The 115,343-nt window shown below is 55.9% G+C and carries 111 protein-coding genes, 2 tRNA genes and 1 pseudogene (1 of these 114 running past the window's edge); 75 read left to right on the forward strand and 39 right to left on the reverse strand.

Annotation, left to right across the window (positions count from 1 at the left end; genetic code table 11):
• Positions 1-466 precede the first annotated feature (466 nt).
• Together A4E19_07555 and A4E19_07560 are read left to right on the forward strand one after the other, a co-directional pair.
• Positions 467-691 (forward strand): hypothetical protein, encoded by a 225-nt coding sequence (locus A4E19_07555; GenBank protein OQW31465.1) that lies wholly within the window; start codon positions 467-469, stop codon positions 689-691.
• 285 nt (positions 692-976) lie between these two features.
• A complete protein-coding gene (locus A4E19_07560; protein ID OQW31466.1) occupies positions 977-1,831 on the forward strand; it encodes a hypothetical protein in 855 nt (284 codons plus the stop codon).
• A 107-nt stretch (positions 1,832-1,938) separates the two neighbouring features.
• Here A4E19_07560 and A4E19_07565 read toward each other — a convergent pair whose 3' ends face one another.
• The 3 genes from A4E19_07565 to A4E19_07575 all read right to left on the reverse strand — a co-directional run bounded on the left by A4E19_07565 (position 1,939) and on the right by A4E19_07575 (position 3,592).
• Entirely contained in the window at positions 1,939-2,184 is a 246-nt protein-coding gene (locus A4E19_07565; GenBank protein OQW31467.1) for a hypothetical protein, read from the reverse strand.
• A gap of 137 nt (positions 2,185-2,321) precedes the next feature.
• On the reverse strand, positions 2,322-3,032 hold the full coding sequence (locus tag A4E19_07570; GenBank protein OQW31468.1) for a hypothetical protein: 711 nt from the start codon (positions 3,030-3,032) through the stop codon (positions 2,322-2,324).
• Positions 3,029-3,592 (reverse strand): acetyltransferase, encoded by a 564-nt coding sequence (locus tag A4E19_07575; protein ID OQW31469.1) that lies wholly within the window; start codon positions 3,590-3,592, stop codon positions 3,029-3,031. The genes A4E19_07570 and A4E19_07575 overlap by 4 nt, the downstream gene beginning before the upstream one ends.
• A gap of 49 nt (positions 3,593-3,641) precedes the next feature.
• Here A4E19_07575 and A4E19_07580 point away from each other — a divergent pair, with 49 nt between their 5' ends.
• From A4E19_07580 to A4E19_07640, 13 genes are all read left to right on the forward strand, one after another.
• Positions 3,642-4,007: a hypothetical protein gene (locus A4E19_07580; protein ID OQW31470.1), complete on the forward strand. Its 366-nt coding sequence runs from the start codon at positions 3,642-3,644 to the stop codon at positions 4,005-4,007.
• A gap of 742 nt (positions 4,008-4,749) precedes the next feature.
• Positions 4,750-6,819, forward strand: a complete 2,070-nt coding sequence (locus tag A4E19_07585; protein OQW31628.1) for a Fis family transcriptional regulator — start codon at positions 4,750-4,752, stop codon at positions 6,817-6,819.
• A 217-nt stretch (positions 6,820-7,036) separates the two neighbouring features.
• Positions 7,037-7,231: a hypothetical protein gene (locus A4E19_07590; protein ID OQW31471.1), complete on the forward strand. Its 195-nt coding sequence runs from the start codon at positions 7,037-7,039 to the stop codon at positions 7,229-7,231.
• A 206-nt stretch (positions 7,232-7,437) separates the two neighbouring features.
• Positions 7,438-8,010 carry an NADPH-dependent FMN reductase gene (locus A4E19_07595; protein ID OQW31472.1) on the forward strand — a complete coding sequence of 191 codons (573 nt, stop codon included), beginning with the start codon at positions 7,438-7,440 and terminating at the stop codon, positions 8,008-8,010.
• Between the two features lie 138 nt (positions 8,011-8,148).
• Complete coding sequence (locus tag A4E19_07600) at positions 8,149-9,072, forward strand: alcohol dehydrogenase (protein ID OQW31473.1); 924 nt, start codon at positions 8,149-8,151, stop codon at positions 9,070-9,072.
• A 95-nt stretch (positions 9,073-9,167) separates the two neighbouring features.
• The gene (locus A4E19_07605) at positions 9,168-9,554 is read left to right on the forward strand and encodes a cupin (GenBank protein OQW31629.1); all 387 of its coding nucleotides are present in this window, start codon (positions 9,168-9,170) and stop codon (positions 9,552-9,554) included.
• Between the two features lie 124 nt (positions 9,555-9,678).
• A complete protein-coding gene (locus A4E19_07610; protein ID OQW31630.1) occupies positions 9,679-10,122 on the forward strand; it encodes a peptide-methionine (R)-S-oxide reductase in 444 nt (147 codons plus the stop codon).
• A 59-nt stretch (positions 10,123-10,181) separates the two neighbouring features.
• Positions 10,182-10,685 carry a peptide-methionine (S)-S-oxide reductase gene (locus A4E19_07615; GenBank protein OQW31631.1) on the forward strand — a complete coding sequence of 168 codons (504 nt, stop codon included), beginning with the start codon at positions 10,182-10,184 and terminating at the stop codon, positions 10,683-10,685.
• Between the two features lie 120 nt (positions 10,686-10,805).
• A complete protein-coding gene (locus tag A4E19_07620) occupies positions 10,806-11,201 on the forward strand; it encodes a hypothetical protein (protein ID OQW31474.1) in 396 nt (131 codons plus the stop codon).
• A 41-nt stretch (positions 11,202-11,242) separates the two neighbouring features.
• Positions 11,243-11,668 (forward strand): hypothetical protein, encoded by a 426-nt coding sequence (locus A4E19_07625; GenBank protein ID OQW31475.1) that lies wholly within the window; start codon positions 11,243-11,245, stop codon positions 11,666-11,668.
• A 114-nt stretch (positions 11,669-11,782) separates the two neighbouring features.
• A complete protein-coding gene (locus A4E19_07630) occupies positions 11,783-12,700 on the forward strand; it encodes a hydroxylase (protein OQW31476.1) in 918 nt (305 codons plus the stop codon).
• A gap of 75 nt (positions 12,701-12,775) precedes the next feature.
• Positions 12,776-13,792: an alcohol dehydrogenase gene (locus tag A4E19_07635; protein OQW31477.1), complete on the forward strand. Its 1,017-nt coding sequence runs from the start codon at positions 12,776-12,778 to the stop codon at positions 13,790-13,792.
• Between the two features lie 418 nt (positions 13,793-14,210).
• Positions 14,211-15,374, forward strand: coding sequence for a cell filamentation protein Fic (locus A4E19_07640; GenBank protein OQW31478.1), 1,164 nt, complete (start codon positions 14,211-14,213; stop codon positions 15,372-15,374).
• Positions 15,375-15,735: 361 nt separating this feature from the next.
• Here A4E19_07640 and A4E19_07645 read toward each other — a convergent pair.
• The 6 genes and pseudogenes from A4E19_07645 to A4E19_07670 all read right to left on the reverse strand — a co-directional run bounded on the left by A4E19_07645 (position 15,736) and on the right by A4E19_07670 (position 19,182).
• Positions 15,736-15,998: pseudogene (locus A4E19_07645) on the reverse strand (hypothetical protein).
• A gap of 103 nt (positions 15,999-16,101) precedes the next feature.
• Positions 16,102-16,530, reverse strand: coding sequence for a DNA-binding protein (locus A4E19_07650; GenBank protein OQW31479.1), 429 nt, complete (start codon positions 16,528-16,530; stop codon positions 16,102-16,104).
• Positions 16,527-16,769 carry a hypothetical protein gene (locus A4E19_07655; protein OQW31480.1) on the reverse strand — a complete coding sequence of 81 codons (243 nt, stop codon included), beginning with the start codon at positions 16,767-16,769 and terminating at the stop codon, positions 16,527-16,529. Before A4E19_07655 ends, A4E19_07650 begins: the two co-directional genes overlap by 4 nt.
• Complete coding sequence (locus A4E19_07660; protein OQW31481.1) at positions 16,753-17,214, reverse strand: hypothetical protein; 462 nt, start codon at positions 17,212-17,214, stop codon at positions 16,753-16,755. Before A4E19_07660 ends, A4E19_07655 begins: the two co-directional genes overlap by 17 nt.
• Before the next feature lie 124 nt (positions 17,215-17,338).
• The gene (locus A4E19_07665; GenBank protein ID OQW31482.1) at positions 17,339-18,727 is read right to left on the reverse strand and encodes a hypothetical protein; all 1,389 of its coding nucleotides are present in this window, start codon (positions 18,725-18,727) and stop codon (positions 17,339-17,341) included.
• Complete coding sequence (locus A4E19_07670; GenBank protein OQW31483.1) at positions 18,727-19,182, reverse strand: hypothetical protein; 456 nt, start codon at positions 19,180-19,182, stop codon at positions 18,727-18,729. Before A4E19_07670 ends, A4E19_07665 begins: the two co-directional genes overlap by 1 nt.
• Before the next feature lie 161 nt (positions 19,183-19,343).
• Here A4E19_07670 and A4E19_07675 point away from each other — a divergent pair, with 161 nt between their 5' ends.
• The 11 genes from A4E19_07675 to A4E19_07725 all read left to right on the forward strand — a co-directional run bounded on the left by A4E19_07675 (position 19,344) and on the right by A4E19_07725 (position 31,379).
• Positions 19,344-20,195, forward strand: a complete 852-nt coding sequence (locus tag A4E19_07675) for a hypothetical protein (GenBank protein OQW31484.1) — start codon at positions 19,344-19,346, stop codon at positions 20,193-20,195.
• A 267-nt stretch (positions 20,196-20,462) separates the two neighbouring features.
• On the forward strand, positions 20,463-21,587 hold the full coding sequence (locus tag A4E19_07680; protein OQW31485.1) for an efflux transporter periplasmic adaptor subunit: 1,125 nt from the start codon (positions 20,463-20,465) through the stop codon (positions 21,585-21,587).
• Between the two features lie 30 nt (positions 21,588-21,617).
• A complete protein-coding gene (locus A4E19_07685) occupies positions 21,618-24,716 on the forward strand; it encodes an acriflavine resistance protein B (protein OQW31486.1) in 3,099 nt (1,032 codons plus the stop codon).
• Positions 24,717-24,740: 24 nt separating this feature from the next.
• On the forward strand, positions 24,741-25,034 hold the full coding sequence (locus A4E19_07690) for a hypothetical protein (GenBank protein ID OQW31487.1): 294 nt from the start codon (positions 24,741-24,743) through the stop codon (positions 25,032-25,034).
• A complete protein-coding gene (locus A4E19_07695; GenBank protein OQW31488.1) occupies positions 25,031-26,470 on the forward strand; it encodes a transporter in 1,440 nt (479 codons plus the stop codon). Before A4E19_07690 ends, A4E19_07695 begins: the two co-directional genes overlap by 4 nt.
• Before the next feature lie 4 nt (positions 26,471-26,474).
• Positions 26,475-27,068 carry a nitroreductase gene (locus tag A4E19_07700; GenBank protein ID OQW31489.1) on the forward strand — a complete coding sequence of 198 codons (594 nt, stop codon included), beginning with the start codon at positions 26,475-26,477 and terminating at the stop codon, positions 27,066-27,068.
• A 33-nt stretch (positions 27,069-27,101) separates the two neighbouring features.
• Entirely contained in the window at positions 27,102-27,833 is a 732-nt protein-coding gene (locus A4E19_07705; protein OQW31490.1) for a 3-ketoacyl-ACP reductase, read from the forward strand.
• A gap of 16 nt (positions 27,834-27,849) precedes the next feature.
• Positions 27,850-28,233 (forward strand): hypothetical protein, encoded by a 384-nt coding sequence (locus tag A4E19_07710; GenBank protein ID OQW31632.1) that lies wholly within the window; start codon positions 27,850-27,852, stop codon positions 28,231-28,233.
• Positions 28,217-28,861: a DNA-3-methyladenine glycosylase gene (locus A4E19_07715; protein OQW31491.1), complete on the forward strand. Its 645-nt coding sequence runs from the start codon at positions 28,217-28,219 to the stop codon at positions 28,859-28,861. Before A4E19_07710 ends, A4E19_07715 begins: the two co-directional genes overlap by 17 nt.
• Entirely contained in the window at positions 28,861-29,742 is an 882-nt protein-coding gene (locus A4E19_07720; protein OQW31492.1) for an MBL fold metallo-hydrolase, read from the forward strand. Before A4E19_07715 ends, A4E19_07720 begins: the two co-directional genes overlap by 1 nt.
• A gap of 2 nt (positions 29,743-29,744) precedes the next feature.
• Positions 29,745-31,379 (forward strand): hypothetical protein, encoded by a 1,635-nt coding sequence (locus A4E19_07725; protein OQW31493.1) that lies wholly within the window; start codon positions 29,745-29,747, stop codon positions 31,377-31,379.
• A 137-nt stretch (positions 31,380-31,516) separates the two neighbouring features.
• On the opposite strand, the gene A4E19_07730 is transcribed toward A4E19_07725, so the two are convergent.
• The 5 genes from A4E19_07730 to A4E19_07750 form a co-directional block, all read right to left on the reverse strand.
• The gene (locus tag A4E19_07730) at positions 31,517-32,062 is read right to left on the reverse strand and encodes a DNA repair protein (protein ID OQW31494.1); all 546 of its coding nucleotides are present in this window, start codon (positions 32,060-32,062) and stop codon (positions 31,517-31,519) included.
• Between the two features lie 6 nt (positions 32,063-32,068).
• Positions 32,069-32,380: a hypothetical protein gene (locus tag A4E19_07735; protein OQW31495.1), complete on the reverse strand. Its 312-nt coding sequence runs from the start codon at positions 32,378-32,380 to the stop codon at positions 32,069-32,071.
• A 3-nt stretch (positions 32,381-32,383) separates the two neighbouring features.
• Positions 32,384-33,241, reverse strand: a complete 858-nt coding sequence (locus A4E19_07740) for a hypothetical protein (protein ID OQW31496.1) — start codon at positions 33,239-33,241, stop codon at positions 32,384-32,386.
• A gap of 4 nt (positions 33,242-33,245) precedes the next feature.
• Positions 33,246-33,680 (reverse strand): hypothetical protein, encoded by a 435-nt coding sequence (locus tag A4E19_07745; protein OQW31497.1) that lies wholly within the window; start codon positions 33,678-33,680, stop codon positions 33,246-33,248.
• A 96-nt stretch (positions 33,681-33,776) separates the two neighbouring features.
• Positions 33,777-33,983 (reverse strand): hypothetical protein, encoded by a 207-nt coding sequence (locus tag A4E19_07750; protein ID OQW31498.1) that lies wholly within the window; start codon positions 33,981-33,983, stop codon positions 33,777-33,779.
• A 366-nt stretch (positions 33,984-34,349) separates the two neighbouring features.
• Between A4E19_07750 and ligB the strand changes: the two genes are divergently transcribed.
• Entirely contained in the window at positions 34,350-35,885 is a 1,536-nt protein-coding gene (gene ligB / locus A4E19_07755; GenBank protein ID OQW31499.1) for an ATP-dependent DNA ligase, read from the forward strand.
• A 216-nt stretch (positions 35,886-36,101) separates the two neighbouring features.
• Here the strand turns inward: ligB and A4E19_07760 are convergent, their stop codons facing one another.
• Both A4E19_07760 and A4E19_07765 read right to left on the reverse strand, forming a co-directional pair.
• The gene (locus A4E19_07760) at positions 36,102-36,290 is read right to left on the reverse strand and encodes a hypothetical protein (protein ID OQW31500.1); all 189 of its coding nucleotides are present in this window, start codon (positions 36,288-36,290) and stop codon (positions 36,102-36,104) included.
• Positions 36,291-36,428: 138 nt separating this feature from the next.
• A complete protein-coding gene (locus tag A4E19_07765) occupies positions 36,429-36,701 on the reverse strand; it encodes a hypothetical protein (GenBank protein ID OQW31501.1) in 273 nt (90 codons plus the stop codon).
• 127 nt (positions 36,702-36,828) lie between these two features.
• On the opposite strand from A4E19_07765, the gene A4E19_07770 reads away from it, so the two are divergent.
• From A4E19_07770 to A4E19_07780, 3 genes are all read left to right on the forward strand, one after another.
• Positions 36,829-37,878, forward strand: coding sequence for a hypothetical protein (locus A4E19_07770; GenBank protein ID OQW31502.1), 1,050 nt, complete (start codon positions 36,829-36,831; stop codon positions 37,876-37,878).
• Between the two features lie 476 nt (positions 37,879-38,354).
• Positions 38,355-38,789 (forward strand): hypothetical protein, encoded by a 435-nt coding sequence (locus A4E19_07775; GenBank protein OQW31503.1) that lies wholly within the window; start codon positions 38,355-38,357, stop codon positions 38,787-38,789.
• A 570-nt stretch (positions 38,790-39,359) separates the two neighbouring features.
• Positions 39,360-40,799, forward strand: coding sequence for a sodium:solute symporter (locus tag A4E19_07780; protein OQW31504.1), 1,440 nt, complete (start codon positions 39,360-39,362; stop codon positions 40,797-40,799).
• Between the two features lie 20 nt (positions 40,800-40,819).
• Here the strand turns inward: A4E19_07780 and A4E19_07785 are convergent, their stop codons facing one another.
• Both A4E19_07785 and A4E19_07790 read right to left on the reverse strand, forming a co-directional pair.
• Entirely contained in the window at positions 40,820-41,182 is a 363-nt protein-coding gene (locus tag A4E19_07785; protein ID OQW31505.1) for a histidine kinase, read from the reverse strand.
• 67 nt (positions 41,183-41,249) lie between these two features.
• A complete protein-coding gene (locus A4E19_07790) occupies positions 41,250-41,495 on the reverse strand; it encodes a hypothetical protein (GenBank protein ID OQW31506.1) in 246 nt (81 codons plus the stop codon).
• A 371-nt stretch (positions 41,496-41,866) separates the two neighbouring features.
• On the opposite strand from A4E19_07790, the gene A4E19_07795 reads away from it, so the two are divergent.
• From A4E19_07795 to A4E19_07805, 3 genes are all read left to right on the forward strand, one after another.
• Positions 41,867-44,185 carry a hypothetical protein gene (locus A4E19_07795; GenBank protein ID OQW31507.1) on the forward strand — a complete coding sequence of 773 codons (2,319 nt, stop codon included), beginning with the start codon at positions 41,867-41,869 and terminating at the stop codon, positions 44,183-44,185.
• 237 nt (positions 44,186-44,422) lie between these two features.
• The gene (locus tag A4E19_07800) at positions 44,423-44,866 is read left to right on the forward strand and encodes a hypothetical protein (GenBank protein OQW31508.1); all 444 of its coding nucleotides are present in this window, start codon (positions 44,423-44,425) and stop codon (positions 44,864-44,866) included.
• Between the two features lie 137 nt (positions 44,867-45,003).
• Positions 45,004-46,101, forward strand: a complete 1,098-nt coding sequence (locus A4E19_07805) for a hypothetical protein (GenBank protein ID OQW31509.1) — start codon at positions 45,004-45,006, stop codon at positions 46,099-46,101.
• Between the two features lie 16 nt (positions 46,102-46,117).
• Here A4E19_07805 and A4E19_07810 read toward each other — a convergent pair whose 3' ends face one another.
• Genes A4E19_07810 through A4E19_07825 form a run of 4 tightly spaced genes read right to left on the reverse strand, consistent with a single transcriptional unit; the run spans position 46,118 to position 50,729 of the window.
• Positions 46,118-46,711, reverse strand: a complete 594-nt coding sequence (locus A4E19_07810; GenBank protein OQW31510.1) for a hypothetical protein — start codon at positions 46,709-46,711, stop codon at positions 46,118-46,120.
• Positions 46,660-49,158 (reverse strand): hypothetical protein, encoded by a 2,499-nt coding sequence (locus A4E19_07815; protein OQW31511.1) that lies wholly within the window; start codon positions 49,156-49,158, stop codon positions 46,660-46,662. The genes A4E19_07810 and A4E19_07815 overlap by 52 nt, the downstream gene beginning before the upstream one ends.
• 2 nt (positions 49,159-49,160) lie before the next feature.
• On the reverse strand, positions 49,161-50,279 hold the full coding sequence (locus A4E19_07820; protein OQW31512.1) for a hypothetical protein: 1,119 nt from the start codon (positions 50,277-50,279) through the stop codon (positions 49,161-49,163).
• 15 nt (positions 50,280-50,294) lie between these two features.
• Positions 50,295-50,729: a two-component system response regulator gene (locus tag A4E19_07825; protein OQW31633.1), complete on the reverse strand. Its 435-nt coding sequence runs from the start codon at positions 50,727-50,729 to the stop codon at positions 50,295-50,297.
• 249 nt (positions 50,730-50,978) lie between these two features.
• On the opposite strand from A4E19_07825, the gene A4E19_07830 reads away from it, so the two are divergent.
• The 3 genes from A4E19_07830 to A4E19_07840 all read left to right on the forward strand — a co-directional run bounded on the left by A4E19_07830 (position 50,979) and on the right by A4E19_07840 (position 52,624).
• Positions 50,979-51,218, forward strand: coding sequence for a hypothetical protein (locus A4E19_07830; protein OQW31513.1), 240 nt, complete (start codon positions 50,979-50,981; stop codon positions 51,216-51,218).
• Between the two features lie 9 nt (positions 51,219-51,227).
• The gene (locus A4E19_07835) at positions 51,228-51,551 is read left to right on the forward strand and encodes a glutaredoxin (protein OQW31514.1); all 324 of its coding nucleotides are present in this window, start codon (positions 51,228-51,230) and stop codon (positions 51,549-51,551) included.
• A 395-nt stretch (positions 51,552-51,946) separates the two neighbouring features.
• A complete protein-coding gene (locus A4E19_07840) occupies positions 51,947-52,624 on the forward strand; it encodes a cyclase (protein ID OQW31634.1) in 678 nt (225 codons plus the stop codon).
• On the opposite strand, the gene A4E19_07845 is transcribed toward A4E19_07840, so the two are convergent.
• The 4 genes from A4E19_07845 to A4E19_07860 form a co-directional block, all read right to left on the reverse strand.
• Entirely contained in the window at positions 52,596-53,228 is a 633-nt protein-coding gene (locus A4E19_07845; protein OQW31515.1) for a hypothetical protein, read from the reverse strand. The genes A4E19_07840 and A4E19_07845 overlap by 29 nt on opposite strands.
• Positions 53,229-54,503: 1,275 nt before the next feature.
• Complete coding sequence (locus A4E19_07850) at positions 54,504-55,706, reverse strand: hypothetical protein (GenBank protein OQW31516.1); 1,203 nt, start codon at positions 55,704-55,706, stop codon at positions 54,504-54,506.
• Between the two features lie 404 nt (positions 55,707-56,110).
• Positions 56,111-57,370, reverse strand: a complete 1,260-nt coding sequence (locus A4E19_07855) for an adenosylhomocysteinase (GenBank protein ID OQW31517.1) — start codon at positions 57,368-57,370, stop codon at positions 56,111-56,113.
• A 115-nt stretch (positions 57,371-57,485) separates the two neighbouring features.
• On the reverse strand, positions 57,486-58,634 hold the full coding sequence (locus tag A4E19_07860) for a methionine adenosyltransferase (GenBank protein OQW31518.1): 1,149 nt from the start codon (positions 58,632-58,634) through the stop codon (positions 57,486-57,488).
• A 323-nt stretch (positions 58,635-58,957) separates the two neighbouring features.
• On the opposite strand from A4E19_07860, the gene A4E19_07865 reads away from it, so the two are divergent.
• Together A4E19_07865 and A4E19_07870 are read left to right on the forward strand one after the other, a co-directional pair.
• Complete coding sequence (locus tag A4E19_07865) at positions 58,958-59,512, forward strand: thiol-disulfide oxidoreductase ResA (GenBank protein ID OQW31519.1); 555 nt, start codon at positions 58,958-58,960, stop codon at positions 59,510-59,512.
• A 2-nt stretch (positions 59,513-59,514) separates the two neighbouring features.
• Positions 59,515-60,261: a cytochrome C biogenesis protein gene (locus A4E19_07870; protein ID OQW31520.1), complete on the forward strand. Its 747-nt coding sequence runs from the start codon at positions 59,515-59,517 to the stop codon at positions 60,259-60,261.
• 133 nt (positions 60,262-60,394) lie between these two features.
• On the opposite strand, the gene A4E19_07875 is transcribed toward A4E19_07870, so the two are convergent.
• Positions 60,395-61,381 carry a hypothetical protein gene (locus tag A4E19_07875; protein OQW31521.1) on the reverse strand — a complete coding sequence of 329 codons (987 nt, stop codon included), beginning with the start codon at positions 61,379-61,381 and terminating at the stop codon, positions 60,395-60,397.
• A 149-nt stretch (positions 61,382-61,530) separates the two neighbouring features.
• Between A4E19_07875 and A4E19_07880 the strand changes: the two genes are divergently transcribed.
• Positions 61,531-62,523 carry a 3-oxoacyl-ACP synthase gene (locus A4E19_07880; GenBank protein OQW31522.1) on the forward strand — a complete coding sequence of 331 codons (993 nt, stop codon included), beginning with the start codon at positions 61,531-61,533 and terminating at the stop codon, positions 62,521-62,523.
• Between the two features lie 221 nt (positions 62,524-62,744).
• Here A4E19_07880 and A4E19_07885 read toward each other — a convergent pair whose 3' ends face one another.
• The 4 genes from A4E19_07885 to A4E19_07900 all read right to left on the reverse strand — a co-directional run bounded on the left by A4E19_07885 (position 62,745) and on the right by A4E19_07900 (position 66,882).
• Positions 62,745-64,604, reverse strand: coding sequence for a hypothetical protein (locus A4E19_07885; protein ID OQW31523.1), 1,860 nt, complete (start codon positions 64,602-64,604; stop codon positions 62,745-62,747).
• Positions 64,601-65,311: a DNA-binding response regulator gene (locus A4E19_07890; GenBank protein ID OQW31524.1), complete on the reverse strand. Its 711-nt coding sequence runs from the start codon at positions 65,309-65,311 to the stop codon at positions 64,601-64,603. The genes A4E19_07885 and A4E19_07890 overlap by 4 nt, the downstream gene beginning before the upstream one ends.
• A 90-nt stretch (positions 65,312-65,401) precedes the next feature.
• On the reverse strand, positions 65,402-66,427 hold the full coding sequence (locus A4E19_07895) for a methyltransferase (GenBank protein ID OQW31525.1): 1,026 nt from the start codon (positions 66,425-66,427) through the stop codon (positions 65,402-65,404).
• Positions 66,428-66,498: 71 nt separating this feature from the next.
• A complete protein-coding gene (locus A4E19_07900) occupies positions 66,499-66,882 on the reverse strand; it encodes a hypothetical protein (protein OQW31526.1) in 384 nt (127 codons plus the stop codon).
• A gap of 327 nt (positions 66,883-67,209) precedes the next feature.
• Between A4E19_07900 and ispH the strand changes: the two genes are divergently transcribed.
• From ispH to A4E19_08045, 29 genes are all read left to right on the forward strand, one after another.
• Positions 67,210-68,172: a 4-hydroxy-3-methylbut-2-enyl diphosphate reductase gene (gene ispH, locus A4E19_07905; GenBank protein ID OQW31527.1), complete on the forward strand. Its 963-nt coding sequence runs from the start codon at positions 67,210-67,212 to the stop codon at positions 68,170-68,172.
• Between the two features lie 180 nt (positions 68,173-68,352).
• Positions 68,353-72,033, forward strand: a complete 3,681-nt coding sequence (locus A4E19_07910; GenBank protein ID OQW31528.1) for a hypothetical protein — start codon at positions 68,353-68,355, stop codon at positions 72,031-72,033.
• A gap of 518 nt (positions 72,034-72,551) precedes the next feature.
• Positions 72,552-72,812: a hypothetical protein gene (locus A4E19_07915; GenBank protein ID OQW31529.1), complete on the forward strand. Its 261-nt coding sequence runs from the start codon at positions 72,552-72,554 to the stop codon at positions 72,810-72,812.
• A gap of 597 nt (positions 72,813-73,409) precedes the next feature.
• A complete protein-coding gene (locus tag A4E19_07920; GenBank protein OQW31530.1) occupies positions 73,410-75,593 on the forward strand; it encodes a squalene-hopene cyclase in 2,184 nt (727 codons plus the stop codon).
• An 83-nt stretch (positions 75,594-75,676) separates the two neighbouring features.
• Positions 75,677-76,423, forward strand: coding sequence for a hypothetical protein (locus A4E19_07925; protein ID OQW31531.1), 747 nt, complete (start codon positions 75,677-75,679; stop codon positions 76,421-76,423).
• Positions 76,420-77,187, forward strand: coding sequence for an ABC transporter permease (locus tag A4E19_07930; protein ID OQW31532.1), 768 nt, complete (start codon positions 76,420-76,422; stop codon positions 77,185-77,187). Before A4E19_07925 ends, A4E19_07930 begins: the two co-directional genes overlap by 4 nt.
• Positions 77,188-77,189: 2 nt before the next feature.
• Complete coding sequence (locus A4E19_07935; protein ID OQW31533.1) at positions 77,190-77,948, forward strand: ABC transporter ATP-binding protein; 759 nt, start codon at positions 77,190-77,192, stop codon at positions 77,946-77,948.
• A 12-nt stretch (positions 77,949-77,960) separates the two neighbouring features.
• Positions 77,961-78,404 (forward strand): outer membrane lipid asymmetry maintenance protein MlaD, encoded by a 444-nt coding sequence (locus A4E19_07940; GenBank protein ID OQW31534.1) that lies wholly within the window; start codon positions 77,961-77,963, stop codon positions 78,402-78,404.
• 58 nt (positions 78,405-78,462) lie between these two features.
• The gene (locus A4E19_07945; GenBank protein ID OQW31535.1) at positions 78,463-79,101 is read left to right on the forward strand and encodes an organic solvent tolerance ABC transporter substrate-binding protein; all 639 of its coding nucleotides are present in this window, start codon (positions 78,463-78,465) and stop codon (positions 79,099-79,101) included.
• 16 nt (positions 79,102-79,117) lie between these two features.
• Positions 79,118-80,326, forward strand: coding sequence for a hypothetical protein (locus A4E19_07950; GenBank protein ID OQW31536.1), 1,209 nt, complete (start codon positions 79,118-79,120; stop codon positions 80,324-80,326).
• A 217-nt stretch (positions 80,327-80,543) separates the two neighbouring features.
• Positions 80,544-82,490 (forward strand): 1-deoxy-D-xylulose-5-phosphate synthase, encoded by a 1,947-nt coding sequence (locus A4E19_07955; protein OQW31537.1) that lies wholly within the window; start codon positions 80,544-80,546, stop codon positions 82,488-82,490.
• A 28-nt stretch (positions 82,491-82,518) separates the two neighbouring features.
• Positions 82,519-83,703, forward strand: a complete 1,185-nt coding sequence (locus A4E19_07960; GenBank protein OQW31538.1) for a 4-hydroxy-3-methylbut-2-en-1-yl diphosphate synthase — start codon at positions 82,519-82,521, stop codon at positions 83,701-83,703.
• 113 nt (positions 83,704-83,816) lie between these two features.
• Positions 83,817-85,166: a hypothetical protein gene (locus tag A4E19_07965; protein OQW31539.1), complete on the forward strand. Its 1,350-nt coding sequence runs from the start codon at positions 83,817-83,819 to the stop codon at positions 85,164-85,166.
• Between the two features lie 72 nt (positions 85,167-85,238).
• A tRNA-Cys gene (locus A4E19_07970) sits at positions 85,239-85,313 on the forward strand.
• A 113-nt stretch (positions 85,314-85,426) separates the two neighbouring features.
• The gene (locus A4E19_07975) at positions 85,427-87,703 is read left to right on the forward strand and encodes a hypothetical protein (protein ID OQW31540.1); all 2,277 of its coding nucleotides are present in this window, start codon (positions 85,427-85,429) and stop codon (positions 87,701-87,703) included.
• Between the two features lie 261 nt (positions 87,704-87,964).
• A complete protein-coding gene (locus tag A4E19_07980) occupies positions 87,965-88,981 on the forward strand; it encodes a hopanoid biosynthesis associated radical SAM protein HpnH (protein ID OQW31541.1) in 1,017 nt (338 codons plus the stop codon).
• An 84-nt stretch (positions 88,982-89,065) separates the two neighbouring features.
• Entirely contained in the window at positions 89,066-89,458 is a 393-nt protein-coding gene (locus A4E19_07985; protein ID OQW31542.1) for a hypothetical protein, read from the forward strand.
• A 195-nt stretch (positions 89,459-89,653) separates the two neighbouring features.
• Positions 89,654-90,178: a hypothetical protein gene (locus A4E19_07990; protein OQW31543.1), complete on the forward strand. Its 525-nt coding sequence runs from the start codon at positions 89,654-89,656 to the stop codon at positions 90,176-90,178.
• Positions 90,179-90,440: 262 nt separating this feature from the next.
• On the forward strand, positions 90,441-90,902 hold the full coding sequence (locus tag A4E19_07995) for a hypothetical protein (GenBank protein OQW31544.1): 462 nt from the start codon (positions 90,441-90,443) through the stop codon (positions 90,900-90,902).
• A 199-nt stretch (positions 90,903-91,101) separates the two neighbouring features.
• The gene (locus tag A4E19_08000; protein OQW31545.1) at positions 91,102-92,835 is read left to right on the forward strand and encodes a hypothetical protein; all 1,734 of its coding nucleotides are present in this window, start codon (positions 91,102-91,104) and stop codon (positions 92,833-92,835) included.
• Positions 92,836-92,873: 38 nt separating this feature from the next.
• Complete coding sequence (locus A4E19_08005) at positions 92,874-93,692, forward strand: hypothetical protein (protein ID OQW31546.1); 819 nt, start codon at positions 92,874-92,876, stop codon at positions 93,690-93,692.
• On the forward strand, positions 93,692-94,627 hold the full coding sequence (locus A4E19_08010; GenBank protein OQW31547.1) for a hypothetical protein: 936 nt from the start codon (positions 93,692-93,694) through the stop codon (positions 94,625-94,627). Before A4E19_08005 ends, A4E19_08010 begins: the two co-directional genes overlap by 1 nt.
• A gap of 11 nt (positions 94,628-94,638) precedes the next feature.
• Entirely contained in the window at positions 94,639-95,766 is a 1,128-nt protein-coding gene (locus A4E19_08015) for a hypothetical protein (protein OQW31548.1), read from the forward strand.
• Positions 95,767-95,785: 19 nt separating this feature from the next.
• A complete protein-coding gene (locus tag A4E19_08020; protein OQW31549.1) occupies positions 95,786-96,790 on the forward strand; it encodes a hypothetical protein in 1,005 nt (334 codons plus the stop codon).
• Position 96,791: 1 nt separating this feature from the next.
• On the forward strand, positions 96,792-98,666 hold the full coding sequence (locus A4E19_08025) for a hypothetical protein (GenBank protein OQW31550.1): 1,875 nt from the start codon (positions 96,792-96,794) through the stop codon (positions 98,664-98,666).
• An 80-nt stretch (positions 98,667-98,746) separates the two neighbouring features.
• A complete protein-coding gene (locus A4E19_08030) occupies positions 98,747-99,370 on the forward strand; it encodes a hypothetical protein (GenBank protein OQW31551.1) in 624 nt (207 codons plus the stop codon).
• Positions 99,371-99,380: 10 nt separating this feature from the next.
• Positions 99,381-100,097: a hypothetical protein gene (locus A4E19_08035; protein OQW31552.1), complete on the forward strand. Its 717-nt coding sequence runs from the start codon at positions 99,381-99,383 to the stop codon at positions 100,095-100,097.
• A gap of 51 nt (positions 100,098-100,148) precedes the next feature.
• Positions 100,149-100,976, forward strand: coding sequence for a hypothetical protein (locus tag A4E19_08040; protein OQW31553.1), 828 nt, complete (start codon positions 100,149-100,151; stop codon positions 100,974-100,976).
• A gap of 2 nt (positions 100,977-100,978) precedes the next feature.
• Entirely contained in the window at positions 100,979-102,004 is a 1,026-nt protein-coding gene (locus A4E19_08045) for a hypothetical protein (protein ID OQW31554.1), read from the forward strand.
• Here A4E19_08045 and A4E19_08050 read toward each other — a convergent pair.
• Complete coding sequence (locus tag A4E19_08050; GenBank protein OQW31555.1) at positions 102,001-102,894, reverse strand: hypothetical protein; 894 nt, start codon at positions 102,892-102,894, stop codon at positions 102,001-102,003. The two genes, A4E19_08045 and A4E19_08050, sit on opposite strands and share 4 nt — an antisense overlap.
• A gap of 244 nt (positions 102,895-103,138) precedes the next feature.
• On the opposite strand from A4E19_08050, the gene A4E19_08055 reads away from it, so the two are divergent.
• The 3 genes from A4E19_08055 to A4E19_08065 all read left to right on the forward strand — a co-directional run bounded on the left by A4E19_08055 (position 103,139) and on the right by A4E19_08065 (position 105,774).
• Complete coding sequence (locus A4E19_08055) at positions 103,139-105,016, forward strand: hypothetical protein (GenBank protein ID OQW31556.1); 1,878 nt, start codon at positions 103,139-103,141, stop codon at positions 105,014-105,016.
• Between the two features lie 102 nt (positions 105,017-105,118).
• Positions 105,119-105,194, forward strand: a tRNA-Thr gene (locus A4E19_08060).
• A 157-nt stretch (positions 105,195-105,351) separates the two neighbouring features.
• Positions 105,352-105,774: a hypothetical protein gene (locus tag A4E19_08065; GenBank protein OQW31557.1), complete on the forward strand. Its 423-nt coding sequence runs from the start codon at positions 105,352-105,354 to the stop codon at positions 105,772-105,774.
• Positions 105,775-106,315: 541 nt separating this feature from the next.
• On the opposite strand, the gene A4E19_08070 is transcribed toward A4E19_08065, so the two are convergent.
• A complete protein-coding gene (locus A4E19_08070; GenBank protein OQW31558.1) occupies positions 106,316-106,585 on the reverse strand; it encodes a hypothetical protein in 270 nt (89 codons plus the stop codon).
• Between the two features lie 62 nt (positions 106,586-106,647).
• Positions 106,648-107,019 (reverse strand): hypothetical protein, encoded by a 372-nt coding sequence (locus A4E19_08075; protein OQW31559.1) that lies wholly within the window; start codon positions 107,017-107,019, stop codon positions 106,648-106,650.
• Positions 107,020-107,075: 56 nt separating this feature from the next.
• Between A4E19_08075 and A4E19_08080 the strand changes: the two genes are divergently transcribed.
• Positions 107,076-107,342: a hypothetical protein gene (locus A4E19_08080; GenBank protein OQW31560.1), complete on the forward strand. Its 267-nt coding sequence runs from the start codon at positions 107,076-107,078 to the stop codon at positions 107,340-107,342.
• 405 nt (positions 107,343-107,747) lie between these two features.
• Here A4E19_08080 and A4E19_08085 read toward each other — a convergent pair whose 3' ends face one another.
• Complete coding sequence (locus A4E19_08085) at positions 107,748-108,431, reverse strand: hypothetical protein (protein OQW31561.1); 684 nt, start codon at positions 108,429-108,431, stop codon at positions 107,748-107,750.
• Positions 108,432-108,493: 62 nt separating this feature from the next.
• Entirely contained in the window at positions 108,494-109,453 is a 960-nt protein-coding gene (locus tag A4E19_08090; GenBank protein OQW31562.1) for a hypothetical protein, read from the reverse strand.
• A 355-nt stretch (positions 109,454-109,808) separates the two neighbouring features.
• Here A4E19_08090 and A4E19_08095 point away from each other — a divergent pair, with 355 nt between their 5' ends.
• On the forward strand, positions 109,809-110,306 hold the full coding sequence (locus A4E19_08095; GenBank protein OQW31563.1) for a hypothetical protein: 498 nt from the start codon (positions 109,809-109,811) through the stop codon (positions 110,304-110,306).
• A gap of 614 nt (positions 110,307-110,920) precedes the next feature.
• On the opposite strand, the gene A4E19_08100 is transcribed toward A4E19_08095, so the two are convergent.
• Positions 110,921-111,709: a hypothetical protein gene (locus A4E19_08100; GenBank protein OQW31564.1), complete on the reverse strand. Its 789-nt coding sequence runs from the start codon at positions 111,707-111,709 to the stop codon at positions 110,921-110,923.
• Positions 111,710-112,114: 405 nt separating this feature from the next.
• Between A4E19_08100 and A4E19_08105 the strand changes: the two genes are divergently transcribed.
• Complete coding sequence (locus A4E19_08105) at positions 112,115-112,837, forward strand: hypothetical protein (protein ID OQW31565.1); 723 nt, start codon at positions 112,115-112,117, stop codon at positions 112,835-112,837.
• Between the two features lie 201 nt (positions 112,838-113,038).
• Positions 113,039-113,782 (forward strand): hypothetical protein, encoded by a 744-nt coding sequence (locus A4E19_08110; GenBank protein ID OQW31566.1) that lies wholly within the window; start codon positions 113,039-113,041, stop codon positions 113,780-113,782.
• Positions 113,783-114,071: 289 nt separating this feature from the next.
• Here the strand turns inward: A4E19_08110 and A4E19_08115 are convergent, their stop codons facing one another.
• Both A4E19_08115 and A4E19_08120 read right to left on the reverse strand, forming a co-directional pair.
• Positions 114,072-114,563 (reverse strand): hypothetical protein, encoded by a 492-nt coding sequence (locus tag A4E19_08115; GenBank protein OQW31567.1) that lies wholly within the window; start codon positions 114,561-114,563, stop codon positions 114,072-114,074.
• A gap of 76 nt (positions 114,564-114,639) precedes the next feature.
• Positions 114,640-115,343, reverse strand: partial view of a hypothetical protein gene (locus tag A4E19_08120; GenBank protein OQW31568.1) — the 3' portion only. 91 nt of this gene lie beyond the right edge of the window; the window shows 704 of its 795 coding nt (coding positions 92-795); its start codon lies beyond the right edge, outside the window — the gene reads right to left on this strand; its stop codon occupies positions 114,640-114,642.

Genomic DNA, 115,343 nt, shown 5'->3' on the forward strand with positions numbered 1-115,343 from the left:
CCGGCCCGCCGAGCGCGTCACCTGGTTGTAGGCCGCCACGCGCGGATGTATTCGCAAGGGCGGAATCCTTCCGAGGGTTCCGCCCTTGCTCATTTTAAGACAGCATGACAAGAGCGGTCCTGATCCGACACTTTCCCTATCGGATGGCGATAGAAGTTCCGTAGCCATCCCTTCCACAAATCCCAGTAGTCGTTCTCTTGTTCTCATAATGTTCGAAACACCACAGGGGAGATACCTAGCTCTTTCGTGACAACAGCGTTTGTAGAGTAATCGTATGAGGTCGACAAACAGCCTTCACGAGGCAGCGACGAGGCATATCGTTTTCCCCGTGGATAGGTGATGAAACGCAGATGCCCGGATAGTAGACGGGATATCGGCGGCTCGTCCATCACGCACGCCGAACTACGCCATCACGTTTCTCAGATGTGCTCTGGTAAAAATGTACCTTCACGAGTGAGGTTTTGCCATGGAACCAGCTAGAAAGCTCGAGTATCCTCGAAACTGGGATAAGCCATCGGTCAGCCCATCCTCCGCCGTGCCCAAACACGAGGCGCCGGAACGCCAGTTTGACGAACAGGGAGAGGACATTCAGCCCTGGGAAATCAAACTCGGCAAGATGATTTTCTATCTAACGGTTGCTGCGGGCCTCTGGTTCTTCTATTGGTTCAACGGCATTCAATGTCCTTGTTGATCGCGTGTAATACCCACATGATTTGGCCTCAACAATCGAAGAAGCTCGTCAGCACGTACAGATTGACGGCGATGTTTATACAGCATACATCCACCTCTTCATGGACTTTTATCCTGGTAATCTCGCGGCAGCTCGCCGGTAGTGTTACGAGTTTCAACCCGAGTCTCAAGCGCTTAACATAACCTCGTGATCCGAGTCTATGGCGCCCATCTCGTCCAAACAAGTGTGGCATCGTACATGGACATATTCTTTAAGCAGAAGATGTGACGTTGAGGAGGTCTTGCAATGTACGCGATTCGTGAGATAGTCCGAGCAAGTATATTATTATTGATGTTGTCGGTTGCCTCTGCACAGGCGGGAACACCCGATGCAATCGAGTGGGGATATGAGGGTGCCCGGGGACCGTTGCATTGGGGTCGCCTTGGACAAACATTCTCACTCTGCGAAAACGGCATGGCTCAATCGCCGATTGACCTTCTGCACCCCCACGCGATTGCGCTCAATGATATCCAGTTCTCCTACAAGGAAGCACCTTTCCACGTGGTCAACAATGGACATACCCTGGAGGAAATAGAACCCTTGTCGGAGCTGGTGCAGTCCCGCTACCCCCAACACGGCCTGACGGTGCGGCATTATGATCACGACAGCACGATCATGTTCGACGACGACTTGTACCTCCTCGAACAGTTCCATTTCCATGTGCCCAGCGAACACACGATCGATCAACAACACTTTGCCATGGAACTCCACCTTGTGCACCATAACGAGCGACACGAAGCAGCCGTGGTCGCGGTCCTTATCAGAGAGGGTGCGCACAACCAGTTTTTTGAAACGTTCCTGGCTCATGCGCCATCCCAAATCGGCGAAGTCATTGACGACCAAAAGAATCTCTTTAACCCCAAGGATCTCCTGCCTAAGCGCCGGAGTTACTATCGCTATTTCGGGTCATTCACGACGCCCCCCTGTCATGAGGGCGTCATCTGGGCGGTATTGCACGAACCCATCGAAGTCTCGGCTGAGCAGATCCAGAAGTTCCACAACCTCTTGGGTCACGACAATGCGCGTCCGACTCAACCACTTCATAAGCGCTTCGTCCTGGAATCACAGATTCAGCCCCAACCAGTTTCACGTCAGAAATAAAGGCGGTTAGGGATGAGTCTTGACCTTGATGTCATACCGTTCTCTTGTTGGAAATGTCGGATGACCTGAAACCCGACAATCACCAAGCTATTGAGGAGACGGTAGTTTCACTCGAACAACCACGCATTCTCACGAGTTCTCGCCCGTGCGTTGGATGCGCTAGCATAATCGAACCAGACAATGCCTGCGCCCCAATCAGCAGGGAGGAACGACATGAAGACAATGATTGCGTTGACAACCGTGTTTTCGTCCATGATAACGGCGGCCGTCTTATTCACCGCACCGGGCGCACGAGCCACGGATGAATTCACATCAACAGAGATTAGCGCAGCTGAAACGGAGGCGTTGCTCAACTTCAGAATAGAAGAGCCTGCGGGGCGCCTTTCCTTGGCAGACTGTATCAAGGATCTAAAAAGGATGCGCGAGGAAAGGCTTCTGGATCCGCAATTGCCGGCCCATGACGCGATGGATAAATTCGACCTACTGAATCTCACTGCATGTACGGAAACCGAGGGCACCGTGCCGTTGAGCTATCCATATGTGAAAGGGTTGACACGGAGTACCGTTCTATAAACGGCTGACCCGGCTGCAATGGAAACACCTCGATGACAAACCGCATGATGTCCGCCACCGAATCGAGAACGGTCAACTCGACCGGTTGTTGTGACGCTCTCCGCAAGGGAACACCTAATGCGGCGGCCTCGCTTTCCCATCCGGACCTCATCCACGTTAACAACGGCACAAACGTGGCCGCCCCCCGGCGCGCCGCTTTGCGACGCGCGTTTCCGGTGTTGATCGGGGTCACCGCAATGCACTGTTCATGGGCGGCAATCAAGGCGGCCGTGTCGACCACGAAGACGACTTGAGGTCGTGACTCGCAAGCCGCCTTTTGCCGATTGAGTCGATCCGGATCGATCCAGAAAAACACGCGCGCGTTGATCGTGGCATACCAATCGGACGAATTCATGCCGCATAAGCAACGGTCGAGTGCCGCGGGTGGCATCGGATGTTGATCCCGAATGTGGACGCCCGTGGGCAGGATGGTATGCGTAAGACGTTGAGTCCGTTCCAGCCGATTTTGTTCGGCCCGCGGGAGTCCCGCGGCCCTCATCAACCGACGGGCAGATTGCAACCCATCCCGCTGTATCGAAGGCCAGTTCGCCGCTTCCGCCAGGTGATAGATACAAGTCGGCAGCTTCACGCGTCCTCCGCTTGCGGAAGCACAGCCGCAACCGTTCGATCCAGGCGATACACGCAGCAGTCGTCTAGGCCGAAACAGCGACGTTCGATACACTGGAAGCCCAGCCTCTCATAGAAGCGATGCGATCGAAGGTTACTGGCGAGCGGGTCAACCAGCACAGCTGTTACTGTCGCATCTGCAAAACAACGGGCGAGTGCCAGTTGCATCATTTGTGTCCCGTAACTTTTTCCAAGATCTCGCTCCTCCCCGACCCAGATATCAATCGCTCGAAGAGCAGAGGGCACGTCACCCCAATAGTGGCTCTCCTCGCGCGCCGGATCAATGATTTCGACATAGCCGATCGGACGACTATCGACTTCGGCTATCAGCTGCTCCCGCCAGTCAGGACTCTTGGTCAGTTCTTTCTCCCACTCCCAATCTTCATTGCCCTTGGCCGCGACGATATGCGGCTGGGCATCCCAATGGCGCAACAACACAAGATCGGCAAGGGTTACAGGACGAAGGATTATCCGGTCATCTACGCCTGAACAGTTCCTGTCGCACAATGAAGAGTCGCTCATGTCGATTTCCACCCGTCACAACGACTATTCTATATCGCAGGAGGCGCCCATGAAATACCTGTTGCTGGTCCATCACAACGAAGAAGCTTTCGGCAAGATCCCCGAAGAGAAGCGAAAGGAGATGTTGGCGGAATCGATCCGACTCTGCCATCAGCTCCATGGCAAGGGACAATATATTCATGCATCGCCGCTGCAACCGGAGGCGACCGGAACCATCGTTCGCGTACGAGACGGCAAACCGATCGTCACTGATGGCCCATTCATGGAGACGAAGGAACAGCTTGCGGGCTACTTTTTAGTCGACGTGAAGGATCGAGAAGAGGCGATCAGGATTGCCGAACGAGTGCCCGGCGCTCGGATCGGAACGGTTGAGGCCAGACCGGTTCGACAAATCATAGGGTTGCCCGGCGAGTAGCAGGCTGAAGGTCGAATCTTCCGGAAGATATCCATTCTGGAAACCGCCTACAGCTGGTAATCGTCCTTCATCAACCAGGTATTTTCTTCGGGTTCTTTTTAAATGAAATGATCGTAAATCCTTATGCGCCTTCACCTCTTCATGACAATGCCGTGCAATTCGGCAGGAGAGTTGCTTTTCCCTGTTTGTGGAGCGCATCATTTTGACGTTTATGAATGACCAATCAGCAGAGAACATCCTCGAAGCGGAGTCCGCGCAGTATCGTGCGCTGTTGGAAGTTTCCGAGGCGATCTCCGCCCACCGCGAGTTGCCGACACTGTTCCGCGATCTCGCACAGCGGCTCCCGGCGGTCGCTCCCTTCGACTTCGTCGGTCTCGTCTTGCACGATTCGGCCAACGGCACGATGAATGTGCATGTGCTCGAAACGGCAGAGGCCCATCGCCTGACCAACCGATTGGATGGATTGCAGATCCCGATGGAAGAGTCTGCCAGTGGATGGGTGTGGACGCACCAGCTGCCGCTGGTCATTCCGTCGCTGTCCGCCGAGACTCGCTTCAAGACCGGAATGGGGGCGCTCCGGGATATCGGGATCCAGTCCGTCTGTTTGTTCCCCCTGACCACGGCCATGCGACGTCTCGGAGCCATCGGCTTCGGCAGTCTGAAGTCATTTGCATTCAACGAGGCCGACGTGGAGTTTTTGAAGCAAGTCGCCAAACTGGTCGCCGTAGCCGTGGATAACGTCCTGCACCATCAGGACCTGAGTTATAAGCAAGACCGGTTGCGTCTTCTCCTTGAAGTATCTGAATCCATTGCATCCCACCGTGAACTCGAAGAGCTTTTCCGTGACCTCGCCCAACGACTTCCTCAGATCGTGCCCTTCGATTACATCAATGTCGTCTTGCATGATCCTGATCGCGATGTCATGCGTCTATGCTTCTTGGTCGCCTCACGGCCCAGCACGATCAGTCCCGGCCTTGAATTGCCGGTCGCTGAATCCCCGGCCGGATGGGTGTGGCAAACGCAAGAACCGCTGATCGTGGATGACGTTCGGCAAGAGCGTCGCTTCCAGAAACTGTTGTCGTTGCTGCAGGACAACGGGGTGAACTCATTCTGCGTCGTTCCTCTGACGACGGCGAGTCGGCGTCTCGGAGCCCTTGGATTTGGAAGCGTAGACCGACGTACGTATCAAGAACCCGAGATCGAGTTCATGCGTCAGGTCGCGAAGCAAGTGGCGATCGCCATCGAGAATGCCCTGAATTACGAACGGGCGCAGTCCTCTCAAGCACAACTGACAAGGGAGCGTGATCATCAGCGGTTGCTGCTCGAAGTGAATAACGCCGTCGTCACCCATCTGGATCTCGACGCCTTGTTCACCGCCGTCAGTGCCTGCTTGAGAAAAGTAATCCAGCACGACGGCTCCAGCCTGCTGCTCTTCAATGCCGACACCGGTCACTGGCGCATCCATGTGTTGGATTTTCAGAGGAATGAAAGTTTCGTCGAGGAAGGAACGGTAGAAGAGACTACGCAGTCTCCGTCCTGCCTCGCCATCAACACAGGCAAAGCCGCGCTGTTCCGAGAACGGGATCTGAAAGAGATGGCCCGCGCTTCGCCTTGCGCGCAGGATCTCCTAGATCGTGGCGTGAAATCATTCTGTTCCCTCCCGCTCCTTGCGCATAAACGCACGCTGGGGGCTCTGAACGTAGGACGACGGCTGGACGATGGCTTTACGCTGGAAGACGTCGAGTTACTCGGCAAGGTCGCGCAACAAGTTGCCATCGCGGTCGAGAACGCAATAGCCTATCGGGAGATCGCCGAGCTTAAGGACAAGTTGGCGAGCGAGAAAGTGTACCTCGAAGAAGAGATCCAGACAGAGTACAACTTCGAGGAAATTGTCGGCGAGAGCCGCGCGCTGAAGCAGGTCCTCAAACAGGTCGAAACAGTCGCCGCCACGGATTCAACCGTCCTGATCCTGGGTGAGACCGGCAGCGGAAAAGAACTCGTCGCGCGAGCCCTGCATAATCTGAGCAATCGGCGAGAACGCACGTTTGTGAAACTCAACTGTGCCGCCATCCCCACCGGCCTGCTCGAAAGCGAGTTGTTCGGGCATGAGAAAGGCGCCTTCACCGGGGCGATTGCCACGAAGATCGGCCGGTTTGAACTGGCCGACCGAGGCACCCTTTTTCTTGACGAGGTGGGCGAGATCCCGCTGGAACTGCAAGTCAAACTCCTCCGAGTGCTCCAAGAGCAAGAGTTTGAACGGCTCGGCGGAACACGCACCATTCGAGTGAACGTGCGCGTGCTCGCTGCCACAAATCGGGACCTTGGCCGTCTGGTGGAAGAGCAGAAGTTTCGCAGCGATCTCTACTACCGGCTGAAGGTCTTCCCGGTCACCGTCCCGCCGCTGCGCGAGCGTCCGGAGGACATTGCCCTTCTCGTCAGACACTTTGCGCAAAAATTCGGGATGCGCATGAAGAAACGCATTGAAGCAGTTCCCGCCGATGCCATGAAAGCCATGCAGGCCTACCCCTGGCCGGGCAACGTGCGCGAACTGGAAAACTTCATCGAACGGGCGGTCATTCTGTCGACCGATTCGACCCTGGCGGTTCCTCTGTCTGAACTCAAGCCGCCTGCCACCCGGTCGCACGATTCAGCGATGACCCTTGAGGATGCCGAACGAGCGCACATTCTGCAAGCCTTGCGCGATTCAAAGTGGACGCTCAGCGGCCCAGCCGGCGCCGCCGCCAGACTGGGGATGAAACGCACCACGCTCCATTCCAAAATGAAGAAACTCGGCATCGCCCGCCCGTCGTAGCATCGGCCTTCGGCAGACGACGAGAAATCGACAACTGTTCTTCAACAACAAGCTGCCGTTCCTTTAAGTAAGCAAGGTAAACAACTGTCTTTGGCTTACCTAGGGGAAGTGCTAGTTCTATCCCACACCTACAGGCATACCATTACGCCCCTTGGTTAGCAGGCTGTTGACGAACTATTTCGGCGTGCCCGCCAGAGGCGATGACGAACGATCTCGGGTGGCACCAGCATCCCTCGCAGGGTGGTCAAAAAGGCCGCCCAGCGCGGCCACAGCGAGCGAAGAGGCGAATCGTATTTTTTTGCCGTACGGTGAGCATCTGAGCGATGCGAGAACAAAGCTGGAGGACGTTTTCAACATCCTGCTAGAGAACAAAAGCAAGAAACCGTCACACGCATTTGGCCTGGAGTATTGAGCGGACCCGCTAGAACGCAGACAGCTCGCTGACAAGGACGCCAGCCAGCCGGTCTTGTGATTTTTTCGAAAACGGACCCTATCGAATTGCGCATGAGTAAAAGGTAGACAGAGTGGCATAACCGAGAACGGTTACGGATCAACGCAAGCCCGTAGACCTGAACATTTACTGAGTCGGATCGTGGACTTTAGCTATGGAGCATCGTCATGGGAGAAATAATCAAAATATTAGGGGTTGCCGGCAGCTTGCGGAAAGAATCTTACAACCGATTCGTTTTGCGGGCGGCAATCAAGCTGGCACCCCGGGAAGCCCAACTCGACACGTTCGAACTCGACGATATTCCGCCGTTTAATCAGGATCACGAGCGCGAACCACCTCACGCGGTGCGTGCGTTCAAGACCGCCGTCAGGACAGCGGACGCAATTCTCATCGTGACACCGGAATACAACTATTCGGTTCCAGGAGTGCTGAAGAATGCGATCGACTGGGCCTCCCGGCCTTATGGTGACAGCGCATGGGACGGAAAGCCTGTCGGCGTGATGGGAGCTTCAGTGGGAACGCTTGGCACGGCGCGGGCGCAATATCACCTGCGCCAAATGTTTGTCTTTCTCAACATGTTCCCGTTGAACCAGCCCGAAGTCATGATCGCTCAAGCCGAAGACAAGTTTGACAATGAAGGGAATCTAAAAGACCCGAACACCACTCAAAGGATCCGAGAATTGCTTGAGGCGCTCATAGGCTGGACGAAGTCGCTACAGAAAGCGAAGACGTCGAGTTGAAAGCGGACTCGATGTTCCGCCCTTGTGGAGGTGGTCATGACTCTCGTACGCGGAAAAAACTGACGGTGACGCCGGTATGAGCCGGCTTTGATACCAAGCATCGAGAATGAAGTAAAGCCACGCGATGAGACTCTTCCCATGAAAGCGATACGGTTGCCTCGAGTCGATGGCCCAGAATCGCTTCTCTATGAGGATGCGCCGAAACCGATTCCGAAAGGCAATCAAGTGCTGGTTCAGGTTTATGCCACAGCGATCACGCCAACGGAATTCGACTGGTATCCCACGTTCCATACTTCTGACGGCGAAACGAGACCTTTTCCGATTATCCTGGGTCATGAATTCTCGGGTGTGGTTGATGCGGTCGGATCGGATTGCACGGGTGTCCAGGTGGGAGATTCTATCTATGGACTGAGCGATTGGTTCATAGATGGAGCGCAAGCGGAATACTGTTTGACCGTCCCTGCCGACATTGCACCGAAGCCGGTGACTCTTGAACATGCTCAGGCCGCGGCGGTCCCGATCTCAGCTCTGACCGCCTGGCAGGCACTTATCGATCGCGGACATCTTTCGGCGGGACAACGGGTGTTGGTCCATGGCGCATCCGGTGGTGTCGGCAGCTTTGCAGTGCAGGTGGCTCGGCATAGGAAAGCTCACGTCATCGCAACAGCCTCGGCGATGAATACCGACTTTGTAAAGGGACTCGGTGCCGATGACGTCATAGATTACAGGAAAACGCCGTTTGAAACGGTCGTCGGAGATGTGGATCTGGTGCTCGATACAGTCGGAGGAGACACAAGAGACCGTTCGTGGGGCGTTCTCAGAAAGGGTGGTCGGTTGGTGACCATCGCGGCGGATGCCGAAGGGGTGAAAGAGCAGCGGGTCCGCAATGCCTTCTTCATCGTCGAACCGAACCGGAATCAGTTGGTGAATATTTCACAGCTCATCGACACCGGCATCCTCCGACCCGTCGTGGGTGCCGTCCTCTCGATGAAGGACTTTCGGCAGGCGTATTCACAAAAGCCGGTGCATGGCAAGAATGTCCTCCGCATCGCTGAGTCATGATGGACGCGCAGGATAAGCGAGAAAGGAACAGGCCGATGATGACGATCGCAACAATTATCACCACAACAGCAAGACAGACACTGCAGTTGACGGCACTGGTAGGGACGACGCTGCTTCTGGGACAAACAGCGTTGGCAGAAGACAACGTGTCGGTGCTGATGAAGCAGCGGTTGGCCGACATGGCCGGCAAAGAGGGCACGGTGATCACCGTGGACTATGCACCGGGCGCCGCATCCGACCTGCACTTTCATCCAGGCTCGGTGTTCGCCTACGTCTTGGAGGGTGCGGTTATCAGTCAATTAGAGGGTGGCGAACCTATGACATACAGAAAAGGCCAGAGTTGGTATGAGTCACCAAAGATACCGCACGTCGTATCGAAGAACGCGAGCAAAACCGAACCGGCCAAGCTGCTGGTGTTTCTGCTGTCACAGGAAAGCGAGTCGCTCGTGATGCCGATGAAATCACCCGGCAGCGCAAAGTGAAGCCATCTGTAGTATCTGAAGCACGTGCCTCGTTTGGCCACTGAACGGAGGATCTATGATGCAGTATGAAAACCGTTCCAACGCTCCCGGTCGCGCGGTCGATGAGGCTTCTCCGGCGGAAACTTTGCAATGGGATGATGTGGTCCGTTTAGCTCGACACGGCAATCCTCCACCTCCGCGCCGAGTGGAAAAGACGGAGGCGCAGTGGCGTGCAATTCTCACCGATGAACAATTCCGTATTACACGTCTGAAGGGGACTGAGCGGGCACACAGCTCGGACATGTGCCGGCTGTTCGAGCCGGGACAATATCGGTGTCTTTGCTGTGATACCGTGCTGTTCGATGCGGTGCGCAAATATCAAAGCCATTCCGGCTGGCCTAGTTTCACCCAACCCGCGACACTGGGCGTGATCGCCTATCACCAGGACGACAGCCATGGCATGCGCCGGATCGAGACAACGTGCAATGTATGCGATGCTCACCTCGGCCATGTGTTTCCGGATGGGCCTGAACCGAGCGGATTACGGTTCTGTATCAATGCCCTCTCATCGCGGAAGGCCGAGGGGTAATCCGCCGAAATCGACGACTTCCGACGCAAGGACAAGTGCACGACGAAAGGAGGATGTCGGTGAGCCGAACTGAAACAGCGATATTGGCCGGTGGTTGTTTCTGGGGTATGCAGGATCTCATCCGCAAGCTCCCCGGCGTGCTTTCGACACGCGTCGGCTACAGCGGTGGTGATGTGCCGAATGCCACCTATCGTAACCATGGGACGCATGCGGAAGCCATCGAGGTCGTGTTCGACCCGGACATGCTGGCGTTCCGTAGCTTACTGGAAACGTTTTTCCAAATTCATGATCCTACGACGGTAGACCGCCAGGGTAACGATCGAGGCACGTCATACCGATCGGGAATTTACTACACCTCGGAGGCCCAGCGCATAGTGGCGGAAGAGACGATCGCCGATGTGAACGCGTCGGGATTATGGCCGGGCAAAGTGGTTACAGAAGTTCGACCGGCCGGTCCGTTTTGGCAGGCGGAACCGGAGCATCAGGATTATCTTGAACGATATCCCAACGGATATACCTGTCACTATTCAAGACCCAACTGGAAATTACCACGGCGGGCCTGAGTGGCCATGCCTTTCGTAGCGATGGGCCAGTTGAAACGTAACGTCTCCTCTCATGACTCCTGATGAGATGGTCGGTAACGCGCCGAACCTCCACAGAGCGTAAACAAACGGAGGTGCATGATGGCAATCAATAAAAAGACAACGAGTCTTGGCATGCCCTGGGAGAAGAAATACGGGTACGCCCAAGCGGTACAAGTCCGGGACACCATCTATATCGCTGGACAGATAAGCCATGACGACCAGGGCAATATCGTCGGTCGTGGAGATATGGAAGTTCAGATGCGGCGGGCATACGCCAACATCCAGAAGGTTCTCGCGGAGTACAACGCCACGATGGATAACGTCGTCGATGAAGTACTGTTTGTGACAGATATGGATGCCGCCTTGGCCTCGGCGGCCAAGTGCAGACAAGAAGTATTTTCCGGCACCCCGGTGGTGGCAAGCACCATCGTGCAAATACAGCGCCTCGCATTTCCTGAACTGATGATTGAGATTCGATGCATCGCGAGGACATGAGCCTAGCGGGCCCTTGCAGACTTACCCGAAAGGAGACACCTATGAAACGGATTGCTTTAATGCTGTTTGCGTTTGCAATGGTATCAGGTGCGGTAGCGGCCCAGGCCCAAACCTCTACATCGACTAACGAGCCTCCAGCCAAACTGATCGTGGACTCCCCAGTTCCGGACCTGCTGGCTCAGGGCCTTGTCTGGATCCCATGGCGGGTGGAGAACGTGCAAATCGGACCGGTGTTCGGCAAGGATGCCCTCAACGCGTCTCCGCGGGTGGGACATCTCCACATACATGTGGACGACCTGCCTTGGTTGTGGGCGGACTTTAGTAATAATCCGATCGATGTGGCTTTCTTGCCGGCCGGCCAGCACAAGATCCGGATCGAATTGGTGAACGCCATCCATCAGCCGGTTCCCGGTCAGTCCAAGACAGTTACGTTCACCATACCTAAAGGAGCGTCACCCTCTCAGTGAGGACGACGGAGGTGAACGTATCTCCGGGCAGCGGAAAGAATATGACCGTCAGGCTTCCAGAGAACACAACTCGGTCGACGGGCTTTCAGCGATGAACGTAGAGAAGCACAAGACATGGCACACCCCATTCTGGTCACCGGCGCCGCGGGGCGCATCGGCGGTGTAGGGCGCACGGTCACTGAGCTGCTGTTGAAACAAGGCAGAGCGGTACGGGCGATGGTGCGACAAGAAGACGTGCGCGCGCGGGCATTGCGCGACATCGGTGCGGAAGTCGTAGTCGGCGATCTGCTCGACCTCAATTCGATGCACAGGGCGATCGCCGGCTGCGAGACGATGTATTTCGGCATGTCGGTTTCAGATACATATCTGGCCGCAACGGTCAATGTGGCTGCGGTGGCGAAACATCATAGTGTAAAGGCGTTCATCAACATGTCACAAATGACGCTCGCGCAAATGAGCATCACCGAAACCACCCCGAGCCCGCAGCATAAGCTGCACTGGCTCGCCGAGCAGACACTCAACTGGTCCGGTCTGCCGGTCGTGCACGTGCGGCCAACCGTGCTCCTCGAAGGTTTCTTCCTGATCTTTACTTCCGATTCAGTCCGGTCATCGAATCAGATCCGGCTACCGTTCGGCGAAGGCAAGACGTCTCCAGTCGCGGTAGAAGATGTGGCACGTGTGCTGGCCATGCTGCTCACCGATCCGAAGCCGCACGTCGGAAAGACCTATCACCTGACGGGCCCGCAGTCCGAGAACATGTACTTCTTTGCGCGGGAGTATTCGAAGGCGCTCAACCGTACGATCACCTTTGTAGACATCCCGGTCGAGACGTGGAGAGAAGAGCTGCTCAAGCATGGTTTGCCGATTCATCTGGTGAACCATCTCTCGACGATGGCCGATCTGCACCGTGGAGGGTGCTACGACCGGATGTCGGACGACGTGTTCACGCTAACGAGCCAAAAGCCCCTAAGCGTGCAGGAGTTCGTTAGGAGAAATGCGACGAAGTTTACCGCATCGACACAAGATGCATGAGTATCTGCGGGTGCTCTCGTGCGGACGGATTCTTCGCCTGGCATCGCACGTTCACACAACCCGAAGGAGGCCGACATGTCGCAGATGACGGCGGTTCAGATTCCCTCACCGCGCGCGCCATTCGAAGTGGTCAAGCGAGAAATCCCATCACCTGGAGCCAACGAGGTCCGCATTAAAGTGCAGGCCTGCGGGATCTGTCATAGCGACGTGATCGTCAAAGAGGGGATGTGGCCGGGACTGCAATACCCCCGAGTGACGGGACACGAAGTCGCCGGCGTGATCGACGAAATCGGTACGGGCGTAAAAGCCTGGAGGAAGGGCCAGCAGGTCGGTGTAGGCTGGCATGGCGGACATTGTTTTCAGTGCGATCCTTGTCGGCGAGGCGATTTCATGGGTTGCCACAATTTCCAAGTGACTGGCGTCAGTGAGGACGGCGGATATGCCCAATACATGATTGCCAACAACGAAGCTGTGGCGGCGATTCCGGATACTCTCTCGCCGGTAGAAGCGGCCCCTCTCTTGTGTGCGGGCGTCACGACCTTCAATAGCCTGAGGCATAGCCCGGCAATCGCGGGAGATGTGGTGGCTGTCCAGGGCATCGGCGGGCTCGGTCATCTTGGCATTCAATTTGCCCACAAGATGGGATTCCACACGGTAGCCATTGGTCGAGGCAAAGACAAGGCGTCCCTCGCCCGGAAGCTCGGCGCCGTCCGCTACCTCGACACAGATTCCGACAACGTTGCGAAGGAACTCATGAGTCTTGGAGGCGCCTCGGTGATTCTCGCCACCGTTCCGGACGGGAAGGCCATGTCCCCGCTCATCGACGGGCTTGGGGTCGGTGGGCAATTGCTCGTGGTCGGGGCTTCGACCGATCCCATCAGCGCGACACCCATTCAACTTCTCCTGAGTCGCCGGTCCATCCAAGGATGGCCATCAGGGACCGCACGAGATTCTCAGGACACGCTGAACTTTTGCGCGCTCACAGGGATTCGAGCCATGGTGGAGACGCTTCCGCTCGAGCAGGCTGCTGCCGGCTATGAGCGTATGCTGAGCGGCAAAGCGCGGTTTCGCGTGGTGCTGACAATGAGCTAAGCCGCAACCCTATCTTCTCTGGCCGGTTGGTGGCGAATATCGAGTATCGGAAATAGTAAAAGGGCGAACAGCTCTCTGTCCAACGGCCTGATTCCATCACATCGAGCAGAGAGGCGGTCTCGTAAATCCACTCCCGGAAGCGGCCCTTGCTTGCCGTACATGCGCAACGTCGCTCTTTTAAGGCAAGGGCCCTAGGTTCGAGTCCCAGCTGGCTCACCATCTCTAACCAAATGTTCATGCCTCCTCTCCTAACTAGTCTAGGGCCTTGCCATAGGGCATAGTTCAGTCAAAGTTCTAAGATTTATAAGTACTTGCAAGGCATGGCCATTTTTTATGGCACCACCGTTATTAAAAGTTGACCAGTCAATGCTTAATAACATATTCTCCTATTCAGTAATCGTGAATAGGGAGTTCAACGATGAACCGTGGCTTGATTGGCCGATACGAGACTTCTCAAATTGGAGAAGAGCACGTACGCGCCTATATCCCGAAACCACTCCCTCCCGTACCATCTCTTGATCTCACAGGCGCGCGTCAGGTTCTACTCGAGCAAGCTCTGTTAGCCTTGGGACGTCTGGACAGCGTTTCCACATTACTGCCTGATCCACATCTCTTTCTCTACTCGTATGTTCGGAAAGAAGCTCTGTTGTCCTCCCAGATCGAAGGAACTCAATCATCCTTATCTGACTTGCTTCTATTTGAACTGGAGGAAGCTCCGGGGGTGCCACAAGACGAAGTGACAGACGTCTCTAACTATGTTGCGGCATTGGAATATGGGCTTGAGCGATTGCGCGAAGGGTTCCCTCTGTCGAACCGTCTGATCCGAGAGGTTCATGCGCAACTTCTGTCACGTGGCCGGGGAAATGAAAAACTGCCTGGAGAGTTCCGCCGATCACAGAACTGGATTGGGGGCACTCGACCTGGAAATGCCCACTTTGTCCCACCACCACACTTGGTTGTCGAATATTGTATGGGACAGCTGGAGCAGTTTCTTCATGATGAAGCCATCCCTTTACCTATGCTTATCAAGGCTGCTCTTGCGCATGTTCAGTTTGAAACGATTCATCCTTTTCTGGACGGCAACGGGCGTGTCGGGCGACTTCTCATTACCATTCTCCTGTGCCGTGGTGGTGTACTGATGCAGCCTCTTCTCTACCTCAGCCTCTATTTCAAGCAAAACCGGTCCACCTATTATCGATTACTTGATCAAGTACGTCTGGACGGAAATTGGGAAGCATGGATCGACTTCTTTCTAGAGGGTGTACGGACAACCGCCCAAGGAGCTGTCACAACAGCACAGCGTGTTGTGGAATTATTTAATGCCGATGCAGCGAAGATTCAGACAGGTGGACGGGCTGCTGGTTCGGCACTTCGTGTCCACGCAGCCCTTCGTGAGCGCCCGATTGTTTCCCTTTCGAACATCTGCCGACGCACAGGTCTTTCCTTCCCAGCGGCGACAAACGGCATGGCTTTGCTTCAAAAACTGGGGACAGTTCGAGAACTCACTGGTCGGCACCGAAATAGGCTGTTTGCCTATGATCGTTATATTCAGATTCTCAGTGAGGGCACAGAACCATTGTAGAACTGTTCAGTTCTTATCTTATTATCCAGAACTACAATCCCAGGCTAATTCATGAAATTAAGGAGGGCCCGGGGTTCGAGTCCCAGCCGGCTCACCATTAAATCAACGAGTTAGTGTATCAGGCCTACGCCATCTGCGTTCCTTGCTTTAATTTTGTGCCAACCTCGAATAGCCTTTCCAGTACGCTAACTGTCAAGGATTCCTTCTCAGGATAAAGTACCGAGGGCCACCTCAAGTGGCTAAGGCGGATTCCGGACCACGGCTCGAAGGTGTTCTCATCTTAGAGAAACGCGGCTTGGATAGATTGGCTGTATGGGATGCACTCTTGCGAGTGGCCTCGAGAATGTCTTCCAGGTAGACCCTAGAAGTCCGTGGCATAGACGGTTTCTCGTTGGATAATCGGCAAGAGTCTTGGCTTGATAGAACTCATCGTAACGAGTCTACGCGAGACCGGAACAGGTCTTCCAGGAAGATTTTCGTATCCATGTAGGCGTCGAAGGACTTCTCCGACAACTCCACGACAAAATCGAGATCACTCCCTGGCATAGCCTCGCCTTGGGCATAGGACCCAAACAGGCCAAGTCGGCGCACTCCCAACCTTTTGGGGCGCCTGATTTTGCTCAACGAGCTTCAGCACTTCGTCTCGACTTGTGATCATCGCTGCGGCGGTTCGATGTGCGCCGTTTTTCATGGATCGTTGGATGCGCAATATCTGTTGCAAGAAAGGTCAGTTGAAAGGATGACTCCACCGTAGACCAGGAAAGCGGGCATAGTCGCGATCAGTTGTAATCCATTCGGCGCCTGCTTCGATGGCCAGAGCAGCAAGAAAAGCATCCGCAACGAGATTCCCTTTCGCGCTTACTTCTTGGCACAACCGTTGAAAGATATCCCAATGCCGTTCGCCTGGCGCGACAGTCACGGCGTTCGGATGGTTGCGAAGCGATGCGGCAAATTGCATGGCAAGCGGCAATGGAGTGGGATCGCCAAAGACGCGGGGATGGGTCACTATTCGTAGGAATCCCCTGAGCACCAGATCGGAAACTCCGAATGCCGCATCCGATGTCAGAATCCCCTTCAGCCAATCCCGATAATCCGAATGACGGGTTGAGTCTTGTCGGTGCGCATAGACCAGCACATTAACGTCCGGCAGGATCAACGGCTTGATTCCATCACATCGAGCAGAGAGGCGGTATCGTCGAGATCCACTCCGGGAAGCGGCCCTTGCTTGCCGTATATGGGCAACGTCGCTCTTTCTGACCGCCGCGAGCGCCGGCGCCTTGCAAGCCCCTCGCGCAACGTATCTTCGATGAGGGCAGTCACCGTGGAGTTCGATGCGGCCGCCAACTTCTTAATCTGTGTCAGTAGGTCGTCAGGGAGATTAATTGTCGTCCGCATGCATCAAATCATATGTAATAAGCATATTGATGTCAATATCCCGGCGCACTCTGCCCCAAAGCCACAATTTGGTTTCGCCTCTCCTCTTCGCCATAGGCAAAGACCTGACGTTGCTTTTTGTATTCGGAAGACTTTCCATGTCGTTCAAGTTCCGAGACGGCACGTGTCCTGTCGATATTTCGTCATCTGACGAATAGACGACGGACCGACTTCTCAAGGAGATGGAAGGATACACAACATCGGGTGGCCCACAGGCATCGTCGGCGGGCTGCTCCTCATCAGCCTCCAATTGGAGTTGCTTGCGCGTCAAGTGTTCGGGCCGACTGATGTGGACACTCTGCTCAGGGTGCTCTATCTGAGTTTCTGGAGCTTTGTCCTGCGCGCGGGCGGATTCCTGATTCTCGCAATGCAGTGGACGGTCGGCGAGGTGTTCAGAGAGCCACAAAGCGGTCGATCATATGGCGCGAACTGTTCGGTTGTGCTTGATCCTGCTCCTCACCGCGTCGGTGGCAAAAGGGGCTGGGATATCCGGCCGACAGGACCAGCTCGCCGACAGTTCGCCGCATTGATCACGAGGGTTTTTCGGACAGTTCGATGACCGCATCGATTTCCAGCGCGAACCGGCCTCGCCCCCGTGGAACGAGGCGGACGTCCGCGCATTTCTGCTCCAGTCGCTTGCGCAACAGGATCAAGCGGCTCTCCAGATTGTCTTTGAACTCCGGCAGACCGAGCCAGGCGTCCATGCGGAGTTCGCGGTTCGTGAACTCGGAGCGGCCCTGGTCCCGATATTGCGTGAGCAGGCGCCAGAGAATGCGGCCCGGCACGTTCCGGATCAGATATTCGTCGTCCACGAAGATACAATCGTCAGCGCGGAACAAGGAGAATGTCCGCCTGCGCGGCGCTTTGCCGATCCCCCGGACGGGCTCGCTACGCGCGGACGCGATCGGAGAAGTTTCATCCATGTCGCGGCTGAGTTGGTCGATCCCCGTCGCCAATTGGCCGGCAACGATCGCCAGCATGGTATCTTCCCTCGGCATGAAAGCGAGCGGGTCGGTGCTTTCGACGACCACCACCCCCACCAACCGGCCTCGCGTCACCAATGGGACGGCGATCTGTGAGGCAACTCCGGGAAGGCCGGGGAACGGAATCTCTCGGGAGACTGCCTCTCCGCCGGCCATGGTTTGGGCTCGATTTCTCGCCGCTCGAGCGTACCTCAGGCTGTGGTCAATCGCGGAAAGCCGGAGTACATGGCGGGCCCTAGCGACCATGCCGATCAAGCCTTCGCCGTAGCCGACTTCCGATCCTACTCCGTTCTCGGCATAGCCACGACTGGCGATGGTGAACAACTTGGCGTTGCGCTCATCGGCCAATAGAATGATGGCATGGCGGAATCCCAGCAAGTTATCAAGCGCCAGAAGCCCGGTTTCCAACAGATCGTTCAACGACTCCGAGCGGTTCAACCGTTCGGCGCAGAGACGCAACAGGTCGAGATCCTTCGAGATGAAAAGACGCGAAGGGACTTCCGACGGCGACGGAGTGGGCAGGCCGGTAAAACCCTCCACTCGTTCGAGATGCAGAATCGTGTACACATCGGCGGCCAGGAGGCGAAAGACGTCGGTCATCCCCGTGTGGGAGGCAATCGCCTGTAATTGCAGCGACATCGAATCGAAGAGTGGCCCGGTGGATTCGGAATGGTCGAACCGGAGCCGCAGCCGATAGGCCTCCAATGTCCGCGGGTCGAGCAGCATGGCGCAGGCCAGCGGATTTTCGCGGACGTTCCGATGGGTCTTGTTGAAGAACTGGTGCGAGATCGCGACGTGCGAGCCGTCGACATAGTAGATCTGGCTTATAAAGGTCACGTTCGGCGTGCCGTCGCGCGAGCAGGTGCTTAAGACCGCGGGAATCATTCCCTGCAGGCAAGGCCACAGATCCTCGATCTTGAGAGTGTCCGATCCCATCAAACTTTCTCGCCGGCGCGTGGCCCCGGCGTTTGGTGAAAGACATCTGTGACCTCGATGTCCACGGCGAGCGCCGGCTCGGTGATCCAGGCTTCGACTAACTGAGCCGGGGCGCCGACCGCGACAAGCTCTTCCACAAATTCGCGATGCCAGTTCTTGCTCGCTTGCCGATCACGCTGGTCAGCCGATCGGATGGCGTGCAAACGGCCCTTGAGCTGGCAGGCCACATGGTCGGTCGGCCTGGTGCAGGTGATTGCCACGAGGCCGTTCTCGCGCAAATTCCGCAGAGTCGTCCGGGAAATCGCCTCCGTCAGAAAAATCGTCACGGAGCGGCGATTCCGGCCGACGCGAATCCCCCACGCGCGCGTGCAATCGGGCATCAGCGATTGGTCGCGCGTACCGACCATGATGGAGACACCGGTCTTGAGGAGATCGACGATGGCGGATGGAATCATACGAGGCCCGGTTAGGAAAGAATTAGGATCACGATAGCATATTCTTAGGAACTGCTGCTCCCTCCCCCATGCTAGGTTCGCTCATCCGATGATGAAGCGATGCTTCATCACCTTGTTGGGAATCACTCCCATCTCGGTCTCTATATAAAAAGGAGGATGTTATGTCACGCAGGTCGCTCTTCTCCCTCATTAGTCTTTCTGTATTGCTTGGTTTGGGCACAGCCCCGGCACAGGCCGAACAAAGTATACCGGGCCGTTCCTCCGTCACGGCTCCCGTAAAGTTTACCGCTCACGATTACGGGTTCGATGGGCCCGATCATATCCCGGCGGGCACGACCACCTTGCAACTCGTCAACAGGGGCCACGATCTTCACCAGATCCAACTGCTCCGACTTCGGAAAGGGAAAACCGCCGAAGACTTTCGTACGGCGCTGCTCGCTACCGGCGGACAGTTGCCCGACTGGATCAAGTACGTCGGCGGTCCAAACGCCATCGTGCCGGGCGAAGAGTCGGCCGCGACGATGAATCTAGTCGAAGGAGAGTATCTGCTGATCTGCCTGATCCCGAACAAAGATGGAGTGCCCCATGTGGCGCTTGGAATGCAAAAGCCGCTCTCAGTCAAGGGCGGGAAACCTTCCCTGGTGTCTGAACCGAAGGCTGGTATCACCATCACGCAAACCGACTATCGATTTGCGCTATCGGCGCCTTTGACCGCCGGTTCCCACACGATTCGAGTGATGAATCAGGGGAAGCAGCCTCATGAGGTCGTAGTCGTGAAACTGAATCCCGGTGTCTCCGCCAAGGAGTTCGCAGAGGGGGTAGAATTAAATCCTTCAGCGCCTCCGCCCGGCCTACCGATCGGCGGGGTCGTCGGCGTGGAGCAAGGCGAACATGCCTATTTCACGACCCGGTTTGAACCGGGCCGCTACGGTCTGATTTGCTTTTTCCCTGATCCGGCAACCGGTAAAGCCCACTTCATGCAAGGGATGAGCACAGAGTTCACGGTTCGATAGAGAGCTGCGATGAGGAGGTGAGGATGATTCTCTGTCGATATTTCGTCATCTGACGAATAGACGACGGAGCAACTTCGTCAACACGCCCTCCCCTCCACTCCATACGCACTGTGCGGTCATACTTATTCCTTGGGGTATCAAACGGTTACGCAACTTGCCTCCAGTGCCAATTGGACTGGAACAGTCGTTGCTGTTCCTTTACAGCAAACACGTTTTTGGAAGATCTCTTCATCATTCTGGGTACTAGCGGTCTGGAGGGTCGCTCACATGAATCGTCGTCATTGGATCGGAACAGTTCTGCTTCTTACATTGGTCCTGTCGATCGGCCTTGGGCTGGTCGCGTGGAAATACGAATCCATTCAAGACTCCGTCGCCGCTTCGGCGAGCCAGCCCGAGCCGATGGAGTCCATCACCGTCGCCGTCGCGCGTGAGATGGATCATCGCCCGACCACCACATCGATCGGCACGGTCCTGGCGTTACGTTCGGTCACGTTGAAAAACGAACTCGCGGGGACGGTCCGTGAAGTCCGGCTCACGCCGGGACAGATCGTGGAACCCGGCACTCTGCTCGTGGCACTCGATGTCTCCGTCGAGGAGGCCGAGCTGAAAGCACAAGAGGCCCAAGCGGCTTTGGCCAAAACGGTGCTCAATCGCCGGCAGAATCTCAGTCAAGAATTGGCCACGACGCAAGAAGAAGTGGACCGCGCTCGGGCGGACCTGGATATCGCCCACGCTCAGATGGCTCGTACCAGAGCAATCATCGCCAAGAAAACGATCCGTGCACCGTTCCGCGCCAGGGTCGGCATCGCCGACGTTCACCCCGGTCAATATTTGAACGAAGGAACCTTGATCACCACGCTGCAGGGCGTTGCCGACGCGGTTCATGTCGATTTCACGGTGGCGCAGCAGATCGCAGTCGGATTGCGGGATGGTGAGACGGTCGACGTGTTTCCAGCCGGCGATCCGGTTCCCATCCAAGCCAAGATCGTTGCATTGGACGCACGAGTGGACCCGACGACGCGGAACGCCGGGGTGCGGGCACGGATCGAGGGCACCCGGAATCCGTCTCCCGGCGCATCGGTCCGAGTGCGAGTTCCAGTCGGCTTCTCGCGCAAGGCCGTGGCCATCCCGGTCAGCGCATTGCGCAAGGGGCCCAATGGCGATCAGGTATTCGTGATCGCCCCGGACCAGGATCACAAGGCTCGAGCGCACGCACGGCAAGTGGAAAGCAGCGCCATGGTCGGCGATCAGATCGTGATTCACGCCGGACTCGAGGCCGGGGAGACCGTCGCCGCATCCGGCTCGTTCAAGTTACGCGAAGGTGTGTTGGTCGCGATTGCATCCGACCCCTCACAGCAGCAGGCACGTACAGAAACCGTCAGCCAAGACTGAGCCTTTCACCGTCGAAGAAGGAACAAGACTATGCAGAAGCGCTCATTCACCGACATCTTCATCAAACACCCGGTATTGGCGGTCGTCGTCAATCTCGTGATCGTGTTGGCCGGCGCGCGGGCGCTGACGACCCTCCCCGTGCAGCAGTATCCGCAGATCGAGAGCACGTCGGTGCTCATCACGACCATCTACTACGGCGCCAGCGCGGAAACGGTTCGCGGCTTCCTCAGCACGCCGATCGAGCGGGTCGTCTCCGCGATCGCCGGCGTCGATTACGTGGAATCGACCAGCCGAGCCGGCGTCAGCACGGTCACAGTGCACTTGAAACTCAACCATAACAGCACCGCGGCCTTGGCCGAGGTTACGGCCCGGCTCCAACAGGTCCGGTCGGAATTGCCGCCGGAAGCCGAGCCGCCGGTGATCGAAGTGCAACGAGCGGATCGGCCTTACGCCTCGTTCTACATCAGCTTCACCTCCACGGAACGCAGCGTGCCGGCCGTCACGGATTGGCTCCTGCGTACGTTGCAACCGCAATTTTCGACATTGTCCGGGGTCCAACGAGTCACGATCGAAGGGGGGCGACAAATCGCCATGCGCATCTGGATCGACCCCGACCGTCTGGCGTCCTTCAATCTTTCGCCCGGCGATGTTCAAGGCGCGCTCCGGCGGAACAATTACTTGGCCGCCGTCGGCCGCACGAAGGGCAACGCCGTGCAGATCAACCTCCTCGCCAATACCGACTTACGCTCGGCCGCGGAATTCGAGGAGCTCATCGTCGCCGACCGAGGCGGCGCCATCGTCCGCCTGAAGGACGTTGCGAAGGTGGAGCGGGGGGCAGAAGAAGCCGACATGGTCGCGAAGTACAACCAGTTGGAGGGCGTCTATCTCGGCATCTGGCCGGTGCCGGGGGCGAATGAGATCGAGGTGGCGAGCCGGCTACGCGACGAGATGGAACGCATTCGTCCCACCCTGCCGAGGGACATCGACATGAAGCTCGTCTGGGACGGCACCATGTTCATGCGGAACGCGCTGGCGGAGATCACCAAGACCTTGTCGGAGACGATTCTGATCGTGGCGGTGGTGGTGTTTCTCTTCATGGGTTCGGTGCGCACGGCGCTTGTGCCGCTCGTCGCGATGCCGGTCTCGTTGATCGGTGCGGCGATCTTCATGTTTGCGTTCGGCTTCAGCCTCAATCTGCTGACGTTGCTCGCGATCGTCCTTTCGGTCGGCCTGGTCGTGGACGACGCCATCGTCGTGGTCGAGAACGTCGAACGGCATGTGCGTCTGGGTAAGTCCCGGATCGACGCAGCGTTGGCCGGTGCGCGCGAGCTCGTCGGTCCGATCATCGCGATGACGATCACGCTCGCGACCGTGTATACCCCGATCGGTTTCCAGGGTGGCTTGACCGGCTCGCTATTCTTGGAGTTTGCCATTACGCTCGCCGTGGCCGTGGTGCTGTCCGGCGTGGTCGCCATCACGCTCTCGCCGGTCATGAGCTCCCGATTTGTACATCCGCAGGGCCACGAAGGTCGGCTAACCGCCTTTGTCAACCGCCGGTTCGACGAGGTGCGCCATGTTTACACTTGGCTGCTCGACCATGCGCTGCAGATGCGCTGGGGTATCGTCGCGGCGTCGCTCTTGATCATGCTGGCGGCCTGGCCGCTCTTCCTCTTCTCGCGACAGGAGCTGGCTCCCGTGGAAGATCAGAGCCACATCAGTCTGTTCTTCGAGGCCTCGCCGGACTCCACGGTCGCGGCCACTAACCGCAATCACATACAAGTTGTGAAGGCGATCACGTCGTTTCCCGAAACGGAATTTACCTGGGGCCTCACGACGGCCTGGGGTGGATTCGGCGGCTTGGTCGCAAAGGATTGGCATGGACGAGCACGCTCGACCGAGCAGATGTACGGGGAGGTGTATGGTGCCGTGTCGCAGGTACCTGGCTTGCGTGTGTTCCCGCGTCTGGACCCACCCTTGCCGACCTCGGGCCAATACGACGTCGAGCTGGTGTTGGAGAGCGACCTCCCGGCCGAACAGTTGCTCGACACGGTCCGGGCCGTACTCGGTGCCGGCTGGCAGAGCGGCAAGTTCTTGTATGTGGATACCGATCTGAAAATCGACCTGCCTGAAGCACGCGTCATCCTCGATCGGGAGCGATTAGCCGACTTAGGATTTGATCTGGCCGGAGTCGGCCGGGAGCTCGGCACGATGCTCGGCGGGGCCTATGTCAACCGGTTCAACTACTTCGACCGCAGTTACAAGGTCATCCCGCAGCTTGGCGACAAGGATCGTGCGACGGTCGATCCGCTGCTCGACTTGAAGATCAAAACCCCCGGCGGTCAACTCGTGCCCGTCTCCACCTTCACCCACATCGAGACGAACACCGCCCCACGCACGTTGAACCGCTTCCAGCAGCGCAACGCGGTCCGCATCTTCGGCGGCGTGAAACCCGGTGTGACGAAGGAAGAAGGGTTGCGCGTGCTCGAAACAGCGGCGGCGGCAGGTGGATCCCGCATCGTGCTCGACTATGCGGGCGAATCGCGGCAGCTTCGCCAAGAGAGCGCAGCGCTCACGGTGACGCTCGGGTTTGCGATCGTGTTGATCTATCTGGTGCTGGCCGCGCAATTCAAGAGCTTCCGCGATCCGTTGATCGTCCTACTGGGATCCGTGCCGCTCGCCATCTCCGGCGCACTGGTCTTCAGCTTCCTGGATATCACCACGATCAACATCTATTCGCAGGTGGGGCTGATCACCCTCGTCGGGTTGATCGCCAAGAACGGCATTCTCATCGTGGAGTTTGCCAACCAACTTCAAGTACGCGGGTTCTCAAAAGCGATGGCACTGCGCGAAGCGGCGATCACGAGGCTGCGGCCCGTCCTGATGACGTCGGCAGCCACCGTGTTCGGGCACCTCCCTCTGGTGCTCGTCTCCGGACCAGGTGCCGCGGCCCGCAACAGTATCGGCATGGTGTTGGTCACGGGGATGACCGTAGGCACGTTGTTCACCCTATTCGTCGTCCCGGTGTTCTATTCGCTGATTGCCGCGCAACATCAGCCGACCCTGGAGGCTGAAGAGATCGCACTCGATCCCGCAGATGAGGAGTGGCTCGCGGCGGGAGCACGGAACTGACGGAGGGTGTGAAAGATATTGGTCATGCTGAAAATTACGTCGGAGAAGCATTCGGGTTCGGTGCGCCTCAGATTGGAAGGCAAACTGATCGGGGTTTGGGTCAGTGAACTGGAGCGCGAGTGGCAAACCATTCAACCGCCGGAAACAGTCCCTCTCGTCGTGGATCTGACGGGAGTGACCTTCATAGGGAAGGACGGCAAGGTGCTCTTACATCGAATGTGGCAGGCGGGTGCCAGCCTGATCGCCAGGGGATGCTGCACCGGTCATCTTGTAGAAGAAATCATGCACTCACAACCGAATGTCTCCACCACGCGATGAGGAATGAAATGAACGGAATCTTTACGCGCATACTGAGTCTCTCCATTGGATCCTTCCTTTTGGCCGCCTGTGCGGTGGGGCCGGACTATGCCCGGCCGCCGACAGACACCGAGGATCGATTCCGGATGGCGGAGGGGCCGGCCGATCTGCCCTCGCTGGCGAACCTGCCCTGGTGGGAGCTCTTGCAGGATGAGCAGCTGCAGCAGCTCATTCGGACGGCGCTCGAGCACAATTGGGATCTCCAGCGCGCCGTCGCGACCATCGATGAGTTTCGGGCGCGGGCCTTGATCGCGCAGACCGACTTTTTACCGCAGCTCACGGCGGCCGCGAACGCGCCGGCCGGGCGCAGCGCCGTGTTCTTGTTTCCCGGGTTCGCCAGTCCGTTCAACTATTACCTGCTGGGCAACCTCTCGTGGGAAGTCGATCTGTGGGGGCGCGTCCGGCGCACCAATGAAGCGGCGCGCGCCGAGCTGGTGGCTCGAGAAGAGAACCGCCGGGCCGTGACGATTCAACTGGTCAGCGCCGTGGCCGAAGCCTACTTCAATCTGCTGCAGTTCGATCTCCAGCTCGACATCGCGGAGCGGACCTTACAATCCTGGGACGAGTCGGTGCGGATCGCACAAGCGCGGTTGCGGCAAGGCATGACCTCGAAACTGGACGCGGACCAGTTTGAAGCGGAGCGCGCGAATGCGGCGGCCCGTACGGCGGAACTCCATCGGCAGATGGGACAAGCCGAGAATCATTTGAGCATCTTGTTGGGGCGCCAGCCCTTTGCCGTCGCGCGCGGGCGGTCCCTGGACCGGCAAATCCTGGCCCCGGCCGTGCCGGCCGGGCTGCCCTCCGAGCTGTTGCAGCGTCGGCCTGACATCTTGGTGGCCGAACGCCAGTTGGCAGCCGTCACCGCCCGGATCGGGGCGGCCAAGGCCGACCGCTTCCCCCGGATCACCTTGACCGGGTTGGCGGGCCTGGCCCATCCCGAACTGTCCTTAATCTTCACCGAGGCCTCCTCCTTCGGGGTGTTCGGCGCGGGACTCGCTGCGCCGCTGTTCAACGCACAAATCCTGGGGTTCCAGCAAGAAGCCATCGAAGCCCAAAGCAAAGAGGCATTGGCTCAATACCAGCAATCGGTGCTGACGGCGTTTCGGGAGGTCGAGGACGCGCTGATCGCCGTGCGAACGGCCCGGGTCCAAAGCGAGGCCCAACAGCAACAGGTCGTGGCGCTGCAATCGGCGTTGAAACTGGCCGAACTGCGCTACCGCGGCGGGCTGGCCAACTATCTCGACGTGCTCGTGGCGCGCCGCAATCTGTTCGAGGCGGAACTTGCCTGGACCAGCACGCGTCGGTTCCTGCTCGCCTCCATCGTCCAGCTCTACAAGGCCCTCGGCGGCGGCTGGACTCCGGATGCACCATCCACTGAGGCGAGTACGAAAGGGTAGGACTGTGGAAAAACCGGCGCCGACACAACGTCACATCCATGAGTTGCTCGCTCGTCGTTGGAGTCCCCGCGCGTTCGATGAGCGGCTCGTCGATGCTGATACGCTGCGGACGCTGTTCGAGGCGGCCCGCTGGGCGCCCTCCTCGAATAATGAACAGCCGTGGCGATTTGTCATGGCGAGTAAGGATCATGAGGCGGATTGGAATCGGCTGTTCGATTGTCTCGCCGAGGGAAACAGGCGGTGGGCCTTCCGTGCACCGGTGCTGGTGCTGTCCATTGCCAGCATGCAGTTCGAGGATGATGGGACGCCGAACCGCCATGCCTTTCACGACACGGGACTGGCGACGGAGAATCTGGTATTACAGGCGGCGGCTCAAGGGTTGGTTGCCCATCAAATGGCGGGCTTTGACGTGGAGAAGGCGCGGGTCGATCTTAAGATTCCTTCGGGCTACGAGCCTGTCGCGATGATCGCCATCGGTTATCCGGGTGATCCAGCCGTGCTTCCAGAGCGACTGAGAGAACGTGAATTACGGCCTCGAACCCGCCGAGCGATTGGAGAGTGGACATTTTTCGGACAATGGGGTACGCCGATTCCCTAGTCGTGTCATGGTTCGAGAAGAGGAGCTGAACCGATGAAATCGTTGAGCGGGAAAGTGGCGATTGTGACCGGAGCTTCAAACGGAATCGGTCGAGCGATTGCGGAACGATTGGCGGATGATGGCGCGATCGTTGTGGTGAACTATGCGAAGAGTTTGGAAAAAGCTCAGCAGGTCGTCGCGGGTATCCAAGGGAAAGGAGGCAAGGCGCTGGCGGTGCAAGCCGACATGAGCATGGTCGCCGACGCGCGTCGGATCGTGATCGACACGGTGAAACAATTCAATCGGCTGGATATTCTCGTGAACAACGCGGGCAAATTCATGCCGAAGCCGCTAGAGGAGACGACGGAATCCGACTTTGACGGCGTCATTGCGCTGAACGCGAAAGGACCGTACTTTGCCATGCAGGAAGCCGCGCGAGTGCTGAAGGACGGAGGACGAATCGTGAACATCTCTACCGGCGGAACACACCTGCACTTTCCCGGGGCCACAGCCTATCTGGGGAGTAAAGCGGCGTTGGAACAGTACACCAAGGGATTGGCGCAAGAGCTGGCTTCCAAGGGAGTGACCGTGAATACGGTCTCTCCTGGTTTCACCGAAACCGGGATGATGACCGAAGAGTATCGTCAGATCGGAGTTCAGCTCTCTCCTCTGAAGCGTCTTGGTGTTCCGAAAGATATCGCCGATGTGGTCGCATTCGTCGTGAGCGAGGAAGCTCGCTGGCTGACAGGACAGACGATTCAGGTCGGCGGCGGAATCGTCATGTAGTGGGAGGGTGGACATCGTGGCGAGACAAAATGTCTCACGCGGCGGACCGTGGGAAGAAACAGTCGGATATTCGAGAGCGGTGCGGGTCGGCGCCCACGTCTCAGTATCCGGGTCGACTGCGATGACTCCGTCCGGGCTTGTCGGCAAAGGAAATCCGTATGCGCAAACGATTCAATCGTTGAGGACGATCGAAGCCGCCCTTAAGCAGGCAGGCGCGTCTTTAGCCGACGTGGTCCGAACCAGGATCTATATGGCGAATATCGAACAGTGGCAGGACGTTGGACGGGCGCATGGTGAAGTGTTTCGAACCATCAGACCGGCCACGACCATGGTCGACGTGAAGAGGTTGATTGACCCGGACATGCTCGTGGAAATCGAAGCCGATGCCGCCATCGGGTAGTGATCAGGCTACCGCTCATCTGGCCGCAGTTGATCCGGTCATGCGTCGGTTGATTGAGGAAGTCGGCCCCTTCGCGTTGAGCCCCAAAGTTCGCCGCTCGCCGTTCGAATCGCTGGCCCGAGCGATTGCCTACCAACAACTCCATGACAGGGCTGCGGAGAGCATACTGAGGCGGTTTATCGCGCTGTTCCCTGGACGCAGGTTCCCACGGCCCGACGAACTTTTAACCATGAATATGCGATCGATCAGGAACGCCGGCTTCTCGGGACCAAAAATCATGGCGCTCCGGGATTTGGCTGCCAAAACGCTCGACGGCACGGTGCCCACCGGCCGCGTCATCAGCGGATTGGATGATGAGGCGATCATTACACGACTTACCGAAGTGCGAGGCATCGGGCGCTGGACGGTGGAGATGCTGCTGATCTTTCAATTGGGCCGACCGGATGTGCTGCCGGTCGATGACTTCGGCGTGCGGAATGGATTCCGGATTGCCTACCGCCGTCGCACCATACCCACGCCGAAGCAAGTGTTACGATATGGACAACGGTGGCGCCCCTATCGAACCGTCGCGTCCTGGTATCTGTGGCGGGCGGCCGATCGGAAAAAACAAGCGATGAAGGTGCTGTAATGGCTGATCAAACAAAACGCCTTGATTCCAACGTGCCGGGAAACTTTTATGTCGATGCCACCTGCATCAACTGCGATACGTGTCGACAATTAGCCCCGCGGAGCTTCGAAGAGATCGGCGACTATTCCGCGGTCAGCCGTCAGCCGATGGATGAGCAGCAGACTCATCAGGCCTACCAGGCGTTGCTGGCCTGTCCCGTGGGGTCAATCGGTGTAGAGCACCAAGACAAGTCACGGCTGCACAACGCGATGGCCAGCTTCCCGTTCCATCTCGAAGGGGGCGTGAGTTATTGTGGTTTCAATTCCGAGAAATCATTCGGAGCGAACAGCTTTTTCATCGAACATCCGGATGGCAACTGGCTGATCGACTCGCCGCGCTATATCAAACATTTGATCGAGGCGTTCGAACGCCGGGGCGGCATCGCCTATATCTTTCTCACACATGAAGACGACGTGGCCGATGCGGATAAATATGCGGCGCATTTTGGTGCCAAGCGGATCATCCATCGGGAAGATGCGGATGCCGTGCCGGGTGCGGAATGGATCGTCGATGGCGAAGAGACGATCCAGGTCGGTTCACAGTTTCGCTTCATTCCGGTACCAGGGCACACTGCCGGCAGCATGGTCTTGCTCTACCAGGAACGATTCCTCTTCACCGGCGATCATCTCTGGTGGGATCCCCATACGAAATCATTGGAGGCTCCCACTCGCCTTGTCTGGAAAAAGTGGACATTGATCGATTCCATCCGCAAACTCCTCGACTACCGCTTCGAGTGGGTCTTGGCCGGGCATGGCGACCGGGTGCAGCTTCCCTCCGTTGACATGCGAGCGCATCTCAAGGCATTGATCGTGCGTCGTGAACAGAGAAGTGGATCGCGGTAGAGATGCGGGCAGGAATCTTCCACTGGATCGATCGCAATATTCTCTCTCTCGGTCGTGAGATGCGGCTCTCCTATCTGCCGCCGCTCATGGTCTATGTGGCCTACGGCATCTCGGGTCTCACCGGCATTGTCGGCACTTTTTTTGTCAAAGACTATCTCGGCCTCTCCGCGGCATTTCTCGCCGCGCTGGGGTTCTGGGCCGGGATTCCCTGGGCTCTAAAGATGCCGGTCGGCCACACGGTCGACCTCTTGTGGCGATGGAAGAGCTGGCTCGTCGGAATGGGGGCGGGATTGCTCGCGATCAGCCTCGGTATCATGGCCCTTTTGATCGGCGACCGCGAGACGATGACGGCCATCTTGCCGGCGGAAGTCTGGTATGTCCTCAGTGTGTTACTGGCGCCTATCGGGTACGTGATTCAAGACGCGGTCGCGGACGCCATGACGGTCGAGGCGGTTCCTCGTGTCGACGAGCAGGGCCGTCCCTTCGATGACCAGACGCGCAAACTCATGCATACGACCATGCAGACGCTGGGTCGTGTCGCGATCGTCGGCGGCGGGATCCTTGTGGCGTTGGTCAATGTCTATGTCTTTAGCGGAACCGAGGGCATGCCCCAGGCCGACCTCGTTCGGCTCTACATGAAAATCTATCTGTTGGCCATGGCGATTCCGGTCGTGTCAGTGGCGGGCATCGGACTGGCTTGGTGGCTGAATCGGCGACAAAGACAACGGCTCATTAAGCAAGGGTTCTCGCCGGAGCAGGCACGACGGATGGTGAGTGTGCGCGATGCGGAGGGAGAACCGACGAAACCCAACTGGTGGATTCTCGGTGGCAGCTCGGCCTTTGTTCTCTTTACGTTGACCGTCGGACTGGGCGGATTCCCGTACCGCGAGGAGATTGTGTTTGCCGGTTCGATGAGCATCGTGCTGTTTTTGATGTCGAGGCTGGTTCGAGAATTGGAGCCTGATAAGCGGCTGACTCTGGTCGGCACTGCCGCAGTCGTTTTTTCGTTGCGCGCCATTCCCGGCCCCGGTCCTGGTTCAACCTGGTGGATGATTGACCAGTTGAGGTTCGATCAACAGTTCCTCTCAGTGCTGTCCTTGATCGGTGGCGTGTTGGCCCTGGTGGGCATGTTTGTCTTCCGGCGCTTTATGGCCGAACGCTCGATCATGTACGTGGTCGGATTTTTGACCATCGTCGGGACGATCCTCTCTCTTCCGATCGTGGGTATGTACTACGGGTTGCACGAATGGACGGCGAGGATGACCGGTGGCGTGGTCGATGCCCGATTCATCGCGATGGTGGATACGGCGTTGGAATCGCCGCTCGTGCAAATCTCGATGATTCCGATGTTGGCCTGGATCGCCAACTCGGCACCGGCCAATCTGAAAGCCACCTTTTTCGCCGTGATGGCGTCGTTTACAAACCTGGCACTTTCGCTCAGCCAGCTCGGCACCAAATACCTGAATCAACTCTTTATAGTGACCAGGGAAGTGAAGGACCAAGCTACCGGCGCCATCCAGACTCCAGCGGACTATAGTCAGCTGGGCGAACTCCTCGTCACGCAACTGGCGATCGGCCTGGCCCTTCCCTTCTCCGCCATCCTGTTTGCGAAACTCACCAAGTTCAAGAGCGCATAGCAGAATCACTCTCCGTCGCCAACCTCAGGATCTGTTGTTTAGGATTCACGCGGAAACGGTGTCGCATTGTCAACTAATTGTCAATGTAGGAATATTGGAATTGTCAATATGTATGTGCTCTGATCAACCGAATTGGACTATGGGAACAGCTGGGGACCAACATTCAGATCAGGATAGTGAATCAACCCATTCTTCACTCTGGCGAAAGACCTAAGTTGATGCCGGTCTGCTCTCTCCTCCGACATGATATGTCGGATTTCCCAGTCCCTCATCACCAAAGCGTCGGCGATCAAGGACCGATGGCATCGCCAGGGCACGGCCTCCGCGCACATGATGACCGTCTTTCGCTCTTTGCTATTAGCCATCAGCTCGTCTAAGGCTCTCCCAAACTGCTCTGTCTGCATGTAATCCGCGTAACCGCGAAAACTTGCATTTCGCCAACCGGCGTTGATGGAATCCTTCTTAGGTTTACGCAACCCACCAAGCTGCGGCATGTGTTCGTACAACAAGCCTTCCTTTTTCAGACTCCTCGAAATGGTCTCTGTGTTGAACTGAGGATTGTGGCGAGAGCGCGGAATGGTTCGTATGTCAACGAGCTGCTGAATGTCACGTGCTTTCAGTAGCGAGACGAATTCATCGATTGTCCTCGTTGAATGACCAATGGTCCAGAGGACATCAGGCATGGCGCCTCAGGTATCGATCGATCGCGACGCCCACTCGGTCAAGGTTTCGGCGTCTTCGATCACATCAATAGGCACTTCATGGAAAGATTTCAGCGTTTGTTTGGCGTTTGGTCGAAACGGTTTCATGCCGTGTTCCTTGTAACATGGCGCCGTAACCGGTGACACTTTGAAGTACAAACGGCCTTTATGGATGATGCCAAAAAATATGGTTCTCTGATACAAGCCATAACCGCCGAACATGGGTCGGCAGCTCAGACCGGGAAGAGCGGCCAGCTGATCTAAGACAAAGTCTTTGAAGCCGTTATTTTTCGCGGCCATGCCTCATCCGGGTATTCGCCCGGAGACAATTCGTACGGCGATGGGAAGTGCGATAGCCGATCCATTTCGGTATTCTCGGGCCGTCCGGATGATGCGTGTGTTGGCCTCGGTCTGTTGTGTCTTAGTCAAATTCGTCCACAGATTCTGAATTGGGGCGGCGATGTCCATGAGGCTGAAGAAATATTCCTCCTCTGACGAAAATCGCACATCGCCGAGAAATTCTTGTTCTGAGATGTCGCTAAAGCCTTCTTGTTGCAGCATACCGGCGAGTTCGCCGGGCTTCGCTAAACGAAAAATTCCAGGAGCGGTCGGGTCTGGTGGCGGGATCTCGATGAATTGCTTGACAACGTCGATGGGTATCTTGAGGTAAGGATTCTTTTCCGGTGCCGACCAGACCGCCGCAGCGACCCATGTGTTTGGTTTGAGGATCCGAGCGATTTCAGCCACGGCCTTCGGGATCTCAGGCAAGAACATCAGACAAAAACGGCTGGTCACCGCCCCAAATGATGCCGACTCGAACGGCAGCGTCGTGACGTCACCGGTACGGAAGGTAATATTGGAGAGACCGAGAGCAGCAGCTTTTCGCCTCGCCGTCTCCAGCATCTGGTCCGCCAGGTCGACACCGACTACATTGCCGGCTGGTCCGACTGTCTGTGCGGCGAGGAGCGCCGGATAGCCGGTGCCTGATCCAAGGTCGAGTACTCGCATGCCTGACCGCAATCGAGCATCGGCAACCAGCCGGTGGTTGAGAAATGCCATTTGTTCGTCGAAGAAGCGATCCCACTTCTCCCAGCCGCCGGCGACTCGGTTCCAATCCTGACGTTGACTCTCAATGACTTGTTCAGGTTTGGGCGAAGCCACGAAGTCACCTCAAGGCTTGCAATGTCTGGCGCATTTCTTGGAGTTCGGACACAAAGAGTTCCAGGTGTTGATCCCGCTGCGGCTGATCATCCTTGAATTTCCATAACCGTTTGAAGATGGTACCAAGTTCTTTGTTGTGAGTGACGGCCAGAGCGTAAGAAGGTTTGTCTTTCACCGACTTGTCCACGCAGCAGATGCTATTGTCGATCGCGTGGAACTGATTGTGCAGATCGTCGAAGGGCTGGTCGACTCCTTTGCCGCCCTTTGCCTTTTGGGCCGTGGCCTCCGCCATATTCGTCAGATTGATCAGCGTCTCGACGCCCGTCGCACCCTTGGCCTTTGCCGTAAACTCCTTTGCATGGGGATAAAAGAGATAGCTGCAGCCGCTTGCGCTCAGCAGAAACAGTACTGCAATGGGTACGATAGCCTTCCGGCCCATAATTCCTCCTTGATCTCAAGACTCGATATGAGATGCGCGGACCTCTCCGGCACATGGAGGTACACAGAGAGGTCCATCGGCTGTTGACCTATTACATTAGACCTTGACCGTCACGGTCTTGACCGCTGCCTGTACTTTGGCCGCCATCTCCGGCGGGATCGAATCCAACTTATGACACTGCTTCGCGTGAGTGGCGACGAGTTGCATCAGTTCCGACTCGGTCTCCGCTCGTACTTGGAATCCGCAGCCGCCCGACGGTTGCACATCGAGACATCCGAGCTGCTTGTACTGTTTGTCCGCCATGGGTCCTCCTCTTGTTTGGGGTTGGGTTGGTCAGGCCGTTGCATCGAGTTGAAAACTATTCCTGGGCAATATGTCCAGCTTGCACGGTGCGGGTGGCTGCTGCTTCCGCTTCATGCGGACGTTCCTCTGTTTGGTAGATGCGAAGATCGTAGTGGATTTATACCGGGGAGATCAACCCTCCCAAAATCGTCCGGAGGTCCTGTTTGGTTGCCGCCGGCCTTTTGTCTGCAATGTTGGCATGTCAAATGTATGCCTTGGTGGCATTGCCCATCGAAAGGTGTGGTTCATATTTGCCAAACACCCGACACAGGAGGAAAAGATCTTAGGGCCAGTCCGGTTGAAAGCAATGGTGGATTATAATGAAACATGCGACTTTCCCAGCTTGTCGATGCGGTGACTCGGATTCGAGGGACGACCAAAAGAACCGAGAAGGTCCGCATATTGGCTGGCATGCTGCGCAGCGCCGTGGCAGGCGAGATTGAACTCGTCGCGTTCTACCTCAGCGGTTCGCTCCCTCAAGGCAAGATCGGCGTGGGGTGGGGTCTTATTCAAAAGGCGATGGCGGTCGATGTCGCGACCAAAGAGCCGCTGATACTACGGGACATAGATGACGCCATCAGTCGTCTGGCAGCCGAGCAGGGTGTGGGTGCGACCGAGCACCGAGCTACCGAGCTCGGCCGACTGTTCAGCCGGGCGACCGCGGACGAACGGCGCTTCCTTTCACAACTCTTGATCGGAGAGATCAGGCAGGGGGCGCTCGAGGGCCTCATTCTTGAGGCTATCGCCATCGCCGCTCATCTGCCTCCGTCCGAGATTCGCCAAGGCTTCATGTTTGCTCCCAGCATCGGCGTGTTGGCGCGAACTGCTTTAGAAGAGGGATCCGTCGGGCTCAGTCGGTTCGCGCTCAGACTTTTCGCTCCCGTCGCACCGATGTTGGCCAATAGCGCCGATGATGTGGACGAGGCGTTGATCCGGCTGGAGGATGTAGGTTGGGAGTACAAGTTGGACGGCGCCCGTATCCAGGTGCACAAGGGGGACGACGAAGTCCGGATCTTCACCAGGCAGTTGCAAGATGTGACGAAGCGCTTACCTGAAATCGTCGGGTGGGCGAAACAACTGCCGGCGCGCGAGGCGGTGTTGGATGGAGAGGCGCTGGGCCTACGGCCCGACGGGCGGCCGCAACCATTTCAGATCACCATGCGTCGCCTGGGTCGGCAAAAAGATGTGGCGGCTCTTCAACAGACAATTCCGCTCTCGCCGTTCATGTTCGATGCACTGTCTGTCGACGGCACATCCCTGATTACGCAGCCCTATCGAGATCGTAGCAAAGTGCTGAGCGAAGTGGCTCGTTCCGCAACGGTCCCGCGGATGGAAACGAAAGATCCCAATAAGGCCCGCGCGTTCTTTCACGCGTCCTTGGCCGCAGGCCATGAAGGAATCATGGCCAAATCACTCACTGCTCCCTACAGCGCAGGCCAACGCGGATTTCATTGGCTGAAGCTCAAAGAAACCGCCACGCTCGATCTCGTAGTCCTTGCAGCCGAATGGGGCAACGGACGGCGGGAGGGGTGGCTCTCGAATCTTCACCTCGGCGCTCGTGATCCGGAGAGCGGTCAGTTCGTGATGCTTGGCAAGACATTCAAAGGATTGACCGATGCGATGTTGCGTTGGCAGACTGAGAAACTGCTCGCTCTGGAAACTTTGAGGGATGCCCATACGGTCTTCGTGCGACCGGAGTTGGTCGTCGAAATCGCGTTCAGCGATGTTCAAGAATCGCCTCGATATCCCGCCCGTCTTGCGCTTCGCTTTGCTCGGGTGAAACGGTACCGGACTGACAAGACCGCAGCCCAAGCCGACACGATTCAGACCGTAATCGAGCTGTTCAATAACCAGCGGGTGTGATGGACGGAGAGGGGTTGTTTCTGTTCAGATGATTTCTACAATCTTGCCGAGGCATCGGCCGTATTGAGATTTGCAGGAGCGAAGGCCATGACCGGATCAGATGCATTCCTGATGAAGAATGGGGATGTGCCGGGGCATGACATTGAGGGGCGAAAAAGCAAAAAGAATACCTGCGCTTTCAATGCTCTAACACTTGAGAGTGGTGAAAACTATCGATCAGGCTCTTTGATCGTGTGGGCTTGGCCAGAGCGATAATGACACCCCGACCACCAAGTACACGATAGCGCCAACAATTGCTCCTAGGTTGAGTTCGTACCACGCGGTAATCCCAAGGAATGCTTCGTTTAGGAGCAGCGCAAGCACCAACATCCCAAACCCAATCCAGTTAATGAAGCTCATGCCCATGGATTGTCTCCTTTCTAGTGATGGCCTTCACCCTGCAGTTGCCGAACTCTTGATGAACCGCCTCTCCTCCACCCGGTTTGAACGTGGCGCCTCATTGAGGACCAATCTTAGCCATTGATACTGAGAGAGTAATCGTCATCATGCTACTGCATGACGATGTGATCCACTCCACAGTGATAGCCAAATGCCGACACCAAGGTACACGATAGCTGGAACAATCACAGCGAAGTTGAAATCGTACCACACATTGAAGTACACGACCTCATTGAGAAAGAGAGCCGAGAGCAACATCAGAAATCCAATGAGATTGAACCAACGAAACCCCACAATTTCCTCCTCTCGATGAAGCCCTTCGCGTATATATAAAGGAGCGATGGATGACAAACGTGTTTTTATCAAATCCGTGAGCAATTATACGTCATTCCTGGCATAAAAAGCTACGGTGAAAATGACGGAATCTCTTCCCAGGGTGTCCGCCGTTTAGCGGCATCCACATAACCAACGGCAGCAAGTGCATAGAATAATCGCTCATCTAGATATGGATGCGTTCTTCGCCGCGATTGAGGAACGAGATACGCCGGCCTTTCGTGGAGTTCCCCTCGTTGTTGGTGCAGACCCGCTGGGAGGGAGGGGACGCGGAGTGGCCGCTACGTCAAACTACCTTGCACGTGCGTACGGCATTCATTCGGCGACACCGATCTCCACTGCATGGCGCTTGTCCGAGGCCGCCCGTCGGGCCGGGAATCCTCCGGTGACCTTCGTATCGGTTGACATGCAAAAGTATGCTCGGGTTTCAGAGGAAGTGATGCGGATCGTGCGGGGCGTCATTCCTGATGTGGAACAGGCCAGTATCGATGAAGCCTACGGCGACGTGAGTTGGACCGGTTCGTATGAAGAAGCCGAACAGCTCTGTCGCCGTCTGAAAGAAGAGATTCATTCTCGAGAAAGACTGACCGCCTCAATCGGTATTGGGCCCAATAAATTGATCGCCAAAATTGCTTCAGGATGGCGAAAACCTGACGGACTCACCATCGTACGGGCGGAGGAGGCAGAGGCGTTTCTGGAGCCACTCTCGATTCGGGTGATTCCCGGTATCGGACCCAAAACCGAAGGTCTCCTGAATGCCATGAATATCAAGATCGTCAAGGATTTGAGAGCACTGTCCGTTCATCAGCTGGAAGACTTGTTGGGAAAGCGAGGCGTGAATCTTCATGAGAAGGTGCGAGCGAGAGACGATTCACCGGTTGAGGTGTATTTCGAGCCACAATCCATCGGGGAGCAGGAAACGTTCGAATCGGATTCGCTCGACAGTCACACGCTTCTCAATCAGCTCGATGGCCTTGTTCGAGATGTAATGGAGCGCCTCCATCAAGAAGGGTTTCAGTCGTTTCGAACCATCGTGCTGACCGTTCGCTTTGCGGACTTTGTGACCAAGACACGCGCCCATACATTGGCTATGGCGACCGGTGAGCAGGTAATATTGAGACGGGAAGCTATAAAGCTGATGCTGCCATTTCTTGATCGGCGAGAAAACCCTGCCCGAAAGCTCATCCGACTGCTTGGCATTCGTGTAGAGAAGTTGAACTGAATCGTATGAGGCTGCACCGACTGTTCCTGCACTTTTCCATTAAAATGATGCGAAAAAGAAGGTCTATATGAGCCAGGCTCCAGATAATACTTCCTTGTGACGCCTGACTTACTCAACCTCGCCCCATAGGTTGGTATTCCGCTTGAGTTGGGGTGTGATGCTTTCCTAGGGCCTACCTTCTGGTGAAGGTTCAGGATCCAAGCCTGTATGTTCATTCATCCACTGAAGGATAGCCTTAAGAATCAAAGATGTATGATTCAAATACATCGGAATGATGAATCCATATGCCTTCAATGTGTCGTTTCGATGCCCCTTGGAAGTAGGAGAGATGAAAAGGATTCGTTGGTGATCCATAAGGGAATGCAGGGATTGCGTCATAGGTATGCGCTTTGCTTCCATACAACAAAATCTGGTTGATAATCTTATCTTATTGATCCTCTGGAGGCATTATGAACATGGGAATAAGCGAGGGCATTATGAACATGGGAATAAGCGAGGCCATCTATGAATCGCATGGACACCGCCTGGGGAAGCTGAACGCTGACAGTGCTGTCGCTGATGTCCCTGAGGACTTGAATTCGTTTCCGTCACGACGACGAGAGACGCGGATGAGCGAACAAAAGGTGTGCGCCTATAGCCTTTGTGAATCGCTCGACGGAAATCGAGTGACCATTGAACAGGGTGAGGTGTACTGCATCAACCGAAGTGAGCATGGAATTTTAGTGCTGATGGGGGTCCGCCCAAGAGCACAGCAACTCCTGGAGCTCCATGTTGCCGAAACGCGATGGGAATATTCTCTGAATTTATATGAAGTACAGTGGTCAAAAATAGTTCCGGTCGAACCTCATGGTCAACTGTTTCTTGTAGGGTGCCGCTTGGTATTCGGGGCATCTCGATATTGGACATTTTAACTCGCCTATCGGCTGATAGCGGACAAGATCGGCAGAGTCACTGATCAGTGATGGGCTGGTAAGCCAGAGTCACCGAAACTGCCATTGTTTTCTCCTTCCTTCAATGAAAAGCTCAGTGTGCTGATCGATATCATCTCTCCGTTTGGTTCGCTGGTCATTCTACCTCTCGGACATAAGACAAGGGCATCGTCCCTGCTGAGTCGCAGGACTCCGGACTAATGATGACACGCGGCTTCGATTTTCCCGGTCCGTCTCCTTAGATCTACTGTACAACATAATCTGCCTCGCCCTTTGACTTACCGGCCCTGTCCAATGGTGTCTCATTTAGCGAGAAGCCGTCCCTGCGTCAGTCAGCCACAGTCGTCGAAGTCGATGACCTGTCCGATTCCCCACCCCCAGCGCTGCAACGTGACGTTTCTCAGTCACCAGCCGACAGAAGGTCTTCAGGAATACCCCAGACCGGTCCCGAGGAAATCGTCTCATTGGTTCTCAGACAGAGAACCCACTCTGTAATACGCTGATTTGTGAATACTGATTGATTGCTCGCCAGGTTCGCTTTATCCTGCGCGCGTGGTTTTCTGGTTTGTCATTCTGTATCTTCTTCTGTCTGTCGGCATCGGACTATTTGCCGCCACGCGTGTGCAGAACTCCAAGGATTTTGCCGTTGCCGGCAGAAGCCTGCCCTTGGCGGTTGTGGTGGCGACCGTATTTGCGACGTGGTTCGGGGCCGAGGCCGTACTGGGTATCTCGGCCACCTTCGTCAAAGAGGGGCTCCATGGGGTTATTGCCGATCCGTTCGGATCCAGTATGTGTTTGATGCTCGCCGGACTCTTCTTTGCTCCGCGCCTGTACCGACTCAATATGCTGACGGTGGGTGATTATTATCGATACCGCTACAACCGGACCATCGAAGTATTGTGCACGCTCTGTATCGTCGCATCGTACCTGGGCTGGGTGGCGGCCCAATTCAAGGTACTGGGTTTGGTGCTGAATGTCGTGACAGAGGGCTGGATCAGCCAATCGAGCGGAATCATAATCGGCGCGGTGATCGTTCTGACCTACACGACGTTCGGCGGCATGTTCTCAGTAGCCATTTTGGATTTCGTTCAGATCTCCGTCATCATGGGAGGGCTTTTGTATATTGCATCGATCGTCGGGGACCTCGCGGGTGGCATACACGCGGTCGTCAATCACGCGGCAGAGGCCGGCAAACTCGACTTGTTTCCGCCGCCCACGATGGCGGCATGGGTTCCGTTCATAGGGGCTTGGATGACCATGATGCTTGGCTCCATTCCGCAACAGGATGTGTTCCAACGGATCACGTCGGCAAAGAACGAACAGACCGCGGTGCGGGGATCGCTGCTGGGGGCGGTGCTTTATTTCGCCTTCTGTTTTGTTCCGATGTTTCTTGCCTATGCCGCAACGTTGATTGATCCCGTGAAATTCGGAGCATTATTGGAGCAGGATTCACAATTGGTCTTGCCGACTCTGGTCCTGCAACACACTCCAGTCGCGACGCAGGTCATTTTCTTCGGAGCGGTTCTTTCTGCCGTCATGAGTTGTTCGAGCGCGACGCTGCTGGCGCCGTCGGTGGCACTGAGCGAGAATGTCTTCAAGCCGATGTTCTCCCATTTGAACGACTGGGAGTTTCTCCGTCTCATGCGGGTGGTTCTGGTGGGATTCGCTTCGGCGGTATTGGCTCTTGCGCTTTGGTCGGATGCCACGATCTATAAATTGGTGGTGAGCACCTACAAGGTCACCCTGGTGGCCGCCTTTTTCCCATTGTTCGCAGGACTGTACTGGAAACGCGCGACGACTCAGGGTGCGCTTTGGGCCGTTGTTGCAGGCCTTACGAGTTGGCTGACATTGGAGTTGGTCAGCCAGCCGGCTGATGTCTGGCCTCCACAGCTTGTCGGGTTCGCCATGGCGGGAGTCGGTATGCTGTTGGGGTCGTTGTGGCCGACCCAGCGGTATGAGCGGCAAAGATCACTTGAAGGACGAATCGCGTAATACATCATGCTGCAGACCGGCTAATGATCGAGGGTGAAACGCACGGCCCTGCGAATGACATCGGGGGTAAAGGGTTTGGGAATGACACGTCGGGCACCGAAGAGTTTGGCGACATTCAGGAAATTCTGATCGCCGGTAGCGCCGGTTATGGCAATGACTTTGGCATCCAGAAATTCCTGTGTCAGCGCAAGCGTGACTTCCATCCCGTCCCGCTCCGGCATCAGGATATCGGTGATGACGAGGTCGGTCGGTGCCTCGCGGTAGAGGGCGAGGCCGATTTGACCGTTCTCGGCCTCCCGGATGTGATGACCGTCTGCCTCGAGAATGGTGCGCAATAGTGTTCTGATTGCTGCATCATCGTCGACTATCAAGATAGATGCCATGCCCTGCTCCCTCCAAGCCGGAAACCTGTTGAGACGTACCTATGTGGCAGCCTGGTTCAATTCGATATCACGCCGCACGCATGATGATTGAAGGAACGTCCGCGTGTGGTTCATCTTCCCCGTAGCTCGCCTCACCTTGTGCAAGCACTAACGCCGGTCGTGCCTTGGCAAGTCGATGTTGCTCGATGAGCGGGTCATGGACATTCCCGCAATTCATGCAGCGATACCCGCTGGCCCACATATGTCCATAGGTGCCCTCAAAGTCCAGGAAGTGTTCTCTCACCATGAGTCCGTGACAGCGCGTGCATTCCATGGTTGTGCTCCTTGTAAAGATTGGGATCCCGTGCTTGTTGTGAGAAAGATAGCCGAGGATTTTGGAGTCAGATAGATCAGGAAGAGGTACCTCGGAAGGAGGGGCTGTCCGGCTGTGGGATAGCTAATAGAAGCCTCGACGTCTCGGACTTGATGGCTTCCTGACATCCATGCCTCCGAGACACAGGCTCGATCCCCTTGGTATGGGGAGGAAATCCGTCTCACGGACCTATATTGTGCATCTGAGGTATTTCTCCAATAGCTCTGCGTAGTTCAGTTCCGTTCGATTCGGTTCGGTCAAGTCGTTGCTCCAGTTGGAACGGCGCGATCTTTCCTATTTCCCTTGCCTAAGCCACAGGGTAAGCTGAAGCCATGTCGGCTCAACCGTTACCTCGGCCTGTCTCCTGGGCGAGGCGCCTTCTCATTTCATTCCTGATCGTTTGTGGCATCGCGATTGTCCTCGTGGGAGGATATGGCGCCTTTCTCTCAACCAGTTTGGCGCTGCCGAGGAGCGACGAGCATCCACCCCTGTTGATCTACGGTGCCCCGTTTTTTCTGACGCCGGGGATCCATCCGGTGGGTTCTGGGTTGCTCGACCATTTGCAGCGGTTGGAGTACAAGCCGGCCGCGGCGGCGCCGCGGGCAGCCGGTGAGTATCTCGTCACCAAAAACTCAATCGAGATCTTTCTGCATGCTCAGGAGGAGAATCGACTTCCTGCACGATCGGTCCGGTTGACGCTGGTCAACGGCATCGTCACCGAAGTATTGTCCGTCTCCGACGGGCGCCCTCTCTCCTTGGTAACCCTCGAACCGGTGTTGATCAGCGGAATGCGTTCCGGTTCCAGGCAGGTCCGAGAATGGGTTTCTCTCGACCATATCCCGCCACTATTGATTAAGACGTTGTTGACCGTCGAGGATCGTCGATTTTTTTCTCATTTTGGGGTCGATCCCATCGCGATCGGTCGAGCGTTGTGGGTCAACACGACTCGCGGCGGGGTCGTGCAGGGAGGCAGCACGATCACTCAGCAATTGGCCAAGAACCTCTTCTATTCTCCCAAGCGAACCATGGGACGGAAACTCCGGGAATTGATGGCAGCGATGGCGCTGGAGTTCAAGTATCGGAAGGAAGAGATTTTGGAGAGCTATCTGAATGAAATCTATCTCGGTCAAGCCGGACCGGTTTCGATCTACGGTGTGGGCGAAGCCGCTCATCGCTACTTCAGTAAGAATCTTGATGAACTGTCGATCGATGAAATGGCGCTGATCGTTGGATTGATCAAAGGACCCAATGCCTATTCCCCCGTCAAAAGCGTGGAAGATGCCACGAAGCGCCGAAATGTGGTGCTGCGCCGTCTGAAGGAAGAAGGAATCGTGACGGATGACGTCGTGGCCCAGGCCATGGCCCGTCCGGTGAAGGTCATGCTGAATCAAGACGTCCTCACCGATGCACCGTATTTCGTCGACCACTTGCTCAGGGAAATCGAACAGGGAATCGGAATGGACATACCGGACGGCGCGCGAATCCATTCGACCCTTGATCCCAGGATTCAGCGGATCGTCGCCCAAGTGGTGCAGGAAGGACTCGCAAGACTCGAAAAGCGCTATCCGGATCTGAATGGGGCCGACCCTCCGCTTCAGGGCGCGGCGGTCGTGCTGGATGTGAAGACCGGTCATGTCCTCGCGATGGTCGGTGGTCGTAACTATCGCTTGAGCCAATTCAACCGTGCGGTGCAAGCGCATCGATCGGCGGGGTCCCTCTTCAAACCGTTTGTGTATCTGGCCGGACTCGAGGCGGCACGTGATGCAGGTACGGCCGGGCTGACCGCAGCGACCATACTCATGGACGAGCCGGTGACACTGGAATCCGGCACGGAGTCCTGGTCGCCCCAGAATTACGATCGACAATATCGAGGGCCGGTAACGGTCAGAACCGCGCTCGAACAGTCCTTGAATGTTCCAGCCGTTCGGACGGCACATCGAACTGGAATTGCGGCTCTCACTAATGTGCTGCATGCGTTCGGAATTACCACGCCGTTGGCGGAGAATTTGTCTCTGGCGTTGGGGAGCTCCTCCGTCTCGTTACTTCAGATCACATCCGCCTACGCCGGTCTTGCCAATGGAGGCGTCGTCATCCGTCCGGTGGCGTTGTCCAACATGGTACGTGACGGAGGAGAGACTATTTGGAGCCCTCCGCTTGATCGGCGTCAAGCCGCGACTCCGCAAGGAGCGTTTCTCCTCACGTCGTTGTTGAAGGGGGTGGTGGACCGCGGTACTGGCACCAAAGCGCGAGCGTTGGGCGTGCAAGGACCGGTCGCGGGCAAGACTGGGACGACTGATGGGTATCGGGACGCCTGGTTCATCGGCTATACGCCCGAGATGGCAATCGGCGTGTGGGTGGGGTTTGACGATGAACGCCCCATTAAGTTGACCGGTGCCCAGGCGGCTCTCCCGATTTGGAGTGAGTTGGCGGTTCGGCTCATCCCACGGGACTCCCCGGATTTTGAGACGCCGGCCGGGGTCGTCCAGCGGAAAATCGATCCCAAAAGCGGACAACTTGCGACCTCGCAATGTCCGGAGAAACGGTTGGAGTTCTTCATCGCTGGTACGGAGCCGACGGTCTATTGCGAGATTCACGGAGGCGGATTGTGGGAACGTCTGAAGCAGACGTTTGGTCTGCCTCAACAAGAATGATGATCGGCCTCTACAAGAATCGGTGATGGGTGCATCAGGTGGCATCCTACACAAGAAGACCACGGTGCGATTTGAGATGGTCCTGGAAGTGTTTTCTCGGCGCTGTCGCAGCGAGTGGAGGGCGTGATGAAGAAGGCGGGCCATGGGGCGCAGAATGTAGGATTCCATAAACTGTTAGGTGTATCTCCGGTCCTAAGGTAACCTTGGGGAAGGCTGACCTGCACCGGAGGAGTTCCCATGAAAAAGACCGGGTATGTCGACGACGGCAATATTACGCTGTTGGCAAAAGGCGTTGAACTGAAGGGTGAAATCAGGGTTGACGGAACCGTGCGAATCGATGGGCGGCTCGAGGGCGATGTCCACACGAAGGGAGAAGTCATTGTCGGAGAAGATGGAGTCGTGAAGGGTGCCATCCATGCCGATTCACTGATCAGCAGCGGGCGTATTAAAGCCACGGTTACGGCAACCGGGAAAATCCAACTCCTCAAAACGGCGATTCTGATCGGTGAAGTCCATTGCCCGACGATGTTGATGGAAGAAGGAGCAAAATTTCAGGGAGTCAGCGATATGGGGGTCACTGGTTGGCCCGAAGAGGCCTCGCGATTACCCAATAACGTCCGTGACATGAACGCGCATCGTGGGAAAGCGATTGCGTTGATCGGACGGGAAGCCGACCTGTAAGATCTCTCCACTTCCCCCTCTCGGTATCATCCTGACATCGGCCCTTTCATTTCTTCCATATCATCCTTTGCTCCCGTGACAGACGCCATCAGATCTGCTATTTACTCGAGACTTCTTCATAGGCTGCGATATCTTATATGACCAGACAACAGATCTTTTCAGTTGTATTCTTTTCTCTCCTGGTCTTGCTTCTCTACCAGATCGGACTGATGTTCAAACCGTTTGTCTTCTCCGCCTTGTGGGCCGGTCTGTTGGCGCATTGGGTATTCCCGCTCCATCTACGGTTGACCAGATTGTTCGGCGGCAAGGAAGCGCTGTCTGCTTCCCTGCTGACGGTCGGCGCCTTAGGGATTGTCATCGTCCCATTGATTGTGATGGGGGTAATGCTGGTGCGCGAAGCCGGCGCCGCAGAACTAGAGATCAGGTCATGGATCGCGGCCGGCGGCCTTCAGCGGCTGCCGGAACAGGTTGCGGGCATTCCGTTTATCGGCGGTTTGCTGAAGTCGACGATGTCCGACACCGGTACACCGGCGATTTCCTTGGAGCAGTCATTACTGACCGGAGTGAAAGAACTCAGTCAACTGTTGGTCGGTGGGGTGGGAGGATTGTTGAAGAACACCTTTGCGCTGGTGACTAATTTTTTCATGATGCTGCTGATCCTGTTTTTTCTCTTTAAAGACGGTCGACAGTGGCTCTCGGTCTTGTACGACCTCATCCCATTGGAAGAGTCGCATAAGTCCAAGATCCTGATCCGGTTGGATCAAACGATCCGGGCGGTGGTGAAAGGCATGTTGGTGACGGCCATCGTTCAGGGACTTCTGGCCGGGATGGCTTACTTGGCGCTCAATGTCCCGTTTCCGATGGGATTGACCGCATTGACGATCGTGCTGGCGCCGATCCCATTCGGCGGAACGGGGCTGGTCTGGGGACCAGTGGCACTGTATCTCTTCTGGATGGGAATGACCGGAAAGGCACTCGTGATGTTGGTGTGGGGGATCGGCGTGATTTCGATGGTGGATCAGTTCCTCCGTCCGTGGTTAATCGGTCAGGATGTGCAGATTCCGGTGTTGCCGCTCGTGCTCAGTGTGCTCGGTGGGCTGGCTCTGTATGGGATACTGGGGATCTTCATTGGACCGATTATGGTCAGCTTGCTGATGACGGCGGTCCAGATTTATCGGGAGGAATACCATCTTAAACAAGCGATGGCTCCTGTCGCTCCGTCCACGCTTCCCTAACGTCTTCGTCAGCGTACTACTCGAGCGGAATCGTAATGGCGATTCCTCCCATGACATCGTGCAGCTTGAAATCCTGTTTAGGGCTCAACGGATGGCTGTTATGGCAGGTGACACAGGCGGCGGAGACCGCACGGTCCGCGTAGATAGCCTGGAAATATTGCTTCTTGCCGCTCGCCACGATGCCGGTGACCGGCCGATCCGGCTGGCGTCGAAGGAGGTCCAGGGCCTTTCGCTCGAACTCGGTGGCAGGGGCGTTACGCTGATAGATCGGGGAGAAGCCGATGAGCCGATAGCGGATGCCCCGTCCACTTTCGGCCACGAGTTGTCCGGAATGCTGGAGGAACTGGGCCGGCAGCGGCAGGGCATTGTCTTGCTCCCAATGTTCCGTTGCCGCGACAATGCCTTTTTCCTGCATACGGTTGACGATGTGTGTCGTGTAGATCGAGCGGTCGGCTTCGAGGACGGCATGGACATAATCGGCGACCCTATCAGGAGAAATGCCGACGGCAGTGGGGCTCTCTTTGGCTGAGAGGAACGCCGTCATGCCGCAAACTCCCCCTAGGAGGAATGCGATGGCTGTGGTTCGGAACGCGAAGCGGAGGTAGTCCATGGGCCTCCTGTGGGAGTTATCGGGGCGCTGATCGGCAGAGTGATGAAGCATGTCGTGCCTCGACCTTCGACACTCTCAATGCGGAGGTCGCCTTCAAATTTGCGGATGATACGCTTCGCCACCGTGAGCCCGAGGCCGGAGCCTTCTCCCTGTCCCTTCGTTGTAAAAAACGGGTCGAAGACTCTCGATAGATGTTGTTTGGAGATGCCAGGGCCGGAATCGGCAATTGTCATCGTCGCGATATGGTCCGATACGGCGGTCGTCAACGTGAGTGTCCCGGTGCCTTTCATGGCTTGAGCGGCATTGGTGATCACATTCACGAAGGCTTGCCGAAGTTGGTCTGGAAACACCACTACGGGGGTGCTGCCTGCATAGACCTTGTCGACCACGACCTCTTTCATGTCCACGCTGGATTGTGCCGTGGTCAGGGCCTGGTCCAGTATCTGCTCCACATGCACCGGCACCGGCTTGTCGGACGCCTCACGGTTGGCCACCCCGGTAAAATCTCGAATGATCGTCGCCATGCGACGGCCGTGAGCCACGATATCCTTGGCGCAGCTCTTGACGTGCTCCAAGTCCTGTTCATCCTGAATGACTTCTCCCAACCCGATGATACCGAACAGGGGGTTGTTGAGCTCATGACCGATTCCCGCGGTAAGCACCCCGAGACTGCCCATCTTCTCCGCCTGAACCAGTTGATCTTGCAGCCGGCTCTCCTCCGTGGTGTCTCGAAGCACCAGTCCGATGCTGTCTTCTTCCCCCGGTCTCGCGGGCAATCTGAACCATTGGTATTGATAGATGCGGGACCCGATGTGAAGTTCAGCCCGACGACGAACGGGTTCGTGGTCCGTGTGAGGCATGAGCGGGTCCCTCGGGACCGGCTCACGTTCGAGATCGGCTGTGGTGGACGACGAATCTCCGTTGGTTCGGAATTCCGATTGAAGCTGTTTCTGAACCGTCGGATCGAGGGGAAGAATCGTGAACAGCGATACGCCGGTCGTCGGTTCTTGGATATTGAAGGATTCGCGGGCCGCTTGGTTGATGTAACGCACGACTTCATGCGCGTCGATCAAGAGAATCGGAGTGGGAACGGCGTCCAGGATTTGATCAGTCGACTTTTGGAGGACTTGGACCTCTTGGGTCTTCAACTTGACCTGGTCCGTCAGTCCGGCGAACGCCGCTTTCAGTCGGCTGTTCATCCGGTTGAACTCTTCGGCCAAGTCTTCCAATTCGTCACCGGTGTCGATCCGGATCGGTGTCCGCAGTTCTCCCCGTCCGATCGCCTGCGCGGCCTGTTGCAGTTGCCGGACGGGCGTGACGATGCGGCCGGCGGCAATGTACCCCAGCGCGGCCAGCAGCAGCAAAGCGACCGCTCCAAATACCGTGACCCAAGTGAACAGGTGCTGAATCGGCGCGAACAGTTCATCGGACGACTGCCACACGAATGTGTGCCACGAGCCGGCGTTGATCGAACCGTTGGTCGCCCGGCTGATCTCCGGGAGCGGCGCGAAGCCGATCACGGAGGTATCCTGTCCCCCATGGCCGTCGCTCGAGGCTTGCACCCAACCGGGCTGCTGCGGCGTGACGAGCGGGATTAAACTCCGATCGGACAAAGGAACACCGGTCGGAAGAAGCGGACAGCTGATGACGATGCCGTTGGAATCGATCAGCATGACGTGACCCGTTTTTCCGAACCGGATGACATGGGTCGAGGGAGAAAAGAAGGCTTTGGCGTCGATCACGCGGTGCAGGACTCCGACGACTTCATACCGGAGACTATCCATGACGGGGAGTGAAATGGTGAACACATAGGTGTTCGCCTGGTCGTCGAAATGGATGTCCTCGACATAGAGTCTGCCCACCGCTTTGTTGAAGGCTCCCTGCCACCATCGGGTCTCGTCGTGGCGAAACGCCGGATGGTCCGTCATGGTTGCGACGAGCCTGCCCTCTCGATCGGTCAAGAACAGCATCTTTGTCGATGAACGAACCACGTGCGGGAGCAACTGTCCCGGCGCGCTATGGAGGCCGGTAAAGTATTCGTGCAGCAAGGCGCTGAACGGGCTCTCCAAGACGGATCGGAGCGCCGTCTGGTCGCGTGCAGTCCAACGTTTTTCCAATTCTGAGAGCGCCGTGGCGGGATTCTTGGGATCGCTCCGTGCATCACGCCGATGTTCCAGCTCGCGGATGAGCATCGGATCATTCGCGATGCGCGCCGTGTGGGCGATTTCTTCAGCGAGCAAGAGATCGAGTTTGCGGGCGGTTTCGGTCGCCAGCGCTTCGAAGCTCTCCCCGCTGACCTCCCGGATTTCCTGAGACCCTTGCCAGAAGGCCATTCCCAACCCGACGATGAGCGGGATGAGTCCGACGAGAAGCATGGAGACGATGACCTTGGCCTTGAGCCCCCATGTGGTGCGGGGCGGCGCGGAGGGGGCCGGTGTCTCAGCCATAATCAGGAGCTCCTCCCACCGGTAGGGGTCTCGTCGTGAAAAGTGAGGGTGAAGGTCGAGCCGCGACCGATGTGGCTCTCCACCCCTATGGAACCATTCATGCGATGGATGACATTCTTGATGTTGTAGAGGCCCAATCCAGTTCCTTTTCCCGGCGGCTTTGTGGTGAAAAACGGTTCAAAAATCCGGTGTTGTATCTCCGGAGCCATGCCACAGCCTGTATCCGAGACACGAACCTGCGTGGTACCGGCGACAGTGGACGTTTCCAGCGTCAAGATTCCCTTGTGTTCCATGGCTTGGACGGCATTGGTAATGAGATTGACGAACACATGGAGGAGTTCATCGGGGTTTCCCTTCACGACGACGTCGGGCTGATACAGCTTGCGGATCTCAATGTCTTGCAGCGCCACGGCATAACGGGCGATTTTTAGAGCCTCATCCAGCTTGCCGTTGACGCTGATGAGCCCGTCTTGTCGCAGAGATGCACGGCGGGAATACGAGGTCAGATCTCGACAAATGGCCGTCGTTCGTTTCACGGCCTCAATGATGTCTCTGGCCTGAAGATGCACGGCTTCCAAGTCGGTTTCATCGGTGAGGTTCTCCGCCAGTCCGAGAATCAGTTGGAGGGGATTGTTCATATCGTGAGCGATGCCGGCGGCAAACGACCCGATTCCCGCCAGCTTCTCCGCATGGAGCAGCTCGGTTTGCAATGTCGATTCATGTTGCACGAGCAGCCAGAGTAGCCTCGACGTCTGCCCATTGACGATGTCGGTCCCGGTCGGAACCTCTTTGTGAAGTGCCGCTTCCAGCGCTGGGTCGCCGGTGACGTCCATTACGAGATGGAGCCCGGGGGTGTTGACCAAATCGGCGATGCGGTCATAGATCGACACGTTGAGCTCCTGGGCCCGTTGAAGGCCAGGGGCCGAGGGATTCTTGTCGGTAATGCCGACGATCTGCACCGTGCCGATTTGGTGGAGGACGTCGAGCAGGGCGATCCCCCCTCGACCCGCCCCGATGATGGCCACTCGCATCGGTGACGGAACGGGAGCGGGTTCGTTTCCCTGATGCGTGGTTCGCGGATGGAATATGATCGGTGAGATAGTCGTCATGCTGAACCCCATGCGGTGGCCGGTCCATCAGAGATGAGCCAATTCACGTTGTTCCATGGCGCGAGCGACAGAAGCTTTCAGTGTCTCGCCTTCCACCGGCTTTACGAGATAGTCCACGACTCCCTGCCTGAGTAATGACGTGGCCATATCCGTGTCCGGAAACCCGGTCAGGACGATCAGCGGCACGCGTGGATAGTTCTGGCGAAAATATGCAATCGCTTCGATCCCGTTCACTTTTGGCATCCGGATGTCACAGATGATGACGTCGAGAAGCAGCCGGTTTTCCCCTGAGTTGATGACCTCAATGGCCTTTTCCCCGTTCTCCGCTTCGAGCACATCATAGCCGGCTTTGTGCAGAGTCATCCGGACGACCTTGCGAATATCGGGTTCATCGTCAACGATCAGCACCCGACCATTGCTGCTTTCACCTCCGACAAAAAACCCGGACTTGAATTCGCTCATGGCGACCTCCTTGGTGAAGGACAAGGTGACATGTGTATGGAAGTAGGTAATGGCAAGCTCGATGCCGAACACGACGACGGTGAGTTATGAAGACATTCAACGGCTTGGCCTCTCGCATCCGGTGGGTATGTGAGGGAGCCTGGTGCCAAAGCACCACCAACATGCTGAAATCCACCACCACAAAGGAAGTCCGTTGCGTTTCAGAACCGATTTCGGCTAGGGTATTGAAAACATGAGGAGTGGAGGCCGGTGATTACCCCAGACACGCTCACAGACTATATTCGTCGGTCTTTACCGGATGCCGTGGTGACGGTGACCGATCGGACGGGCACGATGGACCACCTCAAGGTTGTGATCGTCTCTGATGGTTTTCATGGGAAAAACCTCTTGGACCGGCATCGAATGATTTATCACGCATTGGACGTACCAATGAAGGATGGACGCATCCATGCGCTCGAAATAACGGCGCGTACCAGAGACGAGGCATAGGAGGACACCATGGCCGATCCGATCGAAGATGAAATCCAAAAAGAAGTGAAGGCTCACAAAATTTTGATTTATGGCAAAGGCACCAAGACGATGCCGATGTGCGGGTTTACGAGAGAGACCATGCAATTTTTTGACAAATACGGCTACCCCTACGAACTCATTGACGTCTTATCCCAACCGGCAAAACGTGAAGCGCTGACGAAAATGACCAATTGGCCGACTCTTCCCAAGGTATTCATCGACGGCACCTTCTACGGTGATACCGACATCCTTGATCCTATGGCTGCCAAGGGCGAAATCGAACCGCTGCTGAAAAAAGCATTTGGGAAATAGGCCAACGGCCGAACACTTCTCTGCCGATACCTTCGAGGGCATCCAACTAGTCTTGCTTGCTTGACGCCTGTAAATTCGTCGTGAGCGACTCAAACAATACGCGCTTCGCCGTTGCCCATGAAGCGCAATGGTCCTGAGCGGCGGTGAGTTGTGTCCCCTCTAAGGTAATGGCGGTGTCTGTTTCACCCGTTGGCTGTGGGAGTGGAGGGCGCAAGCCTGAGTCCACCTCGAGACAATACACCATGATAAAATATTTAGGCCTTACGGCGAGTACGGTGATCGTGATAGTGAGCCTGATGGCGATTGTCGGATGTGCAGCCAGCCGCTCGCACCATCGTTTTGCCTGGGAGCAATCGCGGATCATTGATCTGACCCATTCCTTTGGATCAGAGATGATCGTCTGGCCGACGGAACAGGATTTTAAACTCGTCGTCCAGCATGCGGAGGACACAGCAGGCGGATACTACTATTCGTCAAACCGCGTGGAGATGCCTGAGCACGGTGGCACCCACATCGATGCACCGATTCACTTTTCCAGAGGGAAGCAGACGCTGGACCGGATCCCAATCGAGCGCATGGTAGGAGAGGGCATTCGAATCGATGTGACGGCACAATGTGCTCGCGATCGGGACTATCGTGTCGGTATCTCAGATTTGCACCGCTGGGAAACCTCGCATGGTCCTATTCCAAATGGCGCTATCGTCCTGGTGAACACGGGTTTTGCTCGATGGTGGCCGGACCGAAAAAGCTATTTAGGAACAGACGTGAGAGGGCAGGAAGGGGTGCAGGCGCTGCATTTCCCGGGGTTGCATCCGGATGCGGCCTCCTGGCTGGTGCGTGAACGGCACGTCAAGGCCGTGGGGATCGACACCGCCTCGATCGACCATGGCCAATCGACGAAGTTCGAAACACACGTCACGCTCCTTTCTCAAAACGTCCCGGTGTTCGAGAATCTCGCTGAACTGCAAAACCTGCCAGATCGTGGATTTGACGTTATTGCGTTGCCTATGAAAATCGCCGGAGGCACCGGTGGCCCACTGCGGATCATCGCGGTTCTGTCGCCCTTGCCCTGATTGTTAGGCCATCTACGGCAGGAATCAGGATTCCTGAATCTCCTCCAAGCATCAAACCTTGACCGGAGAGAAACCACCGGCCGACAAGGGCAGCCGTCGCTGCGTCCAGCTCATCGCTCGTCGCGGTTTTCTTCAAGCCACGTACCCCGAGTTTTCTCAGCCCAGAGAGCAAGCCGAACCTATCTTGGTGTTGCCGGGGAATTCCCCACAGATCTTGTGCACCGCCTGGATAACACTCCACGACCTGATGGCCCATAGCGGCGAGTTTTCCTTTTAAAGCAAGCCCACGTTCCGTCAGCATGCGCATGGGACCGAGCGTGATAGGGAAGAAACGGATGCCTCGGCGGAGCAGCTCACGATCGCACCCGCGTAAATGTTCACCGGCACGATCATGGACCGTCTGCCGCCCATTCGGTAGGCTGAGCGGGGCATCAATGGGGACAAGAAGGGGGCGAACTTCATTGACGAAGTTAAGAATGTCGTCGTCGCTGAACGCCACACGGGTTTCAGCCATTAGATCCCGCAGCACACACAGCCCCGTCGGTCGCTTCGGCGACCCGGCGAGATCGATGCCCACAATGACCAGCGGTGCGCTCTTAGTCATTGGAGTCCCCTGCCCTGGGATTGTAGCAGGCTCGTTTTCATCCTTTTAGGTTTCGGCGGACACATGTATACTTGTTTATTATGAAATTCCAGGAATCGACTGTCTTCCAGACACCTGGACGGCGTCCGAGCAAGTTGAGTCGGCAGCTCGCGGACGAGAAGATCGAACGGGCTAGGCGCATGTCCCCCGAAGAACGGCTGATGATGGCATTAAACCTCTCCGATTTCTGCTACGAACTGAACCAGTGTTCTCCGAAGCCCTAAGCCAGATCGTTGGACGTCTAGACCAAGCGCAGAAGAACCACCTGCTCCATTCGTACGCTTTGATTGGTGGCTTTGCCGTGTCTGCATGGGGTGTTGTACGAGCTACACAAGACATTGATCTTGCAGTTGCGCTCGGGAACATATGAGCGGACCAACTCCTTCAAGATCCGAAGACAGAATTATTGAAGCCTTTGTAGCGTACCTCGCCAACACCTTATACTCTGATCTAAAGATAACCAACTGGCCAGATAAGAGAAATTCAACCTCGTCCGATATTGATGCTATCGCGAAAAGTCATGTGTGTTGTATTGCCATCGAACATACAAGTGTAGATTTCTTTCCGGATCAACGTCGTCATGACAGCCGGTTTCTGGAAGCGATTGGTTGTTTGGAGGATGAATTGACAGGAATAGTCAGTTGTAACCTACAGGTGAGTGCCCCTTTTGGGATGGTGCCGACCGGTATAAGCTGGGAGGAGATTCGAGATCGGTTTCGAAGGTGGATCCTTGATGTAGTTCCACAGCTACCGTCTGACAAATGCATAACTGTTAGCATTGAAGGAATTCCTTTTTCGGTGACCATGCACAAGTCCTTTTCTTGTTTTCCGCGGACTTTTCTTGAATCGTATTGCTATTGAAAACTCAGATTTCTCTGAGCGGCTTAAATCACAATAGATGGTAAGGCACAAAAGCTGGAAAAGTATTGTTATAGTTGTAGCTTGCTCATCCTTCTCGTAGAGAACGACGATCTCGCCAATATGAATCGGGGAACGATGATCGAGGCAGTCGAGGCATCCTATCCTCAATCCTTGCCACATGGTCTCGATAGGATTTGGTATGCCGACAGTTCAAGTTCTGGGTCTGTTCAATTTTGGAATGTCACGCCTGCATCTAGAAAGAATATGCCTCCCATGACTGGGATGGAAGAGTTAAAGAGACCTCCAGAATAAGTGTTGATCGGCAGTTTTGGGAAAGCTAACCCGTGCCGCCCGCTGAATGGGTGAATTATAAAGTTAGGGCGCGACGGCTTGTTTCGTTTCATCCAGATGCTTCTGTAGGTAGGTCATGAAAGGGGTGCCGCCGGTGCCGACGGCCGTGGGGTTGGTCGAACTGGTCTGGTGCTGACGGAAGATATAGCTGTCGGCGTAGCCGATGTGAATTTCACGGAACTGGGCCAGCAGATTGACGCACGCACAGTAGGCTGACCACAGCTCGGGATGGTGCTGTCTGCGATCACGGACATAGCCCGCAAGAAGCGCGCGCCCCTGGCCATCAGTGTGGCTTTCCAGGACCTGAAGAAAGGCGCGGTGGCGGGGAGGCATGTACTCCCGCATTTCTTGTAGATACACGGTCAAAGGATCGGGCGCATGGTGGATGCCCAGTCCTGCGTCTAGGCAAGGAACGATGGAGCTCTGCGCGCCAGTCTCGCCACGAAACTGCTGCGGTTGTTGCGCATAGGCGGCGACGTGGTCATAGATGAGACCGTCTGGCAGTGAGGGGCTGTTCTTCCAGCCGTGGATGTAGGGTCTCACGCGGGTGTAATAGACATAGGGATCGCAGCGCTCTTTCATGCGGAGTAACGTGTCGCGCATGGCGGTTTGCGCTGATGCCAGAGCCTGTAAACCTAACAATATCTCATCGTCATTCCCGTTCGCCGCTGCATTAATTGCCCGTACTAAGCCCGCGAGTCCGGACCCTGCATGCTGCTCAATCTGGATGTGGACAACGACAAACCACTCTTCATCCAGCCCGCCGAGAAAATTTTGCAGCAGCACGATGTTGTCGAGCTGAATTGGCTTCGACCGGTCAAGTCGGCGCCAGTTGTCCAGTGCGTAGGAGGCATAGGAAAGGACCGGCGGACGGCCGAGCTTCTGGGAAATCTCATGCCATGGCCTCGCCAGTTGAGCGGGGAGTTTGACCGCCGGTTGTCCCGGTGTTTCCCAGACATAGGCGTGACCGGCGAATGAAAGGATGCGCATCGCCGCGCGATACTCATCCACACTCCAACTCGATGGGATAGACGAGAGCAACGAGGGTTGTTCATCAATAAATTGCCTTACCTGGCGTGTGCTCAGCAATTTCGGTAATTCTCGACTCAGATGATTCAGCACGAGGCAGTCAGGCACGGTGTCGCCAGGATCAGATGACAGGAAACCCCGTTCAGGGGAAACGTCAAAATCGGCAAGTGATAGCGGTTGGGACGCGCGGGAGTTCACGAAGGCCTCCTCGCCCTCACTTTACCACTCCTCCTTGAGATTGCAATCAATGGTTCGTGAGAATGCGCGTCACGAATACAAAGGCCCGCCTCAATAGAGGCGGGCCTTTACATTTCTCTCCTATGCAGGTGCGGTACGGGTGCTCTCAATTGCGCTCTTTCTTCGCTTTTCCCTCAGGTGGGCCTGAGACTTTCTGGAGCGACTTTAGCGAAGGAAGGGGGATGACTGAAACCAAAAAACACCCCAACGGAGGCGGCCTTTCCCTTTCTTATCTCTCAAGCAGGTGCGACGTGGGTGCTCTCGCACTGCGCGCATTCACCAGCATCGACCTTGATATAGAAATCAAATCGATTTTGCATGCGCGGTGAGCGAGCACGGAGAGTACCCGCGTCATACCATGCTCTCTACGTTCCCATTTCCCAGGATGCCAGATACTTTTTCTGTTCCCCTGTTAACGTATCGATCGCCACGCCCATGCCCGCCAGCTTGAGCCGGGCGATTTCTTTGTCGATCACTTCCGGAACGGGGTACACCTTCTTTTCGAGCTGCTTGTAATTCTTGACGATGTACTCGGCGCCGAGTGCCTGGTTGGCAAAGCTCATGTCCATGACGCTGGAGGGATGGCCTTCGGCGGTGGCGAGATTCACCAGCCGGCCTTCGCCGAGCAAGCTGACACGATGACCGTTTTTCTTGAGCGTGAATTGCTCGACCCCGGTACGGACCACCCGGCGTGTGCCGGCCAGCTTTTCCAGGGCCGGGATATCGAGTTCCACGTTGAAGTGCCCGCTGTTGCACACGATGGCGCCGTCTTTCATGACGGCGAAATGCTCACCACGGATGACGTGGATGTTGCCGGTGACGGTGACGAAGAAATCGCCGATTGGAGCGGCTTGTTCCATCGGCATCACGCGGAAGCCGTCCATGACGGCTTCAAGGCCTTTCAACGGGTCAATTTCAGTCACAATGACGTCCGCCCCCATGCCCTTGGCCCGCATGGCGATGCCGCGCCCGCACCACCCATAGCCGACGACGACGACGACGGATCCACACACTAAGCGGTTGGTTGCCCGGACGATGCCATCCATGGTGGATTGGCCGGTGCCATATCGGTTGTCGAACATGTGTTTCGTGTCGGCATCGTTGACGGAAATCACCGGAAACTTGAGGACCTTCTTTTCAGCCATGCTCCGCAACCGGATGACGCCGGTGGTCGTTTCTTCCGTGCCTCCGATCACATTCTTCAACAGTTCTTTTCGCTTGGAGTGTAGGTGCGAAACGACGTCGGCGCCGTCGTCCATCGTGACATGGGGGCGATGGGCGATGGCGGACTCGATATGACGGTAGTAAGTGGGGTTATCTTCGCCTTTGATGGCGAAGGTGGGAATCCCTTCATGCTGAACCAACGCCGCGGCGACGTCGTCCTGTGTACTGAGCGGGTTTGACGCGCAGAGACGGACATCGGCGCCCCCCGCTTTCAGCGTGATCGCGAGATTCGCCGTTTCCGTGGTTACATGCAAACAGGCCGTGACGCGAACGCCCTTCAGCGGCTGTTGCCGTTTAAAGCGCTTACGGATCAACCGCAACACCGGCATCGTGGCTTCGGCCCATTCAATCTTTAGTCTGCCTTGGTCCGCCAACTTGATATCTCTGACATCGTAATCCACGGAGGTCCTCCTTCTAAAAATGCAATCGAGATTCAGGGTCGTCAATCGCGGTCATGAAAAGGGGGGCGGGTCCACAACCCGTCCCCCCTGGCGGACGTGATAAGGCTTACGAGGCTTATAGTCCGGCGTCCTTGCGCAAAGCCTTCATCTTATCGGTTTTTTCCCATGTGAATTCCGGTTCGGTGCGACCGAAATGGCCGTAGGCCGCCGTCTTCCGGAAAATCGGACGCCGAAGTTTCAGGTGATCGATGATGCCGCGGGGAGTCATGGGGAAATGCTTGCGCACGAGTTTGTCGAGAATATCGACCGACACTTTTTCCGTGCCTTTGGTGTCGACGAGGACAGATACCGGATCGGCGACCCCGATGGCGTATGCCAGCTGCACCTCGCATTTGTCGGCCATGCCGGCGGCCACCAGATTCTTGGCAATGTAACGAGCCATATACGAGGCGGATCGGTCCACCTTCGTGGGATCCTTGCCGGAGAAAGCCCCCCCGCCGTGGCTGCCGTGGCCTCCGTAGGTGTCGACGATAATTTTCCGCCCCGTGAGGCCTGTGTCGCCCATGGGCCCACCGACCACGAAACGGCCGGTCGGGTTGATGTGATGTTTGACACCGGTTGGATCATAGAGTCCTTTGGGCATCACGGGCTTGATGACCTTTTCCATGATGTCACGCTCGATCTGTTTGTTGGTTACCTCAGGGCTGTGTTGCGTGGAGACGACGATCGTATCGATCCGCACGGGCTTGCCGTTTTTATACTCAACCGTCACTTGGGATTTGCCGTCGGGACGCACCCACTTCAGAATGTTCTTCTTCCGCACCTCGGCCAGGCGCTTGGTCAGCCGGTGGGCCAACACGATGGGCATCGGCATGAGCTCGTCCGTTTCATTGGTGGCGTAGCCGAACATCAAGCCTTGGTCGCCGGCGCCTCCGGAATCGACGCCCATCGCGATATCGCCGGATTGCTGGTGAATGGCGGTGAGCACGGAGCAGGTGTGGAAGTCGAACCCCCACGACGCATCGCAGTAGCCGACGTCCTTGATGACGTCACGGATAATATCCGGGATTTCAACGTAGGCTTTGGTGGAGATTTCACCGGCTACCAGGGCAATACCGGTAGTCAGGATCGTTTCGCACGCGACGCGGGAATACTTATCCTGCGCAATGATGGCGTCCAAGATGCCGTCGGAGATCTGGTCGGCGATCTTATCCGGGTGTCCTTCAGTGACCGATTCTGAAGTAAACAAGAAATTGTCTCGCATGTGCCCCTCGTGGGTTCAGGTTTATGGAAGCCGGCGTTGGTCGATCTGCTGATAGTGAACGCGATGAGCAGTTCCGAATGACAAGCCGAGCACAGAGTGGTGCAATTCTAGAGGAGATCGGTCGGCTTTGTCCATCACTTCGAGAGTAGGGCAAGGCAGATTCGTCACCCGCCGTTTGCTTGACTCAGGTTTTTAGGGACTTGTAACATAGCTTGTTTCAACACGAATCAAGAATCTACGGAGCCGGGAGCTTTTGATCCGTGATTTACCGATCCGCTGCGGCGCTATATGTGAGTACAGAAAATATCGGTAAAACGAAGCTCATGAAACTTTCTCTCGCGGCATACCTCTTCCACGTTGCGATCGTTGCGGGGCTTGTCGTCTCTCCGGTTTCTCAAGCCGAATCACTACAACCCAACAAGCGGTCGGGTTTCGTACGAGGCGTGGTCCAAATCGGCGATGAGGCGCCGAATTTTACGTTGCGCGATCTTGCCGGCAACGCCATGAGCCTGTCGCAGCTCAGGGGTAAGGTCGTCCTGCTGAATTTCTGGGCGACTTGGTGCGGACCGTGCCGTGTTGAGATGCCGGCGATGGAGCAACTCTATCGAACGTTGCCGCGGCGGGAGTTCGAGATCCTGGCCGTGTCCACAGATCCGCAGGGCGCGGCGGTTACCCGTCCGTTCCAACGGGAAATGGGGTTTACGTTTCCGATCCTCCATGACTCGGAATACCGCGTGGGCCTGACCTACGGGGCCCGCACGATTCCGGTCACGTTCATGGTCGATCGCCGGGGTATTGTGCGACAAAAAATTTTCGGCGCTCGGGATTGGGACTCACCGGAGGCCCGTGACTTGATTCACGAACTGATGAAATCGTAACCATGACCCAAGCTATCCCACAGATTTCCCTCATTGCCGCCTTTTCGGCGGGACTCCTTTCTTTCGTTTCTCCATGCGTGCTGCCGTTGGTGCCGAGCTATATTTCCTACATTACCGGCCTGTCGGTCGAACAATTGACGGACGCGTCCGAACGGATGAAGTTCAAGAAGGCGATCATCGTGAATTCCTTGTTGTTCATCGCCGGATTTTCGACCGTCTTTATCGCGTTCGGTGCCTCGGCCAGTTTTCTGGGCCAGTTGCTGATCACCCATCAAGACCTGATTCGCCGGATCGGCGGGGTGTTGATCATCGTGTTCGGGTTGTATCTGCTCGGCATTCTCAATCTGAAGTTCCTGAAAATGGAGCATCGGTATCAGTTCCGTAGTCGGCCGGCCGGATACTTGGGGTCGTTCTTGATCGGTGTCGCCTTCGCCGCCGGCTGGACCCCCTGTGTCGGACCGGTCCTGGGATCCATTCTTCTCTATGCCAGTACGACCGATTCTCTTGTGAATGGAGTCGTGTTGCTCACGTTTTACTCCTTCGGATTGGGCCTGCCGCTGTTTCTCACGGCGCTGGGCGTCGATCGGTTCTTGGCCTATTTCAAAGAAGTGCGAGCCTATTTGTGGGGTGTTTCCACCGTGAGTGGCGTCATGCTGGTTTTCGTCGGCGTGATGATCTACGCCAATTCCCTCACGATGGTGACGAGTTTCCTGGAGCGATACGGAATCGGTTGGTATCTGGGTCAGTAAGCTGCCTTGAGCGATCAGCTTTCAGCCGTCAGCATGTGCGTACCGACTCTCTGGGCTTCTCCGGGAAGAAGCGTCTCATTTCACTCGAGGGATTTCTTGCCGAGCGCTTTCTGCTGAGAGCCAGTGGGCTATCTTAGCACCAGGCATCGAGGCGGCAAGCGGTAAAGCCCTGCCCCAGCTGGGTGGCAGAGGGAGAGCCCAACGAGTCAAGTAAGGGCGGAATGCCTAGCGTTCCGACGGCGGGCGATGGAGGAGCAGCCGTGGGTGCATGATTGGAGATTCCGGATGTGTTGTTGCGGACTATCCCCGGGCCGGCGTCGGAAACGAGGATCGATTCCGACTTCTGAGCGAGGAGCGTCACTGGTTGAGCCCCTCCGATCTTTTCCAACAAGTTCTTGCCGTCCCCTGAGACCGTACTGGTCGGATACTTGTCTGCCAATAAGACCAGACTTTCCCTCGCCCAATCGTCGGCTCCCATTTCATGGTACGCCTTCGCGAGGAAATATAAGGCTTCTGAGGCGATGGGCTTATCAGGGTACTCTTTGAGAATCTGCTGGAACCGATGGGTGGCAGCGAGGTAAGAGCCGCGCCGGTAATAGAATCGTCCCACGAAGAGATGCATCTGCGCGATCCAATCATGGCACTCTTCCAGCTTCTGCTGAGCCTGGCCCTCATAGCGACTGCCGGGGAATTCTTTCCTCATCTGCTCGAAGGCGGCAATGGCTTTTTGCATCGGTTCGGGATCACGATCGATGGTCTTCGCCATCTTCAAATGAATCTCTCCGATCCGAAATGCAACGTATGGGGCCAGGACGTGGTTGCGATGGAGTTCCATGAAGTGCTTGTATTCGACCAACGCCTCGGCATACTCCTCTTTCTCAAAATACGCTTCTCCCCGTTTCATGATGACGTTGGGATGGTAGTGGTTTTCAAGGGTGTCTCCGAGGAAAATTTGTTCGTCGGTGCCGCTGAAGACTTTCTTGATCCCGCTTCGTATGTCTCGGGGGGTGAGATCGCCCGCACACGATGTCATGAGTAGAGAGCCGACGACCAGGCACGTCGCCAGTCGGAGTCGAGATGTTGGGGACGGCGGATCGGCCACGAATCGGATGGAAGACATACCCGATAACTCATAGCAAGGATACGCGCAAAAAGCAATGAGGAGAACGGTTTGGTTGACCTACTTCTTCATGCTCCCTATAATCTCGCCCCACAGTAAAAGCGTAAGTAGCCTAACGATTTTGCTCAAGTAGACGGTAGTTGTGGAACATGATTCGCACAAGGATCATTGGAACAGGCAGTTATCTTCCTTCCCGCATTGTGTCCAATGAGGAACTTGCTCCTTCGTTGGGGGTGTCCCCGGCCCGGATTCGACGGCTGACCGGGATTCAGACACGTCATTGGGCAGCTGATCATGAGGCGCCTTCCGATATGGCGGTGGTTGCCGGACGTCGGGCACTGGAGGCGGCGGGTTGTACATCTTCTTCGATCGATGCCATTCTTCTGTCTACGACTTCTCCGGATATGGCGTTTCCCTCGACAGCCTGCTTGGTGCAGCGAGGGTTGGGATGTAAGGCGATAGGGGCATTCGATGTGTCCGCCTCCTGCTCCGGGTTTTTGTACGGCCTCTCTATGGCCCAGGCCATGATTCAGAGCGGACAGATCATCACTTGTCTTGTCGCGGCCTCAGAGGTCAAATCTCGTTTCCTTGACCCGGAGGATGACGCGACGGCCCTGTTGTTCGGGGATGGGGCTGGTGCCGTCATCCTCCGGGGGGAAGAGGACGGCAGCCCTGAGTGGCGAGGAATCCTTGGAATCCGGTTATACGCCGATGGGGCGCACCATGGGCTCATTCGAGTCCCGGCCGGGGGATCACGGGTTCCCGTCACTGCCGATACGTTGAAGAAACGGGAACACCTGCTTCGCATGCAGGGGGCGCCGCTCTTTCGGATAGCCGTTCGTCGGATCGAACAGGCCGTACTGGATATCGTGAAGGAATTCGGCGTTTGTCTGCGCGATCTCCAGCAAGTTATTCTCCATCAGGCGAACGGTCGGATCTTGTCTCACGTGGGGGATCGTTTGGGCATTGACCAAGACCGAATGATCTCCGTAATCGCGCAGTACGGCAATACGTCCTCGGCGTCTCTCCCGATCGCTCTCGATACGGCAGTTCGTGGGGGGAACATTTCGCCGGGCGCGTTGGTGTTACTGGGTAGTTTCGGCGGTGGACTGACCTGGGCAACTGGCCTTGTACGGTGGTAAGGATGATAGGAAGGTGGGCTGGACGCCGTGAGTTGCTCAGGTCGCCGTCATCATCGATATTGGTCCGTCAGCCGGAAGTCTAAGGCATGATGTTCGATCATGTCATCCGCCCTGGGCGGTGGATCGAACAAGCGCCTGTCTGCGGTCGATGGGGGTGACGAGCAATTCTTCCCGGCGTGGCTGTTTACCCTGCCCGGGGCCGTGTTGTTGGGCGCGGATGGCTATGCCTTACTTGCGTCGTTCATGTGATGGACGCTGCGAACTGTGAGATTGAGCGGGAGGCGGACCACGAATCGACTCCCCTGAGGAGGATTCCCTTCCACCCACACCTGTCCCCCATGCCCTTCGACGATATGCTTTACGATCGCCAGTCCGAGACCCGTCCCGCCCAACTCTCGTGACCGAGCCTTGTCGACTCGGTAGAACCGTTCGAAGACACGAGGCCGGTCCTCTTCCGGGATACCGATCCCCGTATCGGCGACGCTGAGTTCGATCGCCCGGATTGAAGGTTCGGCGTTCCTAACCGACGGGACAAGCTTGGCGCCGACCGTAATGGTTCCTCCCGCCGGGGTGTATTTGATGGCGTTATCGAGCAAATTGGTCAAGACTTGCACGAGCCGACCTTCATCACCCGCCACGGGAGGAAGCGATGGTTCGACCATGGTGACGAGCCGATGACGAGTTTTATCGACGATCGGTTTGATCGTTGACAAGGTGCGATCGATCACGGAACGCAGTTCGAGCGGGTCTTCCTTGAACGACACGCCGCCTGATTCGATTTTCGACAATTCGAGCAAATCCTCGATGATCAGATTCAGCCGGTCGCTTTGCTTGAGAATGATTTCCAGGAATTGCGCCGAGGCGACGGGATCGTCCTTGGCGCCATCCAACAGCGCTTCCACGTAGCCCTTGATCGAGGTGAGCGGGGTGCGAAGTTCGTGCGAGACATTCGCCACGAAGTCTTTTCGTATCTTCTCCAGGCGTCGCAGCTCGGTAATGTCGTGAAACACCAAGACCACACTGGCCTCATTTTCCTGTTCACCTCCGGCCGGGGAGGCTTCGATCTGAAGACAGCGCCCGCTCAGCGGCAGCACGATTTCATCCTGATGATAGGCGCGCGATCGTAAAATGGCAGTCACCAGGTCGTTGAGCTGTTGATGACGGAAGAGATCGGCGCAGGGACGTCCTCGAGCCTCCACGCGGGAGATGCCGAACATACGTTCGAGCGCAGGATTGATCTGCAACACCAAGCCGCGGGAGTCCAACACCATCACGCCTTCGACCATCGAGGTCAGCATGGCAAGCAGTTGGGCACGATCTTCCGAGAGTTCATCGATTTTCGCGTGAAGCTGATCCGCCATGTGGTTGAGGGTGGCGGCCAAGAGCCCCACTTCATCTTGTGCGGTCGTTCGGACGTGAAAGGTCCTGTGGTCGGAGCTCAATTGAAGGGCGGCCGACGCAATGTCGGAAAGTGGTTTGGTGATGCTGTGAGCCAACCAGACGCTCAGTACGAGGGCGACGAGGAAAGCGACGCCGAGCGCGAGAAAGAGACGTTGCTGTATTTCCGCAAGCTCGCGGTCCAGGAGCACCATCGGAAGGCTCACTCGCACGACGAGCGGAGATGCCGTCTGCGACGGCCGAAGGAGGACGGCATGATACATCGTTCGTTCTCCTGTCGTGTGACCGGAGCGGATGTCTCGTCCATGCCCCGTGGAAAGGGCCTGTTGGATTTCGGGGCGCATCAGGTGATTCTCCACGGCGGACAAGTCGGCATCTCGTACCGCGCTGTCCGCGAGCACCACTCCGTCTGCGGCGACTAGCGTCACACGGGCGGAGGCTCTACCGCCGAGGTCGCGTGCCGTCTCTTGCAAAGAGGAGGGTGTCGGATGAGAAGAAGATGCGAGAAACAGGGGTTGGAAGCCGTGTTCGACGAGCTTGGTTTTTACCTCCAAGGCATCACTGAATTGCGTCAGGTAACGCTGTTCGAGGGATTGAACTGTCATCACGCCGGCAACGAGCAGCCCACAGGCGACTGCCATGAGCGTGCTGAGCGTGACTTTCCATCGAATCGACCATGTCATTCTGACACGTCGGGATCTTTCAGTTTATATCCCAATGATTTGACGGACACGATGGCCTCTTCAAGGAGCGGCAGTTTTTGTTTCAACCGGCGGACATGCACATCGACCGTTCTGGTCGTTCCGTAGTAGTCGTAGCCCCACACCGCGTTGAGCAGCACTTCACGGGTCAGCACGCGCCCCCGATGTCGAAGGAAGTGTTCGAGCAGGCCGAATTCTTTCGCGGTCAACGGCACCTCGTGTGACCCGAGGCGGACCTCATGTCGAGCAAGATTCATGGTGAGCGTCCCATGGCGATACAGTTCGGGCCCACCATCCGGCGTTCGCTCGACTCGACGCAGCAGGGCTTTGACACGAGCGACCAGTGCCTTGGGGCTGAACGGCTTGGTCACATAATCGTCGGCGCCCAACTCAAGTCCGACAATCGTGTCTGATTCTTCCGCTTTCGCCGTGAGCATGAGGATGGGAAGCATGGCGGTCTCGGGAGCGGAGCGGAGTCGTTTGCAAACTTCGAGTCCATCCAGCTCAGGCAACATAAGATCGAGCACGACCAGATCGGGTTTTTCCTCTTTGGCTTTCTTCAATGCTTCGAACCCGTTCGTCGCGGTGATAGGCCGAAACCCCTCTTTCTCCAAATAGTGTTTGACGAGCTGCAGAATATCCTGCTCGTCTTCAACGATGAGAATTTTTTTGTAACCGGAAGTCCCCATGGAACACTGAGCGTACGGGGGAGGGGAGAGCGTGTCAAGAGATACGCGGGCAGGCGATCGGGACGACTCGCGCTTGCCCTGAGGAAAAAGTCATTTGTATGCCACGGCCGCGCTCGACGGTCCGGCAAGATGAATGATCTCGAATCGTGTGAACCCGGCCTCGCCGCACCACCGGCGAAAATCGGCGCCGGAGTAATCGAACGCATCGCCGAATTCGATGAGCATGTTGAGCGACATCAGCAGACCCTGCACGTTTTCGCGCCGGGCGTCGTCGATCAAGGCTTCAATCGTCACGAGCGCGCCGCCCGACGGCAACGCGTCGTAGGCCGATCGGATGAGATGCATCTTTTTCTCGAGATTCCAATCGTGCAAGATCATCCCCATCGTGATGATGTCTGCCTTCGGCAGCGGGTCCTTGAAAAAGTCACCGGACGCCGTACGTACACGACCTGCCAAACCGGCGGCGGCGATATGTTTTTTGGTGATCGGTTCGACGACCGGTAGATCGAAGCTGATGCAGGTGAGGTGTGGGTGGCGCTTTGCGACTTCGATGCTGAGCAGGCCGGTCGCGCCACCGACGTCGCAGAGCGTTTGGAATTCCGAGAAGTCGAATTTCTCCGCGAATGCCTCAAAGTTGATACGGGAGAGGCCGGTCATCGCGCCCATGAACTGTTCCAGCCTGGGCAGGTCCGAATAGAGTTCCTCGAACATGCCTTTCTGCCCATGCTTGACTTCGTTCTGCGGCCGTCCCGTCCGCAACGCTTCGGGCAGGTCGTTCCAAAATCTGAACAGTCGCGCATTGAGCATGATCAGAATGCCCCCGATGTATCGGGGGCTCGCGGCATCGAGAAACATGATTCCCTCTGCTGTGTTGAAATACTTCGCCTGCGGTCCGTCACCGTCGCGGTCAAGGAACTTCATCGCCACGAGGGCATCAAAAAAGTCTGGATTCGCGCGTGGGTGGAATTGCAATTCCCTGCCCAGCTCAGCCCCGGTCAGACGTCGACCGGCCAATGTCGTGAAGAGACCGACCTCGACGGCCGTGAGCAGGACCTTGGAGCCCCAAAAACCAAAGGCGGTTTGCAAAATGGAAGAGGGATTTGGAGGAGGGTTCATATGACGCCATCTTTCCTTAGGGGTTGCAAGTTCTCGATTGGCAATTACTCCCATCCGCTTGGGTTTTTCATTCACACATCAACGAGGAGTCCGCAGAGATTGATGAACACCCTGACATTGCCGGTTGTGTTCTTGCGGGCGACGGAAAAGATGAGATCTGACTTCGGATCGGCATAGAGGATGGCTTCCTGACTCCCGAAATACCTCGTTGGAAACTGAGGATCGGCTATTTCGGAAGTGCCGGTGAGTGCAATGGGATAGATGCCTAAAAGCGATTTGGTCGTGACTTGGACTGCATAGAAGAGCGGTTGATTCGGGTGCCCGAAACCATTGATGCCGAGAAACTTGACCTCGAATCGTTTCCTGGCGGGCACGGTATAGACGACGAGATCCTTGACGTCTTCTCCGGCGTTCAGATTGATAACCGCTCCGGTTTGAAAAGGTCTTTGTGCCATCTGGAAGCACCTCCTTGGCTGGCAAGAAAGAACGATAAGTTTCAGTGGCCACGAGAACAAGAAGTCTCAAAGGAGACGGAGAGTACGTAGGAGGTGAGAGAGAGTCAAGCGAGGCATCATTCCGCGAATGAACTCGCTAATATGCAAACCAGGGTAGGGCTCGCTCAATTTAAGGCGTGAAGGACCTCAGCTTATTAGCTTGTGTGATATCGCCGTGACTTCTCAGGTCAATTCTGTTGACGGACCCTATTGATCTGACGTATCGTCACAGATCATGCCTAGGGTCACGGGCTTGTTCTCGCGCTGAACTGAGGAGCTACGACGACCATGAAGATCTATCTTGCCAATCCCCGCGGGTTTTGCGCCGGTGTCGATCGGGCGATCGATATCGTGGATCTGTCGCTCAAGAAGTACGGGGCTCCGATTTATGTCCGTCACGAAATCGTGCACAGCCGCCATGTCGTCAATTCGCTGCGGCGAAAGGGCGCGGTGTTTGTGGAAGAGTTGAACGAAGTACCGGAGGGGTCGGTCGTGATTTTCAGCGCGCACGGCGTAGCGAAGTCGGTGTGGGAAGAAGCGAATCGGCGGCGCCTGCATGTGATCGACGCCACCTGTCCGCTGGTGATCAAGGTCCATAATGAAGTGAACCGCGATTATACCCAGGGGTATGAATTGATTCTGATCGGTCACGCCGGCCATCCGGAAGTGATCGGGACTTTGGGCCAGGTGCCCGACAAGTTTCACTTGGTGTCGTCGGTCGAAGATGTGGAAAAGTTGCAGGTGGACAATACCGTCAATCTGTCGTACGTCACGCAAACCACGTTGAGTGTGGATGAATGCCGGGATATCGTCGGTGCATTGCATCAACGGTTTCCGAACATCAAAGGCCCGCACCAGGAAGATATCTGTTACGCGACGCAAAACAGGCAAAATGCCGTCAAGGAATTGTCCCGCCTGGTGGACGTCATTCTTGTCATCGGATCGCCGAACAGCTCCAATTCCAATCGTCTGCGCGAACTGGGAGAGCAGTGCGGGATCCCGTCTTATCTGATCGATTCAGCAGCCGACATCGATCCCGCGTGGCTCCAAGGAGCTAAGGCGGTCGGGATCGCGGCCGGTGCGTCGGCTCCGGAGATCTTGGTCACGGAAGTGGTGGCATTCCTAAGAGCGTCGGAACCGTCCGATGTTGAAGAACTCACGGTCATTGAGGAGGACGTTGAATTCCTCCTGCCGAAGGAACTTGTCCAGATAGAATCCTCAAAGAAGCCGGTAGCCAGCATCGCCGGTTAGTTGGCTATGCCATCCGGGGACGTCTCCATATGGCCCTATATATTGTAGGGCCATATCAATTCTCCTACTATGCAATGTGTTTTGTTTTTGATTTCTAAGAACCCTTGTGATACAAGGGCCGGAAACTTCTGAGCCTCAACCACCTGTCCTAAGCATGTGCGTGCAACTGAAGGGGAACCGATGCATCTGAAATCCATGAACATGATGGGCTTCAAATCGTTCGCCGAAGCCAAGATCGAGTTTCCCGAAGGGGTCACTGCGATCGTCGGACCGAATGGAAGCGGCAAGAGCAATGTCGTAGACGCCATCCTATGGGTCCTGGGCGAGCAAAGCACTAAAACGCTCAGAAGCGAAAAGATGGAAGACGTCATTTTTAACGGTACTGAACTGCGAAAGCCTTTGGGAATGGCTGAGGTGTCGTTGGTGATCGGCGGGCTTGATCCAACGATGATGAAATTGGATGGCAGCTCGGGGCTTCCGAGCGAGCTGACCGAGGCGCAAGAGATGATGATTACCCGTCGTCTGTACCGCAACGGCGACAGTGAGTATCTCATCAACAAGATTCAGTGCAGATTGAAGGATATTCGCAGTTTGTTGCTCGATACACGGGCGGGCAGCAAAGGACACACCGTCATCGCCCAGGGCCAGATCGATCAGATTTTAAATGCATCACCCCAAGACCGGCGCGAGCTCATCGAGGAGACCGCGGGCATCGTCCGGTATAAGAAGCAAAAGGCCGAGGCGCTGCGGAAATTGGAGGCCACACAGCAGAATCTCCTGCGCGTCCGAGACATCGTCGCCGAGGTCAAGAAACAGCTCAATTCTTTGGAACGTCAAGCGCGCCAGGCGCGAACCTTTCAGACATTGCAGCATGAGGCGCGGGGAATCGAAGTGACTCTGTTGACCAGGGAATTCAAGGCCTTGCGACTGGCGTTGCAAGAGGCGGAGATCGAGGTTCTGAATTTGGATCAACAGGAATCTGGAAAGGCGGCCGAGCAAGCTCGGCTTACGATGGAACTTGAACAGGCGCGCCTTGATGCGATTGCGACGGCCGATTCCATCGGGAAGATACGAGAGGAACTGGCGGGTGTCGAACAACGGCAAGCTCACGCGCTGACGGCGGCGGAGGTGGAGCGAAACCGAGGGCTTTTGTTCAGCCAACAACAGGTACAGGAATCGGCCGAGCTGGAAGAACTGGTCCGATCACGGGAGAATTTGGCGGCCTCCCTGCAAGCCATCGAGTCATCATTGACGTCGGTCGAAGAGGAGATGGCGATTCGAGATCGGATCCTCGAGGAACTCGACGAGGACATGGCGCGCTTGCTCCATCAGCGGGCTGCCGCCGTCGCGGAGGAGGAGCGAGGGCGCAAGGACGTGCTGCAACTGGCGGTGCTTGTCGCGAACACGGAACAGGGTATCGCGCAATTGGCCAAGCGGATGGAAGATCTCGCGGGGCGCGGGACGCGCCTGTCATCGGAGCGGGACGAATTGCGGAGCCAGCGCGAAGCGACGATCGCGCGTCACGAGGTATTGCGCAATGAATATGCAGAAGCCGATCGTCTCGTGTCGCATCTCAGGATGGAACAACGAACCGTGCAGGAGGAAGCCGCTCAAGCCACAGGCATCCTTCAGTCATTGGATCACATGATCTTGCGGCGGTCGGAAGAGTTGGCCGGAGTGGATTCACGGCTTGAGGCGTTGCAGAGCGTGGTGCGTGAAGAGATGGGGTACGGTCGACAGGGAACTCAGCAGGGCCCCGCCTTGAAGTCTTGTGACGGTGTGCGGGATGCAGTGGCCGAATGGCTGGTAATCCCGTCGGGGATGGAACGGGCCGTCGAAGCGGTATTGGGCGAGCGTGTCCGCGGATGGTTTGTGGACGAACCGTCCGTCGGGCGGAGATTGATTCGTTTTCTACAGGAACAGGCGCTTGGGCGGGGCAGTTTCATCCCGCAGCACCCACGATGGGAAGGTGGTCGAGCTTATGGCTGGTGGCCGTCGATTGCCATGCAGCCCGGTGTTGTCGGGCTCGCCGTGGAACTGGTCCAGACCGACGAGTCGCGCACGGCGGCCCGCGATTCGCTGTTCGATCGCGTCGTGATTGTCCGATCGTTGGATCAGGCGATGCAGTTATGGGAGCAGCATGCGTGGAGTGCTCCGAACGGCCCGACCTTGGTGACGCTCGATGGTGAAGTGGTGGATGCATCGGGTGTCGTGACGGGTGGTCAAGTGCAAGGGAGGCCGGGTTTGCTCGAACGCCGGCGGGAGGTGATCGATCTGGAAGCCAAACGTCATGCCGTCGTGACGGAGCTCGATCAAAGCAAACAACAGCGTGACATGGTGTCGGCTCAGATTCAGTTGCTCACTCAACGCGACCGCCAACTCGGCGATGCGCTTCGCGACGCCGAAATGCAAAATCTCTCGTTGCGCAAGGATGAAGAAAAGCTTCAGCATGTATTGAACGATCTCGATCATCGACTCACCGGGATCGAGACGGAAATTCAGGAAAGTCTCTGCGAAGGTCAGCGATTGGACCAAGAGTCGCACTCGGTCCAGGATCAACTGGGCCAGTGGCTCGCTGAGAAGAACGGCCAGGACACGATGCTGGGGAGAGTACGCGAACGGCTGGGGGTGCTCGAGCAAAATATGAGAACGCACCAGGACCGTGTGACGGAGGCGAAGCTCACTGCGGAAGGGTTGCGCGCCAAACGTGAACATGAGCAACTGAATCGGGCTCGAACGGTACAACAAATTCAGGAAACTGAAGATCGGCGTCGTGTATTGTGCGAGCACTTGAGCAGTCTCAAGGGGCTTATCGAGCAGAGCCGGACGGAACAGGCCCGTCAGGAAACTCTTTGCCAAGAACTTGGTGTCGCCGCCGGGCGGGTGAAGGGAGAATTGGTTGCGGCTCAAGAGCGACAGGGGCAACAGATCGGGGTCAGCCAAACGCTGGAATCCGGTCTGGAGGAGTTGCGACGGGGGATGTCGGTGATTCGGGATGCACGGATGGCGGCGGAGGTTCGCCGAGCGGAAATTCGTACGCACTTGGGAACCGTCGAAGGAACGTTATCGGGGACCTATCAGCTTGATCCGCTCACGCTGGCCGAGGAGCCTGCCACGTCGAGAGAATCGATAAGCGAGGCCGATGGCGCTGCCGCACAGGAAACCGATCACCGCTCGGACATCGAGTTGAAAGAGCAGTTACAGAAGCTCCGTGATCGGTTGGATCGTATGGGGCCGATCAACTTAGCCGCGATCAATGAACACCAGGAACTGGAGGAGCGCCACCAGTTCTTGTCCGAGCAAGAACTGGATTTGTCGAACTCGATTGCGTCACTCAAGGAGATCATTCAGCGGATCAACCGGACGACAAAGGAGATGTTCGCGGCCACGTATGAGGAATTGCAACAGAAGTTCACCGAGGTTTTCGGCCAGTTCTTCCCGGGTGGAAGGGCCGAGCTGCAGCTGGTCGATGAGCCTCCACCAGAAGACGGCGCGCCGCTCGGCAATCAGGAGCCGGGGATTGAAATAGTGGCGCAGCCGCCGGGGAAACGACTGAAGAGCATCACCATGTTGTCGGGTGGTGAGAAAACGCTTACGGCGATGGCCCTGTTGTTTGCAAGCTTTCTGATCAGGCCGACACCGTTCTGTCTGTTGGATGAAATCGACGCCCCGCTGGACGAGGAAAACATCGGCCGGTTCACGGGTGTCTTGAAGGAGTTGGCGCAGAACGCGCAGTTCCTCGTCATCACGCACAATAAACGGACAATGAGCATCGCCGATTCGCTCTTCGGAGTGACGATGGAAGAGCCGGGGGTGTCTAAGCTCGTGTCCGTCAGACTTGGCGACCTACAGCCGGCCTAAGATTATGGGTCCGACTGAATAGTTCGGCTCCTGGGTCACAGACTCAGGATTGAGAAATTTCCTCACCTCATAGAAAGTCATTTCCCAGTGTAAGGAAGCGGCTATGTCGCGCTCTTCTCCGTAGCTCTGAGTAGACCGGTTAAGAACGACTTTCGCATTGCGCGTGACCTGATCGCCAGAGTGACAAGCTTTTACCCCTTGTTACGTACCTTTTTTGGGTCTTGGCATGTCAATTCGCGGTAGGAATTTTGATCCATCAGTGTGCAAAAGTGGCCAGATTGCATGCGGCAACGCGCCACTATCTGGCACGGGGGTTGATGAAATGGTGCATCATGTGAACAGTCTTAGATGAAGAAGGCTATACCAAATCAACAACTTGTGCGATGCCTATTGGGGTGTCAATCATGGACTGGGGTTTAGAAAGAAGGGATTTTGCTATGAGAGGCGAATGACCTGCGGTATCGTTATTGCTCAGTAGTGCGGATACCGCGTCACAATCTGCATGAGGGAGGGCAACCATGGCACTTTCGCAATCCCGGGATAGAACATCTCTTCGGCAATCGGCCGCTGACCTCTCCTTGACCCAAGTGACTCTGGAGGCACTGCTCATGCCCCATCATCGCAAAGCCGAAGCAGAACAGTCACGGATGGCGAGAGATGAACGGCGTGAGGATCTGGACGATGATCCATTGGGACCTGCCAGAGGCATCATCAACGGATTGCGTCTGTCTGCGACATTGTGGAGCGTCATTGCTCTCATGGTTCTCTTGATGCGGTAACCCGTTCAAGGTTTTTGATCCGCTTTCCCCTTGATTCAGCATTGTCCTCAACTCAAAGTGCCTCGGCACTCCTTCTTTCGTTCCTTTGGCCCGCAATTCCAAAGAAAATTAGACACCGTTCCTCTGATTTCTAAAGCTTGTGTTCTAGAATTCCGTCGTGGCGAGACACGACCTTCTTTTTCGTCACACTGATCCGTTTTCCCGAGGTCGAACGGATGTAATGGTTCTTCTAATCAGCCGCTCGAGCAATTTATATCGTTTGGCCCGAAGAACGCTCCAGACCCGGCTTGAATGAGCTGATGTGACAACCTCTTGAACGGATATTCGCGCAGTAGAAATGGCATGAGTACCGGCTCTGCTGTTCACACCTGAGTTCTGTGACTCAAAGAAGCTGTCGGAGGGATGTGTGCCGTCACCTACACCTGCAAAAAATATATATAGTTCAGGCACTTCTCCTATCGTTCGCTTGACTCGCTTCCCATCGTCTGTTATAAGCCTCCCGTATATTGTGAGTATGGAAAGGTTTACGAAGGGAGACCATTGCAAGATGCCGGTCTTTCACCCTCCTCAATCCTGTCGTTCTCGTCATAAAGATTCATGAATATCATAAAGGCGTTATTCAATCGCCTCTCTGATAGTCTGCTCTCGACCGTTCAGGGGCGACTCGATCATGCTTCTGAGCTTACCCCTGTTGCCTCGCTTCGCTTGGTTTCGGACAAACCAGTAGTTCTATCGGCATTGGATTCTTCCGCCGCCCGACGGCCTATCGGCCATGCGGTCAGCCAGCCTGATGCGGTGGATGATGCCATCAGACGGAGTCAATCGTGGTTTTTCAATCGCCAGCATGCCGAAGGGTATTGGGTTGCCGAACTGGAAGCGGACACGACTTTGACTTCCGAGTACTTGATGTTGCGTCGATTCCTGGATCGGGTCGATCCTGATCGGGAGGCGAAGGCTGTTCAATACCTTAAGACGACGCAATTGCCGGACGGTGGATGGCCCATCTATTACGGTGGTCCGGCGGAGATCAGCGCATCGGTCAAAGCATATTTTGCGCTCAAACTAAGCGGCGTGGCGGCGGACGAACCGTGTATGATCCGGGCCAAAGAGCGGATTTTGGCGATGGGCGGCGTCTTGCACGCCAACGTGTTTACGAAAATCACGCTGGCCTTGTTCGACCAGTATGATTGGGAAGGTGTCCCCCATATGCCGGTCGAACTGATGTTGTTGCCGAAAAAGTTCTACTTCAGCATCTATGCGATTTCGTATTGGTCTCGAGCCGTGTTGATTCCCCTACTCATCGTATTTGCGCACCGCCCGGTTTGCCGAATCCCACGCGAACAAGGCATCGACGAATTGTATCCAATCCCGCGAGCGGAAGTTCGGTATTGGAAATACCCTCCGTTCAATAAGGATCAGGCGTGGTTCACTCCCCACAACTTCTTCGTGGCATTGGATGCGATGCTGAAACTGTATGACCGAATGCCCATGCGGGTGTTGCGGGAAAAAGCATTGCATAAAGCTGCCTGCTGGATGGTGGATCACCTGAAAGGGTGTGGCGGGCTCGGTGCTATTTATCCGGCAATGGCCAACTCAATTATGGCGCTTCAATGCTTGGGATACAATGCCGATGATCCCCTGGTCGTCAAGGCGCTTCGTGAGATCGAAGAGTTGGAGGTCCACGATTCCACGATGATCGATGATGAGGTCGTCTCCACGCTTCATCTCCAACCTTGTTTTTCTCCGATTTGGGATACCGCGTTACTCACGAATGCTCTGATTGAGGCAGGAGTATCGCAGGATCATGCCGCCCTTCAAAAGGCGGGTCGGTATCTCATGTCCAGGCAAACCAAGACCGTGGGTGACTGGATTGTCTCTTCGCCGAGGGCAGAACCGGGTGGGTGGTATTTTCAGTTTGAGAACGAGTTGTACCCGGATGTGGATGACTCTGCCGTGGTGATCATGGCACTCTCCAAATTGAAGATCCCTGGTCAGGAGACTGCACTGAACGCGTCTATTCTGCGTGGGATGCGATGGGTCTTGGCGATGCAGGGGTCCGACGGCGGATGGGGGGCTTACGATAAGGACAATAACCGGGTTGTTTTCAACTATATTCCGTTCGCCGATCACAAGGCGCTGTTAGACCCCAGTACTTCCGATCTGGCCGGGCGGTGTCTGGAGATGCTCGGCGCCTTGGGATATGACAAGACTCATCCAGCCGCCGGACCGGCCTTGGCCTTTCTGAAGAAGGAACAGGAGGAAGACGGTAGTTGGTACGGACGCTGGGGTGTCAATTATATCTATGGAACGTGGTCCGTGTTGGCGGGACTCAGGGCGATCGGTGAAGATCTCTCGGCGTCGTACATTCGTCGGGCGGTCACCTGGGTGGAATCGAAACAGAATCCCGACGGGGGATGGGGCGAGTCGTGTCTCTCTTACAGAGACGATGTGAATCATCACGGTGCGGGAGAGAGCACGCCGTCGCAAACTGCATGGGCGTTGATGGCTCTGATGTCGGCCGGAGCGATTGATTCCTTCAGCGTCGCACGCGGCATACAATTCCTCCTTCGCCGCCAAACGAGGGATGGTTCATGGGAGGAAATCGCTCATACCGGCACCGGGTTTCCGCGTGTGTTTTATCTCCGGTATCATTGGTATTGCCAATACTTCCCGCTATGGGCTCTGGCGATGTACCGGAATCTTCGCTCCCGTGGGAAGATGCGGGCCGACGAACTTCGCCATCATATTCAAGGAACTGACTCGCCCCGGTCCGAGCATTGACCTTCGCCGATTCTCTTTCCCCTCGCTCCTCTGATACTGTGCCGCCGAAACGAATTGCTGTTTTTGCCGCCACTTCGTGGGAAATGGTCTCGGTGCGGTCGGCATTTCCTCCTGGCGTTGAACGGCGAATCGGCGATCTCTCCGTTCACGTGCGAACCGTAGGCGATCGAGAATATTGGCTTGCTCAAACCGGCGTCGGTCTTGAAAAGGCAGGGCGAAGGGCAGCTCAGTTGCTGGATCATCAGTCGTTCAGCCTTGCGATTTCCTCGGGGTTTGCCTGCGCGCTCATGGCGGCACACATCGGAGCGCTCTTGGTAAGTCGAGAAGTGATGCATCAGGGGACAGGCCACGACGAGCTCTCGGAAACGGTCGATGTGCCCGGCGAGGAACGGGATCTCGTGTTGACGTTTGTCGATACTGTGGTGCCTCCGGCACACATCGGACGATTCGTGTCAACCGATCGGGTGGTCGGTCGAGCCTCGGAGAAGGAACAGCTTGCGCAACGTACGGGAGCCATCGGCCTTGATATGGAAAGCTTCGCGTTGGCTGCTCAAGCGCGACGGACACGAGTGCCTTTCGTCATCATCCGCTCTGTCTCGGACCTGTTGGACGAAGATCTTCCGCTTGACTTCAATCTCTTTCTCAGGCCCACTGGGTGGCTTAAAGGTATCGGCGCGGTCTTGTCCGCTCCCTCATGCCTCCTTGGCCTTGGCCGGCTCCGTCATCAGAGCGTCGTCGCAGGAGAGGCCCTAACGGATTTTTTCCGCCGCTATGCTGTCGCAATGGCGACGAAGCGGCGAGAGGAAGAACTTTCAGCGACTCAATCATGATGCTTGTGCGACTGACCGGCCGATGGGCGCTCACCCATGTGGCAGAGATGGGCCGGATGTTGATTTTCGTGGTGTCGTCGTTCGCGTGGCTGGCACGTCCGCCGTTGCGTGGCATGCAAATCGTCAAGCAACTCCACTTCATCGGCTACAAGTCGACATTCGTCGTCGTGCTGACAGCGGCGTTCACCGGAATGGTGCTCGCCCTCCAAGGCTACTACACGTTGCGAAAGTTCGGATCCGAGGGCTTATTAGGTTCCGCCGTGGCGCTCAGCATGATTCGCGAACTGGGGCCGGTCTTGGCCGCGCTGATGGTGACGGCGCGCGCCGGTTCCGCCATCACGGCGGAGATCGGCATCATGCGGATCACGGAACAGATCGACGCGCTCGATACCATGGCCGTCAATCCGCTCCAATATCTGATTGCGCCGAAGCTCGTGGCAGGGTTAATCGGCGTTCCGCTGCTCGTCGCGATCTTCGATGTGGTCGGGATCTACGGCGGTCATCTTGTCGGAGTGGACCTGCTCGGCGTCAATGCCGGTTCGTACTGGAATTCCATCGAGGCCGCGGTCGAATGGAAAGACGTCTACGGCGGCATTCTCAAATCCATCAGTTTTGGTCTGATCGTGAGTTGGGTGTGCTGCTATAAGGGCTTTTACACCAAAATGAGCGCCGAAGGGCTCGGCGCCGCCACGACCGAAGCGGTCGTGTTGTCATCGGTCTTGATTCTCATCTGGGACTACTTTCTGACGTCATTGTTGTTGTAGTCATGCTGAAGCTTGTGGGTCTCACGAAGACGTTGGGCGGTCAGCCGGTCTTGCAAGGCCTTGATCTCGTCATCCCTGAAGGAAAACTGACGACCATCATCGGTCGCAGTGGTGAGGGCAAGAGCGTGCTGCTGAAGCACATGATCGGCCTTCTCCAACCGGATTCAGGGGAAGTGTGGATCGATGGGGTCGAGATTTCGCGACTCCGCGGCAATGCACTCAACGAAGTGCGAAAGCGGTTCGCGATGTTGTTTCAAGGGGCGGCGCTGTTCGATTCGCTGACGGTGTTCGAAAATGTGGCCTTTCCGCTCAGAGAACGACTTCGAATGAAAGGGCCGGATGTCACTGACCGCGTGAACGAAAAACTGGAGCAGGTGGGTTTGGCCGGCATGGGGCATAAATTCCCCGCGGAACTCAGCGGAGGCATGCGCAAACGCGCCGGGTTGGCACGCGCATTGGTGATGCAACCGGAGATCATTTTGTTCGACGAGCCGACGACAGGTCTCGATCCCCTCATGGCCAAGTCGATTCATGATCTCATCACGAGCATGCAGCGGAAGTTCAGATTTACCGCCGTGATGGTGAGTCACGAAATTCCGGAGATATTCGGGATTTCGGACTATGTCGCCATGTTAAAACGCGGAAAAATAGCCGTGATGGCCGAGCCGGCTGAGTTTCAACGGACGACCGATCCCGAAATCAGAGAATTCATTTCAGTCGGCGGGACGGTGGCGCTGTCCCACGGCGGTTTTCGCGGGTAGAGGAGGGGCATGATGGACAAAAGCCGGCTGGAGCTGATCGTCGGTGCATTCGTGTTGATCGGGATCGTTTGCTTGGGCTATCTTTCGATCAAACTCGGCAAGTTGGAACTGATCGGCGGGGACGTCTATGAAGTCGATGCTCTGTTCAATTCAGCCACCGGGCTGAAAGCCGGGGCTTCCGTGGAAGTCGCCGGTGTCGAGGTGGGGCGAGTCAAGACGATCAGCTTGAAAGAGGACCGGGCGATGGTGAGACTGGCGGTCCAGAGCGGGACGAAGCTCTATTCCGATACCATCGCCTCGATCAAGACGAGAGGCATCATCGGCGAAAAATACCTGGCCCTCTCGCCGGGTGGTGGGGGAGACGCTCTGAAACCGGGGGATACCATTCGCGACACGGAATCGGGGCTGGACTTGGAGGAGTTGGTGAGTCAATACGTTCATGGTAAGGTCAATTAGCCTGATCGATCAAGCGGATGAATTGCAGGACGCCATATTGGCGTGAGAGAGAGGCGCGATGAGGGCGTTCAAGAATGCTCGCAGCGGACGAAGAGGTGGTCGCGTGTGGTTCACGGGATTCATCATGGTCATCTGTATCGGAGTGACGCTGCCCGGGTACGCGGGGCCGCCCACCGACTCCATGAAGGCCACGATCGACGAAGTGCTCCGCATCGTGAGGGAGAAGGAGCTCAAGCAACCGGAGAGAGCCGAGGAACGAAGACACCTTTTGGAACGGGTGGTGGCGGCCCGATTTGACTATACGGAAATGTCCCGTCGAGCTTTGGGCGCTCCCTGGAACCAGCTGACCGATCAGCAGAAAGATGAATTTGTCGATCTTTTTCGGAGGCTGCTGACGAACTCATACGCGGACAAAATTGAAACCTATTCCGGTGAGGGCGTGCAGTACCTGAATGAACGAACGGAAAAGGAATATGCTGAAGTTAGGACCAAAGTGCTCTCCGGAAAGACAGAGATCCCGCTGGATTATCGCCTGATCAACAAGACGGACGAGTGGCGAGTCTACGACGTTGTCGTGGACGGAGTCAGCCTGGTGAACAACTATCGCGGGCAGTTTACGAAGATTCTTCGTGCCTCCTCCTATTCGGATCTCGTCGATCAACTCCGCAAGAAATCCGACAAACTCAAGGCGCCATAACGTCGTGTGCGGAGTCATGAGGACGTGTAAGCGCAGCCTTGCTGTCGGTGTCGCACTCGTGCTGTTGTGTGGGCCGTGTCCCTTTGCGCGCACCGACGCTCACGCCGACGTGAAGTTTTTCCCGATTCCCGCCGTCAGTTCCAGCAAAAACGACGGGAATGATGTCGGGATGATTGTGCCGGCCCTCATCACCGGACCCGACGGGGACCTCAAGTATTTGGTCGCGCCGATGGTGGTCTACAATTCGATCGTGGGTACCCGAGGCACCGTCAATCTCTTCCGTTATGAGCCGGGTGGAAAGGAGCTTCGAGGCATCGCGTCCTGGACGGAAGAGATCGAGCGGAAATTCTTGTTGAGTTATGTCGATCCGGGTTTCAGTAACGGGCGGTACAGCATTGGGTTTAGCGCCACCTATTTCAAGAACGCCACCGTGCGATTTTTTGGGCTTGGCCCGACGACGGTCGAGGGCAATGAGACCAACTTCACGGCTCCAGAGACGAGGCTGAACTGGAGATTCGGCGTCTATGCCAATGAAGTGACGCAGATCGCCGTGAGTCAACGACTCCGACATATGCAACCGATCCAGCAGGGCGCGACGGAACTTCCGTTCACGGGAAATGTGTTTCCAAATGTCCCAGGAGTGGACGGGGCGACGATTCTTGGCCAGCGGGTCAGCTTCCACTACGATACGCGGAATAACCTGGTGACCCCGACGGATGGGATGGCGATCACGGCTTATGCCGAACTGAACTACAATTTCAAAAATAGCGCCGATCCTCTGTATTCTCGGTATGGTCTCGAGATCAAAAAGATGTTCGCAAGCGAATCCAAACGGGCGATTCTCGTGATCCGCGGTGATTTGCAAGCCACGCTCGGTTCAGATGTTCCGTTCTATGAACAGAGCTCGTTGGGCGGTCAGGATAACCTGCGCGGGTTCGGCGTGAATCGGTACATCGACAAGCAGCTGATCGCGTTCAGTATTGAGGAACGCATTCATATCCTTCGCACGCGACTGGCCGGGGTCATGGCGGATTTTGAAATTGCGCCGTTCATCGATACCGGGCAAGTGTTCAACTCGTTCAAGAATGTGAGCTTCAAGGATTATCGCATTACGCCGGGTATCGGATTTCGGGGGATCATACGGCCCAACGTCGTGGGACGTATTGATTATGGGTTCAGTAAGGAAGGTGGGGCAATCTTTGCCGGCCTTGATTTCCCGTACTAGGTATCATGCTCTACGCGCACTGAGCCGTCTTTTTCGGTAGGCTCATGGGAGCCGGAAGGAAAGTCCGATGACTAGGTTTCTTTCATAAGCGCTTGACTTCAAACGGTTCTTATGTGAAACTCCACCCAAATTTGGCTCCGTACAAGGGTAGCGGTCGGTGTCGGTATCGGTGTCAAGGGAGTGGTAGGTGATGGCAGACAAACGAAGGAGACCATCCATGTCCATATTGAAGACGATCCATAGTCCCGCTGATCTGAAGCGGTTGTCTCCGGACCGGTTCCCGGCATTGTGTCAGGAAATTCGCGAGCAGATCATCGGAACGGTCGCGAATGTCGGCGGGCACTTAGCTTCGAATTTGGGGGTGGTCGAGCTCACGGTCGCGTTGCAGTATCTTCTTGATACACCGACCGACAAAATCGTCTGGGATACCAGTAATCAGTCCTATACGCACAAACTCTTGACCGGTCGACGCGAACAATTCCATACGCTTCGTCAATATGGAGGACTGAGCGGATTCTGTAAGCGAGAAGAGAGCGCATACGATGCCTTCAACGCCGGTCATGCGGGCACCGGTGTGTCGGCTGCCTTCGGGATGGTCGAAGCTCGGGACCAGCTGAAACAAAAACACAAGGTGGTCTGTGTCGTCGGTGACGGGGCGATGACGGCGGGTATGACACTGGAAGCGTTGCATCATGCCGGGGGACTTGGAAAGGACTTTCTCGTCATCTTGAACGACAATCAAATGTCGATCTCAAAAAACGTCGGCGCTATTTCCGCCTATTTGAGTCGGACGATCACGGGCGAATTCTATGGAAAGATGCGCGAAGAGACCGGTCAGCTATTGGGGAAAATTCCTCACATCGGCTCCGACATGCAAAAGCTCGCTCGACGTGCCGAGGAACTTGCCAAAGGCGTCATTCTTCCCGGCTTGCTTTTCGAGGAATTGGGGTTCCAGTACAGCGGTCCCATCGACGGCCATAACTTCGAGCATCTCTTGCCGACCCTTGAGAACGTTTTGAGGATGAAGGGACCGGTCCTGCTCCATATCATCACCAAGAAGGGGTTGGGATACGAGCCGGCCATGAAGAACCCGGTATGGTTCCATGCCTGTCCTCCGTTCGTCAGGGAGACGGGTGCTCCCGCAAAGAAAGCGGCTCGTCCTTCCTACACGACAATCGCGATGGATACCCTCGTCAAATTGGCTCGTGAGGACAAGCGCGTCGTCGCGATCACGGCGGCTATGTGCGAAGGGACGGGACTTACCGCATTCGAAAAAGAATTTCCGGACCGCCTCTACGACGTCGGTATCGCGGAACAGCATGCGGTGACGTTTGCGGCGGGGCTTGCCGCGCAAGGGCTGAAGCCGGTCGTGGCGATGTACGCGACCTTCTTGCAGCGGGCATACGATCAGGTCGTGCATGATGTCGCGACTCAGAATCTTCCGGTCGCCTTCTGTATTGACCGAGGAGGACTCGTTGCAGAGGACGGGACGACGCATCACGGAGCCTTCGACTATGCATATCTGCGGCATGTTCCCAACATGGTTGTCATGGCTCCCAAAGATGAAAACGAGCTGCAGCACATGATGAAAACCTGTTTAGATTTTAACGGGCCGATTTCGGTGCGCTACCCACGAGGGATAAGTCTCGGTGTAAAGATGGATTCGACTCCCCATGCCGTGCCTGTGGGAAAAGGCGAGCTGCTGAAGGACGGAACGGATGTGGCCATCATTGCGATCGGTGTGTCCGTGTGGCAGGCTGTTGAAGCAGCTGAACGGCTCGGCAAAGAAGGTGTGTCGACGGCGGTGGTGAACGGCCGATTCGTCAAGCCTCTCGATCATGACCTGATTGTCGATGTGGCAAAGCGGGTACGCTATATTGTGACGGTGGAAGAAGGCTGTAAGATCGGCGGATTTGGTTCAGCTGTGCTGGAAACCCTCTCGGAATCCGGCGTGACGGATGTGAAGACCAAGATCCTCGGCCTCCCCGATTGGTACATCGAACAGGGGCCGCAGGATCTGTTGCGCGAACGGTATGGCTTGACGGCCGAGGGCATCTACCAGAGCGTGAAAGAACTGCTCGGCAAGACCCCATCGGTACAATCTCAATTTATCGGTGCTACGCTGACCGACCATCTTCCCCATGGAGACGAACAGGGTAGCTGAGGCCTAAAGGAAAAGAGACTCACGTCACATGCATATAGCCAGACGAAAAACCCGACAGATATCGGTCGGAAAGATGAAGATCGGCGGCGACGCGCCGGTATCCGTGCAATCCATGTGCTCGACGGATACGCGTGACGTGGCCGCAACGGTCGCGCAGATTCACCAGCTTGAGGCCGCGGGTTGCGAGCTCATTCGCGTGGCCGTTCCCGACGACGAAGCCGCTCAGGTCCTTCCGCAAATCAAAGCGGCCATGACGGTGCCGTTGATCGCGGACATTCACTTTGATCATCGTCTTGCGTTGAAGGCCGCACAAGTCGTCGATTGCGTCCGGATCAATCCCGGCAATATCGGCGCGTGGTGGAAAGTGGAAGAAGTCATCAAGGCGGTCAATGAAAGAGGGATTCCGCTTCGAATCGGCGTCAACGGAGGATCACTCGAACGGCCGTTATTGGAGAAATACGGATGGCCTTCGCCCGAGGCGCTGGCCGAGTCCGCGCTCAATGCCGTGCACGCACTGGAAGACGTGGGCTTTACCGATATGAAGGTTTCCCTGAAAGCCTCGGATGTCCATCATGCCATCGATGCCTATTGGCTCTTCGCCCATCAGTCCGACTATCCTCTTCACATCGGGATTACAGAAGCAGGGACGACCATGACGGGCGCGGTGAAATCCTCGATTGGCCTTGGCTACTTGTTGTCACAAGGTATTGGCGACACATTGCGCGTGTCATTGGCTGCCGACCCAGTCGACGAAGTGAAAGTCGGGTTCGAGATCCTCAAGTCCCTCGAGTTGCGTCACCGGGGCATTAACGTGATCGCATGCCCGACGTGTGGACGCGTGGAGATCGATGTTGTCAGGATGGCGAACGAGTTGGAAAAGAAATTAAGTCACATCAAGACGCCATTAAACGTGTCGGTCCTCGGGTGTGTCGTGAATGGAATCGGGGAAGGCAAAGAAGCCGACATCGGGATTGCCGGCGGCGAAGGGAAAGGCATCTTGTTCAAAAAAGGAAAATTGGTCCGCAAGGTTCCGATGGAAGAATTGATGGATACACTGATTGAGGAAGTCGAACTGCTTGCCAAAGAAAAAGAAGCGGAAGGAAACGGCGAGGTGATCGAACCTGCTCCCTCACACGAGTGGGAATCGCTGGAACCCCGATCGGATCATCCTTCAACGCTGGGCAGAAAAATACCGGTCTTGCCTCACCGGTAAGCACATCGCTCACAGTTGCCTCGATTCAGCCCCTGCTTCGCAGAAGCCGCACGCCTTTTCTCCAAGAACCGATTGACGTGCTCTTTCAGGTCATGTATGTGTGCCGTGGAGTCATGCGATCACAATCCATTATCCGCTGGGCCGGGGAGTTCATCAAGTCGGAGCTTTTTGCGCGGCTGGTGAAAGCGGGGCTTGTGATGATGGCCGTGGTGCACGGCTATATCATCTCATTCGGGCGATCATTTCACTTCCGTGACATTGATATCCATCGTGAGATCGGACGGCGCTTTCTCTCGGGTGAATATCTCTACGCCAACGACTACTGCTACATGTATTTGCCGACCACCGGCATTTACTTTGCGCCGTTGCTCGCCTTCGAGAGAAATACGAGTTTAGCCCTTCGTTATGCGGTTGCTGTTGGGTGCTTGGTTCTCACGATCATGCTGTTCCACCGTATGCTGTGCGGCGCAGCCGGCTCCAATGGCGGATGGAGCCGGCTATTGGTCGGTGTGGGAGCGGGAGCGTTGACGCTGCAATTCATCTTGAATGACCTCGACGACGGTGGTCCGCATCTCATGCTGTTGGGGATCCTCACGGGCGGGATCTACTCGATATGGATTGGAAGAGAGCGGTTGGGGACCGTTTTGATCGGATTTGGTATCGTACTCAAGATCACCCCTGCGCTCTTTGTCCTGCTGTTTCTTTGGAAGCGGCAGTGGCGATTGGCCTCATATACCGTACTCGCCACCGTATTTTGGATCGTCCTGCCAATCTTGTACATGGGCCCGATGAGCTGGTGGGACCATCACTCGGAATGGACCAGGAACGCGGTGTTGTCTGTGCTTGATCGGCAGGTTGAGGGGCGACAGGAAAATGAGCTTCAGAAGGCCAACCTTTCGCTTCGCCATACCATGCTGCGATATTTGGTGGCCTACCCACCGACCCATCGGCTTCGGCAAGTAGACCAAAGTTACAAGCCGGTGTTGGATCTTCCGTCGCCGGTTGCGAATGCGATCATTGGGACTGCCGCGGTGAGTCTGTTGGGGCTCTTTGCGTGGTCCAGCCGACGCACGTTTCAAGGGCCAGGGGATCCAACGTGGGCTCGGGAATGCGCCGGTACGTTGCTTCTGGCCTTGTTCTTTTCGCCGATTACGTGGGATCAGCACTTGGTGTGGATGATCCCGGCCGCCCTTATCGTGGTGGCTGCCGCCGTGCAATTGAGCGGCCGTTTGAGCCGTACAGGATACGTCATGTTGGCAGTCTATGTCGGGCTGACGATGGTGTTGAATTACGAGGTCGTGGGTTCAGCCAGATGGGAAGCACTGAAGAGTTATCATCATCTTGGTATCGCCATGCTGATTTTGTATGGGTTGCTTTTAAGTAGTCGTGGCGGCTGGAACGATTTGGACTCACGGCCAGAAAGAGCAGGTTCCGGCTCATCGCGTGTGATGGGCGTGACGTAATTCATTATCGTCTGCCGTACTGGCGTCTGTGTTGTGTTCCAGAAAACGAAACGACTATAATGCCGCCTCCGAGGCGCCGTACCCAAGTGGTAAGGGAGCAGTCTGCAAAACTGCGATGCAGCGGTTCGAACCCGCTCGGCGCCTCCACTTATTCCTGCATACTATCCAAATCTGAGTGAATTCCTGGAGAGGTTGGCATAACGCCTTATCTGCGTGTACTCACATCACCGATGATGACTCGCCTCACTTGCCTTCTGTTCATGGCGACACTGGTGAGTGGGCGTTCTCTAGGTGTCAGCATCGTTAACTGGGCGTTCAACTATTGCCCACCTAAAACTGAGGGGGTCCACCGGTATTATGGCTCGCCTGATGCAGACAATTTAGTAATCTTTATTCATGGGCTCTGCGGAGATGGGCAAGCGACGTGGACAAATACAAGCACCCGTTTCATATTCCCTGAGGAGCTCGCCAGGGACCTTGCCCAAGAAAATGATTCAGCTTATGTCGTTGCCTTTGATTATGCTGGACGCCTCCAAGATGGTCCCAGCATTCTCAGTATTGCAGATCACCTACAATTTGAGATCGATGAGTTACTGAAGAAGCATTCATATCGGAGGCTACGGATTGTCGCCCATAGCATGGGCGGGCTTGTAGCTCGCGAGTATATCCTGCGTCGCCACACTCGTGCTCATCCTCAACTTAGAGTAACTAACCTCGTCCTACTAGCGAGTCCAAGCAATGGGAGCGAATTGGCAGAGCTGGGACGGCTAATTCCCAAAAACAGACAGGTTGAGGAGTTACGGTCTATCGATAAGGGGAACAGCTATTTAGAATCGCTCAATAGAGATTGGAACACTGAGTTCAAAAGCGCCGGGCATCCTCGGAACATACTGCTATATGGCGGGTACGAACAGTTATCGGATTGGCTGACAGGCCCTGTTGTCACTCAAACCTCTGCCATACCCTTCACCGAAGAGACAATGGGATTCCAAGAAACACACGAAAACATAGCAAAGCCAAAGAATAAGAACAGTGAAATCTATCGGTGGGTTAAAGCCAAGCTGGGGGAATCACGGGAAAAAATGGCTTGGCGGCAGCTCGAAAGCATGGTCAAAGAAGGACTGCTGTCCTCAGCGGACATCCTGAAGCTGATGCCGCGCACTGTGGAGCTGTTGGAAGGTCTACAAACCGCCGCAAGCACCGAACTGCAAAAAAAGGCATTGGCTAACGTGAAGGCTGGGCAGTTGGAAGCGGCCTTGGCGCTGCTCGCCGAGGGTGAGCCGACAGAAACGCGTTTAATCGATGACATAGCTGGACGGCGATTCATGCAAGGGCAAATACATGAATTGCAGGTTCAGATGCCGCAGGCGGCTTCCAGTTACTCTCAGGCTGTGCAACTTGCTCCAGCGAACGCTTTATATCGTGAGCATTTCGGAAAATTTTTAGTTCGTGCCGGAGATGCGCGAGGAGCTATCGTACAATTTGAAGAAGCGGTTCGCCTTAGCCAGGCCAGTGGCAACTTGTATCTTGAAGGAAACGCGATAAATGGTCTAGGGGGTGCTCATAGAAGCCTAGGAGAGTTTGCCAAGGCCATCAATTATATAGAACGAGCCCTAACAATACATCGCAGGGTTGGCGATGTGGTCAATGAGGCTATTGATCTAGAGAGTCTGGGCGTTGTCTACCAAAACATGGGGCAGTATGTTACGGCGGTCGGATATCTTGAACAAGCACTGGTTCTTAATCGGAGGATCGGGAATACCCTAGCCGAAATCACCGTTCTCATGAACCTGGGTATTGTTTATAAAGATCAGGGGCAATACGCCAAAGCCATTGAGTCATTTGACCAAGGCCTCGGTTTCTATCGAAAGCATGGTGACTTGAGAAACGAAGCGATCATACTAGGAAGTCTCGGGGTTACATATGAGTTACTGGGGCAGGATGCCAAGGCCGCTGAATATTCTGAAGAAGCACTTACAATTTTTCGCAGGATTGAAGATGCGCGAGGCGAGAGCAACGCTCTGGGAAATGTTGGCGCGGCTTACGTTAATCTTGAGCAATACGAGAAAGGCATCGAGAGTCTGGAGCGGAGTCTAGCTATCGCTCGTAGTATTGGGGATCTTCGAGAGGAGAGCAATGCTCTCGGAAAATTAGGCAATGCCCACAACAAAATGAGGGAGTATGCCAAGGCCATTGACTATTTTAAAGAATCCATCGTGCTTAGTCAGAAGATCGGCGACTTGAAAACTGAGTGCACCGGTCATGGGAACCTGGGCGGCGCATACGCCGGCCTTGGGCATGTTGACAAGGCTATCGAACATTATGAACTAGCGCTGGCGATTAGTCGAAAAATAGGTGACTTGAGGGGCGAGGCCAGCGCCCTTGCAAATTTGGGCCTCGTCTACAAAGAGCAGGGTCAGAATGTGAAGGCTCTTGAATTTCTAGAAAATTCTAGATCGATGTTTGAAGACCGACTAGGAATCAAATTTCCATTAAAAGATGTATTGGATCAATTTGATTCCGGTGTCGCCAGATAGCGCGCTTGCCATCACATAGATCATCGCTAATCGTTTAGTTCTCGGACGCTGTAAAACTACGATGCAGGCGCCGGGTCAGGACGTGCAGTGACGATATCCTCTGAGCGCAAGCTGACTGCGCATGGAATGCTGGAAATTGACGGGCCTCGAGTGAGATGTTACAATCCCGAACATTCTTGTGCCTCCGAGTTCAGCTACGCGTGTAGCTGTTCATATATATAAGGTCAATTACAACACCATCAGATAGTTAAGGAGAACGGAATGGCTGTTCCGATTTCCCAGATGTATACAGTGGCGACGTATGTGCTCTCCCAGAAGTTGCGGGGAGTGAAGCGGTATCCGCTGGTGCTCATGCTCGAACCGCTCTTCCGCTGCAACCTGGCCTGCGCCGGCTGCGGAAAGATTCAGTATCCCGACCATATCCTCGACAAGCGGTTGACGCCTGAACAGTGCTGGGCGGCGGCGGAAGAATGCGGAGCACCCATGGTGAGCATTCCGGGAGGAGAACCGCTCATCCATCCTGAAATCGCCAAAATCGTCCAGGGCTTGGTGGATCGGAAAAAATACATTTATCTCTGCACGAACGCCATTCTTTTGGAGCGAAAACTGGATGAGTTCAAACCTTCCAAGTACCTGACGTTTAGCGTCCACATGGATGGCCTCAAGGACGAACACGATTTGGCGGTCTGTCGCGATGGGGTCTATGATGTGGCCGTGAAGGCCATCAAGGCAGCGGTCAAGCGCGGCCATCGGGTCACGACCAATACGACTTTGTTCGACGACGCACATCCTGAACGGATCAGAAAGTTTTTCGACGAAATGATGGGCCTCGGTGTCGAGGGGATGACGATCTCACCCGGGTACAGTTATCAGAAGGCTCCGGATCAACAACATTTCTTGAAGCGGGCACGGACTCAAGAGCTCTTCTCCAAGATTCTTGCTCGCCCCAAGCCGGGTTGGCAGTTCAATCAATCTCCACTGTTTTTGGATTTCCTCATGGGCCGGCGTCAATACCAGTGTACGCCCTGGGGGAATCCCACTTATAACGTCTTCGGATGGCAGAAGCCCTGCTATTTGCTTCAGGAGGGGTATGCCAGAACGTTCCGTGAGCTGATGGAGTTGACGGAATGGGAGAGATACGGAACCGGTCGCAATGAGAAATGTGCCGATTGCATGGTTCATTGCGGGTATGAGGCATCGGCCGTTGAGGACACATTTAGCACCGTTTCCGGGTTTGCACGGACAGCCAAGTTGACCCTCTTGCCTACTTCACGGTGATTCCCACGTGAAGCGGTCTTTGTCGCCCCACTCGTAGGGCGGTCATTCAGTTTACGAAATACGCACCCGAATGATGATGCTCGAATGACCGATATCAAGAATCACATAGCGGATGCCACTGCTTCTCTGGAGGGGCGTGTGTTCAAACCCGCCGCTTCGGCGGAAACTATCGAAGCCGTCGAGCTCGCTTTCGACTATCGTGGCGATGTGACACTGACGTTGAGCTCCGGTGAATCGATCACCGGCTACATTTACAACCGCCACGTCACCGCGACCGACGCTTTTGTTGAACTGTTTCCCGCCGACCGACCGGATCCTCGACGCATTCCGTACTCCGACATCACCACGATTGCGTTCACAGGGGAAGACACGGCGAACGGAAAATCATGGGAAGCCTGGGTGTCCAAGAAAGAGTCCGAGCGTCGGGCTGAAGCTGCAAAAGTGGAAGCAGACGCACGTACGCGAGGATATCTCTAAAGCCGTTCTCGAGCGCAGAGTTTTCAATCCTAACGAACTTGTTGCACCTCTCGCGAGTGACCCCAAAACGGCCCGCCTTTTCGTTGACAAAGATGGAGTGCTGTGCTAGAAACGCCTGCCCAATTGTAGCGTGCTCGTGGTACCGCGGTGTGCATTTCTCCGAAGGAGCGACCGACGAGTCAGCAAACAAGTTCGATGCTTGGCAGGAGAAGGCTAGCAGGTCTGAGCGTATTCGTTTACTGTCTCGCACTGGGTGCTCTATTCCCTACCGTGGCTTCTGCGACGCATGAAGCGGACCACCGCTTTATGGTGGAAGGGTATGTTTGTGATCAAGACGGAAAGGGACTTTCAAATATTGATGTGCTTGTCAAGGATACCAAGATCTCATATGGCCAGGTCGTGAAGACTGATGGCGATGGCTATTACAAGGCCATGTTCCATCTCCATAATGATAACTTTGGCGATCCCCTTCTCATAGAAGCAAGGGCGGAGCAGAAAAATCTTAAAGTTGAATTCGACCCCAAAGATCTAGAGGCTGAACGAAAGGTCAGGGTTGATTTTGGAAGTGGTTGCGCTGCAAGTAGTCCTCCCGCCTGGGTATTATGGGGAGGTGGCGCGGTGGTCGTAGCGGCTGGTACTATTTTCGGTGTGAAGCTCGTCCGTTCTCAACGGAGGAGGGAACGGGCAAAAACACCATCGTACCGAAAGAGAAAAACATAATCACCGATAACGGTCCTTGAGGAGGGGCTGCGGAGTACCTCGCTGGATCGGTCGATGGGTGGGCGAGGGTTGGAGTGCAGAACAGCTGGGGCGCGAGTAGAGGGAACGCTTTTGCAGGAGGTATGAACGCCTCGGCAGAAGCGTTTTTATTTGTCCCGGCTATGGCTTCACGCCGAGCATGAAAAAGGGAAATCACGCGCGAGGGTCGCGTGAATGCTCGCAATGATTAGAAGAAATGGTTAGAAGAACGAGTTCCACGCCAATGGTCCTGGGTCTTACCCTCTGGGTAGTATCTGGTTGCGGTGAGCAGGGTCCCGGAGATGGCCCGATCGTTCCTCCGCCTCCCGCACCGGCGGAATATGCCGACAAGCACATGCCGACCGATTGGTGGGGAGATGTCCAGAAGTTTGAAGAAGGGCGAAAGTTGTACGTGGGTGAGACAAATCCCGATGTCAATTGTGCCAGTTGTCATGGAAAAGATGGAAAACCTGTGAAGGCGGGTGCAACGGACTTTCGAAACCCTGAGCGCATGAAGCTGTATTCGGATGCCGTATGGTTTTGGCGTATATCCGAAGGGGTGCCGAATACCAAGATGCGAGGCTGGAAGAGCAAGCTCTCCGACGAAGACCGGTGGAAGCTCGTGCTCTATGAGCGGAATTTTTCATTGGCGGGCAAGGTCTGGAGTCAAGAAGAGAAGCAGTGGATCGATGCTCGTGTGAAGTAGCCGATAGGGTTCCTCGGCTGGCCTGTGCAGAATTTGTCATCTGTCTTCGGGATCTACGATATGCGGCAGTCGAGAGGTTTTCCTTCGGTTTGGAGAATCGAGACCGCTTGTCAGACTCAGGTTGTTTTCGTGAAGCAGTCAGGGATCCCCTTATCGGTACGCAATAGAGGAACATGCGATACTGCGCTGATTTATTAAAGTGAGGGAGCATCGAGACATCGTGAAAAAACTGTCGCACAGTCTCTTAACGCTCGGTACGCTTCTCGCGCTTTGTGTGCTTGGTTCAACCAGCATCCATGCTCAGGAGCTTGGGGCGTCTTCAGTGGAGTTTCCGTACACAGGCAATCGGACGGCAGTATGGATCGTCGCGCAGCTGCATATCTTGTTTGCCGCGTTTATCCTCGGGGCACCGATCTTCGTCGTCATTTCAGAATGGTTGGGTTACCGCAAACAGGACCCGCGGTATGATCGCCTCGCCAAAGAAATTACCAAGGTCACGGTCATTCTCTTCAGTATGACGGCGGTAACCGGCGGTTTGTTTATTTTCGTCCTTCTTGCCGCCTACCCGCAGTTCACGACCTCGTTCATCAACCAGTTTTATATGGTGTTCGCGGTCTTGTATCCGGCGCTGTTTATCGCTGAAACGATTCTCATGTATGCCTATCTCTACACCTGGGATGTCTGGAAAGGTGAAAAGAAAGGGCGTCATATCGCACTGGGCGTGGTCTTGAATCTTGTCTGTTTGCTGATCTTGTTCGTAATCAACGGCCCAACGTCGTTCATGAACACGCCGCCCAAAGCGGAAGGGGTGTCGCCGCAGGATTTTCTCGCAGCCGCCACCTTGTGGGATAAGATCGCGAACCAAAGTTGGTTCCCCCTGAGTCTTCACCGGATCGACGGCAATGTGGCGTTCGGCGGGTTCATCGCCGGGATGATCGCCGCCTACATGTATATGGGAGCGAAGACGCAGGAGGAGAAAGCTTATTACGATTGGATGGGATTCGCCGCCATCTGGATCGCAGTCGGTGGGTCGTTGTTGCAGCCGTTTACGGGTCTGCTATTGGCGTATGAGATGTGCGATTACGACTTTTCGTTCTGTCCGTACATGATGGCGGATCAGCTCTCCATGTTTTTCGAAATGCAAGGAGTGATGATCGGACTCTTGTTCTTGGGCATCAACTATTATAGTTGGCTCAGCGTTAAGCGCATTGAAGGAGCCGAAAATGTGCGGATGACGATCCTGGCTCCCATCGTCTTGGTGGTGTTGCTCCCCGCTACGATGTGGGTGATGAATAGTTACTGGATTCCAGATCCGATGTCCTTGGCCTTTCTGCTGCCGCTCGCATTGTCGCCATTCCTGTTGGGCCGGTTCGTCCCCATGACGGTTTCCGCGAAGACAGTCATCAAGATCGGCTTTATCGTCATGCTCGTGAGCGATGCTGTTTGGCTTACCCCTGCCGGATTTGTGGCTACCGGGACCGATATGCCGGATGAGCTGAAACTCCCGGAAGGATGGGATTATCTGTCGTCAATGCCGGCGAAACTTTCGGCGATATTGACGCTGGTGTTTGTGACGGTCGTCAATTACGTCCTCTATAACAGAACCATCAAGCAGGGCACGATTCTCTGGGGCAAGATCGATTTCGCCTCTCAGTTTGTGCTGATTTTCTTGGCGTTTACCTCGACGTGGATCATGGGCTTGATGGGGGCCGTACGGTCGCTGCTGAAGAAGTATTTTCATACGTATAGTTTGGTGTCGGACCTCAGCGCGGAGTCATTTACTCCGACGCTTTCGTATTCGGCCGGATGGATTACGGCCATCACCGTATTCTTTATTGCCATCGTCAGCTTAGCTGCGCTGGTCGCTCTTCGGCCTTCCGTTTCGAAGGCGCGGGAACCCGAGGGGAGTCCTGTCCCCGTCGCAGCGAAGTAATCACCGTATGGGGCCTTACTGAGGTAGCGAGAATTCGCATGGGGAACATATTCAAAAAGCTGGGTATAGGATCGGCGGTCGGCGCGGTGTTGGTCGGCATCGCGCGCTCACAAGATGTACCTGTCGATTTTCAACTGCTGTTCTTTGTTGTCTCGCTGATCGGGGCGATCGTCTTCATGCTGCTTGACGCGCAGCCGATCGGAACCATGAGCGGAGGGAAGTCCGTTTTCGCCGTCATGGCCTTCTGGATCCTTTTGGTGACGGTCTGTGTGGCCGGAGCGTCTCTGCTGCCACAGTTTGACCCTGAAGATGAAAAGGTAAAGATCGGGAAACTTCTCGATAAAGAACGAAAACAGTCGAGCCAGGGCAAAGCGGAAGAACTGATAGCCCGGGCGAAGGCTCTGGATGAACAGGTCAAAGCGCTTGAAGACCGGCTCAAGGGTATTGGCGGAGGTCAGGCGGCGACGGCGACCTCGGCGCCTCCGGCTCGAGACAAACCTTCCGCAGCCTCCGATGGAGGGAGTGGGGCTTCAAGCGATGTGATGAAGGTCGGGGAGGAACAGTGGCAACTGCAGGAATGTTACAACTGCCACAAGTTGCGCGGTGAGGGCGGAAAGAAGCGTGGCCCGGAGTTGGACAACATCGGTTCGTTGTTGACGGTGGAAGAGATCCAGCAGAAAATTGCCGACCCCAAGAGCTTCATGGCCGAGGGATATGAGAAGGAATGGCAGAAGGGCATCATGCCGGACAAATTTAAGGACCTCATGGATCCCAAGGAGATGTCGGCGCTCGCCACTTGGTTGGGATCCTTCAAGAATGCCTCCGTCAACACCCCGAAGCCGATCAAGAAGAAGTAATGCTGCAACCAAAGCTGAAATCCAAGGTCCGGTGCACCGACCTCGACATTGGTGAAGTCACCAAGGTCGTGCTCGATCCCCTCTCCCATGAAATCAGCCACATCGTCGTTTCTATGAACGGAAGGGGCGAGCGCCAGGTTGCCATCGGTCATGTGCAGGCTGTCACTGACGATCTTGTGCAGTTGCGCGCGCCGTCGGCGGATATTCTGGCGTTGCCTCCCTTCAGGCGGGACGACTATGTCACCACTCATGAAGTGGAGATCTCGCATCTTGAAGACAACATCCATGTGATGCCGGGCGAGGTATTGGTCCCATTGCCCGACCTCGAGAAGAGTGTCAAGCGCCGCACCTTCTTCATGAATTTTACGCACGTCATCGGATTTTTGATCGGACTTCCGATCGCGTATCCCATTCTGCGGTTTCTCATGAAGCCGATGTACGCGGATTTCGACAACCAGTGGCTGAAAGTGGGAAACGTGAGCAAGATCAAGCAAGAAGATGTCGGCGTGCAATTCAAGTACAAGAAAAAAGTAAAAGAAGCCTTCATGCCCGAATCCGAAATAGAGAAGAACGTCTGGGTTCTTCGGGCGACTCCGGAGCTACTCGAAAAAGTCTACAAAGACAAGGACATGGAGTTCCGCGATGCCAGGGGGAAAGCGATCTGGACCAACAAGAAAGAAATCCCCTATGTTGCGTTTTCCGGTAAGTGCCCACACTTGGGATGCGGTTTCAAGTGGCGGCAGCATAAGACCTTGGGGCAAGTCTTCCTCTGTCCGTGCCATTTGAGCATCTACGATGCATCCGGAAAAGTACTGGACGGTCCCGCACCGCGAGGTTTGGACGCATTACCTGTCCGCGTGGCCGCGAACGGCGAAGTTGAGATCATCGATATGGAATTCAAGGCTGGTACGAAGTCACAAGTTCGGATCGTGTGAGAGCCGGCGGCATGACTATCAAGCAATCTTCTCCTGCAACAGTTCCCGATCATCAGCCCAGCACGATCGAAAAGCTCGTGGCCTTCCTGGATGAACGTGTCGGCCTCAAGGAAATGCAGGCCAAGATGCTGAACGAGCCGATCCCCGGCGGCTCTCGATGGGCCTATGTGTTCGGGTCCGTGTTGTTGTTCATCTTCGCCATGCAGGCTCTGACGGGCATGTTGCTCATGTTCTATTATGTGCCGACCGCAGACCACGCGTATGACAGTACGCAATATATCATTCACGAGGTCGATTATGGGTGGTTCCTGCTGAGTTATCATTTCTGGGGATCCAGCGCCATGGTCGTCTGTGTCGTCGCGCATATGTCTCAAGTGTTTCTCTGGGGCGCCTATAAGAAGCCGCGAGAGTTGCTGTGGCTTGTGGGCCTGGCACTGTTCGGCATTGTGATCACCTTTGGCTTTACAGGCTATCTGCTGCCTTGGGACCAGCGTGCGTTCTGGGCGACGATCGTGGGTGTTGAGATCTTGGATAAGACGCCCGTCATCGGTGATTTCATGGCTCGGTTTCTGAAAGGCGGACCGACTCCCGGTCAGATGACCTTGAGCCGATTTTTCGTCCTCCATGTGATGATTCTCCCGGCCGCACTTATGGCTCTCGCCGGATTGCATCTCTTCCTGTTTCGGGTCGCTGCCCCCGCGGGACCGTTCAGGGGGACCGTCGAGGAAATCAAGGCGAAGACAGATTATTTCTTTCCCCGTCAAATTTGGAAAGACATCGTCGGGATGGCTTTTGTCTTTGTCGGTATTTGTGCCTTGGCCCTCTGGGAGCCGGTCGTCTTGTTGGATCAGGCGACGCCAGACCCGGGGGAGTACCATCCCGAACCGGAATGGTATTTCCTGTTCTACTTCCAATTGCTGAGGTTGAAACTCTTTGCGGGCCAATTTGGTCAGTTTTTGGGAGCGGTGGCATTGCCGGTCCTGTTCATGGTGCTGCTCGTCGCGCTTCCGTTTTTCGACAAAGATCCGGAGCGGAATATTTTCAAACGACCGATCGCCCTGATCAGTTGGATCGCCATCATGGTGGTCATCGCCTTGTTTACAGTCGCGGCGGTCATTAACCGTGAATTCCTGGATTAGTTGATCCTTCTCGTTTGTTATGGCTGAAGAACGCGAATCAATGTCTCCGACGAAGATAGGATTTGGCATCCTCTGGCCAGCCTGCTGGACGGGTATTCCCATCAAGGCCGTGTTCGCTGTGCTTGCCATGACGATGGGATTGGTGCACTTCGAAGGACGATTTGGACTGGCTTTTTTGTTGCTGTTTGCGAGTCCGGTCACCGTCTTTGCCGCCCCCATCATCATGGCGATCTTTGAAACACACTTTGGTGAAGGGATCGGTCTCCCGCTTATTTTTGGCGCATCGATCCCCGTCGATATCTGGGCGTTGGGCGTGGTCGGTCAAACGTTTTTCCTGGAGCGTCTGCGGAAAGAACCGCCTCATGACGGGTTGGGTTTTGCGATTTGGTGGCGGGCCGCGCTCATCGGGACCTTCTTTCTCCCGCTTCTCTGGTGGATCGTCAGCCGTGTGACGGAGATCGCCATCAGCGCCTCTCACTCCATGGCTCAAATGGAAAGCATGAGGCATATCTTCGACACCGGTCTTCCAGTCGCAGAACGCATCGGTCTTGAACTGACGATCTGGGGATCCATCTCCTCGGCGGTTCTGATCATCTTGGCGGTGATCGGGGTGTCCATTCTCGGGCAAATCATTCGCCGTATGGCGGAAAACGCCCGTCCCGCACCTGAAAATTATCAAGGACTCGTCACCCGCTGGGACCTCATGAGGGTCCCGACCGATCAAGGATTGCTGTTGGCGTCGGTCGCGGGCGCCGGTGTAGTGCTGGCATTGGTGTTTTGGACCATACTCCCGGTGACGACGCCGCATCCGCATGAGTGCTGTAAGAAACCCGAAGTGCAGGCGGAACCGCCGTTCAAGCCGTCCGAGTCATTGAACAAGAATGCGCAGCGACTTGCGTCGCTTGCGGCACAAGTCGAGGCAATGGAACGACTGAAGACGGACCCAAAAAGTCAGAAAGATAAGGCGAAGGAGAAAGCCGAAGGCGGAACCGCCAAGGACTCCTCTGCCAAGACGAAACCGTAACTTGCGAGGTGATGAGGTGAGTGCCATACAACAGGGGGTCGGAACGATTCAACGGGCTCTCCGGGCCGTCGGAAGTCACGGCGGATGGCTCGCAGGTCTCTTGTTGACAGCTGGTTGGCTTGCGCTCCCTTCGATCGGTTTCGCGGCGGAGGGAGCCTCGGCCGGTCCAACCGAGTATCGCGATATTCCTTATATCGGCAGTCGCAACCTTATCTGGTTTGTCGCGCAGCTGCATTTGCTCCTGGCCGGGTTTGTCTTAGGCGTGCCGATCTTTGCGTGGCTGTGCGAAGTCATCGCTTGGAGGGGAGGCGAACAGCGATACGACAAGCTCGCGAAGGAGTTTACCAAACTCCTCACTTCGGCCTATGCAACGACCGCCTTGTTCGGCGGCATTCTCCTGTTTCTGTTGGTGGCGTTCTACCCCAAGCTGATGAATTATCTGACGGATGTTTTCTTCCCGTCATTTTTACTGTACTGCCTGCTCTTCCTGTTAGAAACCGCCACGCTCTATCTGTATTGGTATGGGTGGGATGCGATGCAGTATGGCAATAAGAAAACGTTGCATATATTTCTGGGGTTCCTGCTAAATTTCTTCGCCGTGTTCATCATGATCGTGCCCAATGCCTGGGCCACGTTCCAGGCCAGCCCGGTCGTGATTTCCGAAGGCACGGCCATCGAACGAGCCTGGGCCGCAACGTGGAATCCAACCTGGTGGCCCATCAACATCCATCGGTTCATCGCCAACGTCGTGCTCGGTGGGTACATCTGCGGAGCGTACGCCGGAGTCCGATACCTGTCGGTCAAGAGTACCGAGGATCGGGAACATTACGATTGGATGGGCTATGTCGGCAATTTCATCGGGGTGTTCGGTCTCTTGGCTCTGCCGTTCGCCGGCTATTGGCTCATGAGGGAAATTTACCAATACAACCAGCAGATGGGGATTACGCTGATGGGAGGATTCCTGTCCTGGCTCTTCATCATCCAAGCCATGCTGATCGGGGTCCTGTTCATGGGTTCGAACTATTACTTCTGGCTGGGCATCACCTATCGCATTCCTGGATCAATGGCAAAATATCGGCGACCGATGCTGTGGATGCTGATTAGTCTGCTGTTTTGTCTCGCGGTGTGGATGACACCGCATTCGCTCGTCGCCAGCATCGAAGAAGCCCAGAAAATGGGAGGCGCCCACCATCCCTTGCTCGGCGTCCTGGGGGTCATGTCCGCCAAAATGACCGTGTCGAACCTCATGATTCTCATTACCTTCATGAGCTTCGTCATGTATTGGCGAGCGGGAAAACAGGACACGGCAGGGTGGGCGAAGTTCGGGAAGGCGGTCATGGGCGCCATCTTGGTCCTGGCCAGCATCGCCGTCATCGTGCTGGGGGTGTGGGGGTACTTCGTACCGGCAATCGTCCGCATCAATTACTTCTCCACGTCCCAGGTGCTGATCGTTATTTTCGTCATCCTGACGATCACCCCGCTGACGGCACTCTTGCTCAAGAGCGCCAGAACGACGACAGAAATGGTTTGGGGCAGTATGCCACCCCGCGCCGGGTATGCGCTGGTTCTGAATGCCGTCATGGTCATTCTTCTCATGACATTGATGGGCTACGCGCGATCCTCATCCCGTGTTCATTGGCACGTGTATGGGGTCATGCGGGATTCGTCGCCCTATGCCTATTCTCCCGCGCTCGGCAGTGCGTCGCTGATCATGGCCTTTTGTACGTTTTTCTTCTGCATCCTCGTGGCCTTTATCTTCTGGGTGGCCACCATGGGCGATAAGTACAAAGCCGCTGCCGGCTCGGGAAAAGCGGAACTGCCGCACGGCCTTCCGGCGATGGCTGGAGGGGCTCCGGAGGAGCAACAAAGGACATGAAGAAAGTTTGGAGTCGGGAGTGTTGAGTTGGACACCCAAAAACTGACGCGGCACTTCCGCACCAAGAAATTAGAGGACGTATGAGTGAAGTCGCACAACTACAATTGATCGCGCTGTCAATCGTCGGGATGGGGATTCTGATCCTGCTCTTTATCAAGGCCACGTTTGTCCGGGTCACAGGGTTCGTATTCATCGTACTGGGGCTGTTCTCGTTGATGTCGCTCGCCGTGCCGCAGATGGCTTCTCTGCCTCCGGCAGAGGAAAAGATCGACCTGGCGAGCATCAAGACCCCGACCGACATCGCGGCGATCGGACAGACGGTATTTTTCAGTAAAGGCCAGTGCGCACTCTGCCATTCCATCGGTCCCAGCGAATCCGCTCGCTGTCCCGATTTGAAGGGCATCGGCGCAAAATTGAGCAAAGATTTCCTCTATGAAAGCCTGACGGATCCCCAGGCCTTCATTTATCAGGATTTCCGGCATGGGGGGGCACCCAAGGAATATCCAGCGACGATGCCCGCGATCAATAAGGATCCGATCGGGCTTTCGAAGAATGAAATTATGGCCGTCATCGCATTTCTGCAACAAATGAGCGGTGAGCCGATCTCCGTCAGCTTGAAGGACCTTGAAATACCGGGCCAGGCGCCGTCGGCTCCGGTGAAAGCAGCGGAATCAGCACTCGTCGCCGACGCACAGGCGAATTAGGGAGGGACGTATGGGCGCGTTAGGGAAGCCAATCATACTCATGGTAGCGATGTATCTGTTCTTGAAATTTGTGCTGCCCTACATACCCGGTTCGGCGCCTCTTCCCTCCAGCTTGATTTTTCTCTATCTCATTTTGACGGCGTCGGGCATCGTGATCTTCGAGACCTTGAGTGGGGAATCGAAAGACGCCTTCTGGGGACCGATCCAACGGTTTCTGACCGGCGAAAACATCGGAGGTTTGCAAGGGCTTCGCTACGGGGTGCTCGTTCTCTTCCCTCTATTGGTCGGGTGGCAGACATACGGCAGTACCGCCACGAGCGATCTTCCCCCGACGGAAAGCCGGACAATCCACCCGGCACCGCCGGGAGAATACACCGGCCTTTCGAACCCTGTGCCCAAAACTCCGGAAAATATCATGCAAGGGAAAGGGTTCTATGCGGCCTTTTGCTCGCCCTGCCATGGCGGGAACTTCGACGGCAAGGGACCCGCGGCGCGTGGTTTTATTCCGGCGCCGGCCAATTTTGCCGATCCGACGACCATCGCCATGTTGCAAGAAAGTTATCTGTTCTGGCGCATCAAGAAAGGCGGGGTCGGTCTCCCAATCGAAGGGGCGCCATGGAAGTCCGCGATGCCGCGTTGGGAGGTGGAATTACCGGACGAATGGATTTGGAAAATCATCATGGGTGAATACGACGGGGCCCATCAGTCACCACGGACATGGGAGTAAGAGAGTGAACAGCCTGTACGGATCGAGTCGTGTAGAGAGAACGAGGCCAGCATGAAACCGGCGATTCAGACGATGAAGCGGATTCTGCGGGGTGGGATGGCCCTGACGGCGGCCATGGTCATCAGCGGGACATCGCTGAGCTTGGCTCAGGAAAGCGTGGCGGTTCGGGCCGCGTTGGTGACAGGTGGATTGCCCCTGGACGATCCGGGTGCCGCGGCCTGGAGTACTGCCGCCGCTGCAACGTTTCCGATGTCGCCTCAAGTGCATTGGCCGAATCGTATCCAGGAAGTGACGGTCAAAGATGTCATCGTCCGCGCGTTGCACGACGGCAAGCAAGTCGCGTTTCTTGTGGAGTATGCCGATCCCACTCAGGATCCGGACGATGGGGCGGCACTTGAATTCATGGTCGGGGACAAGAAGGCGCATTTTGCCCATGGACAGCCGATGCTGCAGGTGGAAGGCGGGCCGGTGAATATTTGGTTCTGGAAGAACAAGACCGGCAAGGCGGTTGATATGAGCGCGAAAGGCTTCGGCACCTTGAAGCCGCAAGCGCATCAAGATGTGAACGCAAAGGGGGCTTATTCGAACGGGACATGGAAAGTGGTCTTTTCCAGGAGCCTCTCGACCGACCACCCCGAAGAAGACGTTCAAATTACGCCTGGGCAATTCATCAGTATCGCGTTTGCGGTATGGGACGGTCGGAAAGATGGGGCGGGAGACTTGGTGGAAAAGGGATCCCAAAAAGCCGTGTCCTCGTGGTGGTATTTCCGAGCCGATGCTCCACCGGACTATTCCAGCTATATGTATGCGGCGATCGCTGCTGCATTGGCCCTTGGCTTTCAATTCGTCCTGATCAGAAAACTCAAGAAAGGGCAGTGAGCATGAAGGCGGCAAGGCTGGGTGTCGTTGCATTCACGGTCGGAGTCATCGGAGGTGCGGCGTTGATCGCCGGTGGCTGTGCCAACGAGCAGGAGAAGCGCGGCCACGATCTTTACGTGCACTACTGCAGTGATTGTCACGGGGAGAGCGGCAAACAGAACGAAGGGTTCAATTGGTCGTTCATGCCTGACCCGAAGCCGAAGGACTTGTCCAACAAGTCCGAGATGGGCACGTTCAAGGACGAAGAACTCTTCAGTACCATCTCGCGGGACATGCTGGACACCAGCGAAGAAGGCGGAGATCCTATCGGAGATGACGACTTTGCCGTTCCCACGATGCCGACGTTCAAATATACGCTCTCCGAGGATGAAATCTGGGCCATCGTGGGGCATGTCCGCACGCTGCACGGGATGAAGATGCAGTTCAATGTCGCAGCGCGGAAAACGTCCTTGGAAGAAGGGCTCAAGGCCGCCCAGACGAGGTTCGAACAGGCCAAACAGGCCTATGAAGAGGCGGAGAAGAAGGCGAACGAAGAGGCCGAGCGGAAGAGCGAGCAATTGAAGAAAGATGTCGAAGTGGATGAATCCGCCTATGCGGCCGAGCAAGCGGCGATGATTCAGGCCAAGAAAGAGTTGGATGCGGCCCAGGTGGCACTGAACAATTTTTCCTCCAGACCGGGAAGAGGCGTCAGCATTTCACGGCCGGACCTCACGGTCAAGCCGGCGGAAGCCGCCAAACTGGTTGAGCGTGGGAAACGTCTCTATGAAAACAAATACGGCTGCAACGGTTGCCACAATGTCGACGGTGAAGGGGGCAAGATCGGTCCCGCGCTGGATCGGGCCGGATTTCGGCTGAACGCGACGTGGGTATATCGTTGGCTCAAGAATCCACAGGCGATGGACGCGCACACGCGAATGCCGGCCTTGGGATTGAATGATGCGGACGCCAAAGCCGTGACGATGTATGTGGCCACATTGCGGGCGCCGAAGGCGGAGCCCGTGGCAGAGAAGCCGGTCGAAAAGCCTTAACCCGACAGCCCGGCGAGCAATCCAACCAGGATGGCGACGCCGACCCAGACGTGTGCGCGAAACATGGCGAACGCGTGAAGCGGTGTGATCGGCCTTTGTAGTCGTCCTACCTGGGTTCCCAAAAACAGTCCCACACTCAGCAACGTGAGGTAATAGGGCCAGCGTAGTTCGCTCAGCCATCCCGCTGCGGCCAACAAGACGAGCATGGTACTTAACGCGAGCCCCACGCCTCGGTGGAGAGATGGCCCAAAGTAGAGCGCGGAGGATTTGACCCCGATACGCCGATCGTCTTCTTGGTCCTGGATCGCGTAGATTGTGTCATAGGCAACTGCCCAGGCGGCCGTTGCGCCAAATAGGAGCCAGGCAGGAGCGTCCACCTGTTCCCGCACGGCGGCCCAGGCCATGATCGTTCCCCAGCCGAAGGCGACCCCCAGCATGGCTTGGGGGATGTGGATCCACCGCTTGGAAAACGGATAGAGGGCCGCCAAGAACACCGCGATGGGCGAAAGCCAGGCGACGAGGGGAGGGAGCGCAAGCAACAGGCTTGCGGCAATCAGCAACAACAGACTGAGCAGACCGAAGGCATGTCGGCGGGAGAGTGTACCGGCTGCCAGGGGGCGGGTCTTGGTCCGGCTCACCTGCCGGTCGAACGATTGATCCGCGAGGTCGTTCATGATCACGCCCGCACTCCGCATCACAAACGACCCACCGATGAAAATCGCGAGCAGGTGAAGTGGTGGAAATCCACGGGCAGCAAGGACCAGCGCCCACATCGTCGGAAGCACTAGCAGATACGTCCCGGTTTGATTCGGCAGCCGGATCAGATGCGCGAATGCCGACCAGGGAATTCCTGACGGCGCTGAGGGAGGAGAGATCACCGGCGCGGACATGGAGCGACCTTAGCCTCAGGGAGAACGGACTGTCAATGTGTCTTCCCCGGTTGTGACGCCGATGCGAATCCGATATAACCACAACGTGAGCGAGCTGCAATCTATACGGATCGCCCCTTTCCAGCCATGCCGCCACCTTGTCGCGTTCTGCGTGGTGCTGGCATTCGCCCTGTCGGGTATCGGCTGCTCCCTGTTGCAGCGGGGGAAAGAGCCGATCGCTTCCTCACCGATACCACTGACGCCTGTGATCTGGTTCTCACCCAGCGTGACCACGGCGGAGGTGTCATACCATGATGGGTGCGGGGAGATGCGGTCGCTTGGGCTCGCCGACGTGCTGGTCACCTCCGTCCCAGACAAGTTGGCGGGAGTTTTCACCGGTGTCACGGCTCAGGATCAGTCTGAGGAGTCCATCGCGTCCGACGGCGTGATTGAGGTCGGGGTAGGAATGAGGCGGCTTGAGTTGGCCATCCCGACGCAGGCGCCGGGCACCTATCCGGCGGTCGCGGTCGTGGGCGTTGAAATGGCGTTTTTGGCTCGCGACGGCGCCATGCTCTTCAATAAGAAGTTCGAAGGTACCGGGCGCGGTACGGTGATGGTCAAAGAACAGTCATGCCGGGTGGAGGGCCTGGACACGATTGTGCAGGACGCCGTCGGATCGGCCACTCAGGGGTTGGCCCAACAGATCGCACAGTCGACACAAATTCGAGAATATGCCGCCCACAGAGAAACATGGGTTCCGATCGCGTCACGTCCACCCCACAATGTGCAGGCGGTGCCAGAGCGAGCCGTCGCTCAGCCTCCGAGCGTGCCGGACACGGCGGTGCCGCCGCAGGTCGTTCCGAGCGAGGTTGTCCAGCCGGCCCAGTTGAGTTTTCGTGCGATCATCCGAGATGAAAATCGGGATCAATTCCTTCAGCCGGACGAATCCCTGACAATCGAAATCGAAGTCAAAAATGAGGGATTGGGAGAAGCAAGAGACGTAAGGGTTGCGGCTGAAGGGAAGGCCGAATTGGTCGCCTTGTTTCCATCGGAACTCCACATCGGCATGCTCAAACCGGGAGAGATCAAGCGCACCTCGATCACACAGCGGGTAACGGGAGCTCAAGAGAACCTCCAGGGAGACGTGACCTTGAATCTGCGGACCACCAGCCCGGTGGCATCGGTTTCCCCGCCCAAGGTCTTTAGTTTTGGGGTGAAACCGAGAAGCATTGATTCCACACTGGTGTCCGATGTCGATAATCTGCCGAACACTCTGGCGGCATTTCGCCAACCGAAATCCGTCATCATCTCCATCGGCGTCGGAGCGTTTCGCGATGAGCAGGTGCCGACCGTCAAGTATGCTCGTCATGATGCTGAAGTCATGGCTGAATACTTGCGCGTCATCGGAGGAGTCCCGGGTGAGCGCATCAGAATTCTGCTCGACCGACAGGCGCTCGGGCGGGATTTGGAGGACACGTTTGCGCGTTGGCTTCCCAAGCAGGCGGATCGAGAGACCGTTGTCTATGTATTTTTTTCCGGACGAGCGGTGGTGGACGGGGGAAGCGGTGCGATCTCGCTCGTGCCGTACGATGGGACATTGTCCGAGGCGAGGCAGCGCTATCCTCTCGCACGCCTCCAGGAGGCGCTCGCACGACTTCCCATCCGGCAGGCTATTCTGATGTTCGACGTCTCGCTGGATCCATCTCCCGGCACCGGTCTCGCCGACCTTCCTACCCCGGCCTGGGAATCCTCGGTCAGCGAGGCCAGGAAAGACGTGGAAATGTGGATGGTGGGCAATCGAAGTCTGCAAGAAGCCCACGCATATGAGGAAGGCAAACACGGGCTATTCACGTACCATCTTCTCAGGGGGTTACAAGGCGTTGCCGATGTGGATCGAGATGGAACGGTCTTCGCCGGTGAACTGTGCACCTATGCCCGGAGCCAGGCGGCACGTGTCGCTCGCGAGCAGTTCGCCACCAAACAGGAGGCACTCTGTGTGCCCGCAACGGGGCGCGGAGGCATGGTGCGAATATATCCCGTGGCGAGAGGTAACAATCCAAAGCCGGCTCCGATACAGAAACAGCCGACCCTTCCTGATGACTCATCGAGAGCGGCACCCAATCCTGGGCGGATCGGGCCGTAAAGTTGGGATGAGCCTTCTTTGCTTCATTGACAGGCTCGCCGGGTGGCCGGTATCATGCCGAACAAGGGTCCTCGCCTTGTCTTCCTTTCGCCTCACCAAGGTGCCGGCGTAGCTCAGTTGGTAGAGCAGCGGTTTCGTAAACCGCAGGTCGCCCGTTCAATCCGGGTCGCCGGCTCCACGAATGTTCCCCAGTTGCAATGGAAACCGCTGCAGAAGACCCACGCGTGAGTTCAGTCAGCCCTATCTAGATTCCGTCAAGCGGGGAAGAAACCGCGCTGCTGATCATGCGAGGCACCGATGAATGGATGTGAGATACCGAATTGAGGAGGACATCATTGTTCCTTCCTGGTCCCACGATCTTCAGCTATACTTTACCTATGAAATCGTTTCAACCTAACAACGGCAAGTTTTCCACCTTAGAAACCGTGCTCCGTCTTCAAGGTCTCTTCCGTTACCGCTTGCAACCGCTTGGACTCTCTACGCTTCAGGCCAGCATGTTGCTGTATCTTGACCGGCATCCTCAGTGCGAAGTGTTTGAGATCGCTTCGGCGCTCTGTATTCCGAACCTCACAGCGGTCGAGACCGTGCAACTTATTCAGCGAAACGGATGGATAGGCAAGCCGCGGGTCAATGCGAAGAGGAAGATCGTGAAGCTACAGCTTACTGCAAGAGGCACAGCACTCGCTCAGAAGGTCAGAGAGAACATAGCGGTCACTGATAAACTCTTCGCCCTGGCCGACAGCCGCAAAGCCGCCTAAACAGTGCAGGACCTTCATTACTCATGTCCCTCTTGGCGCTGCTCGAACAGAGAGCCGCCCATACTAAAGAGCTGATGCCCGGGTGCACTTCCGACACATGTTGCCAACTTGAGACTCGCTGGGTGGTTGCGTCCGCGGGATCGGATCAGGAGGTGAACTCTTACTGAAGGAGACGACGGTGGGAGTTACTTGCCTTTCAACTAACACCGGGCGATTCCAAGTTCCACGATGACAAAGGCGAAGGTAAGTGTACTGATAACCATTCCTCGTCTTTTCTGCGTACCGGCGAAAGGTTGACGCGTCGCGCATTACGGCCCTCAATAGAGCGGAGGTTGAGGGCCCCATCGCAAGCCGGCAAGGTCCGGGTCTTCACCGTCTTGCATCGGCCGATCGCGCTTGGCGGCCTTTCGCTGCACACGGCGTTCTTCTTTGTCTCGCTGTTTTTGCATACGGGCTTTCTCACGGTCCCGCTTAGCGGCTGTAGTTTTGCCTGGTCCTCCGATGATGCTCTCCTTTCGATCGTGATGTGCCGATGTGCGGCCTACCGCGTAGCGGTACCCCGCCTGCGAATAGCCCCCGACGTCTTGGATCCGGATTTGGGACGGGCGTCCTTTTGTTGGGAGCGAGAGACGGTATCCGGACTCAACCCTTGGCTTGCGGCTGAAGTGATCTGGCGACGAATGTCCTCAATCGACGGCTCGGGGGATGACTGCGCCGGATCTCGGAGTCCCAGCATCTCCCAACGGACCTTGGTCCGAAGAATGGTCCGTTTTCGCCGGTGTATGGCTTTGGTTCCCCATGATGTATTCATCGCTCCTCCACCATTTCAAACAAAAGGTTGAACACACAAGATCGGCTACTGATGTTGTCTCTCTATTGCCGTGACTTGTCCGGAGACGCCGAGGCTTTATGCGCCGCAGTCACGAAGCGATCTTCTGGAAAGACTGCTCGAAGCCGGTCGGTGACGGACCGTCGATACAGTTCGGATTCGCGAGCGAGCAGGACCAGATGTTTGCTGTCCAGCAGAATATTGAGGTGGTGCTCCGAGACGAGCAACCGCGTGCTGTCGCCCACGTTCACCCGATACTGCGTTTTTCCATCCGGGTTACGCTCCGAGCCGGATACAATCTCGGTCAACCCGTCGATCACCCCTTCATAGGATTCGGATCGATGACGCACTCTCGTGCCGTCTGGAATGCGGACCCAACGCTCAACAGGGGTCGATTGGTTCGGTTTGGCGCTCATGGACAGATGCTCTCAATGTAGGTGTTCATCAGATTCGTCTCCTTGATTCGAGGACAGTGGCTCCTGACAGGGCACGTGTAGCCTATGCCATCTCCTATTTTTCTATCATAGCCATCAAGGGAGAGAGCGGCGTCAATGGAAGGACCTCTATCGCTGAGGCCATTGTCCGACCCGCTCACAGCAGACTGATCGATGCAATCGCGCAGGAACAGGATGGGGAGAAAAGCGCGAGGATCAGAATGACTACGCGCTTAGTCTACCACATGGCGGGGGAGGTTGCGAATCAAGGCAGAGGCCTTCTCCTAAACGGAAAGTCTGAATGAACAGCCGGAGCCGTTTGAGACGGCCCCGGCCGACATTGTAACCGTCGTAACCGTTGCGGCAGACACCGCTTCCTCATACTCCAGTTACGGCCATCGGCTACAAACGACTCATCACATGAAACCGCCCATAAAAAGTGCAAATGCTACGATCCCGATAAAAATCGCGCCATACCAATACACCCATGCTGGCTCGTGTGTTAGATCGTCCTTTATGTCCTTTAAGTGTACATCGCTCATACCGTCCACCTCCTTGCTTGAAACCTCTTTGTGCTCGAATACGGGTTGTCTGGACCGTCCCTTGTATTCATCAAAATGTTACGGTTCGGATCGGTTTCTTTGCCATCGCCTAGAAGATTGAATTAGAACTACACCGATTGGGTGAGAATATACGCGTGAAAGGACGGATCAAGCTTTGAGGTGAGTGAGAATCGCCTCGACGCGCCCGTCGACCGAGAGCTTCTGATAGATATGATGGAGATGGGTCTTGACGGTATCGACCGACACACACAGCTGGTCCGCAATTTCCTTGTTGCTCCGACCGGCCGCCGCGCACGTGAGAATTTCTCGTTCCCGATCGGTCAAGCCGGATAGTCTGGCTTTGTTGTCCTCGTATGTCTGTGGGAGCGCGCCGGGAACAGTTTTGGCGAACTGCGCGGGCATGACCGGCGACAAGATGTGTTCCCCTCTCGCAGTGGCCCTGATGATCCGCAGAAAATCTGTTTGGTCGGTGTCCTTCAGGATATAGCCGAACGCTCCAGCCCGCATCGCGGCCACGATCCGCGAGTCTTCATCGTATCGGGCCAACAACAATACTCTAGTTCTGGGCAGGTGCTGACGGACAAGTTTCGTGATCGACTCCACGTCGAGATCCGGCATATCGACGTCCAGAAGGACGATATCGGGTTTGTGTTCGAGCGCCAGGCGATAGGCTTCGTGCCCGTCCATTGCTTCGGTGACGCCGGCGATATCTCGTTCCCGTTCCAAGAGCAACCGCAGGCTTTGCCGAAACAGACGTTGAGCCTCGACGATGAGCAGTCTGACGGATCGCGATTGTTCGCGGCGATCGATTCGATGCGTTGAGCTCTTCATGTTCAGGACTCACCGGCGGCCGACGGTTTTGTCGGACGCCGGTGTCCCCGTTCGTTCTTCCGCTACGCAGCCATGCGAAACGCCCAGCGGTCTACATCTCGTCTCAGCTGGGCGAGCGCCTTTGCCTCTCTGCTCTGCGCCGCCATGGTAAGTCCACCCAAAAAGATGGTCGTCAAGAGAAGGCCGGCGGCCATCAGGTAGCCCATTGGGATGTCCGGCCATGATACTGGTTCGGTAGAACCCATGGCGATATCCTCGGAAGCCGTCACTGTTGGCATGGCGGTAGGTGCCTGCGTCGGGCGATCGACGACAACCTCATGGCGAACGGCGGCGAATATCAAACTCGCCAGCTGCTCTTGCTGTGCGGCTCGTCCTTGTTCGGCGTTCATCTGCGCATGTACGACCTGCACCAGTGCAGACCCGAGCCGCTCCTGAATGGCACCTGTCTGCAGCCAGTCATAGTGGGCTGCCTCGACGATGCGGCGTCCGAGCGTCGCTTGCCAGGTCGAGGCGAATTCGTCATGCAAGCGTTGCCCTTGGGCTTCGATCGCGCCGATCATCTTCATGTTGTACATCGTGCCATACTGATCGGCCGACACAAGGCCATTCCGGACGCCGCGCTTTGTGAAGTTGACGACCGCCCGTCCCTTGATGCCTTCCACGCGAGCCAGATGATTGATGGGGACCGTCGCAGCTTGGTTGAGGACGGCTCCGAGCAAGCCGCGTGATCCTGACTGCCAGTCGTGATACGCAAGCGTCGCATGATTCCATTCGGAGGCCGATTGCGCCACGGCGTGATTGGTGCGACGCTCTAAGAGCGCCTGATCAACGATGGCTTGGCCGAGAGCCGGCTGAAGGATGCTCATGCCATCAATGGTAGCTTGCCGTTCAAACGAGAGAACTTGTGACGGGACCATTTGATAGGTCCCATTGGCAGCGAGGAACAACAGGAGCCCTCCAAAGAGAATGGCACACATCCCGACACCCACGATGATATCAATGGTGTTGTAACGGTACGACATATCTTCCTCCTTGCCACAGGAACGACCTGGTATGTGGCGACGGCCAACATGGATATGATCTCCTGGGACTCAAAGGTCCCAGGTCGCTTCTTGAAGATAACTCAGCGAGATGATTGATAAGAGGTGAGAAAGAAGGGGGAACGCAGGTGCTATGTCCAGCCTGTTGGTTCTCTGCGCCAACAACGAACATTGCGACCACCTCCTCACAGCCGAGGCGGCATCGACAAATCAATCTACGCCTCTCGGTGCTCAACGGTCAAGCAGAGGGGCAGCGCGACAGCATACCGATCTATCCGCCTGCTTCAAATCGAGAAAAGGTTGGTGGGAACGCTGGAGGCAGGTAGCATAGGTTGTCATGAAAAATTCTTGTCTGTTCATGTGCCTCTTCTTCCCCTTCCTTATGATATGGCCCACCCATGCCACCTTCGGAGCGGAATTCGTCGCACGAGTGCTTACCGTTCATGAAGGGGATCGACTGACCATCCACCATCAAAGCAGAAGGGACATGGTATCTCTTCGCGATGTGGACTGTCCCGAACTGAAACAACCGTATGGGAAACAGGCAAAACATGCGACGGCGGCTTACATCGGCAACCGTGAAGTAGTCGTGCGAGACTTGAGGAAAGATCGGCAGGGTCGGATAAGCGCCGACATCCTCTTGTTGGATGGACGGCAGATTGCCCATGAGCTGGTCAAAGAAGGGCTCGCGTGGGTGCAGCCTGGAGCATCCGGCAATCAAACCTTGAAAGACATGGAAGAATTGGCTAGAGCGGCGGGCACAGGCCTGTGGGCAGATCCCAATCCGGTCCCGCCCTGGAAGTGGAAATCCACGAAATCTGTTCGACGCAACTAGATCCCAGTTAGCCAGTCTAAGGATTGAGGACGGCTGACCGAAACCATTTTCCGCAGAAACATTAGCATAAGAAAATTCACCCACATCTTCTGTGGATAACCTTGTGAACAAGTCTCTGAATTCAAGAAAGAATGGTGCGTATAGCGTGCGGATTCATCGATTCGCCTATTTTTTAAGCATCCGCCATAGCTGTATTGAACTACTAGTAATAGTGGCTCCGGCCGAAGTTCCCTACTTTCTTGCATATTCCTAGAAAGATCGCTTGACATCACTTGTTTGCATTGGCCAAGCGGACTTCCTATTGCCACCATTCGGATCGCTATCCACAGGCTCATAACGGTTCTGGGGATGGCGGCTCTCTTCGTCAGGAGCGACGTTTCATCTCTGTCAAGGGCCAGAGATGAAAAAAGACGGCTTCGGCGAATAATGAAAAACGATCCAGAGATCACCCTTTCGCGCTAGAGCCGAATGGCCTCCGCCGAGCGCGACCGGATCCTTTCTGGGATGAAGCGGGTCTGTAAGGGCTCCTCATGCCTGATCTCACCGTCCAAGTTATTCCGGCAGTGAGATCCTCGGATGGGACTGACCCCCATCCGAGGATTCACAGAGAAGCTTCAACTGCCGCTGACTGAGTCCAACGTGATAGTTGACTCAGACGGAACAGGAGGAACTCCGTCGGTGGGTGTGTTGCCATCCCCCAACGTTGATGAAGGATCGACTGACCAGTCCGAGGACTCGGTGGGTGCGGGAACGACAGGAAGCCTCATGTGTTCCTGACCGATCTTGCGGACTTCCAGGTGCACCCGGCGATTCATGTGCCGGCAGACGTCGCTGGTGTCGACACACAGGACACCTTCTTCGCCTAAGCTCACCGCCTTGATCCGGTGTTCGGCGATGCCGGCATTCACCAATTCCGCCTTCACCGTTTCCGCCCGCTTCATGCCGAGCTGCTTGTTATAGTTCGCCGATCCCTGCTGGTCGGTATAGCCCTGGATCAACACGCCGAAGTCCTCGTGCTGCTTCAGCATGTCGGCTTGAGCTGCCAACTGAGTCTTTCCTTCATCGGTCAGTCCCTTCCGACCGACTTCAAAGTAAATGTCGCTATGATCAATGTCCGCGGTGGAGACCACTGGAGTCGCCACCTGAGTAGGGTGGATGGTCGAGGCCTCAACCTGATTCATGACCGTGGATTTCTTGAAAAGATCCTGGACAGTAGCTTGCTCAATGGCTCCTGTGATCTTGCCCTGGTCGCCGGCTTGGCTGTAGAGCCACCCCGCGGCAAGCAATCCACCGAGGAAGAGGATGGCTCCAGCCAAGACTTTAACTTCCGTTGCATTCTTCTCTGGCCCCCTCACCGTGGGGGCAATATTCCCTGACGACACCTGCGATGTACCCTGTGACATGACGGTAATCCTCCTTATGGTTAAGCGAACATGTTGAACGCACGACTCGACACTCAGTCCTCAGCACTTGGCCACGGTCTGTTTAATTCACCTCCTTTTCCGTCGTGGTGCCCGGGCCTGTTGATCTAGTGCTTGAGCAACGGGAGTGCCGGTCGGCCGGAAGTGTGAAAGTGAGAAAGTTATTAGGAAACTGAAGGGGTTAAGTAATTAGGCTAAACATCAGAGAGATGCGGGGAAGAGAGATCCATCATGCCGTGCGGGGATGATCCCGCAGTACACCATTGACGCTATAGTAGGGTAGCAACCAAGAGGAGCATTCAGTAAACTCTCGCCCCAATCAGCAGCGTTTAGCGAAGCAAGTATACGAAATGCCGGCTAGACCAACGGTCGAGAAAAGGAGCGGCCATGCCATTCAAAGTTCTTTTATGGTTATTACTGGCGGTGTGTTCAGGTTGTGCGGGCTATGTGACTCCTGGCGGATCAGTAAAACTTGCGGACATCAATCGCGCCGACATTGCAGAAGTGGCTTCTCGCAAGCCCTCTCCTAACTTTCCAGCGCGGTTGGCCATTGTCCGAGTTCAGGCGCCTCAATACAAATCATACACATCCGACAGCTACGGTACCGGTCGGTTCAGTGTTGTGACGACGCAGGAATTGCTCACTGAAGATCAAATAGAAAACATCTCCAAATGGCCAGCCATGGCAGGAGTGGCACCAATCAATCGTTTGCTTCTGACATCGCAGAACATGGACTCACTCGAGGATTTGAGAGTGTCAGCTGCAAAAGTTCAAGCCGATGTTCTATTGATTTATACGCTTGATACATCTTTCAGGATTCAGGGGCGTACGTATGCTCCACTTTCCCCGATATCGCTTGGTCTAGTTCCGGATCGTGATGCACATATCACCTCAACGGCATCCGCTTTGTTTACCGATGTTCGAACTGGATTTGTCTATGGTTTGGCAGAAGCGACTGCAAAATCGACTGGTTTAACCAGTATCTGGGGCACATCAGATATGGTTGACTCGAAGCGGCTTGAGGCCGAGGAGCAAGCATTTAAGCTGCTGATCCCGCAAGTTGAGAAAACCTGGGCAGGCATTGCGAAGCAATACGATGGGAGAAATTAGAGATTCGAACCCAGTTCTTAGGCTTTCGGGGACTGGATGTTGCCGAGGTACGTCATCCATTGTAAATAATGCATTTTGCGTTTGAGCAATCATCGTGAAGCAGATCTCTAATGGCTCACTCACCGCCATGCCGTGGTTTGACATCAGGGAAGAATAACAAATCTGTCTGATCCCCATAAAAGGACATATGGAGAACAGGGTATGTGTACCATAGATAATGATCAAATCCTTTGGCGCACAGGAGTCCATGTTGCCTATTTGGTACATGGTTTCATGCGCCCAGTTCTAACAGCTGGTTTGCTATTCGCCGGCGTTACTCTGTGGGGATGCGGCATCATGCCGGTTGTGGAGCAGGTACCCGTGCCTAACCCTAAGCCGCTTTCTGAACTCCTTCAAACTCGACCGCTGCTTCTCGATAGGGTTGTCTTTGATATTCCTAGGGGGACCGTTGTCGGAGAGAACCGAATGGGCAATGCATGTTTCCGTTCAGAGGAGATCAAGTGGAATGGGAACAGCGCATTTCGAGACGGACAATACCATGAAGAATTTGAACGGGTAGTGATACAGTATAACTATCGCTTACTCGAGAAACCTACGTCACTGTTCGAACGATATAAACTTTCCGGGGCTGAACTTATTCTTGGAGCAAGAATAACCAACCTAAAAGAAAATCACTGCTCAGGATTGACCGGCTGGAACCTTGATCGAGGACACTTTAAGGGGAATGTTCGGTTTCTAGTGCACTGGGAAGTGTTTTCAGTTGCACAGCAAAAAGTAGTGCAGAGTGTAGACATCGAAGCATCTGCTCAAGTAGAGGAGTTTACGCCCGTAGGCGAGAACAATTATTATGTGACTGCATTTGGAAATGCTGTGAAGGGGTTACTAGCTAACGCGAATTTTCATAAGGTTGTAACGTATGCGAGAGAGAATGCTGATCCTGCATGAGAAAAGTCAATAGATATGGTCAGATCTTGTTTTGTGCATACCAGTGATCTAGACTCCCCGGCATGGCTAGACCACTCCGCATCGAATTTCCTGGGGCGCTCTATCACGTCACTGCTCGGGCAACGCCCGGCAAGATATCTTCCTGGATGATGAGGACCGGCGATGTTCACAAAGTAAGCATTGGGGTCGCGTCTAGTTCTGTGCATGCCAGTGAGCAATGACTTGAAGATGTGTCCCTTGTCTCAGCTTCTGCGAACTGGGTTAGGCCGTGAGTTTACTTGGGTGAATATTATTGCGGAGTTGCATGAGAGCTGGTCGGTGAGCTGGAGAGCATGCCCGGCTCGACGAGTGTACCTGCATTGGTGAAGGATAATCGCCCCTCCGTGCTATGCAACACGCCTTTGATGTCGTACGTCAATTCCTGTTTCTGAGAGAACTCGAGCAGTTGGCGCACGATATCCAGCGTCGAGGTCGTGGTATCGATCGTCATCACGGCATCACCTAACCGGGGAATCGTCATCTCCTTGCTTCCTAGACCACGGGCCAGACGTTTCCCGTTCAGATTCAACGTGAAATCAACGCCTGTCAGGTGATAGTCGAAGTCGTTCGGATTGCGGACCCGGAGATCGACACGGAGACGCTGTTCGAACACCGTCGCGTCCAGCGGCGTGACGTTGGTGACAAGCACCTCCGGAGGCTCGCCTTTTATGAACCAAGAGGCGCAGCCGGGAAACAGCAGGGCCACGGCGAATAGGAACAAGGAGGCTCGGTGAAGTCGCATAGGCGACATCATAGCAAGAATATCGACGGGAAAGCGAAGCGCAGAGGATGTCGGGACATGCAGGGAAAGGGCGATCTCACCGCATGATGGAGCAGGCTTCCAGGTGCACGTACTGGTAGTCAAAGCTCGCGACGGTGCACTTGAATCGAAACAGCGCACCTTCGCTGATCCCCGCGACCTCCTGCACCTGCGAGAAGTAGAGGACCAGCGCGCGGCTGGTGAACCCATCGGCGATGTGAATCGCCGCGCCGCCGTCGCTGAGTTCGATCACCGTGCCTCGGCGTCCTTCCAACTCCAGCGCCTTGCCAACGTGACGCGCGAGTGCCGCCTCGGCGTTCTGTTTGAATTCGCGATAGAGGGCGTTGGCAGACGGCAACGGACTTTCCTCACGTGGGACCGCAGGGACTTCAGGCTTAGGTTTGCCATCACGGGTCAAACGCGCCCGGTAGAGGACGGCATCTTCGCCCTGCCAATTCTTCGGCAGATCGATCTCCAGCTCGTCGGTAGATGGTGCATTCCATGTAAAGGTGCTACGGCCCAGGGTGTCCAGCTCGATCATGCTCTGGCTATCCTGGCCGAACCTGCCGCTAACACGATGACTTCCTATTTGGCTGCACGAATAGACGAATATGCCATAGGCACCTGGGTATGAATTGCACAGGTATTGGCCCCACGTGCCGCGGAAGCTTCCGTCTTTCGCTACATCGATGTTGAGATACAATGCGGCGCCGGTGAGGCCGGGGTTCGTGAAGGTCGCGTGTCCCGGTGATCGCCAGTTCC

This window comes from Nitrospira sp. SG-bin1, from assembly GCA_002083365.1.
Classification (GTDB): Bacteria; Nitrospirota; Nitrospiria; order Nitrospirales; family Nitrospiraceae; genus Nitrospira_D.

Excerpts from the sequence above, each read along its gene's own strand:
- A4E19_07555 (OQW31465.1), top strand. The coding sequence starts at position 467 with ATGGAACCAGCTAGAAAGCTCGAGTATCCTCGAAACTGGGATAAGCCA.
- A4E19_07560 (OQW31466.1), top strand. The coding sequence starts at position 977 with ATGTACGCGATTCGTGAGATAGTCCGAGCAAGTATATTATTATTGATG.
- A4E19_07575 (OQW31469.1), bottom strand. The coding sequence starts at position 3,592 with ATGAGCGACTCTTCATTGTGCGACAGGAACTGTTCAGGCGTAGATGAC.
- A4E19_07580 (OQW31470.1), top strand. The coding sequence starts at position 3,642 with ATGAAATACCTGTTGCTGGTCCATCACAACGAAGAAGCTTTCGGCAAG.
- A4E19_07595 (OQW31472.1), top strand. The coding sequence starts at position 7,438 with ATGGGAGAAATAATCAAAATATTAGGGGTTGCCGGCAGCTTGCGGAAA.
- A4E19_07600 (OQW31473.1), top strand. The coding sequence starts at position 8,149 with ATGAAAGCGATACGGTTGCCTCGAGTCGATGGCCCAGAATCGCTTCTC.
- A4E19_07620 (OQW31474.1), top strand. The coding sequence starts at position 10,806 with ATGGCAATCAATAAAAAGACAACGAGTCTTGGCATGCCCTGGGAGAAG.
- A4E19_07625 (OQW31475.1), top strand. The coding sequence starts at position 11,243 with ATGAAACGGATTGCTTTAATGCTGTTTGCGTTTGCAATGGTATCAGGT.
- A4E19_07630 (OQW31476.1), top strand. The coding sequence starts at position 11,783 with ATGGCACACCCCATTCTGGTCACCGGCGCCGCGGGGCGCATCGGCGGT.
- A4E19_07635 (OQW31477.1), top strand. The coding sequence starts at position 12,776 with ATGTCGCAGATGACGGCGGTTCAGATTCCCTCACCGCGCGCGCCATTC.
- A4E19_07640 (OQW31478.1), top strand. The coding sequence starts at position 14,211 with ATGAACCGTGGCTTGATTGGCCGATACGAGACTTCTCAAATTGGAGAA.
- A4E19_07655 (OQW31480.1), bottom strand. The coding sequence starts at position 16,769 with ATGCGGACGACAATTAATCTCCCTGACGACCTACTGACACAGATTAAG.
- A4E19_07665 (OQW31482.1), bottom strand. The coding sequence starts at position 18,727 with ATGGGATCGGACACTCTCAAGATCGAGGATCTGTGGCCTTGCCTGCAG.
- A4E19_07670 (OQW31483.1), bottom strand. The coding sequence starts at position 19,182 with ATGATTCCATCCGCCATCGTCGATCTCCTCAAGACCGGTGTCTCCATC.
- A4E19_07675 (OQW31484.1), top strand. The coding sequence starts at position 19,344 with ATGTCACGCAGGTCGCTCTTCTCCCTCATTAGTCTTTCTGTATTGCTT.
- A4E19_07680 (OQW31485.1), top strand. The coding sequence starts at position 20,463 with ATGAATCGTCGTCATTGGATCGGAACAGTTCTGCTTCTTACATTGGTC.
- A4E19_07685 (OQW31486.1), top strand. The coding sequence starts at position 21,618 with ATGCAGAAGCGCTCATTCACCGACATCTTCATCAAACACCCGGTATTG.
- A4E19_07690 (OQW31487.1), top strand. The coding sequence starts at position 24,741 with ATGCTGAAAATTACGTCGGAGAAGCATTCGGGTTCGGTGCGCCTCAGA.
- A4E19_07695 (OQW31488.1), top strand. The coding sequence starts at position 25,031 with ATGAGGAATGAAATGAACGGAATCTTTACGCGCATACTGAGTCTCTCC.
- A4E19_07705 (OQW31490.1), top strand. The coding sequence starts at position 27,102 with ATGAAATCGTTGAGCGGGAAAGTGGCGATTGTGACCGGAGCTTCAAAC.
- A4E19_07715 (OQW31491.1), top strand. The coding sequence starts at position 28,217 with ATGCCGCCATCGGGTAGTGATCAGGCTACCGCTCATCTGGCCGCAGTT.
- A4E19_07720 (OQW31492.1), top strand. The coding sequence starts at position 28,861 with ATGGCTGATCAAACAAAACGCCTTGATTCCAACGTGCCGGGAAACTTT.
- A4E19_07725 (OQW31493.1), top strand. The coding sequence starts at position 29,745 with ATGCGGGCAGGAATCTTCCACTGGATCGATCGCAATATTCTCTCTCTC.
- A4E19_07730 (OQW31494.1), bottom strand. The coding sequence starts at position 32,062 with ATGCCTGATGTCCTCTGGACCATTGGTCATTCAACGAGGACAATCGAT.
- A4E19_07735 (OQW31495.1), bottom strand. The coding sequence starts at position 32,380 with ATGGCCGCGAAAAATAACGGCTTCAAAGACTTTGTCTTAGATCAGCTG.
- A4E19_07745 (OQW31497.1), bottom strand. The coding sequence starts at position 33,680 with ATGGGCCGGAAGGCTATCGTACCCATTGCAGTACTGTTTCTGCTGAGC.
- A4E19_07750 (OQW31498.1), bottom strand. The coding sequence starts at position 33,983 with ATGGCGGACAAACAGTACAAGCAGCTCGGATGTCTCGATGTGCAACCG.
- ligB (OQW31499.1), top strand. The coding sequence starts at position 34,350 with ATGCGACTTTCCCAGCTTGTCGATGCGGTGACTCGGATTCGAGGGACG.
- A4E19_07760 (OQW31500.1), bottom strand. The coding sequence starts at position 36,290 with ATGGGCATGAGCTTCATTAACTGGATTGGGTTTGGGATGTTGGTGCTT.
- A4E19_07770 (OQW31502.1), top strand. The coding sequence starts at position 36,829 with ATGGATGCGTTCTTCGCCGCGATTGAGGAACGAGATACGCCGGCCTTT.
- A4E19_07775 (OQW31503.1), top strand. The coding sequence starts at position 38,355 with ATGAACATGGGAATAAGCGAGGCCATCTATGAATCGCATGGACACCGC.
- A4E19_07785 (OQW31505.1), bottom strand. The coding sequence starts at position 41,182 with ATGGCATCTATCTTGATAGTCGACGATGATGCAGCAATCAGAACACTA.
- A4E19_07790 (OQW31506.1), bottom strand. The coding sequence starts at position 41,495 with ATGGAATGCACGCGCTGTCACGGACTCATGGTGAGAGAACACTTCCTG.
- A4E19_07795 (OQW31507.1), top strand. The coding sequence starts at position 41,867 with ATGTCGGCTCAACCGTTACCTCGGCCTGTCTCCTGGGCGAGGCGCCTT.
- A4E19_07800 (OQW31508.1), top strand. The coding sequence starts at position 44,423 with ATGAAAAAGACCGGGTATGTCGACGACGGCAATATTACGCTGTTGGCA.
- A4E19_07805 (OQW31509.1), top strand. The coding sequence starts at position 45,004 with ATGACCAGACAACAGATCTTTTCAGTTGTATTCTTTTCTCTCCTGGTC.
- A4E19_07810 (OQW31510.1), bottom strand. The coding sequence starts at position 46,711 with ATGGACTACCTCCGCTTCGCGTTCCGAACCACAGCCATCGCATTCCTC.
- A4E19_07815 (OQW31511.1), bottom strand. The coding sequence starts at position 49,158 with ATGGCTGAGACACCGGCCCCCTCCGCGCCGCCCCGCACCACATGGGGG.
- A4E19_07820 (OQW31512.1), bottom strand. The coding sequence starts at position 50,279 with ATGGGGTTCAGCATGACGACTATCTCACCGATCATATTCCATCCGCGA.
- A4E19_07825 (OQW31633.1), bottom strand. The coding sequence starts at position 50,729 with ATGAGCGAATTCAAGTCCGGGTTTTTTGTCGGAGGTGAAAGCAGCAAT.
- A4E19_07835 (OQW31514.1), top strand. The coding sequence starts at position 51,228 with ATGGCCGATCCGATCGAAGATGAAATCCAAAAAGAAGTGAAGGCTCAC.
- A4E19_07845 (OQW31515.1), bottom strand. The coding sequence starts at position 53,228 with ATGACTAAGAGCGCACCGCTGGTCATTGTGGGCATCGATCTCGCCGGG.
- A4E19_07860 (OQW31518.1), bottom strand. The coding sequence starts at position 58,634 with ATGCGAGACAATTTCTTGTTTACTTCAGAATCGGTCACTGAAGGACAC.
- A4E19_07865 (OQW31519.1), top strand. The coding sequence starts at position 58,958 with ATGAAACTTTCTCTCGCGGCATACCTCTTCCACGTTGCGATCGTTGCG.
- A4E19_07870 (OQW31520.1), top strand. The coding sequence starts at position 59,515 with ATGACCCAAGCTATCCCACAGATTTCCCTCATTGCCGCCTTTTCGGCG.
- A4E19_07875 (OQW31521.1), bottom strand. The coding sequence starts at position 61,381 with ATGTCTTCCATCCGATTCGTGGCCGATCCGCCGTCCCCAACATCTCGA.
- A4E19_07880 (OQW31522.1), top strand. The coding sequence starts at position 61,531 with ATGATTCGCACAAGGATCATTGGAACAGGCAGTTATCTTCCTTCCCGC.
- A4E19_07885 (OQW31523.1), bottom strand. The coding sequence starts at position 64,604 with ATGACATGGTCGATTCGATGGAAAGTCACGCTCAGCACGCTCATGGCA.
- A4E19_07890 (OQW31524.1), bottom strand. The coding sequence starts at position 65,311 with ATGGGGACTTCCGGTTACAAAAAAATTCTCATCGTTGAAGACGAGCAG.
- A4E19_07895 (OQW31525.1), bottom strand. The coding sequence starts at position 66,427 with ATGAACCCTCCTCCAAATCCCTCTTCCATTTTGCAAACCGCCTTTGGT.
- A4E19_07900 (OQW31526.1), bottom strand. The coding sequence starts at position 66,882 with ATGGCACAAAGACCTTTTCAAACCGGAGCGGTTATCAATCTGAACGCC.
- ispH (OQW31527.1), top strand. The coding sequence starts at position 67,210 with ATGAAGATCTATCTTGCCAATCCCCGCGGGTTTTGCGCCGGTGTCGAT.
- A4E19_07910 (OQW31528.1), top strand. The coding sequence starts at position 68,353 with ATGCATCTGAAATCCATGAACATGATGGGCTTCAAATCGTTCGCCGAA.
- A4E19_07915 (OQW31529.1), top strand. The coding sequence starts at position 72,552 with ATGGCACTTTCGCAATCCCGGGATAGAACATCTCTTCGGCAATCGGCC.
- A4E19_07920 (OQW31530.1), top strand. The coding sequence starts at position 73,410 with ATGAATATCATAAAGGCGTTATTCAATCGCCTCTCTGATAGTCTGCTC.
- A4E19_07925 (OQW31531.1), top strand. The coding sequence starts at position 75,677 with ATGGTCTCGGTGCGGTCGGCATTTCCTCCTGGCGTTGAACGGCGAATC.
- A4E19_07930 (OQW31532.1), top strand. The coding sequence starts at position 76,420 with ATGATGCTTGTGCGACTGACCGGCCGATGGGCGCTCACCCATGTGGCA.
- A4E19_07935 (OQW31533.1), top strand. The coding sequence starts at position 77,190 with ATGCTGAAGCTTGTGGGTCTCACGAAGACGTTGGGCGGTCAGCCGGTC.
- A4E19_07940 (OQW31534.1), top strand. The coding sequence starts at position 77,961 with ATGGACAAAAGCCGGCTGGAGCTGATCGTCGGTGCATTCGTGTTGATC.
- A4E19_07945 (OQW31535.1), top strand. The coding sequence starts at position 78,463 with ATGAGGGCGTTCAAGAATGCTCGCAGCGGACGAAGAGGTGGTCGCGTG.
- A4E19_07950 (OQW31536.1), top strand. The coding sequence starts at position 79,118 with ATGAGGACGTGTAAGCGCAGCCTTGCTGTCGGTGTCGCACTCGTGCTG.
- A4E19_07955 (OQW31537.1), top strand. The coding sequence starts at position 80,544 with ATGTCCATATTGAAGACGATCCATAGTCCCGCTGATCTGAAGCGGTTG.
- A4E19_07960 (OQW31538.1), top strand. The coding sequence starts at position 82,519 with ATGCATATAGCCAGACGAAAAACCCGACAGATATCGGTCGGAAAGATG.
- A4E19_07965 (OQW31539.1), top strand. The coding sequence starts at position 83,817 with ATGCGATCACAATCCATTATCCGCTGGGCCGGGGAGTTCATCAAGTCG.
- A4E19_07975 (OQW31540.1), top strand. The coding sequence starts at position 85,427 with ATGGCGACACTGGTGAGTGGGCGTTCTCTAGGTGTCAGCATCGTTAAC.
- A4E19_07980 (OQW31541.1), top strand. The coding sequence starts at position 87,965 with ATGGCTGTTCCGATTTCCCAGATGTATACAGTGGCGACGTATGTGCTC.
- A4E19_07985 (OQW31542.1), top strand. The coding sequence starts at position 89,066 with ATGACCGATATCAAGAATCACATAGCGGATGCCACTGCTTCTCTGGAG.
- A4E19_07990 (OQW31543.1), top strand. The coding sequence starts at position 89,654 with ATGCTTGGCAGGAGAAGGCTAGCAGGTCTGAGCGTATTCGTTTACTGT.
- A4E19_07995 (OQW31544.1), top strand. The coding sequence starts at position 90,441 with ATGGTCCTGGGTCTTACCCTCTGGGTAGTATCTGGTTGCGGTGAGCAG.
- A4E19_08005 (OQW31546.1), top strand. The coding sequence starts at position 92,874 with ATGGGGAACATATTCAAAAAGCTGGGTATAGGATCGGCGGTCGGCGCG.
- A4E19_08010 (OQW31547.1), top strand. The coding sequence starts at position 93,692 with ATGCTGCAACCAAAGCTGAAATCCAAGGTCCGGTGCACCGACCTCGAC.
- A4E19_08015 (OQW31548.1), top strand. The coding sequence starts at position 94,639 with ATGACTATCAAGCAATCTTCTCCTGCAACAGTTCCCGATCATCAGCCC.
- A4E19_08020 (OQW31549.1), top strand. The coding sequence starts at position 95,786 with ATGGCTGAAGAACGCGAATCAATGTCTCCGACGAAGATAGGATTTGGC.
- A4E19_08030 (OQW31551.1), top strand. The coding sequence starts at position 98,747 with ATGAGTGAAGTCGCACAACTACAATTGATCGCGCTGTCAATCGTCGGG.
- A4E19_08035 (OQW31552.1), top strand. The coding sequence starts at position 99,381 with ATGGGCGCGTTAGGGAAGCCAATCATACTCATGGTAGCGATGTATCTG.
- A4E19_08040 (OQW31553.1), top strand. The coding sequence starts at position 100,149 with ATGAAACCGGCGATTCAGACGATGAAGCGGATTCTGCGGGGTGGGATG.
- A4E19_08045 (OQW31554.1), top strand. The coding sequence starts at position 100,979 with ATGAAGGCGGCAAGGCTGGGTGTCGTTGCATTCACGGTCGGAGTCATC.
- A4E19_08050 (OQW31555.1), bottom strand. The coding sequence starts at position 102,894 with ATGTCCGCGCCGGTGATCTCTCCTCCCTCAGCGCCGTCAGGAATTCCC.
- A4E19_08070 (OQW31558.1), bottom strand. The coding sequence starts at position 106,585 with ATGAATACATCATGGGGAACCAAAGCCATACACCGGCGAAAACGGACC.
- A4E19_08075 (OQW31559.1), bottom strand. The coding sequence starts at position 107,019 with ATGAGCGCCAAACCGAACCAATCGACCCCTGTTGAGCGTTGGGTCCGC.
- A4E19_08085 (OQW31561.1), bottom strand. The coding sequence starts at position 108,431 with ATGAAGAGCTCAACGCATCGAATCGATCGCCGCGAACAATCGCGATCC.
- A4E19_08090 (OQW31562.1), bottom strand. The coding sequence starts at position 109,453 with ATGTCGTACCGTTACAACACCATTGATATCATCGTGGGTGTCGGGATG.
- A4E19_08095 (OQW31563.1), top strand. The coding sequence starts at position 109,809 with ATGAAAAATTCTTGTCTGTTCATGTGCCTCTTCTTCCCCTTCCTTATG.
- A4E19_08100 (OQW31564.1), bottom strand. The coding sequence starts at position 111,709 with ATGTCACAGGGTACATCGCAGGTGTCGTCAGGGAATATTGCCCCCACG.
- A4E19_08105 (OQW31565.1), top strand. The coding sequence starts at position 112,115 with ATGCCATTCAAAGTTCTTTTATGGTTATTACTGGCGGTGTGTTCAGGT.
- A4E19_08110 (OQW31566.1), top strand. The coding sequence starts at position 113,039 with ATGTGTACCATAGATAATGATCAAATCCTTTGGCGCACAGGAGTCCAT.
- A4E19_08115 (OQW31567.1), bottom strand. The coding sequence starts at position 114,563 with ATGCGACTTCACCGAGCCTCCTTGTTCCTATTCGCCGTGGCCCTGCTG.